Origin of the sequence: Micromonospora cathayae, from assembly GCF_028993575.1 — a bacterium.
GTDB classification, from domain to species: domain Bacteria; phylum Actinomycetota; class Actinomycetes; order Mycobacteriales; family Micromonosporaceae; genus Micromonospora; species Micromonospora cathayae.
On sequence record NZ_CP118615.1, the window covers coordinates 3813956 to 3928838 of the forward strand.

The 114883-nt window shown below is 74.0% G+C and carries 105 protein-coding genes, 1 pseudogene and 1 riboswitch (2 of these 107 cut by a window edge); of the genes and pseudogenes, 75 read left to right on the forward strand and 31 right to left on the reverse strand.

Annotated elements, in window-relative coordinates:
• Positions 1–573: the 5' portion of a DUF998 domain-containing protein gene (locus PVK37_RS17485; protein ID WP_275028508.1), read on the reverse strand. Its footprint begins 120 nt before the window's first position; only the first 573 of its 693 coding nucleotides appear in the window; it begins with the start codon at positions 571–573; its stop codon lies off the left edge, out of view.
• A 134-nt stretch (positions 574–707) separates the two neighbouring features.
• On the opposite strand from PVK37_RS17485, the gene aspS reads away from it, so the two are divergent.
• A complete protein-coding gene (gene aspS, locus PVK37_RS17490) occupies positions 708–2531 on the forward strand; it encodes an aspartate--tRNA ligase (protein ID WP_275028510.1) in 1824 nt (607 codons plus the stop codon).
• A gap of 67 nt (positions 2532–2598) precedes the next feature.
• Here aspS and PVK37_RS17495 read toward each other — a convergent pair whose 3' ends face one another.
• From PVK37_RS17495 to PVK37_RS17515, 5 genes are read right to left on the reverse strand one after another with little or no spacing between them, the layout of a single operon-like run.
• Positions 2599–3594, reverse strand: coding sequence for an SDR family NAD(P)-dependent oxidoreductase (locus PVK37_RS17495; protein ID WP_275028511.1), 996 nt, complete (start codon positions 3592–3594; stop codon positions 2599–2601).
• On the reverse strand, positions 3587–4591 hold the full coding sequence (locus PVK37_RS17500) for an SDR family oxidoreductase (protein WP_275028512.1): 1005 nt from the start codon (positions 4589–4591) through the stop codon (positions 3587–3589). The genes PVK37_RS17495 and PVK37_RS17500 overlap by 8 nt, the downstream gene beginning before the upstream one ends.
• Complete coding sequence (locus PVK37_RS17505; protein WP_275028513.1) at positions 4588–5910, reverse strand: NAD(P)/FAD-dependent oxidoreductase; 1323 nt, start codon at positions 5908–5910, stop codon at positions 4588–4590. The genes PVK37_RS17500 and PVK37_RS17505 overlap by 4 nt, the downstream gene beginning before the upstream one ends.
• A gap of 36 nt (positions 5911–5946) precedes the next feature.
• The gene (locus PVK37_RS17510; RefSeq protein ID WP_275028514.1) at positions 5947–6864 is read right to left on the reverse strand and encodes an SAM-dependent methyltransferase; all 918 of its coding nucleotides are present in this window, start codon (positions 6862–6864) and stop codon (positions 5947–5949) included.
• Positions 6865–6868: 4 nt separating this feature from the next.
• Entirely contained in the window at positions 6869–7117 is a 249-nt protein-coding gene (locus PVK37_RS17515) for an acyl carrier protein (RefSeq protein WP_275028515.1), read from the reverse strand.
• A 235-nt stretch (positions 7118–7352) separates the two neighbouring features.
• Here PVK37_RS17515 and PVK37_RS17520 point away from each other — a divergent pair, with 235 nt between their 5' ends.
• Genes PVK37_RS17520 through PVK37_RS17530 form a run of 3 tightly spaced genes read left to right on the forward strand, consistent with a single transcriptional unit; the run spans position 7353 to position 10727 of the window.
• Positions 7353–9089: a thiamine pyrophosphate-binding protein gene (locus PVK37_RS17520; RefSeq protein WP_275028516.1), complete on the forward strand. Its 1737-nt coding sequence runs from the start codon at positions 7353–7355 to the stop codon at positions 9087–9089.
• A complete protein-coding gene (locus PVK37_RS17525) occupies positions 9061–9717 on the forward strand; it encodes an SRPBCC family protein (protein ID WP_275028517.1) in 657 nt (218 codons plus the stop codon). The genes PVK37_RS17520 and PVK37_RS17525 overlap by 29 nt, the downstream gene beginning before the upstream one ends.
• On the forward strand, positions 9714–10727 hold the full coding sequence (locus tag PVK37_RS17530; RefSeq protein ID WP_275028518.1) for a 3-oxoacyl-ACP synthase III family protein: 1014 nt from the start codon (positions 9714–9716) through the stop codon (positions 10725–10727). Before PVK37_RS17525 ends, PVK37_RS17530 begins: the two co-directional genes overlap by 4 nt.
• Before the next feature lie 162 nt (positions 10728–10889).
• On the opposite strand, the gene PVK37_RS17535 is transcribed toward PVK37_RS17530, so the two are convergent.
• The gene (locus PVK37_RS17535) at positions 10890–12518 is read right to left on the reverse strand and encodes an AMP-binding protein (RefSeq protein ID WP_275028519.1); all 1629 of its coding nucleotides are present in this window, start codon (positions 12516–12518) and stop codon (positions 10890–10892) included.
• Between the two features lie 37 nt (positions 12519–12555).
• A complete protein-coding gene (locus PVK37_RS17540; protein ID WP_275028521.1) occupies positions 12556–13581 on the reverse strand; it encodes an acyl-CoA desaturase in 1026 nt (341 codons plus the stop codon).
• Between the two features lie 623 nt (positions 13582–14204).
• Between PVK37_RS17540 and PVK37_RS17545 the strand changes: the two genes are divergently transcribed.
• From PVK37_RS17545 to PVK37_RS17620, 16 genes are all read left to right on the forward strand, one after another.
• Positions 14205–14846, forward strand: coding sequence for a hemerythrin domain-containing protein (locus PVK37_RS17545; protein ID WP_275028523.1), 642 nt, complete (start codon positions 14205–14207; stop codon positions 14844–14846).
• A gap of 144 nt (positions 14847–14990) precedes the next feature.
• Positions 14991–16460 (forward strand): MFS transporter, encoded by a 1470-nt coding sequence (locus PVK37_RS17550; protein WP_275028525.1) that lies wholly within the window; start codon positions 14991–14993, stop codon positions 16458–16460.
• 148 nt (positions 16461–16608) lie between these two features.
• Positions 16609–18486: an acyl-CoA dehydrogenase gene (locus PVK37_RS17555; protein ID WP_275028526.1), complete on the forward strand. Its 1878-nt coding sequence runs from the start codon at positions 16609–16611 to the stop codon at positions 18484–18486.
• A 23-nt stretch (positions 18487–18509) separates the two neighbouring features.
• Positions 18510–19238: a 4'-phosphopantetheinyl transferase family protein gene (locus tag PVK37_RS17560; protein WP_275028527.1), complete on the forward strand. Its 729-nt coding sequence runs from the start codon at positions 18510–18512 to the stop codon at positions 19236–19238.
• An 86-nt stretch (positions 19239–19324) separates the two neighbouring features.
• Positions 19325–19915 carry an ArsR/SmtB family transcription factor gene (locus tag PVK37_RS17565; protein ID WP_275028528.1) on the forward strand — a complete coding sequence of 197 codons (591 nt, stop codon included), beginning with the start codon at positions 19325–19327 and terminating at the stop codon, positions 19913–19915.
• Positions 19912–21246 carry an MFS transporter gene (locus PVK37_RS17570; RefSeq protein WP_275028529.1) on the forward strand — a complete coding sequence of 445 codons (1335 nt, stop codon included), beginning with the start codon at positions 19912–19914 and terminating at the stop codon, positions 21244–21246. Before PVK37_RS17565 ends, PVK37_RS17570 begins: the two co-directional genes overlap by 4 nt.
• Positions 21247–21474: 228 nt before the next feature.
• Positions 21475–21696 (forward strand): hypothetical protein, encoded by a 222-nt coding sequence (locus PVK37_RS17575; protein WP_275028530.1) that lies wholly within the window; start codon positions 21475–21477, stop codon positions 21694–21696.
• 75 nt (positions 21697–21771) lie between these two features.
• A complete protein-coding gene (locus PVK37_RS17580; protein WP_341483386.1) occupies positions 21772–23268 on the forward strand; it encodes a replication-associated recombination protein A in 1497 nt (498 codons plus the stop codon).
• A gap of 507 nt (positions 23269–23775) precedes the next feature.
• Positions 23776–23925: a hypothetical protein gene (locus tag PVK37_RS17585; protein WP_275028532.1), complete on the forward strand. Its 150-nt coding sequence runs from the start codon at positions 23776–23778 to the stop codon at positions 23923–23925.
• 1553 nt (positions 23926–25478) lie between these two features.
• Positions 25479–26141 carry a hypothetical protein gene (locus PVK37_RS17590; protein WP_275035151.1) on the forward strand — a complete coding sequence of 221 codons (663 nt, stop codon included), beginning with the start codon at positions 25479–25481 and terminating at the stop codon, positions 26139–26141.
• Between the two features lie 149 nt (positions 26142–26290).
• Positions 26291–26752 carry a DUF948 domain-containing protein gene (locus PVK37_RS17595; protein ID WP_275028534.1) on the forward strand — a complete coding sequence of 154 codons (462 nt, stop codon included), beginning with the start codon at positions 26291–26293 and terminating at the stop codon, positions 26750–26752.
• Positions 26753–26777: 25 nt separating this feature from the next.
• A complete protein-coding gene (locus PVK37_RS17600) occupies positions 26778–27083 on the forward strand; it encodes a hypothetical protein (RefSeq protein WP_275028536.1) in 306 nt (101 codons plus the stop codon).
• On the forward strand, positions 27080–29758 hold the full coding sequence (gene alaS, locus PVK37_RS17605) for an alanine--tRNA ligase (protein ID WP_275028537.1): 2679 nt from the start codon (positions 27080–27082) through the stop codon (positions 29756–29758). Before PVK37_RS17600 ends, alaS begins: the two co-directional genes overlap by 4 nt.
• A gap of 71 nt (positions 29759–29829) precedes the next feature.
• Positions 29830–30288 carry a Holliday junction resolvase RuvX gene (gene ruvX, locus PVK37_RS17610; RefSeq protein WP_275028538.1) on the forward strand — a complete coding sequence of 153 codons (459 nt, stop codon included), beginning with the start codon at positions 29830–29832 and terminating at the stop codon, positions 30286–30288.
• The gene (mltG, locus tag PVK37_RS17615) at positions 30288–31487 is read left to right on the forward strand and encodes an endolytic transglycosylase MltG (protein ID WP_275028540.1); all 1200 of its coding nucleotides are present in this window, start codon (positions 30288–30290) and stop codon (positions 31485–31487) included. The genes ruvX and mltG overlap by 1 nt, the downstream gene beginning before the upstream one ends.
• Positions 31487–32302, forward strand: a complete 816-nt coding sequence (locus PVK37_RS17620) for a shikimate dehydrogenase (protein ID WP_275028541.1) — start codon at positions 31487–31489, stop codon at positions 32300–32302. The genes mltG and PVK37_RS17620 overlap by 1 nt, the downstream gene beginning before the upstream one ends.
• Before the next feature lie 116 nt (positions 32303–32418).
• Here the strand turns inward: PVK37_RS17620 and metK (PVK37_RS17625) are convergent, their stop codons facing one another.
• Both metK (PVK37_RS17625) and PVK37_RS17630 read right to left on the reverse strand, forming a co-directional pair.
• On the reverse strand, positions 32419–33612 hold the full coding sequence (metK, locus tag PVK37_RS17625) for a methionine adenosyltransferase (protein WP_275028542.1): 1194 nt from the start codon (positions 33610–33612) through the stop codon (positions 32419–32421).
• Positions 33613–33732: 120 nt separating this feature from the next.
• The gene (locus tag PVK37_RS17630; RefSeq protein WP_275028543.1) at positions 33733–34722 is read right to left on the reverse strand and encodes an FAD-dependent monooxygenase; all 990 of its coding nucleotides are present in this window, start codon (positions 34720–34722) and stop codon (positions 33733–33735) included.
• A 256-nt stretch (positions 34723–34978) separates the two neighbouring features.
• Here PVK37_RS17630 and aroC point away from each other — a divergent pair, with 256 nt between their 5' ends.
• Entirely contained in the window at positions 34979–36157 is a 1179-nt protein-coding gene (gene aroC, locus PVK37_RS17635; protein WP_275028544.1) for a chorismate synthase, read from the forward strand.
• A gap of 55 nt (positions 36158–36212) precedes the next feature.
• Positions 36213–36719, forward strand: a complete 507-nt coding sequence (locus tag PVK37_RS17640) for a shikimate kinase (RefSeq protein WP_275028545.1) — start codon at positions 36213–36215, stop codon at positions 36717–36719.
• Here the strand turns inward: PVK37_RS17640 and PVK37_RS17645 are convergent.
• Both PVK37_RS17645 and PVK37_RS17650 read right to left on the reverse strand, forming a co-directional pair.
• A complete protein-coding gene (locus PVK37_RS17645; protein ID WP_275028546.1) occupies positions 36705–37628 on the reverse strand; it encodes a cytochrome c oxidase assembly protein in 924 nt (307 codons plus the stop codon). The genes PVK37_RS17640 and PVK37_RS17645 overlap by 15 nt on opposite strands.
• On the reverse strand, positions 37625–38179 hold the full coding sequence (locus PVK37_RS17650; protein ID WP_275028547.1) for a DUF2243 domain-containing protein: 555 nt from the start codon (positions 38177–38179) through the stop codon (positions 37625–37627). Before PVK37_RS17650 ends, PVK37_RS17645 begins: the two co-directional genes overlap by 4 nt.
• A 142-nt stretch (positions 38180–38321) precedes the next feature.
• Here PVK37_RS17650 and aroB point away from each other — a divergent pair, with 142 nt between their 5' ends.
• From aroB to nusB, 4 genes are all read left to right on the forward strand, one after another.
• Complete coding sequence (gene aroB / locus PVK37_RS17655) at positions 38322–39398, forward strand: 3-dehydroquinate synthase (protein WP_275028548.1); 1077 nt, start codon at positions 38322–38324, stop codon at positions 39396–39398.
• Complete coding sequence (aroQ, locus tag PVK37_RS17660) at positions 39395–39871, forward strand: type II 3-dehydroquinate dehydratase (protein WP_275028549.1); 477 nt, start codon at positions 39395–39397, stop codon at positions 39869–39871. The genes aroB and aroQ overlap by 4 nt, the downstream gene beginning before the upstream one ends.
• A 152-nt stretch (positions 39872–40023) precedes the next feature.
• Positions 40024–40581, forward strand: coding sequence for an elongation factor P (gene efp / locus PVK37_RS17665; RefSeq protein WP_091462749.1), 558 nt, complete (start codon positions 40024–40026; stop codon positions 40579–40581).
• Positions 40582–40604: 23 nt separating this feature from the next.
• A complete protein-coding gene (gene nusB / locus PVK37_RS17670; RefSeq protein ID WP_275035152.1) occupies positions 40605–41015 on the forward strand; it encodes a transcription antitermination factor NusB in 411 nt (136 codons plus the stop codon).
• Positions 41016–41093: 78 nt separating this feature from the next.
• On the opposite strand, the gene bldD is transcribed toward nusB, so the two are convergent.
• Positions 41094–41582 carry a transcriptional regulator BldD gene (bldD, locus tag PVK37_RS17675; protein ID WP_275028551.1) on the reverse strand — a complete coding sequence of 163 codons (489 nt, stop codon included), beginning with the start codon at positions 41580–41582 and terminating at the stop codon, positions 41094–41096.
• Between the two features lie 287 nt (positions 41583–41869).
• Between bldD and pyrR the strand changes: the two genes are divergently transcribed.
• From pyrR to PVK37_RS17765, 18 genes and pseudogenes are all read left to right on the forward strand, one after another.
• On the forward strand, positions 41870–42454 hold the full coding sequence (pyrR, locus tag PVK37_RS17680; protein WP_275028552.1) for a bifunctional pyr operon transcriptional regulator/uracil phosphoribosyltransferase PyrR: 585 nt from the start codon (positions 41870–41872) through the stop codon (positions 42452–42454).
• 61 nt (positions 42455–42515) lie between these two features.
• Positions 42516–43442, forward strand: a complete 927-nt coding sequence (locus tag PVK37_RS17685; protein WP_275028553.1) for an aspartate carbamoyltransferase catalytic subunit — start codon at positions 42516–42518, stop codon at positions 43440–43442.
• Positions 43439–44716, forward strand: a complete 1278-nt coding sequence (locus PVK37_RS17690) for a dihydroorotase (RefSeq protein ID WP_275028555.1) — start codon at positions 43439–43441, stop codon at positions 44714–44716. The genes PVK37_RS17685 and PVK37_RS17690 overlap by 4 nt, the downstream gene beginning before the upstream one ends.
• Positions 44716–45864, forward strand: coding sequence for a glutamine-hydrolyzing carbamoyl-phosphate synthase small subunit (carA, locus tag PVK37_RS17695; RefSeq protein ID WP_275028556.1), 1149 nt, complete (start codon positions 44716–44718; stop codon positions 45862–45864). The genes PVK37_RS17690 and carA overlap by 1 nt, the downstream gene beginning before the upstream one ends.
• On the forward strand, positions 45857–49240 hold the full coding sequence (gene carB, locus PVK37_RS17700; RefSeq protein ID WP_275028557.1) for a carbamoyl-phosphate synthase large subunit: 3384 nt from the start codon (positions 45857–45859) through the stop codon (positions 49238–49240). The genes carA and carB overlap by 8 nt, the downstream gene beginning before the upstream one ends.
• Before the next feature lie 76 nt (positions 49241–49316).
• Positions 49317–50354: a quinone-dependent dihydroorotate dehydrogenase gene (locus PVK37_RS17705; RefSeq protein WP_275028558.1), complete on the forward strand. Its 1038-nt coding sequence runs from the start codon at positions 49317–49319 to the stop codon at positions 50352–50354.
• Between the two features lie 63 nt (positions 50355–50417).
• The gene (locus PVK37_RS17710; protein ID WP_275028559.1) at positions 50418–51692 is read left to right on the forward strand and encodes an adenosylmethionine--8-amino-7-oxononanoate transaminase; all 1275 of its coding nucleotides are present in this window, start codon (positions 50418–50420) and stop codon (positions 51690–51692) included.
• A gap of 211 nt (positions 51693–51903) precedes the next feature.
• Positions 51904–52770 carry an orotidine-5'-phosphate decarboxylase gene (gene pyrF / locus PVK37_RS17715; RefSeq protein ID WP_275035153.1) on the forward strand — a complete coding sequence of 289 codons (867 nt, stop codon included), beginning with the start codon at positions 51904–51906 and terminating at the stop codon, positions 52768–52770.
• Between the two features lie 149 nt (positions 52771–52919).
• Positions 52920–53237 (forward strand): integration host factor, actinobacterial type, encoded by a 318-nt coding sequence (gene mihF, locus PVK37_RS17720; protein ID WP_275028560.1) that lies wholly within the window; start codon positions 52920–52922, stop codon positions 53235–53237.
• A 383-nt stretch (positions 53238–53620) separates the two neighbouring features.
• Positions 53621–53884, forward strand: a complete 264-nt coding sequence (gene rpoZ, locus PVK37_RS17725) for a DNA-directed RNA polymerase subunit omega (RefSeq protein WP_007075826.1) — start codon at positions 53621–53623, stop codon at positions 53882–53884.
• A gap of 14 nt (positions 53885–53898) precedes the next feature.
• On the forward strand, positions 53899–55107 hold the full coding sequence (gene coaBC / locus PVK37_RS17730; RefSeq protein ID WP_275028561.1) for a bifunctional phosphopantothenoylcysteine decarboxylase/phosphopantothenate--cysteine ligase CoaBC: 1209 nt from the start codon (positions 53899–53901) through the stop codon (positions 55105–55107).
• A 74-nt stretch (positions 55108–55181) separates the two neighbouring features.
• A complete protein-coding gene (gene metK / locus PVK37_RS17735; protein ID WP_275028562.1) occupies positions 55182–56375 on the forward strand; it encodes a methionine adenosyltransferase in 1194 nt (397 codons plus the stop codon).
• Positions 56376–56434: 59 nt separating this feature from the next.
• Positions 56435–58528 (forward strand): primosomal protein N', encoded by a 2094-nt coding sequence (locus PVK37_RS17740; protein WP_275028564.1) that lies wholly within the window; start codon positions 56435–56437, stop codon positions 58526–58528.
• A gap of 173 nt (positions 58529–58701) precedes the next feature.
• A complete protein-coding gene (locus PVK37_RS17745; protein ID WP_275028565.1) occupies positions 58702–59685 on the forward strand; it encodes an AAA family ATPase in 984 nt (327 codons plus the stop codon).
• A gap of 166 nt (positions 59686–59851) precedes the next feature.
• Positions 59852–61129 (forward strand): annotated as a pseudogene (locus PVK37_RS17750) (cytochrome P450); the annotation flags it as partial.
• A gap of 308 nt (positions 61130–61437) precedes the next feature.
• The gene (def, locus tag PVK37_RS17755) at positions 61438–61998 is read left to right on the forward strand and encodes a peptide deformylase (RefSeq protein ID WP_275028566.1); all 561 of its coding nucleotides are present in this window, start codon (positions 61438–61440) and stop codon (positions 61996–61998) included.
• Positions 61999–62003: 5 nt separating this feature from the next.
• The gene (gene fmt / locus PVK37_RS17760) at positions 62004–62930 is read left to right on the forward strand and encodes a methionyl-tRNA formyltransferase (RefSeq protein ID WP_275035154.1); all 927 of its coding nucleotides are present in this window, start codon (positions 62004–62006) and stop codon (positions 62928–62930) included.
• Between the two features lie 56 nt (positions 62931–62986).
• On the forward strand, positions 62987–64513 hold the full coding sequence (locus tag PVK37_RS17765; protein ID WP_423791088.1) for an RsmB/NOP family class I SAM-dependent RNA methyltransferase: 1527 nt from the start codon (positions 62987–62989) through the stop codon (positions 64511–64513).
• A 254-nt stretch (positions 64514–64767) separates the two neighbouring features.
• Here PVK37_RS17765 and PVK37_RS17770 read toward each other — a convergent pair whose 3' ends face one another.
• Both PVK37_RS17770 and PVK37_RS17775 read right to left on the reverse strand, forming a co-directional pair.
• Positions 64768–65667 carry a septum formation family protein gene (locus tag PVK37_RS17770; RefSeq protein ID WP_275028568.1) on the reverse strand — a complete coding sequence of 300 codons (900 nt, stop codon included), beginning with the start codon at positions 65665–65667 and terminating at the stop codon, positions 64768–64770.
• 77 nt (positions 65668–65744) lie between these two features.
• Complete coding sequence (locus PVK37_RS17775) at positions 65745–66764, reverse strand: septum formation family protein (RefSeq protein ID WP_275028569.1); 1020 nt, start codon at positions 66762–66764, stop codon at positions 65745–65747.
• Positions 66765–67002: 238 nt separating this feature from the next.
• On the opposite strand from PVK37_RS17775, the gene rpe reads away from it, so the two are divergent.
• The 7 genes from rpe to ribH all read left to right on the forward strand — a co-directional run bounded on the left by rpe (position 67003) and on the right by ribH (position 73293).
• Positions 67003–67683: a ribulose-phosphate 3-epimerase gene (rpe, locus tag PVK37_RS17780; protein WP_275028571.1), complete on the forward strand. Its 681-nt coding sequence runs from the start codon at positions 67003–67005 to the stop codon at positions 67681–67683.
• A gap of 3 nt (positions 67684–67686) precedes the next feature.
• Entirely contained in the window at positions 67687–68643 is a 957-nt protein-coding gene (locus PVK37_RS17785; protein WP_275028572.1) for a GGDEF domain-containing response regulator, read from the forward strand.
• A gap of 195 nt (positions 68644–68838) precedes the next feature.
• Positions 68839–69011: riboswitch (FMN riboswitch) on the forward strand.
• Between the two features lie 145 nt (positions 69012–69156).
• Positions 69157–70218 (forward strand): bifunctional diaminohydroxyphosphoribosylaminopyrimidine deaminase/5-amino-6-(5-phosphoribosylamino)uracil reductase RibD, encoded by a 1062-nt coding sequence (ribD, locus tag PVK37_RS17790; RefSeq protein ID WP_275028573.1) that lies wholly within the window; start codon positions 69157–69159, stop codon positions 70216–70218.
• Between the two features lies 1 nt (position 70219).
• A complete protein-coding gene (locus PVK37_RS17795; protein ID WP_275028574.1) occupies positions 70220–70831 on the forward strand; it encodes a riboflavin synthase in 612 nt (203 codons plus the stop codon).
• Positions 70828–71529, forward strand: a complete 702-nt coding sequence (gene pnuC / locus PVK37_RS17800; RefSeq protein ID WP_275028575.1) for a nicotinamide riboside transporter PnuC — start codon at positions 70828–70830, stop codon at positions 71527–71529. The genes PVK37_RS17795 and pnuC overlap by 4 nt, the downstream gene beginning before the upstream one ends.
• Positions 71526–72791, forward strand: coding sequence for a bifunctional 3,4-dihydroxy-2-butanone-4-phosphate synthase/GTP cyclohydrolase II (locus PVK37_RS17805; RefSeq protein WP_275028576.1), 1266 nt, complete (start codon positions 71526–71528; stop codon positions 72789–72791). The genes pnuC and PVK37_RS17805 overlap by 4 nt, the downstream gene beginning before the upstream one ends.
• Before the next feature lies 1 nt (position 72792).
• On the forward strand, positions 72793–73293 hold the full coding sequence (gene ribH, locus PVK37_RS17810) for a 6,7-dimethyl-8-ribityllumazine synthase (protein WP_275028577.1): 501 nt from the start codon (positions 72793–72795) through the stop codon (positions 73291–73293).
• A gap of 113 nt (positions 73294–73406) precedes the next feature.
• Here ribH and PVK37_RS17815 read toward each other — a convergent pair whose 3' ends face one another.
• The 3 genes from PVK37_RS17815 to PVK37_RS17825 are packed head-to-tail and all read right to left on the reverse strand — an operon-like array spanning position 73407 to position 75860.
• Positions 73407–74150 (reverse strand): amino acid ABC transporter ATP-binding protein, encoded by a 744-nt coding sequence (locus tag PVK37_RS17815; protein ID WP_275028578.1) that lies wholly within the window; start codon positions 74148–74150, stop codon positions 73407–73409.
• 1 nt (position 74151) lies between these two features.
• Positions 74152–74997 (reverse strand): amino acid ABC transporter permease, encoded by an 846-nt coding sequence (locus PVK37_RS17820; protein WP_275028579.1) that lies wholly within the window; start codon positions 74995–74997, stop codon positions 74152–74154.
• Positions 74994–75860 carry an ABC transporter substrate-binding protein gene (locus PVK37_RS17825; RefSeq protein WP_275028580.1) on the reverse strand — a complete coding sequence of 289 codons (867 nt, stop codon included), beginning with the start codon at positions 75858–75860 and terminating at the stop codon, positions 74994–74996. The genes PVK37_RS17820 and PVK37_RS17825 overlap by 4 nt, the downstream gene beginning before the upstream one ends.
• 140 nt (positions 75861–76000) lie before the next feature.
• Between PVK37_RS17825 and PVK37_RS17830 the strand changes: the two genes are divergently transcribed.
• The 10 genes from PVK37_RS17830 to pheT all read left to right on the forward strand — a co-directional run bounded on the left by PVK37_RS17830 (position 76001) and on the right by pheT (position 85190).
• Entirely contained in the window at positions 76001–76264 is a 264-nt protein-coding gene (locus PVK37_RS17830) for a phosphoribosyl-ATP diphosphatase (RefSeq protein ID WP_275028581.1), read from the forward strand.
• Between the two features lie 49 nt (positions 76265–76313).
• A complete protein-coding gene (hisG, locus tag PVK37_RS17835) occupies positions 76314–77159 on the forward strand; it encodes an ATP phosphoribosyltransferase (protein WP_275028582.1) in 846 nt (281 codons plus the stop codon).
• The gene (locus tag PVK37_RS17840; RefSeq protein WP_275028583.1) at positions 77156–78271 is read left to right on the forward strand and encodes a DMT family transporter; all 1116 of its coding nucleotides are present in this window, start codon (positions 77156–77158) and stop codon (positions 78269–78271) included. Before hisG ends, PVK37_RS17840 begins: the two co-directional genes overlap by 4 nt.
• 45 nt (positions 78272–78316) lie before the next feature.
• Positions 78317–78778: a PH domain-containing protein gene (locus PVK37_RS17845; RefSeq protein ID WP_275028584.1), complete on the forward strand. Its 462-nt coding sequence runs from the start codon at positions 78317–78319 to the stop codon at positions 78776–78778.
• A 350-nt stretch (positions 78779–79128) separates the two neighbouring features.
• A complete protein-coding gene (gene infC / locus PVK37_RS17850) occupies positions 79129–79734 on the forward strand; it encodes a translation initiation factor IF-3 (protein ID WP_275028586.1) in 606 nt (201 codons plus the stop codon).
• Between the two features lie 19 nt (positions 79735–79753).
• A complete protein-coding gene (gene rpmI / locus PVK37_RS17855; RefSeq protein WP_026267805.1) occupies positions 79754–79948 on the forward strand; it encodes a 50S ribosomal protein L35 in 195 nt (64 codons plus the stop codon).
• A gap of 36 nt (positions 79949–79984) precedes the next feature.
• Positions 79985–80377: a 50S ribosomal protein L20 gene (gene rplT, locus PVK37_RS17860; protein ID WP_275028591.1), complete on the forward strand. Its 393-nt coding sequence runs from the start codon at positions 79985–79987 to the stop codon at positions 80375–80377.
• Positions 80378–80409: 32 nt separating this feature from the next.
• Positions 80410–81291, forward strand: coding sequence for a TrmH family RNA methyltransferase (locus tag PVK37_RS17865; protein WP_275028592.1), 882 nt, complete (start codon positions 80410–80412; stop codon positions 81289–81291).
• Between the two features lie 167 nt (positions 81292–81458).
• Positions 81459–82553: a phenylalanine--tRNA ligase subunit alpha gene (gene pheS, locus PVK37_RS17870; protein ID WP_275028594.1), complete on the forward strand. Its 1095-nt coding sequence runs from the start codon at positions 81459–81461 to the stop codon at positions 82551–82553.
• A 60-nt stretch (positions 82554–82613) separates the two neighbouring features.
• The gene (gene pheT, locus PVK37_RS17875; RefSeq protein WP_275028595.1) at positions 82614–85190 is read left to right on the forward strand and encodes a phenylalanine--tRNA ligase subunit beta; all 2577 of its coding nucleotides are present in this window, start codon (positions 82614–82616) and stop codon (positions 85188–85190) included.
• Between the two features lie 48 nt (positions 85191–85238).
• Here pheT and PVK37_RS17880 read toward each other — a convergent pair whose 3' ends face one another.
• Positions 85239–85946 carry a Crp/Fnr family transcriptional regulator gene (locus PVK37_RS17880; RefSeq protein WP_275028596.1) on the reverse strand — a complete coding sequence of 236 codons (708 nt, stop codon included), beginning with the start codon at positions 85944–85946 and terminating at the stop codon, positions 85239–85241.
• A 338-nt stretch (positions 85947–86284) separates the two neighbouring features.
• Between PVK37_RS17880 and PVK37_RS17885 the strand changes: the two genes are divergently transcribed.
• From PVK37_RS17885 to argH, 11 genes are all read left to right on the forward strand, one after another.
• A complete protein-coding gene (locus PVK37_RS17885) occupies positions 86285–87133 on the forward strand; it encodes a hypothetical protein (RefSeq protein ID WP_275028598.1) in 849 nt (282 codons plus the stop codon).
• Entirely contained in the window at positions 87130–89373 is a 2244-nt protein-coding gene (locus tag PVK37_RS17890; RefSeq protein ID WP_275028599.1) for a serine/threonine-protein kinase, read from the forward strand. The genes PVK37_RS17885 and PVK37_RS17890 overlap by 4 nt, the downstream gene beginning before the upstream one ends.
• Positions 89370–90188, forward strand: coding sequence for a C2 domain-containing protein (locus PVK37_RS17895; RefSeq protein ID WP_275028600.1), 819 nt, complete (start codon positions 89370–89372; stop codon positions 90186–90188). Before PVK37_RS17890 ends, PVK37_RS17895 begins: the two co-directional genes overlap by 4 nt.
• A gap of 162 nt (positions 90189–90350) precedes the next feature.
• A complete protein-coding gene (gene argC / locus PVK37_RS17900) occupies positions 90351–91355 on the forward strand; it encodes an N-acetyl-gamma-glutamyl-phosphate reductase (protein WP_275028602.1) in 1005 nt (334 codons plus the stop codon).
• A 175-nt stretch (positions 91356–91530) separates the two neighbouring features.
• Positions 91531–92703 carry a bifunctional glutamate N-acetyltransferase/amino-acid acetyltransferase ArgJ gene (gene argJ / locus PVK37_RS17905; protein ID WP_275028604.1) on the forward strand — a complete coding sequence of 391 codons (1173 nt, stop codon included), beginning with the start codon at positions 91531–91533 and terminating at the stop codon, positions 92701–92703.
• Positions 92700–93587, forward strand: a complete 888-nt coding sequence (argB, locus tag PVK37_RS17910) for an acetylglutamate kinase (RefSeq protein ID WP_275028606.1) — start codon at positions 92700–92702, stop codon at positions 93585–93587. Before argJ ends, argB begins: the two co-directional genes overlap by 4 nt.
• Entirely contained in the window at positions 93584–94999 is a 1416-nt protein-coding gene (locus tag PVK37_RS17915) for an acetylornithine transaminase (RefSeq protein WP_275028607.1), read from the forward strand. Before argB ends, PVK37_RS17915 begins: the two co-directional genes overlap by 4 nt.
• A complete protein-coding gene (gene argF / locus PVK37_RS17920) occupies positions 94996–95925 on the forward strand; it encodes an ornithine carbamoyltransferase (RefSeq protein ID WP_275028608.1) in 930 nt (309 codons plus the stop codon). The genes PVK37_RS17915 and argF overlap by 4 nt, the downstream gene beginning before the upstream one ends.
• The gene (locus PVK37_RS17925) at positions 95922–96437 is read left to right on the forward strand and encodes an arginine repressor (RefSeq protein WP_275028609.1); all 516 of its coding nucleotides are present in this window, start codon (positions 95922–95924) and stop codon (positions 96435–96437) included. Before argF ends, PVK37_RS17925 begins: the two co-directional genes overlap by 4 nt.
• Entirely contained in the window at positions 96434–96562 is a 129-nt protein-coding gene (locus PVK37_RS17930) for a hypothetical protein (protein ID WP_275028611.1), read from the forward strand. Before PVK37_RS17925 ends, PVK37_RS17930 begins: the two co-directional genes overlap by 4 nt.
• An 8-nt stretch (positions 96563–96570) precedes the next feature.
• Positions 96571–98034 (forward strand): argininosuccinate lyase, encoded by a 1464-nt coding sequence (gene argH, locus PVK37_RS17935; RefSeq protein ID WP_275035155.1) that lies wholly within the window; start codon positions 96571–96573, stop codon positions 98032–98034.
• A 134-nt stretch (positions 98035–98168) separates the two neighbouring features.
• Here the strand turns inward: argH and PVK37_RS17940 are convergent, their stop codons facing one another.
• The 6 genes from PVK37_RS17940 to PVK37_RS17965 all read right to left on the reverse strand — a co-directional run bounded on the left by PVK37_RS17940 (position 98169) and on the right by PVK37_RS17965 (position 104889).
• Positions 98169–100412, reverse strand: coding sequence for an MMPL family transporter (locus tag PVK37_RS17940; protein WP_275028612.1), 2244 nt, complete (start codon positions 100410–100412; stop codon positions 98169–98171).
• Positions 100413–100536: 124 nt separating this feature from the next.
• Complete coding sequence (locus PVK37_RS17945) at positions 100537–100809, reverse strand: hypothetical protein (RefSeq protein ID WP_275028614.1); 273 nt, start codon at positions 100807–100809, stop codon at positions 100537–100539.
• On the reverse strand, positions 100806–101171 hold the full coding sequence (locus PVK37_RS17950; protein ID WP_275028615.1) for an ArsR/SmtB family transcription factor: 366 nt from the start codon (positions 101169–101171) through the stop codon (positions 100806–100808). The genes PVK37_RS17945 and PVK37_RS17950 overlap by 4 nt, the downstream gene beginning before the upstream one ends.
• Before the next feature lie 118 nt (positions 101172–101289).
• Positions 101290–101643 (reverse strand): MmcQ/YjbR family DNA-binding protein, encoded by a 354-nt coding sequence (locus PVK37_RS17955; RefSeq protein ID WP_275028616.1) that lies wholly within the window; start codon positions 101641–101643, stop codon positions 101290–101292.
• Positions 101644–101733: 90 nt separating this feature from the next.
• A complete protein-coding gene (locus PVK37_RS17960; protein ID WP_275028617.1) occupies positions 101734–102156 on the reverse strand; it encodes a DNA-binding protein in 423 nt (140 codons plus the stop codon).
• Positions 102157–102219: 63 nt separating this feature from the next.
• Entirely contained in the window at positions 102220–104889 is a 2670-nt protein-coding gene (locus tag PVK37_RS17965; protein WP_423791089.1) for a non-ribosomal peptide synthetase, read from the reverse strand.
• A gap of 130 nt (positions 104890–105019) precedes the next feature.
• Between PVK37_RS17965 and PVK37_RS17970 the strand changes: the two genes are divergently transcribed.
• On the forward strand, positions 105020–105802 hold the full coding sequence (locus PVK37_RS17970) for a DNA-3-methyladenine glycosylase (RefSeq protein ID WP_275028618.1): 783 nt from the start codon (positions 105020–105022) through the stop codon (positions 105800–105802).
• Positions 105803–105842: 40 nt separating this feature from the next.
• On the opposite strand, the gene PVK37_RS17975 is transcribed toward PVK37_RS17970, so the two are convergent.
• The 6 genes from PVK37_RS17975 to PVK37_RS18000 form a co-directional block, all read right to left on the reverse strand.
• Positions 105843–106724 (reverse strand): universal stress protein, encoded by an 882-nt coding sequence (locus PVK37_RS17975; protein ID WP_275028619.1) that lies wholly within the window; start codon positions 106722–106724, stop codon positions 105843–105845.
• A 137-nt stretch (positions 106725–106861) separates the two neighbouring features.
• Positions 106862–107749 (reverse strand): universal stress protein, encoded by an 888-nt coding sequence (locus PVK37_RS17980; protein WP_423790822.1) that lies wholly within the window; start codon positions 107747–107749, stop codon positions 106862–106864.
• Positions 107750–107796: 47 nt separating this feature from the next.
• Positions 107797–110532: a cation-translocating P-type ATPase gene (locus tag PVK37_RS17985; protein ID WP_275028621.1), complete on the reverse strand. Its 2736-nt coding sequence runs from the start codon at positions 110530–110532 to the stop codon at positions 107797–107799.
• A 150-nt stretch (positions 110533–110682) separates the two neighbouring features.
• Entirely contained in the window at positions 110683–110991 is a 309-nt protein-coding gene (locus PVK37_RS17990) for a hypothetical protein (RefSeq protein ID WP_275028622.1), read from the reverse strand.
• A gap of 200 nt (positions 110992–111191) precedes the next feature.
• Positions 111192–112202 (reverse strand): zinc-dependent alcohol dehydrogenase, encoded by a 1011-nt coding sequence (locus PVK37_RS17995; protein ID WP_275028623.1) that lies wholly within the window; start codon positions 112200–112202, stop codon positions 111192–111194.
• A gap of 283 nt (positions 112203–112485) precedes the next feature.
• Positions 112486–112923 carry a hypothetical protein gene (locus PVK37_RS18000; protein WP_275028624.1) on the reverse strand — a complete coding sequence of 146 codons (438 nt, stop codon included), beginning with the start codon at positions 112921–112923 and terminating at the stop codon, positions 112486–112488.
• 164 nt (positions 112924–113087) lie between these two features.
• Here PVK37_RS18000 and PVK37_RS18005 point away from each other — a divergent pair, with 164 nt between their 5' ends.
• Both PVK37_RS18005 and PVK37_RS18010 read left to right on the forward strand, forming a co-directional pair.
• The gene (locus PVK37_RS18005) at positions 113088–113729 is read left to right on the forward strand and encodes a hypothetical protein (RefSeq protein WP_275028625.1); all 642 of its coding nucleotides are present in this window, start codon (positions 113088–113090) and stop codon (positions 113727–113729) included.
• A gap of 280 nt (positions 113730–114009) precedes the next feature.
• Positions 114010–114883: the 5' portion of a hemolysin family protein gene (locus PVK37_RS18010; RefSeq protein WP_275028626.1), read on the forward strand. 446 nt of this gene lie beyond the right edge of the window; only the first 874 of its 1320 coding nucleotides appear in the window; the start codon lies at positions 114010–114012; its stop codon lies off the right edge, out of view.

The following is a 114883-nucleotide window of genomic DNA, read 5'->3' on the forward strand; positions in this document are numbered from 1 at the left end:
CAGCGGTACCAGCGCCTCCGCGCCGGCGGCCACCCGTTCGGACAACCCGATCCGGGTGCCGCCGGTGACCAGCTCCACCACGAACCAGCCGACCAGCAGGGCCAGCAGCAGCGCGGTGCCGGCCCAGGCCCACCGGAGGCGGGGAGGCGTCGTCGTCGGGCCGGGCGGCGTCACCGCCCCGGGACGCGGGACGGCCAGCGCCGGCCAGAGGGCCAACGCGCCGAAGGCGACCGCGGCGGCCAGCCCGTGCGCGGCGGAGCCACCCCGTTCGGTGGGCAGCGGGAAGGCCGCCACGGCCACGGTGGCGACGCCGCCGAGCGCCAGCGTCAGCCGGCCGGCGGTCCGCAGCGGACGTAAACCGGCCGCCGTGACGCAGTGGCAGACACCCAGGCCGAGCAGGGCCACCGTCATGATCCAGCGGTCGGTGGCGTCGCGGGCCGCGAGCGCGCTGATCGTCCCGGCCACCTGGTCGAACCCGCCGGGCTGGCGGTACGCGCCGAGGGTCCAGCCGCCGATCAGCAGGACCGGGGCGGCGGCGGAGGAGAGCAGGGCCCAGCCGGGTACGACGCGCACCCGGCACACCGTACCCCTCCCGCCGGGTGCCGTCGCCCGACCGGAACCGGCGACCGGGTGCCCGTCGGCGCGCCGGCGGCGGGGCTGACAGAATGCGGAGGGCAGAACCGTTCGCAGATGAGGAGACGCACGTCGTGATCCGTACCCATGACGCCGGCAGCCTTCGGGCCACGGACGCCGGCACCACGGTGACGCTCGCCGGGTGGGTGGCCCGCCGGCGCGACCACGGCGGTGTCATCTTCGTCGACCTGCGTGACGGCTCCGGCGTGGTGCAGGTGGTCTTCCGCGAGGAGGACGCGCACGCGCTGCGCAACGAGTTCTGCGTCAAGGTCACCGGCGAGGTGACCCGCCGCCCGGACGGCAACGAGAACCCCGAGCTGCCGACCGGCGAGGTCGAGGTGACCGCCAGCGGGCTGGAGGTGCTCTCCGAGGCCGCCCCGCTGCCGCTGCCGGTGGACGACCAGGTCGAGGCCGGTGACGACGTCCGGCTCCGCTACCGGTACCTGGACCTGCGTCGCGGCGGGCCGGCCAAGGCGATGCGGCTGCGGTCCCGGGCCAACCAGCTGGCCCGGAAGGTGCTGCACGACCGGGACTTCCTGGAGATCGAGACCCCGACGCTGACCCGGTCCACCCCGGAGGGCGCCCGCGACTTCCTGGTCCCGGTCCGGCTCCAGCCGGGCAGCTGGTACGCGCTGCCGCAGTCCCCGCAGCTGTTCAAGCAGCTGCTGATGGTCGGCGGCATGGAGCGGTACTACCAGATCGCCCGCTGCTACCGGGACGAGGACTTCCGCGCCGACCGGCAGCCGGAGTTCACCCAGCTCGACATCGAGATGTCCTTCGTCACCGAGGACGACGTGATCGACCTCGGCGAGGCGATCGTCGCCGAACTCTGGTCCGACCTGGCCGGGTACGACATCCCCCGGCCGATCCCGCGGATCACCTGGCACGACGCGATGGCCCGGTACGGCTCGGACAAGCCGGACCTGCGCTACGGCGTCGAGCTGACCGAGCTGACCGACTACCTGCGTGGCACCGCGTTCCGGGTGTTCGCCGGGGCGATCGACGCGGGCGGGTACGTCGGCGCGGTGGTCATGCCGGGCGGGGCGGCGCAGAGCCGCAAGGAACTGGACGGCTGGCAGGACTGGGCGAAGGCGCGCGGCGCGAAGGGCCTGGCGTACGTGGTGCTGGACGCCGAGACCGGCGAGGCGCGCGGCCCGGTGGCGAAGAACCTCTCCGCCGAGCACCTGGCCGGGCTGGCCGACGCGGTCGGCGCGAAGCCCGGCGACGCGGTCTTCTTCGCGGCCAGCCCGGACACCCGGGACGCGCAGGAACTGCTCGGCGCGGCCCGGGTGGAGATCGCCAAGCGGGCCAAGCTGGTCGACGAGAGCGCCTGGGCGTTCTGCTGGGTGGTCGACGCGCCGATGTTCGAGCGGGCCTCCGACCAGGAGAGCGGCCGGGCGGGCGGCTGGACGGCGGTGCACCACCCGTTCACCTCGCCGAACGCCGAGTGGGTGGACCGGTTCGAGGAAGCCCCGGACCGCGCCCTGGCGTACGCGTACGACATCGTCTGCAACGGCAACGAGATCGGTGGCGGCTCGATCCGTATCCACCGGGGCGACGTGCAGCGGCGGGTGTTCGACCTGCTCGGCATCACCCCCGAGGAGGCGCAGGACAAGTTCGGCTTCCTGCTGGAGGCGTTCAAGTACGGCCCGCCGCCGCACGGCGGCATCGCGTTCGGCTGGGACCGGGTCTGCATGCTGCTGGCCGGGGCGGACTCGATCCGCGAGGTGATCGCCTTCCCGAAGACCCGGGGCGGCTTCGACCCGCTGACCGGCGCGCCGACCCCGATCACCGGCCAGCAGCGCGCCGAGGCCGGCATCGACGCCAAGCCGAAGCCGCCGGCCGCCGCGCACACCGGCACCGCCGGCCCGGCCGCCCCGGTCGCCGACCCGACCTGAGACGCACGGAAGGGCCCCCGGGTGCGGGGGCCCTTCCGGTGTCCGGTCAGCCCGGCTCCCCGGCCGGTCAGCCCTTCTGCTGGGCGGCGATGACCCGGTTCAGCCGTTCCATCCGGGTGGCCAGACTCATCATGCCCTCCAGCCGGAACGCCGGCGGGCGACGCCCGTCGACGTCGGAGAAGTCGTACCGCTCGGCGAGGTCACCGACGGCGAGCACCTGCCCGGAGTCGGCCCGGACCGCCGGGTCGGCGAGCAGGTGGGCGACGGCCCGGCCGACGTACTCGGCGGAGTGCACGACCGCCGCCGGGCCGCTGCCCAGCGCCGACCAGGCCGCCTCGACCCGCTCGGTACGGACGAAACCCGGGTGCAGCCCGATCGAGGCGATCTGGGTCTTGCGCAGGTCTCCGGCCATCGCCCGGCTGAGCCGGTCGGAGGCGGCCTTGAACATGTCGTACGCCGCCTGCCCGAGGTAGGTGTCCCCGTCGGTGTACGAGATGGTCACGATCAGCCCGGTGTCCCGGGGCAGCATCAGTTCCACCGCGTGCCGGCTGGCGGTGAACTGGGCCCGCACCGAGGCGGCGTACGCGTCGTACCGCCACATCGGCTGCCGCCAGAACGGCGCGTCGAACCGGGCCTCGAACGAGCGTTCGTACCCGCTCCAGGCGTTGTTGACCAGCAGGTCCAGCCGGCCGTCCTGCTCGGCGGCGATCCGCTCGAACAGGGCGGCGACCTGGGCGTCGTCGTGGTGGTCGCAGCGCATCGCGATGCCCTGCCCACCCCGTTTGGTCACCTCGTCGGCGGTCTCGTCGACGGTGCCGGGCAGTCCCTCGGTGCTGCCTTCGGCGCGGGTGCTGCGGCCGGTGACGTAGACGGTGGCCCCCGCGTCGCCGAGGGCCAGGGCGATGCCGCGGCCGACGCCCCGGCTGCCCCCGGTGACCAGCGCGACGCTGCCGGCCAGGGCCGGCGACTCCCACCGGCCGTCCGCCGAGACCGGGTCGGTGCCGGCGGCCGAGACCGGGTCGGCAGTGGTGGGCGGGGTGGCGTTCTCTGCTGCGTCAGGCACCGTGCTCGCTCCAGTACTCGAGGCTTCGTCGGTAGGCGTCCCGGTCCGAGACGTGCGGCAGGCCGTACCGGTCGCGCAGCTCGTCCAGGGAGGAGGGGAGGGCCCCACCGGCGCACGCGGTGACCTCGCTGACGTCGGCGAGCACCTCCACGTACCGGCGGGACATCGGGGCCAGGGCGGCCAGTTCCGCCTCGGTCAGCTCGTCCGGGTGTACCACCCGGGGCCGGGTGATCTCCTTGCCGCGCCGACGGGCGTGTTCGACGCAGACGTCCAGCGCGTCGTCGACGGTCATCGCCTCCTTGCCGTAGGTCACCCAGTACTCCCGGCCGCTGTCGCCGGCGTCCATGGCGGCGATGGTGGCCCGGGAGAGGGTGTCCTGCGGGACGATGTCCACCAGGTTGCCCGGGTGGGCCGGGAACAGCTTGGCCCGGCCCCGGCAGATCCAGTCCGACATGAGCTGCACGATCTGCCCGCGCGAGGTCAGCCCGGTCGCCGCGTCGCCGATCAGGTTCGTCGGCCGGAAGATCACGTACGGTACGCCGGAGGCGCGCAGCAGCTCCTCGGCGGCCAGTTTGGAGCGCACGTACGCGTCGACCACGTTGGTCGGCTTGAGCGCCAGCGGGGCGTCGTCGGCGAGGGCGTGCACGAACGACGTGCTCTGGTGGTAGATCGCCGCGTCGGCCCGGCGGGCCAGCTCGATCACCTCGCGGGTGCCGTCCACGTTGGCCCGCTGGTACCGCTCGGGGGACTGCCCCCAGTCGGTGAGCCCGCCGGAGTGGATGACCGCCCCGGTCCGGGCGACCAGGTCCCGGTAGGTGTCGTCGTCGAGGCCGAGCTGTGGGCGGGACAGGTCGCCGCGTAGCAGCTCCACCCCGGGGCCGTCGACCGTGCCGGAGTGGACCAGCGCGACGACCGGCCGCCCGGCCAGCTCCCGGATGATCGACTGGCCCACCACGCCGGAGGCCCCGGTCAGCAGGACGACCTTCGGTCGGCTCACGGGCGCTTGTCCTTCCACTCGTACACCCGGGACAGCACCTGGTACCCGGCGAAGCTGATCGGTTCCGGCGGGAAGGTGGGCCGGGGCGCGTCGACCAGGGCCAGCGTCGAGTAGTCGGTGGACTCGCCGAGCACCAGGTCGCGCAGGATCCGGCCGCCGGTGTGGGTGGCGGCGATACCGTTGCCGCAGTACCCGTACCCGTAGTGCAGGCCGGGGCGGAGCGTGCCGAAGTGCGGCATCATGTCCCGGGTGATGTCGATGACCCCGCCGTAGGCGAAGCTGAACCGCACGTCGTCCCGCCAGGCCGGGAAGAACCGGCCGAACGACCCGGTCAGCTCCCGGTAGATCGCCTCGTTGTCGTGGTGGGCCCGGTCGAACGGGCTGCGCGGGTAGTAGTACGCCCGCCCACCGGCCCACATCAGCCGGTTGTCGGCGGTGAACCGGGCACAGTGCAGGAACGTCTTCGCCTCGACGATGCCCTCCCGGCCGGGCCAGTGCACCCGGCCGAGCTGCTCCTCGGTGAGCGGCTCGCTGATCAGCACGTAGCTCCACATCGGCAGCACGGTCCGCCGGAACTCCGGGAAGGTGTACTGCGACGCGCTGGTGGCGAGGACCACCTGCGGGGCGCGGACCTGCCCGGCGGCGGTGACGACCGTGTGCGGGCCGCCGGCCGTACCGGTCTGGTCGACCCGCAGCACCGGGGAGCGCTCGTGGATGGTGACGCCCATCCCGCGCAGCGTCCGGGCCAGGCCCCGGGCCAGCTTGAACGGGTTGACCAGCGCCCCGCCGACCCGGACGGCCCCCCTGATCTGCGGGGAGTCGACGTACTCGCGGGCCTCCGCCGCGTCCATGATCTTGGTTTCGCTGCCCAGCCGCAGGGCCAGCTTCCGGTCGTGCTCCAGCCGGGCGAGCTGCCCGTCGTTGAGCGCCACCATCAGGTAGTCGTTCGCCTCGTACTCGGCGTCGACCTTCTCCCGGCGGCAGAACCGGCCGATCTCCAGGATGGACCGGCCGACCGTGGCCGACGCCTTCGCCGCCGCCTGCTCGCCGTACACCCGGATCAGCTGGTCCAGGTCCTTGCCGAGGGTGGGGGTGACGAAACCGTCGGCGGTGCCGGAGGCGGCGCCCCCGGCGAGATCCGCGTCGAGCAGATGGATGTCCAGGTCCGGTCGGGCCTTCTTCAACCCGTACGCCGTCCACATGCCGGTGAACCCGGCGCCGACGATCGCGACGTCACAGTCCACGTCCCCGGTGAGGGCGTCCTGCGGCTCGGCGGCCTCGGTGGTCTGCCAGTAGACCTCGTGTCGGTAGTGCGGCACAACACTCCTTCGCTGACCGTGTCGTGTCGGTGATGGTCAGATGGCCTCGAACACCAGGCGGGCCAGGCCGAGGTGACGTCGTTCGAAGTGCCCGACGGTCGACGACAGGTACCGCTCGTAGTCGGCGACCTGCTCCTCGCCCACCAGCGCCAGGGCCTGGTCGCGGTGCCGGCGCAGCCCGGCGAGCCACTCGGCGCAGGTGCGCGCGTAGTGGTCCGGGTCGTTACGCACCGACACCACGTCGAAGATCCGCTCGCTGCCCTGGATCACCTCGGCCAGGTCGGGGATCTCCGACTCGGTGAACACCCGCTGCATGATGAACAGCAGGTCCCGTACGGTCTGCCGGTCCATCCGGACGTTGTTGCCCTTGACGTTGGTCTGGACGGCGATCCGGGCGCCGGCCGGCAGCCAGCCCCGGGCGCGGGCGAAGAACTCGCGGTACGCGGCGATCCGGGCGGGGCGGGTCAGCCCGTCCCGGGCGAAGTGCTCGAACGCGCCGATCGAGATGATCGCGTCGTACGGCTCGTCCGGGGTGTGGTCCAGCCAGTTCTGGACGTGCACCTCGACGGCGGCCGGGGAGTGCCGGCGCACCCAGTCGGCCTGCTGGTCGCTCAGGGTCAACCCGACGGCGTGGCCCACCCGGTGCGTGCCCACCAGGCGGTCCATCAGGCCGCCCCAGCCGCAGCCGACGTCGAGCACCCGGCGCGCGCCGGTGGCCCGCGCCCCCTCGATGAGGTAGTCGAACTTGCGCAGCTGGGCGGTGTCGAGATCGTCGTCGGGCCCGTCCCACAGCGCGCAGCTGTACGCCATCGAGCTGCCGAGCCACAGGGCGTAGAAGTCGTTGGAGAGGTCGTAGTGCTGCTGGATGGCGTCCATGGACGCCCCGTCGTAGCGGCCGGTGTCGGCACCGACCGCCGTCGACGGGGCGCTGGCCTCGGGTGCGTGGACGGACACGGCCCTATGCCTGGACCTGGGCCGTGGTGTTGGCCAGGTTCACCAGGTCGCCGATGGTCTTGACGTCGGCCGCGCGGGACGGGTCGAACTCGATACCGAGCTGGTCCTCGATGCCGTAGACGATATCGGCCACCTGGAGGCTGGAGAGCCCCAACTCATCGAAGGCCGTCTGCTCGCCGAGGGTGATCCCCTCGGCGTTCTTTCCGCGCAGTTTCTTCTGCACCATTTCGCAGACCTGTTCGACGGTAATCACTGCGTAACTCCTCCTGCACGTGGGGTGATTGTTCTATTGGGAGTGAGCGGTGCCGGTGACGACTGCTCCGAGAATGCGTAACCCGACCCGCCGGGGCCGGTCCGTGGCGATCATGCCACAGTGGAAGGGATGGGGGCGACCCTCCAATTCGGCGCTTGTGTGTCGCGGGTTGCACCGGCATGATGGGCACTTCTGGGCGCACATCAGCTTCGAGGTACGGCGGGGGCCATCCATAATGGACAGACCGGGCCGGTTAGTCGATTATCTGATCAGATCGTTGCACCAGGTCGGCGTGCGACACATATTCGGCGTCGGTGGCGCCAACATTGAGGACCTGTACGACGCGGCGCACCATTGCGACGAGCGGGTGCGGGCCGTGGTGGCCAAGCACGAGTTCTCCGCCGCCGCGATGGCCGACGGGTACGCCCGGGTCAGCGGCCGGCTCGCGGTGGCCGTGTCGACCTCCGGCGCGGGCGCGATGAACCTGGTCCCCGGCGTCGCCGAGGCGTACGCCTCCCGGGTGCCGCTGCTGGCTATCGTCGGGCAGCCGCCCCGCCCGCTGGAGGGCCGGGGCGCGTTCCAGGACACCAGCGGCCTGGCCGGCTCGTTCGACGCGTACCGGCTGTTCGCCGAGATCAGCCGGTACTGCCGACGGGTGGACGACCCGGCGGAGATCGCCGACGTGCTGGCCGACGCGATCGCCGCCACCCGGGGGGTGCCCGGCGGCCCGGCGGTGCTGCTGCTGCCGAAGGACGTGCAGCAGGCGCAGGTCGGGGAGCTGCCCCCGATCGGCGAACTGCTGGCCCGGCGTCGGACGTCCGTCGCCGCCTCCGCCGCCCGGGACCGGGCCGGCGACCGGCTGGTCGAGCTGGCCGGCGCGCCGGTGCTGGTCATCGCCGGGGACGAGGTGGCCCGCCGGGAGGCCCGCGCCGAGCTGGCCGAGTTCGCCGCCGCGCTGGACGCCCGGGTGGCCGTGGTGCCCGACGGCAAGGACGTCTTCCCCAACGACGACCCCCGGTTCGTCGGGGTCGCCGGGGTGATCGGTCACCCGAGCGTCACCGACGCGCTGCGCGACGCCCGGCTCTGCGTGCTGGTCGGCACCCGGCTGCCGGTGATGGCCCGGGGCGGACTGGACGCCCTGCTGGCCGGCACCGAGCTGATCTGTTTCGGGGCCGAGCCGGCCTTCCCCGACCACGGGCTGCACGTCGACGGCGACCTGCGCGTCGAGCTGCGGGCCGCGGTGGACCGGCTGTACGCCGCCCGCCCCGCGCCGGCCGCGCGACCCGCCCCGGAGCCGTCGGCGGACCTGCGGTTCCTGACCGTGCCGCCGTTCGAGGGCGAGGGCGTGCTCCGGCTGCGGGACGCGGTCGACGCCATCGACGCTGCCGTCCCGGACGGCGCGACGGTGGTCGCGGACGCGGGCAACGCCGCCGCCGGCGTCATCCACTACCTGGCCACGCCCCGGCACGGCCGGTTCGTCGTCGCCCTCGGCATGGGCGGGATGGGGCACAGCATGGGCGCCGGCATCGGGGCGGCGTTCGCCACCGGACGCCGCAGCTACGTGGTGATCGGCGACGGCGGCTTCCTGATGCACGGCATGGAGATCCACACCGCGGTCGAGCACGACGTGCCGGTGACCTTCGTGGTCGTCAACAACAACGCGCACGGCATGTGCGTGACCCGCGAGCAGCTCTACTACGCCGACGCGTACACCTTCAACGAGTTCCGCCCCACCGACCTGGCCGCCGGGATCCGGGGCATGTTCCCCGACCTGCCGGTCACCCACGCCCGCACACCGGACGAACTCCGGCAGGCCCTGGCCGACCACGCGACGTCCCGGTCGCCGGCCGTGGTCTGCATCGACGTGAGTCCGCGGGAGATCCCACCGTTCGTACCGTTCCTCAACCATCTCGACCAGTCCGTGAAGCCCCAAGGAGCACCTCATGACCAGCCCGTCGTCGCCGTTGGCTGACATCCCGAACCTGCTGCGCTGTGAGACCACCCCGCGCGAGGCGGCGCTGGCCAAGGCCGCGGAGATGACCCACGCGGTCTACCCCCACGACGCCGTGTACGGGCAGTTCTGCACCGTGCAGGACTACATCGACTGCCCGCCGGAGGACGTCTTCGACTACCTCGCCGACCTGCGCAACCTCGACGAGTGGACGTACAGCACCCGGCACTTCGAGCCGGTGGACGACTCCGGCCTGCACCAGGGCTGGGACACCCTGGCCGACGACACCCGGATCTACGCGAAGGTGGTCGCCAACCGGGAGGCGCTGACCGTCGACTACCACTGCGCCTGGGACCAGGGCGACGAGCTGTGGATGATCTACCTCAACCGGATCATCCCCGCCGAGCTGGTGCTGAAGAAGCCGGGCACGGTGCTGGTCTGGACCAACTGCCGGCACCCGTACTACGACGACAACCCCAACAAGCACCTGGTGTCGGACCCGGACCGGGTCTGGGTCGGCGACATGTGGCCGCTGTTCTACGCCGGCCACCGGGCCGAGCTGGACAACCTCAAGGCCATCCTGGAGTACCGGCACGCCCGGGGCATCCCGGTGACCGGGCACGTGGTCCGCGAAGGGGTGTCCGCGTGACCACCCCGGTCAGCCTGGTCGACCTGGGCAGCGCGCTGCCCGAGGCCAAGGTCGCCACCGACTTCTACCGGGGCGCGGACGCCGTCCTGGACGACAGCGTGATGTTCAAGTCGCCGAAGTACCGCCGGCACATCGGCCCGGAGGAGACCGCCGCCGACCTGATCGTCCGGGCCGCCCGGCCGGTGCTGGAGCGGGCGAAGGAACACGGTGACGGGCCGGTGGACCTGCTCATCACCAACGTCCTGCTGCCCGACCTGCCGTTCACCGGGGCCGGCGCGGAGGTCGCCCACCGGCTCGGCCAGCGCCCGGAATGGGTGCTCGACGTGCACAACGGCGGCTGCGTGTCGTTCGTCTACATGCTCAAGCTCGCCAGGCAGATCATGCAGTCCGGCGGGGCCCGGACCGCGTTGCTGTGCAACGTGCAGAACAGCGCCGGCCAGGTGTTCACCCAGCCGACCATCCGCACCAAGTCGCACGCGCCGGTGCCCGGCGACGGCTGCGGGATCGGCTACCTGCGCGTCGGCGACGAGTCCCCGGTCCTCGACGTGGAGGTCCGCCAGTACGTCGAGTACGCCACCGACGTCGGGCTGGCCTTCGACGACGACCGCAAGTACTGGCAGCCGGGGCTGAGCGAGATGGACGTCAGCTTCACCGACTCCAAGGTCGCCAAGATCATCGGTCGGGGCAACCAGCTCGTCCCCGAGGTGGTCACCGCGCTCTGCGACCGGATCGGCGTCCGTACCCCGGACATCGACGTGCTGGTCACCAACCAGCCGAACCGGATGTTCCTCCGCAACTGGCGGGAGGCGCTCCAGCTCAAGCCGGAACGGCACCTGGACACCTTCGAGGAGTACGGCAACCTGTTCGGCGCGGCCGTGCCGATCACCCTGCACGAGGCGGTGACCGACGGCCGGGTCAACCCCGGTGACCTGCTGGTCCTCGCCGGGTTCGCGCACGCCGGGGACATGGCCGGCGCGGCCGCCGTCCGCTGGCGGGCCGACGCGGCGTAGCCGGCCGGAAACCGGGAAGCCGGGGTGGGGGAGACCCCACCCCGGCTTCCTCGTACGCAATGCGGTGCGGCCAGGCCCACCGACCGGCGGGCGGCACGGCGAGCCTCGCCGGCCCGCGTGCCGGCCGGCCAGTCACGGCACGTCGGCACGCGGGCCGGCCGGTCAGCCCACGGTCACCCGGGCCAGCGGAACCAGCGCGTCCGAGGCCAGCAGCGACCGGCACCGGAACCGCTGGATCTTGCCACTCGGCGTCTTCGGCAGCGTGCCCTTCGGCAGGAAGACGCATTCCGCCAGCGACACCCCGGCCTTGGTCATCGCGATCGCCGCCGCCTCGTCGGCGAACGCCCGGTAGTCGGTGCTGCGGGCCTTCAGCTCCACCAGCAGCACCAGCTCGCTGCGGCCGTCCTCGGCCACGTCCACGATCACCGCGCAGCCCTTGCGGACCGCGTCCAGCCCGTCGATGGTGCTCTCGATCTCCCGGGCGTACACGTTGCGCCCACCGACAGAGAGCAGGTCGTCGGAGCGGCCCACCACGTACAGCTCGCCGTCGTGCTGGAACCCCAGGTCACCGGTACGCAGCCGACCGTCGACGAACCGGGCCGCGGTGCGCTCCGGATCGGCGAAGTAGCCGCTGGCCAGGCTGGGCGAGGCGATCCGGATCTCGGACAGCCGGCCCGGCTCGGCCAGCTCCACCGACACCCCCGCGCAGGGCCGGCCGGTGGACACCACCCGGGTCGCCGCCGGGTCGTCGGCGGCACAGGCCACCACCTCGCCGTCGGCCAGCCGGTTGCCGTCCACGTCGAGGAAACGGGGCGCCTCGTCGTGCGGGCAGGCGGTCACCGCCAGCGTCGCCTCGGCCAGCCCGTACGCCGGCATCAGCGCCTCGGAGCGGAGCCCGTACGGCCCGAACGCGGCCACCGTACGACGCAGCGCCTCCCACTCCACCCGCTCCGCCCCGACCACGCAGACCCGCAGCCTCAGCGGGGCGGCCAGGGCCCCGCTGCCCTGCCCCCGGGCGGCCAGGTGCAGCGCCGTGCTGGTGCCGGCGGTCATGGTCGCGCCGTACTCGGCCATGTCCCGGAACCAGGTGCGCGGCGACATCATGAACCGCTCCGGGGTGGACAGCACCAGCCCGAAGTCGTGCGCCCAGGCGTAGAGCAGGCAACCGAACATGCCCATGTCGTGGGAGAGCGGCAGCCAGGACGCCACCGTCTCCTCCCCGGGCACCCCACCGGCCATCGCCAGGATCAGCTCCAGCTGCGCACCGATCGCCCGGGTGGTCAGCGCGCACCCCTTCGGCACGCTGGTGCTGCCCGACGAGTACTGCACGAACGCCAGCTCGTCCGGGCCCGGCGGGGCCTCGTCGATCCGTCCGTTGCCACCGGCCAGCGACTGCCAGGACCGCACCGACAGCCGGGCCGACAGCTCCTCCGGCAGCAACGGGACCAGCTTCTCGTCGGCCAGCAGCACCGGCGCGTCCAGGTTGCCGACCAGCGCGGTCAGGTGCCGGGCGTACTCCTGCCGGTCCATGCCCCGGGTCGGCACCGGCAGCGAGGCCACCGCCCCACCGGCCAGCCACACCCCGAGCAGCCCACGGACCGCCTCGGGGGAGTTGTCCAGGACGGCGGCGACCTGCCGGCCGGGGCGTACCCCGGCCCGGCGCAGGGCGGCCGCCGCGGCCCGGCCGTCGGCGACCACCTCCGACCAGGGTGTCGCGGTGAACCGGTTGCCGGCCCAGGCGTGCAGTCGCCCGCGCGCGCCGGCCCCGGTCAGGTTGTCCCACAGCTGCATCGCGTCCCCCTCCGCAGACGTACCCCGTCCGCTGTCCTCACTCGACGTCGGTGACCGAGACCAGCTCGGACGCGGGCCGCCGCTCGGACAGCGGCGGGGCCGCCGGCGCGGTGAGCAGCTCCTCGGCGCTGGTCGCCGGGGTACGGTCGGCCGGCTTGACGTTGCCGACCAGGCTGACCCCGCCCTCGCGCAGGGCCAGCTTCTCCGGGTCGATCCGGATCACGTGGCTGGCCAGGCCGACCTTCTCCAGCGACCAGATGAAGATGGCGCTGAGGTCCACCTCCCACCACTTCATGCCGTGCCGCGCCGACCGGGGGAACGCGTGGTGGTTGTTGTGCCACGCCTCGCCGAACGACGGGATGGCCAGCCAGGCCACGTTCCGGGAGTGGTCCAGGGTGCCGAACCGGCGACGGCCGAAGTAGTGCCCGACCGAGTTCACCGCGTACGTCATGTGGTTGACCAGGAACAGCCGGACCAGGCCACCCCACAGGGCACCGGTCAGCGCGCCGACCAGGGTGCCGGTGAGGGCGAGCCCGATCAGGCCGGGCAGCACGATGCCGGCCAGCACGACCAGCACGAACTTCTCGCTGATCCAGCGCAGCGCCCGGTCCCGGACCAGGTCCGGGCAGTAGCGCATCGGCTCCGACTTCAGGCCGACGTCGAACAGCCAGCCCAGGTGCGCGTGCCACAGGCCCCGCAGGATGCCCTTGAAGCCCGGCTCGAAGCCCAGGTGCGGGCTGTGCGGGTCGCCCTCGCGGTCGGCGACCCGGTGGTGCCGCCGGTGGTGGGCGGCCCAGATGATCGGCGGGCCCTGCCCGGCCATCGCGCCGGCGGTGGCCAGCGCCAGGTAGATCGGGCGGGGCGTGCGGAACGAGCGGTGGGTCAACAGCCGGTGGTAGCCGGTGGAGATGCCGAAGGCGCAGATGGTGTACATGACCACCAGGGCCACCAGATCCGACCAGCTGAACAGTCTGTTCCACAGCAGGACCATCGCCACGACGACGCCGATCAGCGGCGCCACGGACGCGGTCAGGATGAACCAGCGGTGCTCTCTGCCGTCCATGTACCTACCTCTTGAGCTGTGTGGGTGATCAGGGCGGGTCGCGGCGTGCGCGGGGCACGCCGGGCCGGGCCGGCACGCCCGCCGGGTCGGTGGCCGGCGCGGCGTCGGAAGGTCGGACCGTGACCGGGAAAGCGACCGGGAGACGGGACGGATGATGCGACTGACCCGTCGCCGAACACGACCGGGTGACCGCTTGGTGCACGCGCTGTCATCCGACGGCCCCCCGTCCACGGTTCGCGCAGCAAACAGGTACCGCACTTTATCCAAGCCGGATGCCGATCACCATGGGCCGAGCGGAGCCAATCCACTCTGGAGTCGGCGAAACTGCGTCCGATCGCATCCGTCCTAATGCGCGCCGCCGGAATATGTCACCGTCATGTCACCGGTCCGGAACGGCCCGTCACGAATGCGCTCCCCAATTCGGCCGCCCATGGTGAATCGAGTCCGGCTCCAGCAATCCTCGAGTGGTTCTCGAGTGGTTCTCGAGTGAGCCTTGAGTGACGTTGTAGGAGGGTGCCGCGTCAAATCGGTGGTCCGGCCATTGGGGACAGGAGCGCCGGTGCCGGTGAATAGCTGATACGGTCGGCGGTGCGTTCAGCGCTGGTGGCAGCAAGGAGACGAGCATGTCCAGTCAACCCACCGTCGGTCTTCCTCCCGGGCACCTCACGATGCGGCTCGCGCACCGGGCGATGCAGCGCGACCTGGACCGCATCGCGACCACCGCCGACGCCCTGTCCGCCACCCCGGATCCGGCCCGCGCGGCGGCGCTGACCGACTACGCCGACCGGATCCTCCAGATCATCGAGCACCACCACGAGGGTGAGGACGAGTTCTTCTGGCCGATGCTGCGCGAGCGGGGGGCCGGCGAGGACGTGCTGACCCTGATGACCGACGAGCACGCCGAACTGCTCGGCCACCTCACCGACGTGCACGGCCGGCTGCCCGCGCTGGCCACCGGCCCGGCCAGCGGCTGGGCCGAGTTCGGCGCGGCGGTACGGCGGCTGCGTGACTCGCTGGCCCACCACTGCGCCGACGAGGAGCGCGAGCTCACCGAGCGACTCGCCCCGGCGCTGGACGCGTCGGTGTGGAGCCGCTTCGAGCGCAACATGCTCCGGACCGCTCCCAAGTGGACGCTCGGCTTCATGCCGCCCTGGCTGGACTCGGTCGCCGAGCCGGAGGAACGGGCGGGCGTGCCGGCCAAGCCGGTGGCCAAGCTGATGGCCGGCTCGCTGCGCCGCCGTCGGCAGCGCGCCTTCGGCGACTGACCACACCCACCACCGCGCCTCCGGCGACCGGCACCACCCACCCCACCGCGTCCGACCGCCGCTGACACCGGTGGCCGGGCCCGTCCTGTCCGCCCACCCTGGGGCGGTCCCACCGCAACCGATGAGCACTGCTGAGGAGTCGTGATGGTGCAAGCCGCCGTGCCCGAGGGGGACCAGATGCTGAGCCGGGGCCGGGTCGCCCTGCTGCTCGCCATCACCTGCGGTGCCCAACTGCTCGTCATCTTCGACGAGACGGTGGTCAACCTGGCTCTGCCGTCGATCCGGACCGACCTGGAGTTCAGCACCTCCTCGCTGGCCTGGGTGGTCGACGCGTACATGCTGCTCTTCGGTGGCTTCCTGCTGCTCGGTGGCCGCGGCGCCGATCTGTTCGGCCGGCAGCGGATGTTCCTCGTCGGTCTGACCGTCTTCGTCGGCGCGTCGCTGGCCGGCGGGCTCGCCCAGTCCGACGAGGCCCTGATCATCGCCCGGGGCGTGCAGGGCTTCGGCGCGGCGCTGCTCAGCCCGGCCGCGCTGAGCATCCTGGTCAGCGCCTTCACCCACGCCGACCAGCGCGGCAAGGCCCTCGGCGTGTGGGGTGGCCTGTCCGGCATCGCCGGGACCACCGGCGTGCTGCTGGGCGGCCTGATCACCGACACCATCGGCTGGCGGTGGGTGTTCTTCATCAACGTGCCGGTGGGCGCGCTGCTGTTCGCCCTGACCGTGGCCGGCCTGCGGGGCCGCAGCGCCGACATCGAGACGGTCGGCGGCCCGCGCCGGCTGGACGGCTTCGGCGCGGCCACCATCACCGGTGGTCTGCTGCTGCTGGTCTACACCATGCTGAACACCTCGCACCGGGACTGGAGCGACCCGCTGACCATCGGCGGCCTGGCCGGCGCGGCCCTGCTGATCGGTCTCTTCGTCTGGTGGGAGGGCCGCGCCCCGGAGCCGTTGCTGCGGCTGGGCATCCTGGCGAACCGGCAGATCGCGGTCGCCAACATCCTCACCGTGCTGGCCGCCTCGGCGCTGTACGGGACGTTCTTCTTCCTCAGCCTCTACATGCAGGTGATCAACGGCTGGTCGCCGATCCGGGCCGGGCTGTCCTGGGCGCCGCTGGGCCTGACCATGGCGGTCTTCGCCGGGGCGGCCATGCAGCTCACCCCGAAGCTGGGCACCCGGAACCTGATCATGGTCGGTCTGGCGCTGGTCGGCGTCGGTCAGCTCCTGCTGCTGCGCAGCACCGTCGGCGGGTCGTACGTCAGTGAACTGCTGCCCACCCTGCTGCTCTCCGGCGCGGGCTTCGGGCTGGCGCTGGTGCCGCTGGTGGTGGCCGCGGTCAGCGGGGTCGCCCGGGAGGAGAGCGGCATCGCCTCCGGCCTGATGAACACCTCCCAGCAGGTCGGCGGCGCGGTCGGCCTGGCCGTCCTGGTGACCGTCGCCAACGAGGCGCTCTCCGGGAAGATCAGCGAGGGGGTGGCGCAGGGCTCGGCGCTGCTGGACGGCCTGCACGCGGCCTTCCTGGTCGCCGCGATCCTCACCGCGGTCGCCGTACTGGTGACGTTCGTGCTGCCGAACAACCGCGCCAAGGTCGACATGGCGGCCATCCACGGCGGCTGAGCCGTACCGCCGCGCCCGGTGGACCGGGCCGTCACCACCACCGCACCACCCGGCGGACCCGCCAGGACCCCGGCCCCCCACCGTCACCCGGGGGCCGGGGTCCGGCGTACCGGCCGCCGCCACCGGAGCAGAACAGGAGAACGGGCAGATGGGGCACTACCGCGGCAACCTGCGGGACCTGGAGTTCAACCTCTTCGAGGTGTTCGGCGTGCAGGACTTCCTCGGCGCCGGCGGGTACCCGGACCTGGACACCGACACCCTGCGGCAGATCCTCGCCGAGGTGGACCGGCTGGCCCGGGAGGAGGTCGCGGAGGCGTTCACCGATGGTGACCGGCATCCGCCGGTGTTCGACCCGGCGACGCACACCGCCCCGCTGCCCCCGGCCTTCCACAAGGCGTACCGGGCGTTCCTGGACGCCGGCTTCTGGCGGCTCGGCGACCTGGTTCCGGAGCTGGGCGGCACGCCGTCCCCCCGGATGCTGTGGCGGGCCATCGGCGAGCTGGTGATGGGCGCCAACCCGGCGGTGTGGATCTACGCCTCCGGCCCGCCGCTGGCCAACGTGCTCTGGCACGAGGGCACCGCCGCGCAGAAGGAGTGGGCGCGGATCTTCGTCGAGCGCGAGTGGGGTTCCACCATGGCGCTGACCGAGGCGGACGCCGGTTCCGACGTCGGCGCCGGCCGGACCGTGGCGGTGCCGCAGCCGGACGGCTCCTGGCACCTCGACGGGGTCAAACGGTTCATCACCTCCGCCGAACACGACCTGACCGAGAACATCGTGCACTACGTGCTGGCCCGGCCGGTCGGAGTCGAGGGCGTGGGCGGGCCCGGCACCAAGGGTCTGTCGCTGTTCGTGGTGCCGAAGTTCCACTTCGATCCGACCAGCGGCGAGCTGGGCGACCGCAACGGCGTGTACGCGACCAACGTCGAGCAGAAGATGGGGCTGAAGGTCTCCAACACCTGCGAGCTGACCTTCGGCCAGCACGGCACCCCGGCGGTCGGCTGGCTGGTGGGGGACCGGCACGACGGCATCCGCCAGATGTTCCGGATCATCGAGTACGCCCGGATGATGGTCGGCACCAAGGCCATCGCCACCCTGTCCACCGGCTACCTGAACGCGTTGGCGTACGCCCGGGAGCGGGTGCAGGGCGCCGACCTGACCCGGATGGCGGACAAGACCGCCCCCCGGGTCCGGATCGTCGCGCACCCCGACGTGCGCCGGTCGCTGATGCTCCAGAAGGCGTACGCCGAGGGGCTGCGTGCCCTGCTCGTCTACACCGGACGCTGGCAGGACCGCGCCGTGCTCGGCCCGGACGCCGAACTGGCCGCCCGGGTCACCGACCTGCTGCTGCCACTGGTCAAGGGGGTCGGCTCGGAGCGGGCGTACGAGATCCTCGGCCACGAGTCGTTGCAGACCTTCGGCGGCTCCGGCTACCTGGCCGACTACCCGCTGGAGCAGTACGTCCGGGACGCGAAGATCGACACGCTGTACGAGGGTACGACCGCGATCCAGAGCCTCGACCTGGTCTTCCGGAAGATCGCCAAGGACCAGGGCGTGGCGTTGATGGCGGTGGCCGGCGAGATCGGCGAGTTCGTCGGCGCGGAGGGCGACGACGATCCCCTCGCCGCCGAGCGGGTGGCGCTCGGGCGGGCGGTGACCGACGTGCAGGGCGCGCTCGGCGCGATGCTGGAGTGGCTGGGCGCGGCCCAGGGCGGCGAACCCCGCCAGCTCTACCTGGTCGGGCTGCACAGCCGCCGGCTGCTGCTGGCCCTCGGTGACCTGTTCGTCGGCTGGCTACTGCTGACCCAGGCCGAGATCGCGGGCCGGGCCCTCGACCCCGCCGACGGGGCCGACCGGGCGGCCGGTGACCGGCCCGACCTCACCAGCGCCGACCGGGCCTTCTACACCGGCAAGGTGGCGGTGGCCCGGTTCTTCGCCCGCGAGGTGCTGCCCCGGCTCACCGCCGACCGCAGGATCATCCAGTCGGCCTCGCTCGACCTGATGGACGTCCCCGAGGAGGCGTTCTGATCCACCGGCGGGTCCACCGTCCGGTGCCGGTCGGTACCGTCTGGTGGGCCGACCTGGGGATGCTGCGTCCCTGGCACCTCCGGCTGCTGGACGACACGGAGCGGCGGCGGCTCGCCACCATCGTCCATCCCCGGTCCCGGCGGCAGTCCACCCTGGGCGCGGTGCTGCTGCGCCTGGCGGTGGCCCGGCACACCGGGGCGTCGGCCGACCGGCTCCGGGTGGTCCGGGCCTGTCCGAGCTGCCCCGGGCAGCACGGCCGGCCCCGGCTGCCGGACCATCCGGTCGGCGTCTCCGTCTCGCACTCCGGCCGGCGGGTGGCGGTGGCGGTCGGCGACCATGCCGGGGCCGACGGGTGGACCGGCCTCGGCGTGGACGTGGAACGCCTCGACCCCGGCCGACCACCCGCCGACCTGGCTCGGTGGTGCCGGCAGGAGGCGGTGGTCAAGGCCACCGGCGACGGCCTGCGGGTACGCGTCCGCGACGTGACGGTCACCCGGTCCCGGCTGCTCGGCTACCCGGGCCGCCCCGAGCTGCGCGGACACCTGTGGGACCTGCGGCCCGGACCCGGCTACCGGGCGGCGGCGGCGCTGGTCGGCCCGCCGCCGCTGCCGCCCCGCCCCCGGATCGTCGAACGGTCGGCGGCGGCCCTGCTCACCGGCCGCCGCCGTCGCCCGGCTCGCGGGGTCCGCCGAGCCCGCCGGGTCCGCCTGGCCCGGCGAGCCCGGTGCGACCGCGGGTTTCCCGCCGCCTGATTTCGTCGCGCGACTGTCGTCCCTGTCACCAGGACGACAATGCACAAGTCTTGTGCATAACTTCTGTGCACACTTATTGTGCAACCATGGCAGGAGAAGAGAACAGGGCGTCGCGGTCGGTGCGGCTCGACCACCGGCAGGTCCGGGTGCTGGCCCACCCGCTGCGGATCCGGCTACTGGGCGCGCTGCGCACCGACGGCCCGGCCACCGCCACCACACTCGCCACGAAACTCGACACCAACACCGGGGCCACCAGCTACCACCTGCGGCAACTCGCCGAGGTAGGGCTGGTGGTCGAGGACCCCGACCAGGGCACCGCCCGGCAGCGGTACTGGCGCGCCGCCCACGACATCAGCAGCTGGGAGGCGTCCGACTACGACGACGACCCGGACGCCCGCGCCTCCGTCGAGTGGATCCAGAACGAGCAGGTACGGCTGTACACCGGGCACGCCGAACGGTGGCTCACCGAGCGGGCCACGTACTCCCCGCAGTGGCGGGACGCGGCCGGGATGAGCGACTCGTTCCTGACCATCGGGCCGGACCGGCTCCGGGCGCTCAACGACGAGATCGGGCAGCTCGTCGCCCGCTACCGCGCCGAGTCGCCGGACGGAGAGGCCGACGCCCGGCAGGTGCACCTGTTCTACGCCGCGCTGCCCGCCCGGGAGGACAACCGATGAGCGCGCTCACCGTCCGTCAGGTACGCCGCCGCTACCTGCTCCTGCACGGACTGCGCTGGCTGCCGACCGGCCTGGTCATCCCGGTGATGATCCTGCTGATGCAGGAACGCGGCCTCACCCTCACCCAGATCGGGCTCGTCCTCGCCGCCCAGGGCGTGGTGGTGCTGCTGCTGGAACTGCCCACCGGTGGGCTCGCCGACGCCCTCGGCCGCCGGCCGGTGCTGCTGGTGGCCGCCACCGTCAACCTCGCCTCGCTGGCGCTGTTCGCCGTCGCCGACACCTTCGCCCTCCTCGTGACGGTGTGGCTGCTCCAGGGGGTGTACCGGGCCCTGGAGAGCGGCCCGCTGGAGTCCTGGTACGTCGACGCCAGCCTGGCCGCCGACCCCGACGCCGGGTACGAGAAGGGGCTCGGCCTGGGCGGCACCGTCCTCGGCGTCACGATCAGCGCCGGTGCCCTCCTCGGTGGCGGGTTGGTCGCGCTCGGCCCGGTCGGGCCGCTGAGCGCGCTGACCACGCCGGTGGTGGTCGCGGTCGGGCTGCAACTGGTCGGCCTGGTGGCCCTCGCCGCGCTGCTGGTCGAACCCGGGACCCGGGACCGGGCCGCGCTGCGGGCCTCGGTCGCCGCCGCGCCCGGCCTGGTCGGGCAGGCGTTCGGGCTGCTGCGGCGGTCCCGGGTGCTGGCCGCCCTGATCGCGGTGGAACTCTTCTGGGGCTTCGGCATGGGCACCTTCGAGGGACTGTTCCCGGTCCGGCTGGCCGAGGTGACCGGCGACGCGGACCGGGCCGCGGTGCTGCTCGGACCGGCCAACTCGGTGGCCTGGCTGGCCTCGGCGGCCGGCGCCGCCCTCACCCCGCTGCTGATCCGCTGGTGGGGGGCCGCGCCCAGCGCCGCGCTGCTGCGGATCGGCCAGGGGCTGACCGTGGTCGGCATGGGACTGTTCGCCGGGCCGGTCGGCCTGCTGGTCGCCTACCTGGCCTGCTACGCCGTGCACGGCGCGTCGAACCCGCTGCACACCGGGCTGCTGCACCGGCAGGTCGACGGCCCGTACCGGACCAGCGTGCTGTCGCTGAACTCGATGGTGGCCCTGCCGGCCGGCGCGGTCGGCGGCGTGGTGCTGACCGCGCTGGCCGACGCCACCAGCATCAGCACCGCCATGCTGGTCGGCGCGGTGGTGCTGGCCGCCGCCGCGCCCCTGTACCTCCCCGCCTGGCGGGCCAGCCGCCGCGCCGCCGCTCCGGACCCCGCTGCCGCTCCGGACCCCGCCGCCGCTCCTGCGGCTGGCCCGTCGGTTCCCGCCCCGGCGCAGGGGAGTGGCTCCCGCCCCACCTGAACCGCACGGCGGTCGACGCACAGGTGGCGGGGAACCACCGACGGGCCGGGCGTACGGGTGGTGACCGGCGGCCGTCCGGACGATCCCCCGCACCCGTGCCGGCCGGGCTGTGCCGACCACGTCGCCGGCCCGGCCGGAAGCCCGGTGCGCTCCACGGTGGAGATTGACGATCGGACCGATTGGGTACAGGGCGGTCGACCCACCCCGAACACCTACCGGAGGACCGACATGCTCGCCATCGGCGCGGCCATCGTTTTCGGTTTTGCCCTGCTCCTCGACCTGCTCAACACAGATTTCGGCGCCCCCGACCTGTTCAACTGGAACACCCTGGTCCTGATCGGCCTGTTGCTGCTCTCGCTCTACCTGGCCGGCGTCGGCCGTGGTCCGCGCGGTGGCGGCGGTGGCGGCGGCGGGCGCTGGTACCGGGGGCGTCGCCCCGGACGCGGCTGACCGCTTTCGATCATCACCGGCCCGTCCCGCGCCGCGATTCCGGCGACGTGGGACCGGGCCGGTACTGTTTCCGTGATGGAGTCCGACGCCCTGTTCACGCTCGGTGATCCCACGGCTGCGCCGTCCGCGTCCGTGGGGTCCGGTGGTGTCGACGGCCTCGGCACCGTCGGCGCCGACTCGCCACTGCCGGTACGCATGCGTCCGGCCAACCTCGACGAGTTGGTCGGGCAGGAGCACCTGCTCGCCCCCGGTGCGCCGCTGCGACAGCTGGTCGGCGGTACGACGCCGATGTCGGTGATCCTGTGGGGGCCGCCCGGTTGCGGCAAGACCACCATCGCGCACCTGGTGGCCCGGGCCACCGACCGGCGTTTCGTGGCCATGTCGGCGCTCACCGCCGGGGTCAAGGACGTCCGCGCGGTGATCGACACCGCCCGTCGGCAGCGCCGGTCCGGTGGCCCGCCCACCGTGCTGTTCATCGACGAGGTGCACCGGTTCAGCAAGACCCAGCAGGACTCGCTGCTCGCCGCAGTGGAAGACCGGACGGTCACGCTGCTCGCGGCGACCACCGAGAACCCGTACTTCTCGGTGATCTCACCGCTGCTGTCCCGGTGCGTGCTGCTCACCCTCCAGCCGCTCACCGAGGACGCGGTACGGGCCCTGCTGCGCCGCGCGGTCACCGACGAACGCGGCCTCGGCGGCGCGCTCACCCTCGACCCGGAGGCCGAGGAGCACCTGGTCCGGCTGGCCGGTGGCGACGTCCGCAAGGCGCTGACCGCGTTGGAGGCGGCGGCCGGCTCCGCCACCGCGCTCGGCCTCGACCGGATCGACCTGCCCACCGCCGAGCAGGCGGTCGACGTGGCGGCGGTCCGCTACGACCGGGCCGGTGACGCCCACTACGACGTGACCAGCGCGTTCATCAAGAGCATGCGGGGTTCCGACGTCGACGCGGCACTGCACTGGCTGGCCCGGATGCTGGTCGCCGGGGAGGACGCCCGGTTCATCGCCCGCCGGCTGGTGATCTTCGCCAGCGAGGACGTCGGCATGGCCGATCCGGCCGCGCTGAGCGTGGCGACCGCCGCCGCGCACGCGGTGGAGTACGTGGGCCTGCCCGAAGCCCAGCTCAACCTCGCCCAGGCCGTGATCCACCTGGCCACCGCGCCGAAGTCCAACTCGGCGACCTCGGCGATCGGGGCGGCGATCGCCGACGTCCGGGCCGGCCGGGGCGGGCCGGTGCCCCGCGCGCTGCGCGACGGCCACTACTCCGGCGCCCGTGGGCTGGGCCACGGCACCGGCTACCGCTACCCGCACGACGACCAGCGGGGCGTGGTCACCCAGCAGTACGCCCCCGACGATCTGGTCGGCACCGACTACTACCGCCCCAGCGGGCACGGCGCGGAGCGCGCGGTGGCCGCCCGGCTGCCCCTGCTGCGCCGGATCGTGCGGGGCCGGTCGGGGCCGACGACGGGCCCGGAGGACGCCGTACCGGTCGGTGCCGGGCGGGGTGGGCCGGGCGCGACCGACGTTCCGGTGGATGATGGCGGCGACGACGCCGCCAGGAAGGGTCACCAGTGAGACCTCGTGGTTCGGAGCGGCCGGAGGAGGGCCCCGACGAGCGGCGGGACCCCCGTGCCAAGGGACGCCGCTGGGGACGCGGCCGGGCCGACGCGGAGCCGGACGAGCCGGTCGGTAGCGAGGAGCTCGGCTGGATCGACGACCTGCGCACCGCGAAGCGGCAGCGGACCGAGCTGGGCCCGGAGGCAGGCGGTCCGCCGCCCGCCGGCCCGCCATCCGCTGGCCCGCCGACCGGCCCGGTGCCGCCGGTCGGTCGGCCGGCCGGCGGTCCGCCCCCTGCTCCGCGCCCGGACGCTCCGCCCCCGGTGGGGCGGGCCCCCGGAGCCGCCGTACCGCCGCCCGGAGCCGCTGTCCCGCCCGGAGCCGCTGTCCCGCCCGGAACGCCGGCGCGTCCAGGGCACCCCGGTCCGACCGGGGCACCACCGCAGGCCCCGCCGGGCCGCCGGGCCGCCGTCCGTCCGGACGGACCCTGGCCCGGCTCCGCCGGCCCGCACCGCCCCGCCCCGGATGGTCCGCACCGCCCTGGCCCCGATGGCCCGCACCGCCCCGGCCCGGATGGTCCGCAGCGCCCTGGCCTCGACGGTCCGCAGCGCCCCGGGCCGGACGGTCCGGTCCGACCCGGGCCGGGCGGCGAGCCGCCGGTCCGACCGCCCGTGACGGCCCAGCCACCGGTACGTCCCGACGGGCCGCCACCGGTGGACCACGGCCGGCGCGCCGCACCGGCGGCACCCGAGCCGGGGCGTGGGCCTACCTCGGGTGGATCGTCACCGCGTCCCGCCGGCCGGGTGCCGGTGGAGGGGGCCGCCGGCGTCGCGCGGCCCGCCGGCGCGGCCCGTCCCTATCCGGTACCGGACGGTCCGGAGAGCCGGCGTCGCCCCCCGGAGCCGGACGTGCCGGTGGTGCCGGCGTCGGGCAACGCCCCGGCGGTTCCCGTCCTGCCTGCCCAGGCCGGCGGCACGGTGCCCGGCTCCGGTCCGGCTGCCGGGCCCACCGGCGGCCCGCCCCCCGGTGCCGGTACCGCGCCGGTGGCCGGCCGACGGCGGGCCGACGGGTCCGACACCGAGCGGCCGGCCGGTCGCCGACGGGCCGCCGAACCGGACGATGCGCCGACGGGTCGACGACGCGCCGACGACGGGCCGACGCCCCGGTCCGACGGCGAGTGGCCCGGCGGCCGGCGACGTGCCGGCGGACCGGACGACCGGTCCGGCGGTCACACCGGCGACGTGCCCCGGCCGGCGGGGCCCGGCGGCGAACGGCCGACCGGCGGCTTCGCCCCGGTTCCTCCGGCCCCCGGCCGCCGGGAGGAACCGCCGCCGACCGGGCGGGTGACCGGGTCGGCCCGACCGCCGGTCCCACCGACCGGGGCCGCCGCCTCCGTGCCGGTGCCCGACCCACGGTCCGCCCCGCCGGCCCGACCCGGACCGGCACCCGCCGGCCCGTCCCATCCCGGCCCGGTGCCCGCCGGGGCACCCCGCCCCGGAGCCGTGCCCGCCGGGCCGCCCCGTCCCGGAGCCGTGCCCGCCGGGCCGCCCCGTCCCGGGTCCGTGCCCGCCGGGGCAGCGCACCCGGTACCGCCGCCGGCCGGGCCGCCCCGGACCGGGCCGGACCCGACCACCGCGCCGCCGTCCGGCGGCCGTCCGTCGTCCCCGACCACCGGTGCGGTGGTCCGTCCGCCGTCTGCGGCGGCCAGCGCGGCGGTGCGTCCGGTTCCGCCGGCACCGGCCGGCGAACCACGTCCGGCACCACCCGGCGCGGGGGACCGTCCGCCGCCGCCCGCCGGCCCGCCGGCCCGTGGCGCGGCCCGCCCGGCCCCGCCCACCGACCAGCCTCCGCCGGAGCAGCCCGCCGGGCCGACCGACCCGGCACGTCCACCGGCCGGTCCGGTCCGCACCGGTCCCGCCCAGGTGTCCGGCCCGCCGGCCGAGGCCCGTGCCTCGGTACCCGTGGGCACCGGCCGGGTGCCGGGCCCGCAGCGACCCGTGACCGGCCGCGCCGCACCACCCGACGCCGGCCCGGACGGGCCCGCCGAGGCAGCTGCCCCGGCCCCCGACGGCCGGCCGGACGCCCCGGTCGCCCGGCCGGGCCAGGCTCCGGTCGCCCGGGCCGCCGCCGTCGTACCGGTCGCCGCGGGCGGCCCACCCGGTGCGCCGCCGCTGCGCAGCGCCGCCGGGGACGGACCGTCCGGGGCCGACGGACCCTCCGACGGTCCGCTGCGGACCGCCCGTTCCGAACTGCGCCGGCAGATCCGGGAGCGCCGCCGGCTGCGGCTCGGCGTCCTCGTCCTGGTCAGTGTGCTGCTGCTCGGCGCGGTACCGGCCTTCTTCGCCGTCCGGACGCTCAGCCGCGACCCGGTGTTCGGTACGCTCGACGAACTCGACGTGCCGGCCTGGGCCACGCAGCAGACCGTCGACAACGTCAGCGGCAGCCGCTGGTGCCTGCAGGACTGCCGGCTGCGGGAACGCACCGCCGAGTCGGAGCGTTCCCCGGAGGAGACCGCGTCGGAGTACCAGCGGGCGCTGACCGCCGCCGGCTGGCAGCCGTGGAAGGTGACCCGCTGCCCGGAACAACCGGCGCCCGGCCAGTACACCTGCTGGCGGCGCGACGAGCTGACCCTCGACCTCTGGGTGCGGCCACCGACCTGCGTGCCGCCGCCGGTGGACGGCGCGCCGGCGATCCCGCCGTCGCCGCAGCCGACCCCCGTCGAGCCGACCGACGACTGCACCGGCTCGTTGGTGTCGGTGAAGGTCCGTAACGCCATCGACGACGACCGGACCCGCCCGCAACCGAGCACCGACCCGTCGCTCACCGGTGAGGATCCCTTCCCGACCTTCACCGACGACCCGTTGCTGGACCTGACACCGTCACCGTCCTGAGCCGCCGTCCATCACTGACGGTAGGGTCTGGGGGCGGCGGGCCCGGTGCCGGCGCTGACCAGCGTCGGTGACGAGGTCCGGGCGGGTACGACGCCTCGCGCGGCCCCGTGGACGACGGGTCCGCGACACACTGTTTGAGGAGGACACGCGTGGAGCTTGGAGAGGTCGCGGCACTGGTGGCGGCGATAGCGTTCGCGATGCTGGTGCTGATCCTGACGCTGCCCATCCTGCGACTGCGGCACACGGTGGACGCCACCACCCGGATGATCAACGACCTCAACGACCGCACCGCGCCGTTGCTCGGCAACGTCAACGCCACGGTGGAGAACGTGAACGTCGCGCTGACCCAGGTGCAGACCTCGCTCGACGGGGTGAACCTCCAGCTCGCCAAGGTCGACACCATGACCGGCCACGCCCAGAACATCACCGCCAACGTGGCGAACCTGGCCACCGTGGTCTCCGCCGCCGCCGCGAACCCGCTGGTCAAGGTGGCCGCCTTCGGGTACGGCGTGCGGAAGGCGGCGTCCGCGCGCCGGCACGCCGAGACCGAGCGCGAGGTACGCGACACCATCAAGCAGCAGCGCCGCGCCGCCAAGCGCGGCAACCGCTGAGCCGGTCGGCGGGAGGATCGAGGACATGAGGCGTCTGTTCTGGCTCGGCATCGGGCTCGCCGTCGGCGTGGTGGTGGTCCGCAAGGCCACCCGGACCGCGCACGCGTACACGCCGCAGGGCATCGCCAGCTCGTTGACCGAATCCGCTGGCGGGCTGGTGGAGTCGCTGCGTAGCTTCGTGGAGGACGTCCGGATCGGGATGGCCGAACGCGAGCAGGAGATCCACGAGGCGTTCGCCCGGGGCGAGGCGTTCGACGACCAGTTCGCCGAGCTGCGGGAAGACCCGCGCATCGGTGACCGAGAGATCTTTCCGGAGGAACCCCAGCGATGAAGACGGCGGAGATCAAGCGGCGGTATCTCGCCCACTTCGAGGCGAACGGGCACGCCGTGGTGCCGTCCGCTCCGCTGCCCGCCATCAGCGATCCGAACCTGCTGTTCGTCAACGCCGGCATGGTGCAGTTCGTCCCGTACTTCCTGGGTCAGCAGACCCCGCCGTACCCGCGGGCGACCAGCGTGCAGAAGTGCATCCGCACCCCGGACATCGACGAGGTCGGCAAGACCAGCCGGCACGGCACGTTCTTCCAGATGAACGGCAACTTCTCCTTCGGTGACTACTTCAAGGCCGGGGCGATCCCGCTCGCCTGGGAGCTGTCCACCAAGCCGGTCGAGCAGGGCGGTTTCGGGCTGGACCCGGAGCGGATCTGGGCGACCGTCTACCTCGACGACGACGAGGCGGCTGCCATCTGGCGCGAGGTCGGGCTGCCGGCCGAGCGGATCGTCCGGCGGGGCAAGAAGGACAACTTCTGGTCGATGGGCATCCCCGGCCCGGCCGGACCCTGCTCGGAGCTGTACTACGACCGGGGCCCCGAGTACGGCCGTGAGGGTGGCCCCGAGGTCGACGAGGACCGCTACCTGGAGTACTGGAACCTCGTCTTCATGCAGTACGAGATCGCCGACGTGACCAGCAAGGAGGACTTCCGGATCGTCGGTGACCTGCCCAGGCAGAACATCGACACCGGGATGGGTCTGGAGCGGATGGCCTCGCTGCTCCAGGGCGTCGACAACCTGTACGAGATCGACGAGGTGCGGCCGATCCTGGCCCGCGCGTCCGAGCTGACCGGGAAGCGGTACGGCGCGCACTCCGGGCACGTGGCCGCCGAGTCGCACCCGGACGACGTCCGGCTGCGGGTGGTCGCCGACCACGTCCGTACCGCGCTGATGCTGATCGGCGACGGGGTGACCCCGTCGAACGAGGGCCGTGGCTACGTGCTGCGCCGGATCATGCGCCGGGCGATCCGGGCGATGCGGCTGCTCGGGTACCAGGAGCCGGCACTGCCGGAGCTGCTGCCGGTGGCCCGGGACTGCATGTCCCCGTCGTACCCGGAGCTGGCGACCGAGTTCGACCGGATCTCGCAGTACGCGTATGCCGAGGAGGACGCCTTCCTGTCCACCCTGCGGGCCGGGACGACGATCCTGGACACCGCGCTCGCCGAGACCCGCAAGGCCGGCAAGCCGGCGTTGTCGGGGGACAAGGCGTTCCAGCTGCACGACACGTACGGCTTCCCGATCGACCTGACCCTGGAGATCGCCGCCGAGCAGGGGCTGACCGTCGACGCCGAGGGTTTCCGCCGGCTGATGGCCGACCAGCGGTCCCGGGCCAAGGCGGACGCGCGGTCCCGCAAGACCGGGCACACCGACCTGAGCGCGTACCGGTCGGTGCTGGACACCGGTGGTCCGGTGAGCTTCACCGGGTACACCGAGACGTCCCGGGAGTCCCGGGTGCGGGCGCTGCTGTCCGGTGGTGCGCCGGTCGCCTCGGCGGTCGAGGGCGACACCGTCGAGCTGGTGCTGGACACCACCCCGTTCTACGCCGAGGGCGGCGGCCAGCAGCCCGACCAGGGCCTGATCACGGTCGGCGGCGGCGAGGTCGAGGTCTTCGACGTGCAGCAGCCGATGCCCGGCCTGGTGGTGCACCGGGCCAAGGTCCGCCGGGGTGAGGTGCGCGCCGGGGAGACCGGTTTCGCCGAGATCGACATCACCCGGCGGCGGGCCATCTCCCGGTCGCACACCGCCACCCACCTGGTGCACCAGACCATGCGGAACTTCCTCGGCGAGTCGGCCACCCAGGCCGGTTCGTTGAACGCCCCGGGCCGGCTGCGGTTCGACTTCAACACCCCGACCGGGGTCGCGCCGAGCGTGCTGCACGACGTGGAGCAGCAGGTCAACGAGGTGCTCCTGGCCGACCTGGAGGTGCACGCCTTCATCACCTCGCTGGAGGAGGCCCGCCGGATCGGCGCGATGGCGCTGTTCGGCGAGAAGTACGGCGACGAGGTGCGGGTGGTCGAGGTCGGCGACTACGCCCGGGAGCTGTGCGGCGGCACGCACGTGGACCGGTCCGGGCAGCTCGGCCTGGTGAAGATCCTCTCCGAGTCGTCGATCGGTTCCGGGGTACGCCGGGTCGAGGCGCTGGTCGGTATGGACGCGTTCCGGTTCCTGGCCAAGGAGCACCTGCTGGTGGCCCGGCTCGCCGAGCTGTACCGGGTGCCCAGCGACCAGGTCGCCGACCGGGTGGAGCAGACCGTCACCCAGCTCCGCGACGCGGAGAAGGAACTGGAGAAGCTGCGCGCCCAGCTGGTGCTCGGCGGCGCGTCGGCCCTGGCGGCCGGGGCGAAGGACGTGCGCGGGGTCGCGTACGTGGGCACCGAGGCGCCGGAGGGCGCGGCCGGCAACGACGTGCGGACCCTGGCCCAGGAGATCCGGGGCCGGATCGACCCGGCCCGGCCGGCGGTGGTCGCGGTGGCGGCCCGTTCCGGTGGCAAGGCGTCGTTGGTGGTCGCGGTGAACGGTGCGGCCCGCAGCCGGGGGCTTGCCGCGAACGACCTGGTCAAGGCGGCGTTCTCCGGTCGGGGTGGGGGCAGCCCGGACCTGGCGCAGGGCGGTGGCCTGCCGGCCGCCGAGGCGTCGAACCTGCTGCTGACCGTGGAGAAGGCGATCAGCGAGACGTGACGTTCGTCATCGAGGTGCACCAGGGCGGGCCTTACGGCCCGCCCTGGTGCCTGTACGGGGAGTGAAACCGAGTGAGTGAATTCTCCCGGGGTGTCCGGCTCGGCGTGGACGTCGGGCAGGTCCGGGTCGGGGTGTCGATCTGTGACCCGGGTGGCATCCTGGCCACCCCGCTGGTCACCCTGGCGCGTGACCTGACCAGCGCCGACGACGCCGTGCCGGCGGATCTGGCAGAGTTGCGCCGGCTGGTTGCCGAGCACGAGGCGGTCGGGGTGGTGGTCGGTCTGCCGGTGAACCTCGCCGGAAAGCACGGTCCGGCGGCCGTTCACGCGGTGTCGTACGCGAACCGTTTGGCTGATGTAATAGCGCCTGTTCCGGTGACGCTGACCGACGAGAGGATGTCGACCGTGGTGGCTTCTCGTAGGCTGGCCGAGCGGGGCGTCCGGGGGAAACGGCAACGCGCGGTGGTCGACCAGGCCGCCGCGGTGGAGATTCTGCAGAGCTGGCTAGACGCGCAGCGGAGGCGGACGTAATGATCGACGACCTGGATCTCGGTTTCGACGAGCGGGACCGAGGCGACAAGGGCCGGCACCGGCGCAGTGCGATGCGCAAGCGCGACGGCAAGGGCGGTGGCGCTGGCAAGACCGTCCTGGCTCTGATGTTGGCGCTGGTCCTGCTGGGCGCGATCGGTGGTGGGGCCTTCTACGGCTTCGACCGGGTGCAGAGCTACTTCGTCACTCCCGACTACGACGGCACCGGCAGCGGTGAGGTGACCGTCGAGGTGAAGCAGGGCGCGCTGATCGCCGACATCGCCAACGTGCTGTACAGCGCGGGCGTGATCAAGAGCGCCCAGGCGTTCATCGACGCGGCCGAGGAGAACTCGCGGGCCAAGAACATCCAGCCCGGCACGTACAAGGTCCGCAAGGAGATGAGCGGCGAGAGCGCGCTCACCATGCTGCTCGACCTGAAGAACAAGATCGTCAACGGGATCACCATCCCCGAGGGGCGCACCGCCAAGCAGACGTACGAGCTGCTCGCCAAGGAGACCAAGATCCCGGTCGAGGACTTCGAGGCGGCGGCGAAGGACCCGGAGGCGCTCGGCGTACCGGACTGGTGGTTCACCCGCACCGACGGCAAGAAGGTCGTCAAGTCGATCGAGGGCTTCCTGTTCCCGGACACCTACGAGATCCCGCCGAAGGCCACCGCCGAGGTGATCCTCAAGGAGATGGTGTCGCACTTCCTCACCGTCACCGGCAAGATGGAGTTCGCCGACCGGGTGGAGAAGGAACGCGGCGGGATCAGCCCGTACGAGGCCCTGATCGTCGCCTCCCTGGCCCAGGCCGAGGCCGGCACCAAGGAGGACCTCGGCAAGGTCGCCCGGGTCGCCTACAACCGGGCCTACAGCGGCACCTTCGACTGCAGCTGCCTGGAGATGGACGTCACGGTCAACTACTACCTGGAGTCGACCGGTCAGCGGACCAAGTCCTCCAAGCAGATGACCGCCGCCGACCTGGACAACCCGAAGAACCCGTACAACCGCAAGCTGCCCGGCATGATCCCCACTCCGATCAACAACCCGGGCAAGGACGCGCTGGAAGGGGCGATGGACCCGCCGGAGGGCAAGTGGCTGTTCTTCGTCGCGGTCGACAAGGAGGGCAACTCCGCCTTCGCCGAGACCTACGAGCAGCACCAGAAGAACGAGGCGAAGGCCCGAGAGGCCGGCATCATCTGATGACGCCGGCACGTCGGGCGGCGGTGGTCGGCACGCCGATCGCGCACTCCCTCTCCCCGGCGATCCACACCGCCGGGTACGCGGCGGCCGGGCTGACCGGCTGGTCGTACACCCGCTTCGAGTGCGACGCGGCCGGGCTGCCCGGCCTGGTCGCCGGGCTGGGCCCGGAGTGGGCCGGGCTGTCGGTGACCATGCCGGGCAAGGAGGCGGCGCTCGCGGTGGCCGACGCGGCGTCGCCGGTCGCCGCCGCCGTCGGTGCCGCCAACACGCTGGTACGCCGGCCGGACGGCTCGTGGTACGCGGACAACACCGACGTGACCGGCATGGTCGACGTGCTGACCGCCGCCGGGGTGCGGCCCGGGGCCACGGTGACCGTGCTCGGGGCCGGCGGGACGGCCCGTGCGGCGCTCGCCGCGGCGGCCCGGCTGGCCGCGACCTCGGTGACCGTGCTGGCCCGCCGCCCCGAGGCGATCGACGAGCTGCGCCCGGTGGCCGACACGCTGGGGGTGCCGCTGGCCGGTGCCCCGCTCGCCGACGCCGCCGCCCACCTCGACGTGGACGTGCTGCTCTCCACCCTGCCGAAGGGGGCCGCCGACCCGGTCGCGGTGACCGCCGCCTGGCGGCCGGGGACGGTCTGCTTCGACGCCATCTACGACCCGTGGCCGACCCCGCTGGCCGGCGCGGCGCGGGCGGCCGGCTGCCCCGTGGTGTCCGGGCTGGACCTGCTGCTGGCCCAGGCGGTCGGCCAGTTCGAGCAGTTCACCGGGGTGCGTGCCCCGGTCGACGCGATGCGCGCCGCCCTGCCGTTCCACTGAGGCTGCCGCAGACCCGAGCGACCGGCGTCTGTTGCCGACGCCGTTCCGTCGAGGTCGCGGTATCCCTCGCGCTCGGATACCGCAGTTTCGGCGAAACGGCGTCGGGCCCAGCTTGGTCAGGCGCCGGCTGCCGACTTGAGGTCGGCGGCTCGGTCGGTGTTCTCCCAGGTGAGGTCGGGGAGTTCGCGGCCGAAGTGGCCGTAGGCGGCGGTTTGTTGGTAGATGGGGCGCATGAGGTTGAGGTCGCGGATGATGGCGGCGGGTCGGAGGTCGAAGATCTCCTTGACGGCCTTTTCGATCTTGTCGACGGGGACGTTCTCGGTGCCGAAGGTTTCGATGAAGAGGCTGACGGGGTGGGCTTTGCCGATGGCGTAGGCGACCTGGGCTTCGCAGCGTTCGGCGAGGCCGGCGGCGACGATGTTCTTGGCGACCCAGCGCATGGCGTAGGCGGCGGAGCGGTCGACTTTGGAGGGGTCTTTGCCGGAGAAGGCGCCGCCGCCGTGGCGGGCGTAGCCGCCGTAGGTGTCGACGATGATTTTGCGTCCGGTGAGGCCGGCGTCGCCCATGGGGCCGCCGATCTCGAATCGGCCGGTGGGGTTGACCAGGAGCCGGTACCCCTCGGTCTCCAGCCCCAGCGCCTCCAGCTCCGGCTCCACCACGTACCGGCGGACGTCCGGGGTGAGCAGGGTGTCCAGGGACACGTCCGCGGCGTGCTGCGACGACACGACGACGGTGTCGAGGCGGACCGGGCGCAGCCCGTCGTACTCCACCGTCACCTGGGTCTTGCCGTCGGGCCGCAGGTAGGGCACCGACAGGTCCTTGCGGACGGCGGTGAGTCGGCGGGCCAGGCGGTGGGCCAGCGCGATCGGCAGGGGCATCAGTTCCGGGGTCTCCGAACAGGCGAACCCGAACATCATGCCCTGGTCACCGGCGCCCTGCGCGTCCAGCGCCGACTCCGACGACCCCGACCGCAACTCGATCGCGTTGTCCACACCCTGCGCGATGTCCGGCGACTGCGCCCCGATCGACACACTCACCCCACACGACGCCCCGTCGAAACCCTTCTTCGACGAGTCGTACCCGATCCCCAGGATCGTCTCCCGCACGATCGTCGGGATGTCGGCGTACGCCTTCGTGGTCACCTCACCGGCGACATGCACCTGACCAGTCGTGATCAAGGTCTCCACCGCGACCCGCGAATGCGGATCCTGCCCCAACAGGGCATCCAGGATCCCATCACTGATCTGATCGGCGATCTTGTCCGGATGGCCCTCCGTGACCGACTCGGACGTGAACAGACGGCGTGTCACAGTGCTCCTCTCGGGTCGCGACAGCTCCCGTCCGGATGGTCGGGGTGTCGTGATCGCGGTCTTGTGGCGGGGGTACAGCCGGGGCGCGGGTGTGGCTCCGGCTGCGACGGACGGTGGGGGTCAGACGCCCACCGGAACAGGGGATCCGGCGGCCACCGGGCAGTGCGTCGCGCCGCGGACCAGGTCCACCAGGGACGCCGGGTCCCGCGGCGGCCGGGAGCCCCGCCAGGCCACGTACCCGTCCGGGCGCAGCAGCACCAGCGGCTGCCGGTAGCGGCGGGCCGCCTCGGCGTCCCGGCAGTCGGCGACGGTCAGCGGCACCCCGGCGGCGGCGAACGCCGCGCGCAGCGCGGGCACGCCCGGCGGGTGCGGGACGTCGGCGCGCGGCGACCACGGGTCGGACAGCCGCAGCAGCGTGAAGCCGGGACCGGTCAGGTCCCGGGTGGACAGTCCCGGAGCGAGCGGGACGTTCGGGGCCCGCAGACCGGGCCGGGTCTCGTCGGACGGGTCGGTGACCGGCTCGTCGTCGGCGATGACGGCCGAGCGGTAGCGGTGTGGTCCGGGCGGCCCGTCGCCGACCCCGGCCACCGGTCGTCGTTCCTCGGCGTAGCTGTCCAGCAGACCGTCGCCGGCCCAGCCGTGCACGGCCGCCGCGAGTTTCCAGGCCAGGTTGACCGCGTCGCCGACCCCGACCCCCAGCTCGTCCCCGACACCGCCCGGCAGGCCGTCGGCGGTCGGCGCGGAGTGGGCCAGGCCGCAGTGGAACAGCCGACCCTGCCGGGGGCGGACGTCCACCGGCCGTCCGGCCGACCCCGGCGCGGCGGGGAAGGTGACGCCGTCACAGGCCACCAGGTAGTCGGCGGTCACCTCGACCAGGTCGCCGGTGCGCGGGTCGGTGACCCGGGCCCGCACCCCGTCGTCGTCGACGGCGACCGCGTCGAGCCGTCCGGGTGGGGGTACCGGCCCGTCGACGCCGTCGTCCCCGCGCGGCCCGTCGATCTCGGCGAAGGTGCGGTCCACCCCGTGCCGGGCCAGCTCCGCCCCGAGCGTCGACCCGACCGGGCCGCTCCCCACCACCAGCACGTCCGTCCGGTGTCGTCTGCTCGCCATGTTCCCGTCCGTTCCCCCACGCCCGCCGTGTCCGGTGCCACCGGCACCCGATCCCCCGTCCGGCAAGGACGCTAGGGGAACGGGTCCGAGCGCATCTCCAGGCTGACTCGAGACGCGCTCTCGACCGACCCGGCCGCTGGACGACCCGCTCGGGCTCATGGTCCACGACATCGCTTCTTCATGGGTGCGCAGTCCGTAGGGCGGGACATGGTGGGCGGTACGGAACCGCATTCCCGGGGCGTGCCAGACTGGTCCGGTGTTGCGTTGGCTTACCGCAGGTGAATCACATGGTCCCGCCCTGGTCGCGCTGCTGGAGGGTGTCCCCGCCGGGGTCGAGGTGACCACCGGGGAGATCGCCGCCGAGCTGGCCCGCCGTCGACTCGGCTACGGCCGGGGCGCGCGGATGGCCTTCGAGCAGGACGAGATCGAGATCATCGGCGGGCTGCGGCACGGCGTGACCATCGGCAGCCCGGTGGCGATCCGGGTGGGCAACTCGGAGTGGCCGAAGTGGCGCACGGTGATGGCCGCCGACCCGGTCGACCCGGACGAGCTGGCCGGGCAGGCGCGCAACGCGCCGCTGACCCGGCCCCGCCCCGGCCACGCCGACCTGGCCGGCATGCAGAAGTACGGCCACACCGACGCCCGGCCGATCCTGGAGCGGGCCAGCGCCCGGGAGACCGCCGCCCGGGTCGCCGTCGGCACGGTCGCCAAGGCGCTGGTGCGGCAGGCCCTCGGCGTGGAGATCGTCTCGCACGTGGTGGAGCTGGGCCCGGTCGCGGTCAAACCCGGCCTGCGCCCCACCCCGGCCGACGCCGAGCGGATCGACGCCGACCCGCTGCGCTGCCTCGACGCCGAGGCGAGCGCCCGGATGGTCGCCGAGGTCGACGCCGCGAAGAAGGCCGCCGACACGCTCGGCGGCGTGGTCGAGGTGCTGGCGTACGGAGTGCCGCCCGGTCTGGGTAGCCACGTCCAGTGGGACCGCAAGCTCGACGCCCGGCTCGCCACCGCGCTGATGTCGATCCAGGCGATCAAGGGCGTGGAGATCGGGGACGGCTGGACCCAGGCACGGTCCCGGGGCTCCGAGGCGCACGACGAGATCATCTCCACCGCCACCGGGGTCCGTCGGGTCACCGACCGGGCCGGTGGCCTGGAGGGCGGCATCACCACCGGTGAGCCGCTGCGGGTGCGGGCGGCGATGAAGCCGATCTCCTCGCTGAACCGGGCGCTCGCCACCGTGGACGTGACCACCGGTGAGCCGGCCACCGCGATCAACCAGCGGTCGGACGTCTGCGCGGTGCCGGCCGCGGCGGTGGTCGCCGAGGCGATGGTGGCCCTGGTGCTCGCCGAGGCGGCCACCGAGAAGTTCGGTGGCGACTCGGTGGCCGAGATCCGCCGCAACCTGGCCGGCTACCTCGACGCGTTGGTGATCCGGTGACGGTGGCGCAGGTACGGGGGCCCGACGGCCGGCCGGCCGGGGCGGGGGAGCGGCGGTGACCCGGCCGGTCTGTGTGCTGGTCGGCGCGCCGGGCGCGGGCAAGACCACCATCGGCGAGGCGCTCGCCGCCGAACTGGGCGTGGAGTTCCGGGACACCGACCGGGACATCGAGCGGATGGCCGGCAAGCCGATCCCGGAGATCTTCGTCGACGAGGGCGAGGCGCACTTCCGTACCCTCGAACGGGCCGCGGTGGCGGCGGCGCTGGCCGGCTGCCCCGGGGTGCTCGCCGTCGGCGGCGGCGCGGTCCTCGCCGAGGAGAACCGCGCCGCGCTCGTCGGGCACACCGTGCTGTACCTGTCGGTCGAGTTGACCGACGCGCTGAAGCGGGTCGACCTGGGGGTGGGCCGGCCGCTGCTGGCGGTGAACCCCCGGGCCACGCTGAAGTACCTGCTGGACCAGCGCCGTCCGCTGTACGAGGAGGTGGCGACCGCCACCGTGGTCACCGACGGACGGACCCCGGCCGAGATCGTCGCCGGGATCCTGCCGCTACTGCGTCGCTGACGCCCGCCCGACCGGGCGTCCGGCCGCCCCGCCGGGTGCCCCGGCGGCCAAGCGGGTCGCCGGGGCCGTGACGCCGGGTGCCGTGGCCGCCCTGTCGGGTGCCGTGACCGCGACGTCGTGAGGTGTCGTTGCCGGCCGGGGCCGGGGGATCCGCCGGCGCTCCGGTCGCCAGGTCGCCAGCAGGGCCAGGGCCAGCAGGATCTCGGCCAGGTCCCCGCCGTAATACATGATCGACGCGGCGGCGTGGAGCTGCCCGACGGTCCCCGGCACGTCGACCAGGAGCCCGGCGTACAGCAGTTGGGCGAGCGCGGCGTGCGCGGCCACCGCCACCCCGAGCACCACCAGCCGGACCGGCACCCGGGGGCGGTGCGGCCCCGGGTCCGGCCCGGCGATCGACCAGGTGAACAGGCACCCGCTGGCCAGGAAGTGCGCGGCGACCAGCCAGTGCAGGGCCGGAGCGGCCAGGGTGGCCCGGTAGAGCGGGGTCAGGTACAGCGCGTACAGGCCACCGGTGGTGAGCAGCAGGCCGGTGACCGGATGGGCCAGCAGCCGGGGCACCGGGTGGGCCAGCAGCCGGACCGTGGCCCGGCCGGTCTCCCGGTCGAGGGCGCGCAGGGCCAGCGTGCCGGGCGCGCCGAGCACCAGGCCCAGCGGCGCGAGCATGCCCACCAGCAGGTGCTGCCACATGTGCCCGACGGCGTCGTGCGCCGGCACCGCCAGCCCGACCCCGAGCAGCGCGGCCCCCGTGCCGAAGCTCGCCGTCCGCCACCGGCTCCACGCCCCGCCGCCCCGGCGCTGCCGACGTACCGCGAGCAGGTAGACCCCGAGCAGCAGCAGCGGTACGGCGAGCGCGGCCAGCACGGCCAGCGACGGTCCGGCCGGGTCGCCGCCGTGGTCGTGGCCGGTCACCGCTGCTCGACCGGGACGTCGTGGCTGACCGGGCCGACGGTGTCGTCGGCGTCGACCCGGCGGGTGTCCCGCTGGAGCAGCCAACCGGCGGCGATCAGGACGACACCGAGGGCGAGGAAGCCGAGGTCCCACCAGAGCTGGTGCGCCCCGGGCCGGACGTGGTGGATGCCGAGCAGGTGGTGGTCCACGATCCCCTCCACCAGGTTGAACGACCCCCAACCGACCAGCGCCCAGCCCCACAGGGCACGGGAGCGCCACAACCGGCCCCGGCCGGTGGTCACCCGGGCCGACAGCAGCGCCAGCCCGGTCAGCACCGACACCCAGGTGACCACGTGGAACAGCCCGTCCCACAGGGTGTTCATCCGCAGGCCGGCGACGGTGTCCACCGGGTACCCGCGGATGCCGACGTTGTCGCTGCCGGTGGCGCTGAGCATGTGGTGCCACTGGAGCACCTGGTGCAGCACGATCCCGTCGGCGAAGCCGCCCAGCCCGATGCCGAGCAGCAGGGCGGGGAGCCGGATGTCGGCGTGGTCGGTCGTACGGTCTGCCATCGGAGGAACCTCCACCGTCGTCGATCGGGGCCTTCCGGGACCTGCCCGGCCCCTGCCCGGATAAACGCTCCGGACCGGTCTCCGGTCACCAGGTGGACGCTTCCCTCGGTGCCGACCCGTGCTCGACTAGGCTGGCGCAGCGATGGACGAGATGACCCGGATCACGGTCGGTGGCGCGCACCCGTACGACGTACTGGTGGGGCGTGGCCTGACCGACGCGCTGCCCGACCTGCTGCCCGGGGCCACCCGGGCGGCGGTGCTGCATGCTCCGCTGTTGAAGGAGCTGGCCGACGCGCTCGGCGACCGGCTGCGGTCGGCCGGCGTCGAGCCGCTGCCGATCGAGGTGCCGGACGCCGAGGCGGGCAAGCAGATCGACGTGGCCGCGCACTGCTGGGACCGGTTGGGCGCGGCGAACTTCACCCGTACCGACGTGGTGGTCGGGGTGGGCGGCGGCGCGGTCACCGACCTGGCCGGCTTCGTGGCGGCCTGCTGGCTGCGCGGGGTGCGCTGGGTGCCGGTGGCGACGTCGCTGCTCGGCATGGTGGACGCGGCGGTGGGCGGCAAGACCGGCGTGAACACCGCCGCCGGCAAGAACCTGGTCGGCGCGTTCCACCCGCCGGCCGGGGTGCTCTGCGACCTGGCCACCCTGGACACGTTGCCCGCCGTGGACCTGGCCGCCGGCCTGGCCGAGGTGGTCAAGTGCGGGTTCGTCGCCGACCCGGTGATCCTGGAGCTGGTGGAGCGGGACCCGGCGGCGGCCACCGACCCGGCCGGCGCGGTCAACCGGGAGCTGATCGAACGGGCCATCCGGGTCAAGGCCGACGTGGTCTCCGGTGACCTGCGCGAGTCCGGCGTCCGGGAGGTGCTGAACTACGGCCACACCCTGGCCCACGCCATCGAGAAGGTGGAGGGGTACCGCTGGCGGCACGGGCACGCCGTCGCGGTCGGGCTGGTGTACGCGGGCACGCTCGCCCGGCTGGCCGGCCGGCTCGACGCGGCCACCGCCGACCGGCACCGGACGGTGGTGGCGGCCCTCGGCCTGCCGACCAGCTACGCCGCGGACGCCTGGCCGGAACTGCTCGCCACCATGCGGGTGGACAAGAAGGCCCGGGGCTCCCGGCTGCGGTTCGTGGTGCTCGACGGGCTGGCCCGGCCGGCGATCCTGGAGGGCCCGGACGACGACCTGCTGCACGCCGCCTACCGGGCGGTGGCCGGGTGAGCGCGGCGGAGCGGAGCCCCGCAGCCGCGAGCGGCGACGGCGCCCGGGTGTACGTGCTGAACGGGCCGAACCTGGGCCGGCTGGGCAGCCGGCAGGTCGACGTGTACGGCGTGACCAGCTACGCCGACCTGGTGGCGCTCTGCGAACGCACCGGCCGTGAGCTGGGCCTGGACGTGGTGGTGCGGCAGACCGACGCCGAGCACGAGTTGCTGGGCTGGTTGCACGCCGCCGCCGACGAGGGCGCGGCCGTGGTGCTCAACCCGGCGGCCTGGTCGCACTACTCGGTGGCGGTGCGGGACGCCTGCGCCATGCTGCGTGGGCCGCTGGTGGAGGTGCACATCTCCAACATCCACGCCCGGGAGGAGTTCCGGCACCACTCGGTGGTGTCGGCGGTGGCGACCGGGGTGATCTGCGGCCTGGGGGTCGACGGGTACCGGCTGGCCCTGCACCACCTGGCCGCCCGGCCCGGCTGACCCCGTAGCCGGGTGCCGACCGGCGCGGTTGACCCGGCCGCCGGTGCCGTGCGGCGGGGCCGAGGCGGGGGCCGTCCGCCGCGCGGCGGGTGCCCACCGGCCAGCTAGTAGACTGGCGCGGTCCGTCCGCCAATTGATGATCAAGGCAGGAAATGGCCACCACCAACGACCTCAAGAACGGCCTGGTACTCAACCTCGACGGAGGGCTCTGGGCCGTCGTGGAGTTCCAGCACGTCAAGCCCGGCAAAGGCGGTGCCTTCGTCCGCACCACGCTGAAGAACGTGCTCTCCGGCAAGGTCGTCGACAAGACCTTCAACGCGGGCACCAAGGTCGAGACCGCGACCGTGGACAAGCGGACCATGCAGTACCTCTACGCCGACGGCGAGGACTACGTCTTCATGGACCTGGAGACGTTCGACCAGATCACCGTCCCCGGCGCGACCGTGGGCGACGCGGCGAACTACCTCCTCCCCGAGGCGGAGGCGATCGTGGCCACCCACGAGGGCGTGCCGCTCTACGTCGAGCTGGCCACCAGCGTGGTGCTCGAGGTGACCTACACCGAGCCGGGGCTGCAGGGTGACCGCTCCACCGGTGGCAACAAGCCGGCCACCGTCGAGACCGGTGCCACCGTGCAGGTGCCGCTCTTCATCACCACCGGCGAGAAGATCAAGGTCGACACCCGCGACGGCCGTTACCTCGGCCGCGCCTGATGGCCGAGGCCCCCAAGCAGCAGATGCCGGCGCGTCGCAAGGCGCGCAAGCGGGCGCTGGACGTGCTCTACGAGGCCGACCTGCGTGACAAGCCCCCGGTCGAGGTGCTCGCCGGGTACGTGGAACGCATCGAGAAGCCCCGTCCGGAGCATCTCGACTACACGGTCAGCCTGGTCGAAGGGGTGGCCGCCCACCTCGACCGGATCGACGAGCTGATCGCCAGCTACGCCGAGGGCTGGACGCTGGACCGGATGCCGGTGGTCGACCGCAACCTGGCCCGGATCGCCGTCTACGAGCTGCTCTACCTCGACGACATCGACGACGCGGTGGCGATCACCGAGGCCGTCGAGCTGGCCCGGCAGATGTCGACCGACGACTCGCCGCGCTTCCTCAACGGCATCCTCGGCCGGATCGCCGAGTACGCCACCCGCTGACCGTCACCCCGGCCCGACGCCGGACACCCCGAGGGCCCGTGCCGGTCGGCACGGGCCCTCGGGGTGCGGTAGCGGGACTCAGGACGCGAAGAACGCCCGGGGGTCGGCGACCAGCACACCGTGCTCGGTGAGCCGCTCGATCAGACCGGACGGCGACGAGTCGTAGACGATGGCGAGGGCGCGCAGGTCGTCGGCGCGGATCGACAGCACCCGCCCGTTGTAGTCGCCACGCTGCTGCTGGATGGCACGGGCGTACCGGGCCACGTACGCGAGCTCCTCGGACGCCTCGTCGTACAGCCGCTCCAGGTCCAGCACGATCTTGCTGGTCGGCTCGTGCCGTACGCCGCTGCCGTCGGGCAGCAGCTCGGAGACGGGTACGCGGTAGAAGTCGGCCAGCTCCGCCAACCGGGACACGGTGACGGCGCGGTCGCCTCGCTCGTACGACCCGACCACGACGGCCTTCCACCGTCCGTTGGACTTCTCCTCCACGCCCTGCAGGGACAGGCCCTGCTGCTGGCGGATGGAACGCAGGCGGGCGCCCAGCGACTTGGCGTATTCAGAGGGCATTCGGACACTCCCAGTGCTGCATCGGGGTTCTCCCAGCTATCGCTACGGAGCGTGACGGTACGGGGATTACGACACGTGGTCAAGTGCTCGTGACACACCTGTTGAGATCCACCGGGCGATCCATCCGCATTTCGGGACTGATCTGCCGATCAGCCACCAGCCGCTGACCGCCCCGGTGACCACTGGTAACGTGGCCGGAAGCCCCCGGTCCGGGCCGCTCGCGGCTGGTCGGGGCAGTCAGACGTCCTTTAACGACCCGTCCCGTGAGGCGGGGAAGGAGGTCCGCCGTGGCCTACCCACCGGCAGCGAGATCCGAGGTGTCGAGGCAACCCTCGGTGAAGGTGATCCTCGCCAGCGCCGACGTGCAGCGCGTGGTCGACCGGATCGCCCACCAGATCCTGGAGAAGACCCAGGGCGCCGCCGACACCGTTCTGCTCGGCATCCCGACCCGGGGCACCCCGCTGGCCCGCCGGCTCGCCGCCCGGATCAGCGCCTTCGAGGACATCGCCGTACCGGTCGGTGTGCTCGACATCACGCTCTACCGCGACGACCTGCGCCGGCACGCCACCCGGGCGGTCGGCCCGACCGAGGTGCCGCCCGGCGGCATCGACGGCAAGCGGGTCGTCCTCGTCGACGACGTGCTCTTCTCCGGCCGGACCGTCCGGGCTGCCCTGGACGCCCTCAACGACCTCGGCCGCCCCGCCTCGGTGCAGCTCGCCGTGCTGGTCGACCGGGGTCACCGGCAACTGCCCATCCGGGCCGACTACGTGGGCAAGAACATCCCCACCGCGCTCGCCGAGAGCGTCAAGGTCACCCTCGCCGAGGTCGACGGCGTCGACGAGGTCCGCCTGTACGGGGGTACCACCCAGTGAGCGCGAGGAGTGCAGCGGAGCGGAGCCCCGCAGTCGCGAACGAAAGGCAGGTGCAGGCCGCATGATCCGGCACCTGCTCTCCGGGGCGGACCTGGACGCGCCCACCGCCACCCTGATCCTGGACACCGCCGCCCAGATGGCCACCGTCGCCGGGCGGGAGGTCAAGAAGCTGCCCGCGCTGCGCGGCCGGACCGTGGTGAACCTCTTCTACGAGGACTCCACCCGGACCCGGATCTCGTTCGAGGCGGCGGCCAAGCGACTCAGCGCCGATGTGATCAACTTCTCGGCGAAGGGGTCCAGCGTCGCCAAGGGCGAGAGCCTGAAGGACACCGCGCTGACCCTCCAGGCGATGGGCGCCGACGCGGTGGTGGTCCGCCACCCGGCCTCCGGCGCCCCGCACCGGCTGGCGAACTGGGTCGACGGCAGCGTGGTCAACGCCGGCGACGGCACCCACGAGCACCCCACCCAGGCCCTGCTGGACGCGTACACCATGCGGTCCCGGCTGGGCCGGCTCGCCGGCCTGCACGTCGCGGTGGTGGGTGACGTGCTGCACAGCCGGGTGGCCCGCTCCAACGTGCTGCTGCTGTCCACCCTCGGCGCGAAGGTCACCCTGGTCGGCCCGCCCACCCTCATCCCGGTCGACATCGCCCAGGCCCTCGCCCCCGGCACCGACGTCTGCTACGACCTGGACGCCGTGCTGCCCCAGGCGGACGTGGTGATGATGCTGCGGGTGCAGCGGGAACGGATGAGCGACTCGTACTTCCCGTCCGCCCGCGAGTACGCCCGCCGCTACGGCCTGGACGGCCCGCGCATGCGCCGCCTGCCGGAACACGCGATCGTCATGCACCCCGGCCCGATGAACCGGGGCATGGAGATCACGCCCGAGGTGGCCGACTCACCCCGCTCCACCATCGTCGAACAGGTCACCAACGGGGTCTCCGTCCGGATGGCCGTCCTCTACCTGCTGCTCGGGGGGAACAACTCATGACCGCGTACCTGATCAAGGGGGTCAGCGTCGTCGGCGGTGACCCCACCGACCTGCTGGTCCGCGACGGCGTCGTCGCCGAGGCCGGCCCCGGCCTGACCGCGCCGGACGCCACCGTGCTCGACGCGGCCGGGCTGGTCGCCCTGCCCGGCCTGGTCGACCTGCACACCCACCTGCGCGAACCGGGCCGGGAGGACGCCGAGACCGTGGAGTCCGGCTCCCGGGCGGCGGCGCTCGGCGGCTACACCGCGGTCTGCGCGATGGCGAACACCTCCCCGGTCGCCGACACCGCCGGCGTGGTCGAGCAGGTCTGGCGGCTCGGCCGGGAGGCCCGGCTGGTCGACGTCCAGCCGATCGGCGCGGTCACCGTCGGGCTGGCCGGGGAACGCCTCGCCGAGCTGGGCGCGATGGCCGACTCGGCGGCCCGGGTGCGGATCTTCTCCGACGACGGGCACTGCGTCGCCGACCCGAAGCTGATGCGCCGGGCGCTGGAGTACGTCAAGGCGTTCGACGGGATCATCGCCCAGCACGCCGAGGAGCCCCGGCTCACCGAGGGCGCGCAGATGCACGAGGGTGAGGTCTCCACCCGGCTCGGGCTGACCGGCTGGCCGGCGGTCGCCGAGGAGGCGATCATCGCCCGGGACGTGCTGCTCGCCGAGCACGTCGGCAGCCGGCTGCACGTCTGCCACGTCTCCACCGCCGGCAGCGTCGAGGTGCTGCGCCAGGCCAAGGCCCGGGGGGTACGGGTCACCGCCGAGGTCACCCCGCACCACCTGCTGCTCACCGACACGCTCGCCGAGACGTACGACCCGGTCTACAAGGTCAACCCGCCGCTGCGGACCGCCACCGACATCGCCGCGCTGCGCGCCGCCCTGGTCGAGGGTGTGATCGACATCATCGCCACCGACCACGCCCCGCACGCCGTGGAGGACAAGGAGTGCGAGTGGGCGTACGCCCGGCCGGGCATGGTCGGGCTGGAGACGGCGCTGTCCATCGCGCTGGACGTGCTCGGCCCGGAGTGGGACCTGATCGCCGAGCGGATGTCCCGCACCCCGGCCCGGATCGCCGGGCTGACCGGCCACGGCGTGGACCCGGCCCCCGGTGTCCCGGCCAACCTCACCCTGGTCGACCCGGCCGCCCGGCGCGTGATCGAGCCGGCCGAGCTGGCCAGCCGTAGTCGCAACACCCCGTACGCCCGCATGACGCTGCCGGGTCGCATCGTGGCGACCTTCCTGCGCGGCGAGCCGACGGTCCTGGACGGAAAGGCGGTCAGGTAATGGCGAATCGGAGAGCCGCGATCCTCGTCCTCGAAGACGGGCGCACCTTCCACGGCGAGGCGTACGGCCGGGTCGGGGAGACCTTCGGCGAGGCGGTCTTCAACACCGGCATGACCGGCTACCAGGAGACCCTCACCGACCCGTCGTACCACCGGCAGGTGGTGGTGCAGACCGCCCCGCACATCGGCAACACGGGCGTCAACGACGAGGACGACGAGTCGTCCCGGATCTGGGTGGCCGGCTACGTGGTCCGCGACCCGGCCCGGACCGCCTCGAACTGGCGGGCCACCGGCGGTCTGGCCGAGCGGCTGGACGCCGAGGGTGTGGTCGGCATCGCCGGCGTGGACACCCGGGCGCTGACCCGGCACCTGCGCGAACGCGGCGCGATGCGGGTCGGGGTCTCCAGCGTCGAGACCGACCCGCGTGCCCTGCTGGCCCGGGTGCGGCAGGCCCCGGCGATGGTCGGCGCGGACCTGTCCGCCGAGGTGACCACCGCGCGGCCGTACGTGGTCGAGGCGGACGGCACCCACCGGTTCACCGTCGCCGCCCTGGACCTGGGCATCAAGCGCAACGTGCCGCGCCGGCTGGCCGCCCGGGGGGTCACCACCCACGTGCTGCCGGCCACGTCGACCATCGACGACCTGCTCGCCGTCGGCGCGGACGCGGTGTTCCTCTCGCCCGGCCCCGGTGACCCGGCCACCGCCGACGCGCCGGTGGCCCTGGCCCGGGAGGTGCTGACCCGGCGGATCCCGCTGTTCGGCATCTGCTTCGGCAGCCAGATCCTCGGCCGGGCGCTCGGCTTCGGCACCTACAAGCTCGGCTACGGGCACCGGGGCATCAACCAGCCGGTGCTGGACCGGGCCACCGGTAAGGTCGAGGTGACCAGCCACAACCACGGTTTCGCGGTGCAGTTCCCCGGTGCCGAGCCCGGCGCCGTGGTGCCCGACCGGATCATCGACACCGAGTTCGGCGGGGTCGAGATCAGTCACGTCTGCCTGAACGACAACGTGGTCGAGGGCCTGCGGGCGAAGGACGTGCCCGCGTTCACCGTCCAGTACCACCCCGAGGCGGCGGCCGGCCCGCACGACGCGGACTACCTCTTCGACCGCTTCGCCCAGTTGATCGAAGGCGGTAAGCAGCATGCCTAAGCGGACGGACCTCAAGCACATCCTGGTGATCGGTTCCGGGCCGATCGTGATCGGTCAGGCCTGCGAGTTCGACTACTCCGGCACCCAGGCGTGCCGGGTGCTGCGCAGCGAGGGGATCCGGGTCAGCCTGGTCAACTCCAACCCGGCCACCATCATGACCGACCCGGAGTTCGCCGACGCCACGTACGTCGAGCCGATCACCCCGGAGTTCGTCGAGCTGGTCATCGCCAAGGAACGCCCGGACGCGCTGCTGCCCACCCTGGGCGGGCAGACCGCGCTGAACACGGCGGTGGCGCTGCACGAGGCGGGCGTGCTCGACAAGTACGGCGTCGAGCTGATCGGCGCGAACATCGAGGCGATCCGGCGCGGCGAGGACCGGCAGCTGTTCAAGGACATCGTCGCCAAGGCCGGGGTACGGCTCGGCTTCGCCGACCCGGCCGCCCTGGTGCCCCGCTCCCGGGTCTGCCACTCGATGGACGAGGTCCGGGACACCGTCGCCGAGCTGGGCCTGCCGGTGGTGATCCGGCCGTCGTTCACCATGGGCGGCCTGGGCTCCGGCATGGCGCACACCCCGGAGGACCTGGAGCGCATCGCCGGGTCCGGGCTGGCCGCCAGCCCGGTGCACGAGGTGCTCATCGAGGAGAGCGTGCTCGGCTGGAAGGAGTACGAACTCGAACTGATGCGGGACCGCAACGACAACGTCGTGGTGGTCTGCTCGATCGAGAACGTCGACCCGATGGGCGTGCACACCGGCGACAGCGTCACCGTCGCCCCGGCCATGACGCTCACCGACCGGGAGTACCAGCGCCTGCGTGACCTGGGCATCGCGGTGCTGCGCGAGGTCGGCGTGGACACCGGCGGCTGCAACATCCAGTTCGCGGTGAACCCGGCCGACGGCCGGATCGTGGTGATCGAGATGAACCCCCGGGTGTCCCGTTCCTCGGCGCTGGCCTCGAAGGCGACCGGCTTCCCGATCGCCAAGATCGCCGCGAAGCTGGCCATCGGCTACACCCTGGACGAGATCCCCAACGACATCACCCTGAAGACCCCGGCCGCGTTCGAGCCGACGCTCGACTACGTGGTGGTGAAGATCCCCCGGTTCGCGTTCGAGAAGTTCCCCGGCGCGGATCCGGAACTCACCACCACGATGAAGTCGGTCGGCGAGGCGATGAGCCTGGGCCGCAACTTCACCGAGGCGCTGAACAAGGCGATGCGCTCGATGGAGACGAAGGCGGCCGGGTTCTGGACCCAGCCCGACCCGGCGGACGCGACGAAGGAGAACACCCTCGACGCGCTGCGGATGCCGCACGACGGCCGGCTCTACACCGTCGAGCGGGCGCTGCGGCTGGGCGCCTCGATCGCCGAGGTGAGCGCGGCGTCCGGCGGGATCGACCCGTGGTTCCTGGACCAGATCGTCGCCCTGGTGGAGCTGCGCGCCGAGATCGTCGAGGCCCCGGTGCTCGACGTGGACCTGCTGCGTCGGGCCAAGCGGGCCGGGCTGTCCGACCGGCAGCTCGCCGCGCTCCGCCCCGAGCTGGCCGCCGAGGACGGCGTCCGTACGCTGCGGCACCGGCTGGCCGTCCGGCCGGTCTACAAGACGGTGGACACCTGCGCGGCCGAGTTCGGCGCCACCACGCCGTACCACTACTCGTCGTACGACGCGGAGACCGAGGTGGTCGGCTCGGACCGGCCCAAGGTGCTGATCCTCGGCTCCGGGCCGAACCGGATCGGTCAGGGCATCGAGTTCGACTACTCGTGCGTGCACGCGGTGATGGCGTTGCGCAGCGCGCCGGTCGGTCCGGGCGCGGCGACCGGCTACGAGACCGTCATGGTCAACTGCAACCCGGAGACCGTCTCCACCGACTACGACACCGCCGACCGGCTCTACTTCGAGCCGCTGACCTTCGAGGACGTCCTGGAGGTCTGGCACGCCGAGGACACCTCCGGCAAGGCGGCCGGCGGGCCGGGCGTGGTCGGGGTGATCGTCCAGTTGGGCGGGCAGACCCCGCTCGGTCTGGCCCAGCGGCTCAAGGACGCCGGCGTGCCGGTGGTCGGCACCTCGCCGGAGTCGATCCACCTGGCCGAGGAGCGGGGCGCGTTCGGGGCGGTGCTGGCCCGCGCCGGGCTGCGCGCCCCCGCGCACGGTACCGCCACCTCGTACGACGACGCCAAGGCGATCGCCGACGAGATCGGGTACCCGGTGCTGGTCCGCCCGTCGTACGTGCTCGGCGGTCGGGGCATGGAGATCGTCTACGACGACGCCACGCTGCGCGACTACATCGGCCGGGCCACCGACATCTCCCCGGACCACCCGGTGCTGGTGGACCGCTTCCTCGACGACGCCATCGAGATCGACGTGGACGCGCTCTGCGACGCCGACGGCGAGGTCTACCTCGGTGGGGTGATGGAGCACATCGAGGAGGCCGGCATCCACTCCGGCGACTCGTCCTGCGCGCTGCCGCCGATCACCCTGGCCAGCTCGCATCTGAGCCAGGTGCGCCGGTACACCGAGGCGATCGCCCGGGGCGTCGGGGTGCGCGGCCTGCTCAACGTGCAGTACGCCCTCAAGGACGACATGCTCTACGTGCTGGAGGCCAACCCGCGGGCGTCCCGGACCGTCCCGTTCGTCTCGAAGGCGACCGCGGTGCCGCTGGCGAAGGCGGCGGCCCGGATCGCGCTCGGCGCGACCATCGCCGAGCTGCGCGCCGAGGGGCTGCTCCCGGCGACCGGGGACGGTGGCGTGCTGCCGCCGGACGCCCCGATCGCGGTGAAGGAGGCGGTGCTGCCGTTCAAGCGGTTCCGTACCCCCACCGGCAAGGGGGTGGACTCGCTGCTCGGCCCGGAGATGAAGTCCACCGGCGAGGTGATGGGCATCGACACCGCCTTCGGGCACGCCTTCGCCAAGAGCCAGTCCGCCGCGTACGGCTCGTTGCCGACCTCGGGACGGATCTTCGTCTCGGTGGCGAACCGGGACAAGCGCGGCATGATCTTCCCGATCAAGCGGCTGGCCGACCTGGGCTTCGAGATCCTGGCCACCACCGGTACCGCCGAGGTGCTGCGCCGGCACGGGATCGCCTGCGAGCAGATCCGTAAGCACTACGAGGCCGGTCAGGATGACGACGCGGTGTCGCTGATCCTCGGTGGCGAGGTCGCCCTGGTGATCAACACTCCGCAGGGTTCCGGCGCGAGCGCCCGCTCCGACGGCTACGAGATCCGCAGCGCGGCGGTCACCGCCGACATCCCCTGCATCACCACCGTCCCCGGCGCGGCGGCGGCGGTGATGGGCATCGAGGCCCGCATCCGCGGCGACATGCGCGTCCGCCCCCTCCAGGAACTGCACGCCACCCTCCGCACCACCCCCACCCCACCCCGTTGATCATGAAGTTGGTGACGCGACACGCCGGTGGCCCGGACGACAACTTCATGATCGACGGCGAGGGGGGTGGCACACGGTGATGTTCGAGCGGACGCTCCGGGCGGGGTTGTTCCGGGTGGGGGGCGGGGACGCGGAGGCGGCGCACGAGTGGACGCTGGAGCGGCTGGCCGGGGTGTCGCGGCGGGGGGCGCTGCTGGCCGTGCTGCGGTCCCGGTACGCGGTCGCCGCGCCGCGCAGGGTGTTCGGGGTCGAGTTTCCGAATCCGGTCGGGCTTGCCGCGGGGATGGACAAGGACGGGCGGGCGTTGCCGGCCTGGCCGGCGCTCGGCTTCGGGTTCGTCGAGGTCGGCACGGTCACCGCGCACGCCCAGCCGGGCAACCCCCGGCCCCGGCTGTTCCGGCTGCGGGCCAGCGAGGCCGTGGTCAACCGGATGGGCTTCAACAACGCCGGCGCCGAAGCCCTCGCGGCCCGGCTCGCCGCGCTGTCCCGCCCGCTCGGCGTGCCGCTGGGTATCTCGCTGGGCAAGTCCAAGGTCACCCCACTGGCGGAGGCGGTCGACGACTACCTCGCCTCGTACCGGGTCCTGCGTGACCACGGGGACTACTTCGCGGTCAACGTCTCGTCCCCGAACACCCCCGGACTGCGCGCCCTCCAGGACCGGGAGCACCTCGACGTGCTGCTGGCCGCGCTGGTGGGGGAGAAGCCGGTGCTGGTGAAGATCGCCCCGGACCTGACCTGGCCGGCCATCGCCGAGCTGCTGGAGGTCTGCCTGGCCCGGGGGGCCGCCGGGGTGATCGCCACCAACACCACGCTGTCCCGGGACGGACTGGCCCCGGCCGACCGGGCGCGTGGCGCGGAGACCGGCGGACTGTCCGGTCGCCCGCTCGCGGCACGGGCCCGGGAGGTGGTCGGCTTCGTGCACCGGGAGACCGGCGGCCGGCTACCGGTGGTCGGCGTCGGCGGCATCGTCGAACCGGACGACGCGGCCCGGATGTTCGACGCCGGGGCCAGCCTGGTGCAGCTCTACACCGGGTTCATCTACCGGGGCCCGGCCCTGGTCCGGGCGGTCGCCCGGGGCAGCCGTACCGCCCCCGCCGTCGGCACACCGGCCTAGGGTGCGCCGACGGCGGTGCCGGCCGACCGGTCGACGGCGACGAGGAGACACGGGGAGGGGCGCGTGACGCCTGAGGAGATCCTGACCGTCGACCGGGAGCACGTGTGGCACCCGTACGCGCCACTGCCGCCGGCCGTCCCGCCGTACGTGGTGGCGGAGGCGGCCGGGGTCCGGCTCCGGCTGGCCGACGGGCGGGAACTGGTGGACGGGATGTCGTCCTGGTGGGCGGCGATCCACGGCTACCGGCACCCGACGCTCGACGCGGCCGTGGTCGACCAGGTGGGCCGGATGAGCCACGTGATGTTCGGCGGGCTGACCCACGAACCGGCGGTCCGGCTGGCCCGTACCCTGGTCGAACTGGCCCCGGACGGCTTGGAGCGGGTCTTCCTCTGCGACTCCGGCTCGGTCTCGGTCGAGGTCGCGGTCAAGATGTGCCTGCAGTACCAGCGGGCCACCGGTCGGCCGGAACGCCGCCGGCTGGGTACCTGGCGGGGCGGTTACCACGGCGACACCTTCCACCCGATGAGCGTCTGCGACCCGGTGGGCGGCATGCACCACCTGTGGGGCGACGTGCTGCCCCGGCAGGTGTTCGCCCCGGTGCCCCCGGCCGGCTTCACCGCCCCGGTCGACCCGGCGTACGTCGACGCGCTGGTCGAGGCGGTGGAACGGCACGCCCACGAGCTGGCCACGGTGATCGTGGAGCCGGTGGTGCAGGGCGCCGGCGGGATGCGCTTCCACCACCCGGAGTACCTGCGGGTGCTGCGCGAGGTGACCGCCGCGCACGGGGTGCTGCTGGTCTTCGACGAGATCGCCACCGGTTTCGGCCGGACCGGGACGATGTTCGCCGCCGAGCACGCCGGGGTGACACCGGACGTGCTCTGCGTCGGCAAGGCGCTCACCGGCGGTTACCTGAGCCTGGCCGCCGCGCTGTGCACCCCGGAGGTGGCCCGGGGCATCTCCGTCGACGGGGTGCTGGCGCACGGTCCGACGTTCATGGGCAACCCGCTCGCCTGTGCCGTCGCGAACGCCTCCATCGGCCTGCTGCGGGCCGGAGACTGGGCCGCCGAGGTGTCCAGGGTGGAACGGGGGTTACTGACGGGTCTGGAGCCGTTGCGGGGCGCGGCCGGGGTGGCCGACGTCCGGGTGCTCGGCGCGATCGGGGTGGTGCAGCTCGACCACGAGGTGGACCTGCCGGCGGCCACCGCCGCCGCGGTCGCCGAGGGCGTCTGGCTGCGCCCGTTCCGGGACCTGGTCTACACCATGCCGCCCTACCTGACCGACGACGCGGACCTGGCCCGGATCGCCGCCGGGATCGCCGCCGCCGTCGCGGCGGGCTGAAACGTGCCGCTGCCCGCGCCGGTGGGTGGGCCAGCCGCCGTCGCGGTGGCCTGGGACGTGCCGCCGCCGGGGCGGGTGGCCGAAGGTGCGCCGCGCTGGCCGTGGGCCGCACCATCCGCCACCGGGGTGGCGGCGTCAACGTACGAGCATGCCGGTGGTGACCGACGAGGAGCGGCACCGGGGCGGCCGACAGGAGAGGAGACGACAGCAGATGGAGAGCTTCGGCGTCCGACTGCACCGGGCCATGCGCGAGCGCGGGCCGCTCTGTGTGGGGATCGACCCGCACCCCGGGCTGCTGGCCCGCTGGGGGCTGCCCGACGACGTGTCGGGCCTCGACCGGTTCGCCCGGACCGTCACCGAAGCCCTCGGTGACCAGGTTGCGGTGGTCAAACCCCAGTCGGCCTTCTTCGAGCGGTTCGGCTCGCGGGGCGTCGCCGTCCTTGAGTCAACTATCCGACAGTTGCGGGATGCCGGCTCGCTCGTTCTGCTCGACGTCAAGCGGGGCGACATCGGATCGACCGTTGCCGCGTACGCCGCCGCGTATCTCGATCCATCCAGCCCGCTGTATGTCGACGCGGTCACGGCGAGCCCCTACCTGGGAGTAGGTTCGCTGGCCCCGATGTTCGACACGGCCACCCGGCACGGCGGCGGGGTCTTCGTCCTGGCGCTCACCTCGAACCCCGAGGGCGGCGCGGTGCAGCGGGCCCGAGGCGCCGACGGACGGACCGTGGCGCAGGCGGTCATCGACGAGATTGCGCAGCTCAACGCGGGTGCGGAGCCGCTCGGCAGCATGGGACTGGTGGTCGGCGCGACGATCGGCGACACCGGCCACGACCTGTCCCGCGTCAACGGTCCACTGCTCGCTCCGGGGCTCGGCGCGCAGGGCGCGACCGCCGCCGATCTGCGCACCGTCTTCGGTCCCGCACTCTCCGGCGTCCTCCCGTCGTACTCCCGTCAGGTGCTCGCCGCGGGACCCGATCCGGCCGCGCTCCGGGCGGCGGCCGAGCAGGCGGCGGCCGAGTGCCGGCGGGTTCTCGACGCCCCGAAACTGACTGACGGGTCGGTCACCGAACGATGATCGCCGCGCGTCCACGTTGCCGAAAGTTCCGTTGACCGCTAGTTTTCCCCGCGCTGGGAACCACGGACCCCTTTGGCTCCCAGCGACACCACGTTTCACAGAAGCGGCGGCGCGTCCCGCCCGTCGCGATAGGGACCTGAGGAGAACTGGTGCCGCTCCCGTCACTGACCCCTGAGCAGCGCGCGGCCGCGCTGGAGAAGGCCGCGGAGATCCGCAAAGCCCGTGCCGAGCTGAAGGAGCAGCTCAAGCAGGGCAAGACCACCCTCGCTTCCGTCCTCGAGCGCGCCGAGTCCGACGACGTCGTGGGCAAGCTGAAAGTTTCGGCCGTCCTCCAGTCCATGCCGGGCATCGGCAAGATCCGGGCGACCCAGATCATGGAGAAGCTGAAGATCGCGGACAGCCGCCGGCTGCGCGGTCTCGGTGAGCAGCAGCGCAAGGCGCTGCTGGGAGAGTTCGCCGCGAACTGACCCCGTGACCCGGGTGCCACCGGACGGTGCACCCGGGTGACGGAACGCGCCCGGCGGCTCGGCCCGCCGCCCCCGCCGGCTCCTTCGGGGCCGGTCGGGGCGGTGGTGTCGATGCCGTCCGGGCGCGTCGTGCGTCGACGTGGACCTCACTCCGCGCCCGCCGGGTCCGCCCCCGCTGGTCGCGGTCGGCGGGTTCCGGCTGTCCGGGCCCCGCGCCCGTCGGGTCCGCCCGTCGACGTCCCGAGCGTGACCTGCTCGAACGGGTGACAACCGGGCTGGTAGGATTGCTCGGTTCGTCCTTTCCGGCTCCGGTCCAACCGCGACCGCGCGGTTGACTGACCCGCCGCGCCGCGCGCGGTTGCTTAAAGACGCAGAGGTTTTTCGTGGGATCCATCGCCAACCCCGAGGGCATCACCAACCCGCCGATCGACGAGCTGCTGGAGAAGACCACCTCGAAGTACGCTCTGGTGATCTTCGCCGCCAAGCGGGCCCGCCAGGTCAACGCCTACTACAGCCAGCTCGGTGAGGGCCTGCTGGAGTACGTCGGCCCGCTGGTGGAGACCACTCCCCAGGAGAAGCCGCTCTCGATCGCCATGCGCGAGATCAACGCCGGTCTGCTCACCGCCGAGCCGACCGACCAGCCGTAGTACCCGTCCCGCCGATGTCCGCCCGGATCGTCCTCGGGGTAGGCGGCGGCATCGCCGCCTACAAGGCGTGCGAGCTGCTGCGGCTCTTCACCGAGTCGGGCCACCACGTCCGGGTCGTGCCGACCGCGTCGGCGCTGCGCTTCGTCGGAGCGCCGACCTGGGCGGCGCTCTCCGGCCAGCCGGTCGCCGACGACGTCTGGGCCGACGTGCACGAGGTGCCGCACGTACGCCTCGGCCAGCAGGCCGACCTGGTCGTGGTCGCGCCGGCCACCGCCGACCTGATGGCGAAGGCGGCCCACGGGCTCGCCGACGACCTGCTCACCAACACCCTGCTGACCGCCCGCTGCCCGGTGCTGCTGGCCCCGGCCATGCACACCGAGATGTGGGAGAACCCGGCGACCGTGGCGAACGTGGCCACGCTCCGCTCCCGGGGCGTCCTGGTGATCGAGCCGGCGGTGGGCCGGCTCACCGGCGCGGACAGCGGCAAGGGGCGGCTGCCGGATCCGGCGGAGATCTTCGCCGTGGCCCGGCGGGCGCTGCGCCGGGGCGGCAGCGCTCCGGCCGACCTGGCCGGCCGCCGGGTGGTGGTCACCGCCGGCGGCACCCGCGAGCCCCTCGACCCGGTGCGTTTCCTGGGTAACCGGTCCTCCGGCAAGCAGGGGTACGCCTTCGCCCGGGCCGCCGTGGCCCGGGGAGCCAGGGTGACCCTGGTCTCGGCCAACGTGGCGTTGCCGGATCCGGCCGGGGTGGACCTGGTCCGGGTCGGCACCACCGAGGAACTGCGGACCGCCACCCTCGCCGCGGCGGAGAACGCCGACGTGGTGGTGATGGCGGCGGCTCCGGCGGATTTCCGGCCGGCGGTCTACGCGCCTGGCAAAATCAAGAAGTCGGCGGACGGCCCCGCGCCGACCATCGAACTGGTGACCAATCCCGACATCGCGGCCGAGCTGGGGGCGCGTCGTCGGCCGGGGCAGGTGCTGGTGGTGTTCGCCGCCGAGACCGGTGACGCCGAGGCCAACGGCCGGGCCAAGCTCGCCCGCAAGCGGGCGGACCTCATCGTGGTCAACGAGGTCGGCGTGGACAAGGTCTTCGGCGCCGAGACGAACGCGGCGACCGTCATCGGGGCGGACGGGTCGCTGCGGACCATCCCGGAACGGGCCAAGGAGGACCTGGCCGACGACGTGTGGGACCTCGTGGTGACCCGCTTGACGGTTCGTTCATAACTGAGCGGTCACACACATCCGGCCGGGCGGTACGACTACACTGCCGCGGACGACCTTTACTGCTGAGGAGTGCCGTGCCACGCCGCCTTTTCACGTCCGAGTCGGTCACGGAGGGCCATCCGGACAAGATCGCCGATCAGATCAGTGATGGGATCCTGGATGCCCTGTTGGGGCAGGATCCGCATTCGCGGGTCGCGGTGGAGACCTTGATCACGACTGGTCAGGTGCATGTCGCCGGTGAGGTGACCACGAAGGCGTACGCCGACATCCCGACGATCGTGCGGGAGACGATCCTGGGGATCGGGTACGACTCGTCGAAGAAGGGTTTCGACGGGGCGTCGTGTGGGGTGAGTGTGTCGATCGGGGCGCAGTCGCCGGACATCGCGCAGGGTGTGGACAACGCGATCGAGTTGCGGTCGGGGTCGTCGGAGTCGGCGCTGGACGCGCAGGGCGCCGGTGACCAGGGCATGATGTTCGGGTTCGCCTGTTCGGAGACCCCGGAACTGATGCCCCTGCCGATCGCGCTGGCCCACCGCCTGGCCCGCCGGCTGTCGGCGGTCCGCAAGGACGGCACCATCCCGTACCTGCGGCCCGACGGCAAGACCCAGGTCACCATCGAGTACGACGGCCTGCGGCCGGTCCGGCTGAACACCGTGGTGGTCTCCAGCCAGCACGCCGCCGACATCTCGCTGGAGTCCCTGCTCACCCCGGACGTGCGGGAGCACGTGATCGCTCCGGAGCTGGAGGGTCTCGGCCTGGAGACCGAGGGGTACCGCCTCCTGGTCAACCCCACCGGCCGATTCGAGATCGGCGGCCCCATGGGCGACGCCGGCCTCACCGGACGCAAAATCATCGTCGACACCTACGGCGGCTACGCCCGCCACGGCGGCGGCGCCTTCTCCGGCAAAGACCCCTCCAAAGTCGACCGCTCCGCCGCCTACGCCATGCGCTGGGTCGCCAAGAACATCGTCGCCGCCGGACTCGCCGAACGCTGCGAAGCCCAAGTCGCCTACGCCATCGGCAAAGCCCACCCCGTCAGCCTCTTCATCGAAACCTTCGGCACCGAGAACGTCCCCGTCGACAAGATCGAAAAGGCCGTCAAGGAGATCTTCGACCTCCGACCCGCCGCCATCATCCGCGACCTCAACCTCATGCGCCCCATCTACCAACAAACCGCCGCCTACGGCCACTTCGGCCGCGAACTCCCCGACCTCACCTGGGAGAACACCGACCGAGCCGCCGACCTCAAGTCGGCAGCCGGCGCCTGAGCCGCCGCGCACCCGACGACCGGCGACCCGCAGACGGGACGCCGGTCGCCCGGGTCTGCGTGGACGTCCCGCTGGCCCACCTGGACCGCCCCTTCGACTACCTGGTCCCGGCCGAGCTGGCCGCCGAGGCGGTACCCGGCACCCGGGTCAAGGTGCGGTTCGCCGGCCAGCTCGTCGACGGCTGGCTGCTCGAACGCACCGGCCGGTCCGACCACTCCGGCAAACTGGCGTACCTGGAGAAACTGGTCTCGCCCGAGCCGGTGCTGGACCCGGAGGTCGCCCGGCTGGCCCGCGCGGTCGCCGACCGGTACGCCGGCAGCCTCGCCGACGTGCTCCGGCTCGCGGTCCCACCCCGGCACGCCCGGGTGGAGAAGGAACCGGTACCCGACGAGCCCTCGCCGGTACCCGACGACGAGCACGACCATGACCCCGCCCCCGGCGTCCCGCCCGGGGGAACTCCGGCGGGTCCGGGGGTGGCCGGGACGGCTCCGGCCGGCGCATCCCAATCCGACCCGGTGGACCGCCCGGCTCCGGCCGCCGCGTCCCGGTCCGGCGTCCCGGCTCCGGCCGGGGTGCCCGGCTCCGCGAACGGCTCAGCTCGGAGCGGGGACGGCTGGGCGGCGTACCCGGCCGGTCCGGGCTTCCTCCGGGCGCTGACCGACGGCCGGGCCGCCCGCGCGGTCTGGTCGGCGCTGCCCGGCGAGGACTGGCCGGCCCGGTTCGCCGAGGCGGCTGCGGCGACGGTACGCGGCGGACGGGGCGTGGTGGCCGTGGTCGCCGACGCCCGGGATCTGGACCGGCTCGACGCCGCGCTGACCGTCGCGCTCGGCCCGGACCGGCACGTGGCGCTCTCCGCCGCGCTCGGCCCGGCCCGCCGCTACCGGGCCTTCCTCGCCGCCCGACGCGGCCGGGTACCGGTGGTGGTGGGTACCCGCGCGGCCATGTTCGCCCCGGTGGCGCGGCTCGGGCTGGTCGCCGTCTGGGACGACGGGGACGACCTGCACGCCGAGCCCCGGGCCCCGTACCCGCACGCCCGTGAGGTGCTGCTCACCCGGGCCCAGCTCGGCGACGCCGCCGTCCTGGTCGGCGGGTACGCCCGGACCGCCGAGGCGCAACTGCTGGTGGAGACCGGCTGGGCACGGGAGCTGGTGGCGGCCCGGGAGACGGTCCGGGCACGTACCCCGGCCATCGCCCCGACCGGCGACGACCCGCAACTGGCCCGCGACCCGGCCGCCGCCACCGCCCGGCTGCCCAGCCTGGCCTGGACCACCGCCCGGGACGCGCTGCGCGCCGACACCCCGGTGCTGGTGCAGGTGCCCCGCCGGGGCTACCTGCCCTCGGTCTCCTGCGCCGAGTGCCGGGCCCCGGCCCGCTGCCCGCACTGCGCCGGCCCGCTCGCCCTGCCGTCCGCCCGAGGGGCCCCCGCCTGCCGCTGGTGCGGCCGGGTCGCCGCCGCGTACGCCTGCCCGGAGTGCGGGGGACGGCGGCTGCGGGCCGCGGTGACCGGTGCCCGGCGTACCGCCGAGGAGCTGGGCCGGGCCTTCCCCGGGGTGCCGGTGCGGACCTCGGGCCGGGAGGAGGTGCTGGCCCGGGTGCCCGGCGGCGCCGGCCTGGTGGTCGCCACCCCCGGGGCCGAGCCGGTCGCCGAGGGCGGGTTCGGCGCGGTGCTGCTGCTCGACTCCTGGGCCCTGCTGACCCGGGCCGACCTGCGCGCCGGTGAGGAGACCCTGCGGCGTTGGCTGGCCGCCGCGGCGCTGGCCCGGCCGGCGGCGGACGGTGGCCGGGTGGTGGTGGTCGCCGACGGGGCGCTCGCCCCGGTGCAGGCGCTGCTGCGCTGGGATCCGGCCTGGTTCGCTGCCCGGGAGCTGGCCGAACGGCGGGAGCTGGGCTTCCCGCCGGCGGTCCGGATGGCCAGCGTGACCGGGTCGGCGGCGGCGGTGGCCGACCTGCTGGCCGAGGCCCGGCTCCCGGAGCAGGCCGAGGTGCTCGGCCCGGTTCCGGCCGCCGACGACCGGGAACGGATGCTGGTCCGGGTGCCGCGTGGCCGGGCCGCCGCCCTGGCCGGGGCGCTGCACGCCGCCGCCGGGGTCCGGGCCGCCCGCAAGGCCGTCGATCCGGTCCGGGTGCAGGTGGACCCGCTGGAGCTGTTCTGAGGGGGTGGCGTATCCGTCCGGTGCCGCGGTGTTCGCCGGGAATGCCCTGGGACGACCGTGGTAGCATCGCCCCCCATGTCCGCGCCCGCACCGCGTGACGATGCCGGGAGCGCGTCGATCCGACGCCCATATCGATGATGTCAACCAGCCGGTGATCAGAAGGTGGATCAGTCGTGACCGTTCGTCAATCGATCGTCTTCAACGGTGACCTCGGTAGCGGCAAGAGCACCGTCTCCATTGAGATCGCCAAGCGGCTCGGCCTGCGGCGGGTCAGTGTCGGCGACCTGTACCGGCAGATGGCCCAGGAGCGGCAGATGACCGCGCTCCAGCTCAACCTGCACGCCGAGCTGGACCAGGCGGTCGACGGCTACGTCGACCAGCTCCAGCGGGACATCGCCGCCTCCGGCGAGTCGCTGGTGATGGATTCCCGGCTGGCCTGGCACTTCTTCACCGACGCGCTCAAGGTGCACATGATCACCGAGCCGGGTGAGGCGGCCCGGCGGGTGCTGCTGCGGCCGTCCGGCCCGGCGGAGAGCTACACCTCGCTGGAGGAGGCCAAGGAGCGGCTGCGGGAACGCAGCGAGAGCGAGCGGAACCGGTTCATCGTCCGGTACGGCGTGGACAAGGCCCGGCTGCGTAACTACGACCTGATCTGCGACACCACCCGGGCCACCCCGGAACAGGTCATCACGCACGTCATCGACGCGTACGAGGGCCGGCTCGCCGCCGACGTGCTCCGCGACGCCCCGCCGCTGCTGCTGCTCGACCCGGCCCGGGTCTACCCGACCGAGGACGTGCAGAACCTGCCCGGCCTGTGGGACAGCGACTTCGTCGGGTCGGTGGCCGCCGGCGGCGACCAGGGGCTGGAACCGCTGACCATCGGCTACTCCGGCGAGTACTTCTTCGTGGTGGACGGGCACCGCCGGCTCAGCGCCGCGATCCAGAACGGGTTCACGCTGGTGCCGGCCCGGCTGGCCGCCGAGGTCGACGAGTTGGTCGTGGACGGGCTCAGCGCGGCGGAGTACTTCACCCGCCAGGTCCGGGCCGGCACGGTCCAGGACTGGGCCGCCGCCCACAAGATCCAGCTTCCGCTGCCGGAGCACGCCCTGCGCACCCCCGACGCGGTACTCGCCGGCGACCCGGCCGCCGGGAACTGATCCGGCGTGGCGTCGGCCGGCGCGCAGCGCACGACCGTGGTCTGACCCGACCCGTCGCCGCCGCCCGCGGCGCGATGCCGCCCGACCTCCACGGCGCGTCAGGTTTCCGCCACCGAGGGTGATCGGGGCATGATGAGGCCCCGAGCGCCGTCGACGGAGGTCGACCATGGACGTGACCGAGGCCGTCAGCCTGCTGTTCTCCCCACAGGGGCGGACCGACCCCTATCCGGCGTACGAGCGGCTACGGGCGTACGGGCCGGTGGTGGGGACCGACCTGGGCGTGCACGTCGCCACCGGCTACGCGGTCATCGACGAGACACTGCGGGACCCCCGGTTCGGGGTGACGTACGAGCCGCTGCCGGCCACCCCGATCGCGGGCTGGTCGACCAGCCCGGCGGTCGCCACCATCGCCCGGTCGATGCTGCGCGCCAACCCGCCCGACCACGGACGGATGCGGCAGCTCGTCGCCGCGGCGTTCACCCCCCGCCGGATCGCCGCCCTGCGGGAGGTGGTGACCGCCCAGGCCACCGAGCTGCTGAAGGCGATGGTCGCCCGGGGCGCCGGCGGGGCCACCGTCGACGTGCTGGCCGAGTTCGCCTACCCACTGCCGATCGGGGTGATCTGCGCCCTGCTCGGCGTGCCGGCCGGGGACCGGGACGCGTTCCGGGCGTGGACCATCGACCTGGCCGGCGCGCTGGAACCGGACCTCACCGAGTCCGACCTGGCCGTCGCCGACCGGGGTGCGCTTGCGCTGCGCGACTACGTCGCCGCGCTGGTCGACGCCCGCCGCCGGGACCCGGCCGACGACCTGGTCACCGCGCTGGTGCGGGCGCACGACGCCGAGGTCGGCCGGATCTCCGGCGACGAACTCCTGGCGAACCTGGTGATCCTGCTGGTGGCCGGGTTCGAGACCACCACCAACCTGATCGGCAACGGGCTGGTGGTGCTGCTGCGGCACCCGGCGCACGCCGACGCGTTGCGCGCCGACCCCGACCGGGCCGGGGCGTACGTGGCGGAACTGCTCCGGATCGACTCCCCGGTGCAGATGACCAGCCGGACCAGCACCGTCGAGCTGACCCTGGCCGGGGTGCCGGTGCCGGCCGGACACCGGGTGCTGCTCCTGCTCGGCGCGGGCAACCGGGACCCGGAACGCTTCCCCGACCCGTCCCGGTTCGATCCGTCCCGCCCGCACAACCAGCCGCTCTCCTTCGGTGGTGGGCCGCACTACTGCCTCGGCGCGGCGCTGGCCCGGCTGGAGGCCGAGATCGCCTTCCCCCTGCTGCTGCGGACGTTGCCCGGCCTGGCGTTGGCCGGCGAGCCGCAGCACCGGACCCGACTGACCCTGCGCGGCTACCAGAGCCTCCCGGTGACCCTCGGCCCCCGGCCCCCGTCGTCGGTCCCGGCCGACCCGCAGTCACCGTCGGTCCCGGCCGCCCCTCAGCCCTGGTCGTCGGTCCCGGCCGACCTTCAGTCACCGTCGGTCCCGGCCGGCCGCCGGCCGACCGTCGACCGTCGCTGACGGTCGGCACGTCGCCGAGGGCCGGTACGTCGGTAACCGGCCGGTACGTCTGCGGGTGCGGTACGTCGGTAACCGGCCGGCGTCCCCGGGGCCGGTGCGTCGGTGGACGAGCGGTGGGGCGGCGGGTCACCGGGCGGCGTGCCGCTGGTGGCGGTACACCGCCGGGGCCGGTCCGGACACTCCGTAGACTGGTACGGCACGACACCGTCCCACCGACGAAGGAGCCATCCCGCGTGACCGTCCAGCCCATCCGTCTGTTCGGGGATCCGGTGCTGCGCACGCCGGCCGATCCGGTGGTCGACTTCGACGCCGAGCTGCGCAAGCTCGTCGCCGACCTGACCGACACGATGCGTGAGCAGAGCGGGGCCGGCCTGGCCGCCCCGCAGCTCGGTGTGGGCCTGCGGGTGTTCACCTTCGACGTCGACGACGTGCTCGGGCACCTGGTCAACCCGGTGCTGGAGTTCCCCGACGAGGAGGAGCAGGACGGCCCGGAGGGCTGCCTGTCCATCCCCGGGCTCTACTTCGACACCAAGCGTCGGCAGAATGTCATCGCCAAGGGCTTCAACGCGTACGGTGACCCGATGCAGATCGTCGGCACCGGCCTGATGGCCCGCTGTGTGCAGCATGAGACCGACCACCTCGACGGGGTGCTGTTCGTCGACCGGCTGGACCCGGCCGGCCGCAAGGAGGCGATGAAGGCGATCCGGCAGGCCGAGTGGTACGACGCCGGCGCGCCGCCGGTGGTCAAGCTGAACCCGCACGGTTCCGCCAGCCCGTTCGGCCTGGGGCGGTGACCGGGTTGCGGTTGGTCTTCGCCGGTACGCCGGCTGTCGCGCTTCCCGCCCTGCAGGCGGTCGCCGCCTCCCGGCACGAGCTGGTCGCCGTGGTGACCCGGCCGGACGCGCCCGCCGGGCGGGGCCGTGGCCTGGTCCGGTCCCCGGTCGGCGCGTGGGCCGACGCGCACGGCGTCGAGGTGCTCACCCCGGCCCGGCCCCGGGAGCCGGAGTTCCTCGACCGGCTCCGCGAGCTGGCCCCGGACTGCGTGCCGGTGGTCGCGTACGGTGCGCTGGTGCCGCCGGTCGCGTTGGAGATCCCCCGGCACGGCTGGGTCAACCTGCACTTCTCCCTGCTGCCCGCCTGGCGGGGGGCCGCACCCGTGCAGCACGCGGTGCTGCACGGTGACGAGCTGACCGGGGCGAGCGTGTTCCAGCTGGAGGAGGGCCTGGACACCGGCCCGGTCTACGGCACGCTCACCGACCAGATCCGTCCCCAGGACACCTCCGGCGACCTGCTGGACCGGCTGGCCGGCTCCGGCGCGGGCCTGCTGGTGGCGGTCCTCGACGCGATCGCCGACGGTACCGCCCGCGCCGAGCCGCAACCGGCGGACGGGGTGTCGCTGGCGCCGAAGCTGACCGTGGAGGACGCCCAGGTCCGGTGGACCGACCCGGCCTTCGCGGTGGACCGGCGGATCCGCGCCTGTACCCCGGCCCCCGGCGGGTGGACGACGTTCCGTGGCGACCGGGTCAAGCTCGGTCCGGTGCGGCCGGTGCCCGACGGCCCCGAGCTGAAGCCGGGTGAACTGCTGGTGGAGCGCAAGCGGGTGCTGGCCGGCACGGCCACCACCCCGGTGGCGCTGGGCGAGGTGCGCGCCGCCGGCAAGAAGCCGATGCCGGCCACCGACTGGGCGCGCGGCGTCCGGGTCGACGCCGGCGAGCAGTTCGCGTGACCGGCCCGCAGGAGCGCGCCGACGGTTCCGGAGCGGACCGCCGGGACGACCGCGCCGTGACGACGGACCGCCGGGACGACCGCGCCGGGACGGACCGTCGGGACGACCGTGCCGGGACCGGGCGACGGGACGAGCGGTTCGGGGCGGGTCGTCGGGACGAGCGTCCGCAGCGCGGTGACCGCCCGGCCGGCGGTGGCGACCGGCGTGGTGGGCGGCCCGTCCGGCCCGCCGTGGACCGGCCACGGTACGCGGCGTACGAGGCGCTCGCGGCGGTGCACCGGGACGACGCGTACGCCAACCTGGTCCTGCCGGCGGTCCTGCGCGACGCGGGGCTGTACGGCCGGGACGCGGCCTTCGCCACCGAGCTGACCTACGGCACCCTACGGGCGGTGGGCACCCTCGACGCCATCCTCACCGACGCCGCCGGACGGGACGTCGCCCGGATCGACCCGCCGGTCCGTGACGCGCTGCGGCTCGGCGCGTACCAACTCCTGCACACCCGGGTTCCGCCGCACGCGGCGGTCTCGTCCACGGTGGACCTGGTCCGGGCGGTCGCGCCCGGGGCGACCGGCTTCGCCAACGCGGTGCTGCGGGAGGTCGCCGGCCGGGACGCGGACGCCTGGGTGCAGCGGCTCGCTCCGGCGATGGAGAGCGACCCGATCGGGCATCTCGCGCTGGCCCACAGCCATCCACAGTGGATCGTCCGGGCGTTCGCCGAGGCGCTCGGCGGTGACCTGGGGGAGACGACCCGGTTGCTGATCGAGGACAACGACCCCGCGCCGGTGCACCTGTGCGCCCGGCCGGGGCTGGCCGACCCGGTGGAGCTGGCCGACGCGGTCGGTGGCGCGCCGGGGGCGTTCTCCCCGTACGCGGTCTACCTGGCCGGCGGCGCGCCCGGTGACCTGCCTGCCCTGGCCGAGGGCCGGGCGCACGTGCAGGACGAGGGCTCCCAGCTGGTGGCGGCGGCGCTGGCCGACGCGCCGCTGGACGGCCCGGACGGCCGCTGGCTGGACCTCTGCGCCGGGCCGGGCGGCAAGACCGGCCTGCTCAGCGCGCTCGCCGCCCAGCGGGGTGCCCGGGTGACCGCGGTCGAGGTGGCCGAGCACCGGGCCCGCCTGGTCGCCCAGGCCACCCGGGGGTTGCCGGTGACCGTGCTGGCGACCGACGGGCGCACCGTCGGGTCCGACCCGAAACTGCCGGAGGAGCACTTCGACCGGGTGCTGGTGGACGCGCCCTGCACCGGGCTGGGGTCCCTGCGCCGCCGGCCGGAGTCGCGCTGGCGTCGCCAGCCGTCCGACCTGCCGCCACTGACCCGGCTCCAGCGGGAACTGCTCGTCGCCGGCCTGCGGGCGGCCCGGCCGGGCGGCCTGGTCGCGTACGTGACGTGCTCGCCGCACACGGTGGAGACGCACGTGACGGTCACCGAGGCGGCCCGCCGCTGCGGGGCGCCGGTGGACTTCGTGGACGCGCGGGAACTGCTGCCGGCCGGGATGCCGGGGCTCGGGGCCGGGCCGACCGTGCAGCTCTGGCCGCACCGGCACGGCACCGACGCGATGTTCCTGGCGGTGCTGCGCCGGGGCTGACGCCGACGACCGGGTGCGCGGCGGGTCCGCTGCGCACCCGGTCCGGCCCGCTACGGGGCCCCGGTCCGGCCCGCTACGGGGCCCCGGTCCGGCCCGCTACGGGGCCCCGGTCCGGCCCGCTACGGGGCCCCGGTCCGGCCCGCTACGGGGCCCCGGTCCGGCCCGCTACGGGGCCCCGGTCCGGCCCGCTACGGGGCCCCGGTCCGGCCCGCTACGGGGCCCCGGTCCGGCCCGCTACGGGCGCGGGGACGTGCTCAGGCGTACTGGATGGGCAGGGCCTTCGTGCCGCCACCCTTGACCGAGCGGGTCAGCTTGCGCTTGTCGGTCCACACGAAGCACTTCACCCCGCGGTTGCCGTCGGCCCACTCGTCCTCGTCCGGCTGGTAGGCGATCGTCCCGGAGCGGTACTTGAGGTTGCTGTCGTCGGGCAGCTTCGCGTACTTGGCGACCAGCTTCAGGCAGGCCCGGTGGATCTTCTCGTCGTTCTTCTCGAACGCGGCGTAGCTGCCCGCCGCCGCCTCGTGGACCCCGACGAACTCGGCGTTGTGCTGCTTCGTGCACGCCACCGGGTTCATCTCGTCCACCCGGCGCGCGGCGTCGAGCGTGGCGTTGAAGCAGCCGTAGGTGAGCGGGGAGCCGGGCTTCAACGCCCCGGCGAGACTGGTGGTGCGCTTCTTCGGGTCGTCCAGTTCGAGGCTGGTCTGCTCGACGAGGTCGCACCGGAACCAGCGGGCCCCGCCGCGCCACCCGGCCGGCGACGGGAACACGATGCTCAGGCCGATCCGTCCCGACCGCCAGTCCGCCCCGAGGACCCGCGCGATCTCCCGCTGGCACTCGGCGTACGCCGCCTGCCGCGGGGTCGACCCGACCGGCGGGGGCGTGGACCGTTCGGCGTTCGCGCCGGTGAGGGTGCCCAGGTGCACGGTCTCGGTGAGGTGTTCCGTGGTGCAGGCCACCGGCTGGTACGAGGTGACGTACCCGATCTGCTGGTGGAAGGGGTGGCAGGTGCCGTTCTCCGGCTGGAACACCGCCGGCGCGGCCGGGAGTTTCCAGTCGTCGGCCAGGTCACCGTCGGTGCCCTCGGGCACCCCGCAGCCGGCCAGCGCCAGGGCCGCCACCGCACCCAGGGCGCCCGCCCTCAACCACCGTCGCATCGTCCCAACCTTCCCCGTGGTGGGCGTCGCCACCTGCCGCCGAGGTGCACGCCACGGCGCAGGAGCATACGGCACCGTCAGCTCGCGGGGAGCCCGGCCGGACCGGCCCCGCGCATCGAGCGGGTGAGCTTGCGGTCGTCGCTCCACAGGAAACACCGCACACCCCGGTCGCCCTCCGCCCACTCCTGCCGGCTCGGCGGATAGAAGATCGAACCCACCCGGTACGGCAGGTCGCCGTTGTTCGGCACCTTCGCGTACTCGGCGATCAGCCCCAGGCAGCGCCGGTGCACCGCGTCGTCGGCGGCGGCGAACCGGGCCCAGCTCATCTCCCGTTCCCGGTACACGCCGACGAACTCGGCGCGGTGCGGCTCGGTGCAGAGCACCGGGGCCATGTAGTTCAGGTCGTCGGCGATGAGTTTGGGGTCGAAGCAGCGGTGGGTGAGCGGCGAGTCGCCGATCAGGGCACCCCGCAGGCTGCCGCTGCGGACCACCGGCCGGTTGTTGTCCAGGCTGCCGGTCTCGCTCAGGTCGCAGCGGTACCAGCGGGCCCCGGCCGCCCAGGCGGCCGTGCTGGGCAGCGTGACCTGGAGGGTGAGCCGGGCCGACCGCCAGTCTCCGCCGAGCACCTCCCGGGTCCGCTGGTCGCAGTCGGCGCGGATCGCGCGCAGCGCCGCCGACCCGGCCGCCGGCCGCTCGACCGTGCCGTCGGTGGCCGCCCGGTCGGCGGTCGGGCCGTCGGTGGGTGTCCGGTCGCTGGTCGGGCCGTCGGTGGGTGTCCGGTCGGCGGTCGGGCCGTCCGGCACGGGGCCGGTGTCGGTGGCCGGGCGGTCCGGCACGGTGGCCGTGCCGTCGACCGTGCCGACGTGGATCGTCTCGGCCAGGTGCGGGCGGGCGCAGTCGACGGTCTCGTAGCCGGCGGCCTGGGCCACCGCACTGATCCGGGGCAGGCAGACGCCCGCGGCGGGCACGAACGGGCGGGCGGCCGGCAGGGCCGGCCAGTCGTCGGTCAGATCACCGTCGGCCGGGCCCGGCCGGGCGCACCCGGCCACCGACGCCAGCGCGCCGGCCAACACCAGCGCCACGAGCACCCGTCGCATCGTCCGCCCTTTCCCGGGAACCGACGACCGGCGCCGGCCGCCCCGAGCGCCCGGCCTCGCACCGTCCCTGTTGGAGTGTCGCGGCCGTCCGGCCGTTCGGCCAGTGTCGACCGGCTTTCCGTCCGGCGTGTCGGTCGCCGGACGGTGGACGGGCGACAGAGCGTGACGTCCGGGTGGCGTCGGGTGTCCGACCGTGGCGCGTGCCGGCCCGGGGTGGGCGCGTTCGTACACTGGCCTGGTGACCGTACCGCCGCCGATCGTCGCGCCCAGCATCCTCGCCGCCGATTTCGCCCGCCTCGCCGACGAGGTACGGGCCGTGGAACATGCCGCGGACTGGCTGCACGTGGACGTGATGGACAACCACTTCGTGCCGAACCTGACGATCGGGCTGCCGGTCGTGCAGAGCCTGCGGGCGGTGACCGACCTGCCGTTCGACGTGCACCTCATGATCACCGATCCGCGCCGGTGGGCACCGGGCTACGCCGACGCCGGGGCGTACAACGTCACCTTCCACGCCGAGGCGTGCGACAACCCGGTGGCCCTCGCGCGGGACCTGCGCTCGGCCGGGGCGAAGGCCGGGCTGGCCATCGACCGGGACACCCCGATCGAGCCGTACCTGGACATCCTGCCCAGCTTCGACACCCTGCTGATCATGACGATCAAGGCCGGCTTCGGCGGGCAGCGGTTCCTGCCGCAGCTGCTCGACAAGGTCCGCACCGCCCGCCGGCACGTCGCCGCCGGGCACCTGGAGCTGCGGATCGAGGTGGACGGGGGGATCGCCGCCGACACCATCGCGCAGGCCGCCGAGGCGGGCGCGGACGCCTTCGTCGCCGGCACCGCCGTCTACGGCGCGGACGACCCGGCCGAGGCGATCGGGCGGCTGCGGTCCCTGGCGGAGCGCGCGGCGGCCGGGGTCTGAGCGGTGGAGCCGGCCGGTGAGCAGCCCGACGTCATCCTGGTCGTCGACGACGACCAGGACATCGCCCGGTTCGTGCAGTTCAACCTCCGGTTGCACGGTTTCGAGGTGCTGCTGGCCGGCGACGGCCAGGAGGCCCTCGAGGTGATCGAACGGCAGCGTCCCGACCTGGCCGTGGTCGACCTGATGATGCCCCGCATCGACGGTCTCGAGCTGACCCGCCGGCTGCGCGCCGACCCGATGACCTCCGCCCTGCCGGTGATCATGCTGACCGCCAAGGGGATGACCGTCGACAAGGTGCACGGGCTCAGCGCCGGCGCCGACGACTACCTGGTCAAGCCGTTCGACACGCTCGAACTGGTGGCCCGGGTCTCCTCCACGCTGCGCCGCAACAAGGAGTTCCGCGAGGTCTCCCCGCTGACCGGGCTGCCCGGCAACAGCCGGATCCGCCGCGAGATCACCGACCGGGTCCGCAGCGGCAGCGACTACGCCGTCGGGTACGTCGACATCGACCGGTTCAAGAGCGTCAACGACCGGTACGGCTTCGTCCGGGGCGACGACTTCATCTCCGCCCTGGCCCGCAGCCTGCACCGGGCGGTGGTGTCGATCGGGCTGCCGCCGGCCTTCCTCGGTCACGTCGGCGGCGACGACTTCGTGATCGTCTGCACGCCCGAGCAGGTACGCCCGCTCACCTCCCGCGCGGTGGTCGACTTCGAGACCGCCGCCGACAAGCTCTACGACCCCGAGGACGCCGAACGCGGGTACGTCGAGCTGAAGGACCGGCGCGGCAACATCCGCCGGGCCGCCCTGGTGACCCTCTCCATCGGGGTCTCCCTCTCCGACAGCCGGAAACGGTTCACCGACCCCCTGGAGGCGATCGCGGTCGCCTCGGAGATGAAATCGGTCGCCAAGAGCCAACCCGGCTCGTACGTCGCGGTGGACCGGCGACGCGGAGTGCCCTGACCGGTCCCGGACGTGCGCTGTCCGTCTCGGACGTGCCCTGACCGGTCCCGGAACGTGCGTCGCCCGTCTCGGAACGTGCGCTGCCGGTCTCCGAACGTGCCCTGACCGTCTCGGAACGTGCGCTGCCGCTGTGAGGTACCTCGCCGGGGTGGCGCGCACCCCCCGTCGGCGTGTAAGACTTCCCTCGTACCCACCACGCGCTGGCGGGACTCGGTGTAATTCCGAACCGGCGGTGATCCACGGCCCGACCGTGGTAAGCCCGCGACCCGGTCGGCTTCGGCCGCCCGGTGGACCTGGTGAGAATCCGGGGCCGACGGTTGGGGGCGGGGCCACCCGCACCCAGACAGTCCGGATGGGAGACAGCGCGCGGGACGGACGGCCCCGGTGCCGGCGACCATGCCGGCTGCCCGAGGGCCTTCCCGGGCCGGCCCCGCCGTCCCCGGGTTCCGCCGCCGCCTGCCCGCCTCCCGCCCCGCCCGCGCGTCGAGACGCGTGAGAGAGCAGGGGTAGGCGATGGCCGGCGTCAGCACCGACGAGGCGATGCGGCGAGCCATCGCGCTCGCCTCCCGGGGCCTGGGCACCACCAGCCCCAACCCGGTGGTCGGCTGCGTGCTCCTCGACCCGGCCGGCGAGATCGTCGGGGAGGGTTTCCACGCCTACGCCGGCGGCCCGCACGCCGAGATCGTCGCCCTGGCCCAGGCCGGCAACCGGGCGAAGGGCGGCACCGCCGTGGTCACCCTGGAACCCTGCGACCACACCGGCCGCACCGGCCCCTGCACGCACGCGCTGATCCAGGCCGGCGTCGCCCGGGTGGTGGTGGCCGTGCCCGACCCCAACCCGGTCGCCTCCGGCGGGGCCGGCACGTTGCGCGCCGCCGGCATCGACGTGGAGCTGGGGGTACGCGCCGACGAGGCGGAGGCCGGCAACATCGCCTGGCTCACCTCGGTCCGCCGGGGCCGGCCGTACGTGATCTGGAAGTACGCGGCCACCCTCGACGGCCGGTCCGCCGCCGAGGACGGCACCAGCATGTGGATCACGTCCGAGGCGGCCCGGATCGACGTGCACGCGCTGCGCGCCACCGTCGACGCGATCGTGGTCGGGGTGGGCACCGTCCTCGCCGACGACCCCCGGCTGACCGTCCGGAACCTGCGCGACGGCAGCCTCGCCATCCGGCAGCCGCTGCGGGTGGTGGTGGACAGCGCCGGGCGTACCCCGGCCGACGCCCGGGTCCGCGACGCCGCCGCCGACACCTGGATCGCCACCGGCAAGGAGGTCGGCACCGGCCCGGACGGCCGGGTCGACCTGCCGGCGCTGCTCGCCGCGCTGCACCGGCGCGGGGTCCGGGCGGTGCTGCTGGAGGGCGGCCCCCGGCTGGCCGGCGGGTTCCTCGCCGCCGGGCTGGTCGACCGGGTGGTCGGCTACCTCGGGCCCCGGCTGCTCGGGGCCGGCCCGACCGCGCTGGTCGACGCGGGCGTGCACACCATCGGTGACGCCCTCGACCTGGAGATCGTCGACGTCACGCAGGTCGGCCCCGACCTGCGGATCACCGCGCTGCCCCGGAAGAGGGAGGGCTGACATGTTCACCGGCATCGTCGAGGAGTTGGGTGAGGTCGTCCGGGTCACCGAGACCGGCGACGATTCGGCGCTGGTCGCCGTCCGTGGCCCACTGGTCACCTCGGACGCCCGGCACGGTGACTCGATCGCCGTCAACGGCGTGTGCCTGACCGTGGTCGACAGCGCCGACGGGGTCTTCACCGCCGACGTGATGGGGGAGACGCTGCGCCGCTCCGCGCTCGGCGCGCTGCGCCCCGGCGACCGGGTCAACCTGGAACGGGCCGCCGCGCTCGGCAGCCGTCTCGGCGGGCACCTGGTGCAGGGGCACGTCGACGGGGTCGGCGAACTGCTCGACCGGACCCCCGCCGAGAAGTGGGAGACGGTCCGCTTCCGGCTGCCCACCGCCCTGGCCCGGTACGTGGTGGAGAAGGGCTCGATCACCGTGGACGGGGTGTCGCTGACCGTCGCGGCGGTCGGCGACGACTGGTTCGCCGTCGGGCTGATCCCGACCACCCTGGCGTTGACCACCCTCGGCGTGAAGAAACCCGGCGACCCGGTCAACCTCGAGGTGGACGTCCTCGCCAAGTACGTCGAGCGGCTGCTCGGCGACCGGCTGGCCGGGGACGCCCGGTGACCGGCCCGCTGGGCTGGCTGCTCACCGCCCAGGTCGAGGTGGTCGGCGCGCCGGTGCTGGTCCGGGAGATCGTCGGCAACGGGTTCGGGCTGGTCTCGGCGCTGCTCGGGCTGCGCCGCCTGGTCTGGGCCTGGCCGGTCGGCATGGTCGGCAACGCGCTGCTGCTGACCGTCTTCCTCGGCGGCGTGTTCGCCACCCCGCAGGCGCACGACCTGTACGGGCAGGCCGGCCGGCAGGTGTTCTTCTTCGCGGTGGCCTGCTACGGCTGGTGGCGGTGGTCGCGTACCCGCCGGGCCGGGGAGGCGTCGGACGGCGCGGCGGTCACCCCGCGCTGGGCCACCGGCCGGGAGCGGCTGGGGCTGCTGGTGGCGGCGGTGGTCGGCACCGCGGTGGCGTACCCGGTGCTGGCCGCGCTCGGCTCGTGGGGGCCGCTGCCGGACGCCTGGATCCTGGTCGGCAGCCTGCTCGCCACGTACGGCATGGCCCGGGGCTGGGTCGATTTCTGGCTGATCTGGATCGCGGTGGACGCGGTCGGGGTGCCGCTGCTGCTGCGCGGCGGTTTCTATCCGTCGGCCGCCATGTACCTGGGCTACGGCCTGTTCTGCGCCTGGGGTCTGGTCAGTTGGTGGCGGACCTCCCGGGCGGCCGGGGCGCGCCGTGATCCCGTCCCGTCGAGCTACCTGGAGGCCGTCGCATGACCACGTTCGGAACCATCGCGCAGGCGGTGGCGGACATCGCCGCCGGCCGGCCGGTCGTCGTGGTCGACGACGCCGACCGGGAGAACGAGGGCGACCTGATCTTCGCCGCCGAGCGGGCCACCCCGGAGCTGCTCGCGTTCATGGTCCGGCACACCTCCGGCTACATCTGCGTGCCGCTGACCGAGAGCGAGTGCGATCGGCTGGACCTGCCGCCGATGCATCACACCAACCAGGACCGGCGGGGCACCGCGTACACGGTCACCGTGGACGCCCGGGAGGGCGTCAGCACCGGCATCTCCGCCGCCGACCGGGCGCACACCATCCGGCTGCTCGCCGCCGCCGACACCAGCCCCGCCGACCTGGCCCGGCCGGGCCACGTGGTGCCGCTGCGGGCCCGCGAGGGCGGGGTGCTGCGCCGTCCCGGCCACACCGAGGCGGCCGTCGACCTGACCCGGCTGGCCGGGCTGCGTCCGGCCGGGGTGCTCTGCGAGCTGGTCAACGACGACGGCACCATGATGCGCCTGCCGGACCTGGAGAAGTTCTGCGCCGAGCACGGCCTCACCCTGGTCACCATCGCCGACCTGGTCGCCCACCGGCGGCGTACCGAGAAGCAGGTCGAGCTGGTCGCGGACGCCCGGATGCCGACCCGGCACGGGGTGTTCCGGGCGCTGGGCTACCGCACCGCGCACGACCCCGCCGAGCACATCGCGCTGGTGATGGGTGACCTCGGTGACGGCCGGGACGTGCTGGTGCGGGTGCACTCCGAGTGCCTCACCGGGGACGTGTTCGGGTCGCTGCGCTGCGACTGCGGGCCGCAGCTCAACGCCGCCCTGGCCCGGGTCGCGCAGGAGGGCCGGGGCGTGGTGCTCTACGTCCGGGGGCACGAGGGGCGCGGCATCGGGCTGCTGCACAAGCTCCAGGCGTACCAGTTGCAGGACCTGGGCCGGGACACCGTCGACGCGAACCTCGACCTGGGGCTGCCGGCCGACGCCCGCGACTACGGCACCGGCGCGCAGATCCTGTACGACCTGGGGGTCCGGTCGATGCGGCTGCTGACCAACAACCCGGCCAAACGGGCCGGGCTGGAGGGGTACGGCCTGACCGTCACCGGCCGGGAGGCGCTGCCGGTGCACCCGCACCCGGAGAACGTGCGCTACCTGCGGACCAAGCGGGACCGGATGGGGCACCTGCTGGACGAGCTGGACGAGGTGACCGAGACGCCGCTGGGCCGGGTGGCCGCGGCCGACGAGATCGGAGCGTGAGATGGCGGGTTTCGGTGAGCCGGGGGTGAGCACGGTGGACGCCGCCGGCCTGACCGTGGGGGTGGTGGCGGCCCGCTGGCACGGCGACCTGACCGACCACATGCTGGACCGGGCGGTCGCCGCCGCGCAGGCGTGCGGGGCGCGGGCGGTGACCGCCCGGGTGGCCGGGTCGGTGGAGCTGCCGGTGGTGGCGCAGGCCCTGGCCCGGCGCTGCGACGTGGTGGTGGCGCTCGGCGTGGTGGTGCGCGGGGCCACCGCCCACTTCGACTACGTCTGCCGGTCGGTGACCGACGGGCTGACCCGGGTGGCGCTGGACGAGGGGAAGCCGGTGGCGCACGGGGTGCTCACCGTGGACACCATCGAGCAGGCCCGGGACCGGGCCGGGCTGCCCGGTTCGGCGGAGGACAAGGGCTGGGCGGCCACCGTGGCCGCCCTCGACGCGGCCCTGGCGATCCGGGACCTGGCCGCCGCCAACGGCCACCGGGTCGGCTTCGGCCGCTGAGCCACCGCTTCGGCGCGGACCGTTCCCGGTCGGCCGACCGGGTTCCAGCCCGGCGGGCCGTTTCCAGCCCGGCGGACCAGGTTCCCGGTCGGCCGGTCGGGGCCGGTCGGGGGTCAGAGCCGGCCGGCCTCGATGATCCGGCGGAGGAACTGCCGGGTGCGGGGCTGGGTGGGGTCGCCGAGCACCTGCTCCGGCGGCCCGGACTCGACGACCCGGCCGCCGTCGAGGAAGCAGACCCGGTCGGCCACCTCCCGGGCGAAGCCCATCTCGTGGGTGGCCAGCACCATCGTCATCCCGTCCGCCTTCAGCTCCCGGATCAGCGCCAGCACCTCGCCGACCAGCTCCGGGTCCAGCGCCGAGGTCACCTCGTCCAGCAGCATCAGCCGGGGCGAGTTCGCCAGTGCCCGGACGATCGCCACCCGCTGCTGCTGCCCGCCGGAGAGCCGGTCCGGGTAGGCGTCCGCCTTGTCCACCAGGCCGACCCGGGCCAGCAGTTCCCGGGCCTGGGTCTCGGCCTCGGCGCGGGCCCGTCGGTGCACCCGGCGCGGCGCGAGGGTGACGTTCTCCAGCACCGTCAGGTGCGGGAAGAGGTTGTACGACTGGAAGACCATGCCGATGCGGCGGCGTACCCGGTCGGCGTCCACCCGCGGGTCGGAGATGTCCTCCCCGTCCAGTTCGATCGTCCCGTCGTCGAGCTGCTCCAGCAGGTTCACCACCCGCAGCAGGGTGGACTTGCCCGATCCGGACGCCCCGATCAGGGCCACCACCTGGTGCTCGGCGACGGTCAGGTCGAGCCGGTCGAGGACCGGGTGACCACCGAACTCCTTGCGCAGCCCTCGGCAGGTGAGCAGGGCCATGTCAGCCTCCGGACTGGCGTCGGGCCGCCCGCAGCGTCACCCAGTCGGTGACCGCGATCAGCGGGATGGCGAGCAGCACGAACAGCACCCCGGCCAGGATGTACGGGGTGTAGTTGAACGTCTCGGCGGTGGCGATCTGCGCGGCGCGGACCGCGTCGATCGGACCGGCCAGGGAGACCAGCCCGACGTCCTTCTGCAACGCCACCACGTCGTTGAGCAGCGGCGGGGCCACCCGGCGGACGGCCTGCGGCAGCACCACGTGCCGCATGGTCTGCCGGTGGGTCAGCCCGAGCGAGCGGGCTGCGGCGAGCTGACTGGGGTGGACCGACTCGATGCCGGCCCGGAACACCTCGGCCAGGTACCCGCCGTAGGTGAGTACCAGGGCGGCCCCGCCCAGCACCAGCACCGACGGCATGCCCTGCAACCGCAGGCCGGGCACCCCGAGGGTGAGCACGTACAGCACGATGATCAGCGGCAGGCCCCGGAAGGTGTACGTGTAGCCGGCGGCCAGGGCGCGGACCGGGAAGAACACCGGCCCGCGCAGCGTCCGCAGCACCGCGATGAGCAGGCCCAGCAGCAGCGCGCCGGCCGCGCAGCAGACCAGCAGCCGGACGTTGAGCCAGAGCCCGGTCAGCACCGTGGGTAGGGCGTCCCGGGCGATCGCCGGGTCCAGGAAGGACGCGCGGACCCGCTCCCAGCCGGGTGCGCCGGTCACCGCGACGACCAGCAGCGTGCCGAGCGCCGCCGTGGAGGAGGCGGCGACCAGCACGCTCTGGATCGTCTGCCGGCGGCGGTACGCGGCCCGCTGCCGCTGTACCGCCGAGGGGGTGTGGCCGAGCGTGGTCACGTCAGCTCGGGTGCCCCGGCCACCTGGGCGAGCCACCGCTGCTCCAGGGCCTTCAGGGTGCCGGCCCGCTCGAGCGCGCCGACCGCCTGGCTGACACAACCGGTCAGCGGGGACCCCTTGTCCAGCAGCAGTCCGAACGTTTCGGGCGTGCCGACCTGCGGCACCTGCCCGACGATGACCGCCTCGGGGATCTCCGCGCCGGTGATGTAGAACGCGGTGGGCAGGTCCACGACCAGCCCGTCGAGCTGCCCGTTCTGCAGGGCCTTCTTGGCGTCGTCGTTGCTGTTGTAGACCTGCGGCTGCCCGGTCGGCTTGATCACGTCGGTGATCGCCTGGTAGCTGGTGGTGCCCACCTGCGCGCCGAGTTTGGCGTTCCGCAGGTCGGCCAGGGACGTCTTTCCGGCGATCTTCGAGGTCTTCAGCGCGATGACGGTCTGCCGGACGAAGTAGTACGGGGCGGAGAAGTCCACCGCCTGCTTGCGTTCCTCGGTGATCGAGAACTGGTTGATGTCGAAGTCGAACTCCTTCGGGCCGGGCGCGATGGCGCTGTCGAACTTGACCCGGGTCCAGGTCACGTCGCCGCGGGCGAACCCGAGCTGTTCGGCCACCGCGTACGCCACGGCGGCCTCGAAGCCTTCGCCGCTGTCCGGCTTGTTCTCCCGGAACCACGGCTCGTAGGCGGGTTCGTCGGTGGCGATGGTGAGCCGGCCCGGGGTCCGGGTGGGCAGGGTGTCCTTGGTGCAGGCGGCGGCGCTGCCGCTGGCGGCGGGGGCGGGGGTGGCGTCGTCCTGCGGGGCGCAGCCGGCCACCGCCGCCAGCAGGACCCCGGCGCAGGTGAGCACGACGGTACGTGGAGTGAGCATGCCGCACAGCGTAGGGCCATCCCGGGCGCACCCCGACCGGTGCCCCACCATTCCGGTAGGGAATCGATGCCGTTCCGTTGCCCGGACCGGCCCGGACCCGGCGCTCGGTGCCCCCGTGGCCGCTGCAAGAATCACGTTCCGTGAAGACGTTCGAGGAGTTGTTCGCCGAGCTGCAGGCCAAGGCCGCCGCCGGCACCCCGGGCTCGGGCACGGTCGCCGCGCTGGAGCGGGGGGTCCACTTCATCGGCAAGAAGGTCGTCGAGGAGGCGGCCGAGTCGTGGATGGCCGCCGAGCACGAGGGGCCGCAGCGCACCGCCGAGGAGATCTCCCAACTGCTGTACCAGGTCCAGGTGCTGATGCTGGCCAGCGGGCTCGAACTCGAGGACGTCTACCGACATCTGTGAGTGCCCACCCCGACCGGTCCGTCACGATCGAGAACAGGAGCACTCCGTCATGCTGCGTGTCGCCATCCCCAACAAGGGCACCCTGGCCGAGCCGGCCGCCCAGATGCTGCGCGAGGCGGGCTACCGCCAGCGCACCGACGCCAAGGACCTGGTCTGCCGGGACGAGGGCAACGACGTCGAATTCTTCTACCTGCGGCCTAAGGACATCGCCACCTACGTCGGCTCCGGTGACCTGGACCTGGGCATCACCGGCCGCGACCTGCTGATCGACTCCGGCGCGCCGGCCGAGGAGGTGGTCGACCTGAACTTCGGCCGGGCCACCTTCCGGTTCGCCGCCCGCCCCGACGACATCGCCTCCGTGCAGGAGCTGGGCGGGCACCGGATCGCCACCGCGTACCCGGGCCTGGTCCGGCGGCACCTCGCCGAGCTGGACGTCAAGGCCGACGTGATCCGGCTCGACGGCGCGGTGGAGAACGCCGTCCGGCTGGGCGTGGCCGACGTGGTCGCCGACGTGGTGGAGACCGGTGCCACCCTGCGCCAGGCCGGCCTGGTGGTCTTCGGCGAGCCGCTGCTGCGCTCGGCCGCGGTGCTGGTCCGCCGGGCCGGGGCCCCCGGCTGCGCCCAGGCCGACCAGCTGCTGCACCGGCTGCACGGGGTGCTGGTCGCCCGCCGGTACGTGATGCTCGCCTACGACGTCCCGGCCAACCTGCTGGAGCAGGCCACCGCGCTCACCCCCGGCATCGAGTCGCCGACCATCTCGCCGCTGCACCGGGAGGGCTGGGTGGCCGTGCAGGCGATGGTGGCCCGCGACCAGGTGCACCGGATCATGGACGAGCTGTACGAGGTGGGCGCGCGGGCCATCCTGGTCACCAACATCCACGCCTGCCGGCTGTGAGGCCGCTGCCGCCGCCGGCGGCGCTCGCTCTGGTCGCCCTGGGCGGGGTCGCCTCGGCGGCGCAGGGCCTGGCCAACGCCGAGTTCGGGGCGCGGGCCGGTAGCCCGGTGCTCGGGGCGGTGGTCAACAACCTCGTGGGCACGCTGCTCGTCGCCGTGGGACTGGTGGCGTTGCCGTCCATGCGGGCCGGGCTGCGGGCCCTGCGGACCGCCCGGTTGCCCTGGTGGTCGTACCTGGGTGGGCTCGGCGGGGCGGCGATCGTGGTGATCGCCACGTACGTGGTGCCGGTGCTCGGGGTGGCGGTGTTCACCATCGCCCAGGTGGCCGGGGGCAGCCTGGGTGGCCTCGCGGTGGACCGGTCCGGTCTCGCCCCGGTGGGTCGGCTGCCGTTGACCCGCGCCCGGATCGGTGGCGCGGTGCTCGGGGTGGCGGCGGTCACCCTGGCCCAGCTCGGCCGTCCGCTGGGCGAACTGGCCGTCGGCGGCGTCCTGCTGGCCGTGGCGGGCGGGCTGGCGGTGGCCCTCCAGGCGGCGCTCAACGGGCGGGTCTCCGCCGCCAGCAGCACCGCCGCCGGCACGGCGGTGAACTTCGTGGTCAGCACGGTGGCGGTGTTCGCCGTCGCGGCCGGGGTGGGCGCGTTCGGCCGGTGGCCGGCGAGCTGGCCGGGGGACTGGTACCTGTGGACCGGTGGCCTGCTCGGCGTCACCATCGTGGCCGCGCTGCTGGTCGGGGTCCGCTCGGTCGGGGTGCTGCGCACCGGTCTGGTCCTGGTGGCCGGGCAGCTCGGTGGTTCGCTGTTGTTCGACGCGCTGCTGCCGGGTGGGGCCGGCCTGCGCCTGCCGGTGCTGGCCGGCGCGCTGCTCACCCTGGCCGCGGCGGTGGTCGCCGGCCGGTCGGCCCGGCCGGGCGGCGCCGGAAACCGCGCTGGCCGAGACGGCGGTGGCCGCAACCGGGGCGTCCGGAACCGGCCCGGGCCGACGGTGCCGGACCCGCGCCAGGCGAATCAGGCCGACCGGGCGGCCCCGGCGGCCCCGGCGGCCCCGGCGGACGGTGATCCGACGGCGGACTCCGCTGACCCGGCGGGTCCCGGTGACCCGGAGCGGACCCGCTGACCGGTGGGTGCGAGCGCCCGCCGGGTCGGATGGCAGACTGGTGGGGTGAGCGATTCCGACCTGGTACGCCTGCGTCCCCGCCGGATCCGGCTGGTCTGCTGGTTCTCGGCCGTCGCGCTGCTGGTGGTCTTCAGTCTGGTGGCCACCTCGCTGCACGGGCCGACCGGGAACGGTTACGGCAGCTTCCAGCGCGGCGACCAGTTCGCCATGATCGGGCTGGGGGTGCTCGGCGCGCTGGTGATCCTCCTCTTCACCCGGCCCCGGGTCGAGGCCGACGCGCACGGCGTCCGGGTCCGCAACATCGTCGGCTCGTACGAGCTGCCCTGGGACCTGGTGCGCAACGTCCGGTTCGACCGGGGCGCGCCCTGGGCCAGCCTGGAGCTGTACGACGACGACCTGCTGCCGATGGTGGCGTTGCAGGCGGCCGACAAGGAGCTGGCGGTCGACGGGGTGCGGGCGCTGCGCCGGCTGCACCGGGCCCGCCAGGCCACCCTCGCGCAGGGCTGAGGCACCCGGGGGCCAGGGGCCGGGGTCCGGCGGGTCGATTTGGGGCATCCGACGCGCAGGGTGTAGTGTTTCCCTGTCGACCAGGCTGTCCAGGTGTGAACCTGTGACCAGCCATGAAGTGGAGCGCCCTGCTCCCACCCGAGTTGCCCCCGTGGCGGCCGGGTCCGGTCACCGGTTCCGGGGGCAGCCCCGGTCCGGATGCGCGATCATGTGATCGTGCCGACCGGTCGAGCGGGCCCTGGCATGCGCCGGGGCCTTCTGCTTTCCGGGTCGGTTCCCAACCGGGGGCCGTCGGGGTCGGCCACTCAGGAGAACGGACTCGAGGAGGCCCCATCAGCGTCGAACCACGCGTGAACGAGCAGATCCGGGCACGTGAGGTCCGACTGGTCGGCCCTGAGGGTGAGCAGGTGGGCATCGTCCCGCTGGAGCGCGCCCTGCAGCTGGCCGCGGACGTCGACCTGGACCTGGTCGAGGTTGCGCCGATGGCGCGCCCGCCGGTGTGCAAGCTCATGGACTTCGGCAAGTTCAAGTACGAGAGCGCACTGAAGGCGCGCGAAGCGCGGCGAAACCAGCAGCAGACCGTCATCAAGGAGATGAAGCTCCGGCCGAAGATCGACCCGCACGACTACGAGACCAAGAAGGGTCACGTGGTGCGGTTCCTCAAGGCCGGCGACAAGGTCAAGGTGACGATCATGTTCCGTGGTCGGGAGCAGAGCCGCCCGGAGCTGGGTTACCGGCTCCTGCGCCGGCTCGAGTCCGAGATCTCGGAACTGGGGTACGTCGAGGCCGCTCCGAAGCAGGACGGTCGAAACATGATCATGGTGCTCGCTCCGCACCGTGCCACCAAGGCCGCCGCCACGGCAGCCCGGGCCGGCACGCCGCGGGAGCGGGAGGCCGGTGCCGCCGAGGCACCACCGGCCGAGGCGGCCGGACCCGCCGGGACGACCGGCGAGTAACAGGGGAGAGACGTTTCACATGCCGAAGATGAAGAGCCACACGGGTATGGGCAAGCGGGTCAAGGTGACCGGCAAGGGCAAGATCGTCGCCCAGCAGGCCGGGCTCCGCCACAACCTGGAGAAGAAGCCCTCCACCCAGACCCGTCGGCTGACCGGCACGGTCGAGCTGGCCAAGGCTGACGTCAAGCGAATCAAGAAGCTGCTCGGCCGCTGACGCGCGCCATCTTGACCACTAGTAAGGAGTAGTTGAATGGCACGCGTCAAGCGGGCGGTCAACGCCCAGAAGAAGCGTCGTACCCTGCTGGAGACCGCGAGCGGCTACCGCGGTCAGCGCTCCCGGCTGTACCGCAAGGCCAAGGAGCAGGTGCTGCACTCGATGCAGTACGCCTACCGGGACCGTCGGGACCGCAAGGGCGACTTCCGGCAGCTCTGGATCCAGCGGATCAACGCCGGCGCCCGCGCCAACGGGATGACCTACAACCGGCTGATCCAGGGCCTCAAGCTGGCCGGCGTCGAGGTCGACCGGAAGATCCTGGCCGACCTGGCGGTCAACGACGCGACGGCGTTCGCCGCCATCGTCGAGGTCGCCCGCGCCGCCGTGGCGGCCGAGGGCACCGGTGGCGCGGCGGCCCAGGCCGCCTGATCCACCCGCACCCGAACGTCGAGGCGTCTCCCATGCACTCACCACCGCGCGGGAGACGCCTCGACGCCGTGTCGGGGCCGTTCACCCCGCGTACCCCCAGGGTCGCCGCCGCCCGGCGGCTGCACCGCCGCCGCGACCGCGACAGCACCGGACGTTTCCTCGCCGAAGGGCCGCAGGCCGTCCGCGAGGCGCTGACCCGTCCCGGCCTGGTGGTCGAACTCTTCGGCACCCCCGCCGCCCTGGACCGGTACCGTGACCTCGCCGCCCGCGCCGCCACGGCCGACGTACCGGTCTCCGAGGTCACCGACGAGGCGCTCGCCGCGCTCACCGAGACCGTCGCCCCGCAGGGCCTGGTCGCCGTCTGCCGGCACCTCGACGTCCCGCTGGACCGGGCGCTGACCGCCGGGCACCGGCTGGTCGCGGTGCTCGCCGGGATCCGCGACCCGGGCAACGCCGGCACCGTGCTGCGCACCGCCGACGCCGCCGGGGCCGGTGCGGTGGTCTTCGCCGGGGACGCCGTCGACCCGTACAACGGCAAGTGCGTGCGGGCCTCCGCCGGCAGCCTGTTCCACGTCGACGTGGTCCGCGCCGCCGACCCGGTCGCGGTGGTCGCCGCGCTGCGCGCCGCCGGGCTCACCGTGCTCGCCACCACCGGGTACGGCGACAGCGACCTCGACGACCTGGCCGACGCCGGCCGGCTGGCCACCCCCACCGCCTGGCTGTTCGGCTCCGAGGCGCACGGCCTGCCGGACGAGCTGACCGCCGCCGCCGACGCCCGGGTCCGGGTGCCGCTGCACGGGCGCGCGGAGAGCCTCAACCTGGCTGCGGCGGCGGCCGTCTGCCTGTACGCTTCGGCCAGAGCACAGCGGTCCCGCCCGACGGGACCCCCCACGAAGGAGAGCGTCCGCCCGTGAACGCGCCCAGGCGTTCGTTTAGCCAGCCCGCCGGTGTCGGCGGGCGGCGGGCCTGACCTGCTCCGCGCGTCCCTCCCACCGGCGGGCTGCGGCACAGCCGCGCGTCCGTAGACTCGCCTGGCCGTCCCGTGAGGGTCGGCGCCGCCGTGAGGGAGTGCCCGTACGCCATGACCTATCGCAACGACCCCTACGACCCGAAGCAGGTCGCCCTACTGGACCCGGCCGCCCTGGCCTCGGCCGTGGCCGACGCCGAGAAGGCGTTCGCCGCCGCCGCCGACCCGGACGCGCTGACCGCGCTGCGTCCCGCGCACCTCGGTGACCGGTCCCCGGTCTCCCTCGCGCGCCGGGAGATCGGCGCGCTGCCGCCGGCCGCCAAGTCCGACGCCGGCAAACGGGTCAACGAGGCCCGCCGCAGCATCGAGACGGCCTACGCCACCCGCCTGGAGACCCTGGAACGGGAGCAGGCCGAGCGGGTGCTGGTCGAGGAACGGGTGGACGTCACCCTGCCCTACGACCGCCGCCCCCGGGGCGCGCGGCACCCGATCAGCACCCTGATGGAGCAGATCAGCGACCTGTTCGTCGGGATGGGCTACGAGGTGGCCGAGGGCCCCGAGGTCGAGTTGGAGTGGACCAACTTCGACGCGCTCAACATCCCCGCCGACCACCCGGCCCGCGGCCTGATGGACACCTTCCACGTCGCGCCCGCCGACGGCGCCGCCGCGACGTCGGCCGGTGCGGCGGGCTCGGGCATGGTGCTGCGTACCCACACCTCGCCGGTGCAGGCGCGCACCATGCTGACCCGCAAGCCCCCGATCTACGTGGTGGTGCCCGGGCGGGTCTACCGCACCGACGAGCTGGACGCCACCCACGCGCCGGTCTTCCACCAGGTCGAGGGCCTGGTGGTGGACCGGGGCATCACCATGGCCCACCTGCGCGGCACCCTCGACCACTTCGCCCGGGCCATGTTCGGCGCGGGCGCCAAGACCCGCTTCCGGCCGCACTACTTCCCGTTCACCGAGCCGTCCGCCGAGTTCGACGTCTGGTTCCCGGAGCACCGGGACGGGCCGCGCTGGGTCGAGTGGGGCGGTTGCGGCATGGTCAACCCGAAGGTGCTGCGGGCCTGCGGCATCGACCCGGAGGTCTACTCCGGGTTCGCGTTCGGCATGGGCATCGACCGCACGGTGATGTTCCGGCACGGGGTCAGCGACATGCGGGACATGGCCGAGGGGGACGTGCGGTTCACCCGCGCGTTCGGGGCGTGACAAGCGTTCGGGGCGTGACGGAAGTGCGGGAACGAGACACGGAGACGGTGGGCTAAGGCAATGCGAGTTTCAGTCAGCTGGCTGCGGGAGTACGTCGACCTGCCCGCCGACCTCGACCCGACCGGGCTGGAGCAGGCCCTGGTCGACCTCGGCATCGAGGTCGAGTCGGTGGTGGACCTGCGGGCCACGGTCACCGGGTCGCTGGTGGTCGGTGAGGTCCGCGAGATCGAGGAACTCACCGGCTTCAAGAAGCCGATCCGGTTCTGCCGGGTCGACGTGGGCGACGCCAACGGCACCGGAGAGTTGCAGGAGATCGTCTGCGGGGCGCGCAACTTCGCCCCCGGCGACCGGGTGGTGGTGATCCTCCCCGGCGGGGTGCTGCCCGGGAACTTCGCCATCGGCGCGCGCAAGACGTACGGGCGCAACTCCCACGGCATGATCTGCTCGGCGAAGGAACTGGGCCTCGGCGACGACCACTCCGGCATCATCGTGCTGCCCGGGGACGTCGCGGCCAAGCCCGGTGACGACGCCCGACCGGTGGTCGGCCTCGACGACGTGGTGCTCGACCTGGAGATCACCCCGGACCGGGGCTACCAGATGTCCGTCCGGGGTATCGCCCGGGAGCTGTCGCACGCCCTGGCCGTACCGTTCCGCGACCCGGCCCTGCTGCCCGCGCCCGGCGGCACCGCGCAGCCGGCGTACCCGGTGGAGATCCGCGACACGGTGGGCTGCGACCGGTTCGCCGCCCGGCTGGTCCGCGACGTCGACCCGACCGCGCCCACCCCGCAGTGGATGGCCCGGCGGCTCACCGTGGCCGGCATCCGCACCATCTCGCTGCCGGTCGACATCACCAACTACGTGATGCTCGAACTCGGCCAGCCGATGCACGCCTTCGACGCCGACCGGCTCACCGGCGGGCTGGTGGTGCGCCGGGCCCGGTCGGGGGAGAAGCTCACCACCCTGGACGGGGTGACCCGGACGCTGGTCGACGAGGACATGGTCATCTGCGACGCCGGGCTGCCCGACCCCGTCGACGAGGGCGCCGGCGTGCCGGTCTCCCTGGCGGCGGTGATGGGCGGCGAGACCAGCGAGGTCGTCGCCGGCACCAGCACCGTGCTGTTCGAGGCAGCCCACTGGGACCCGGTGATGGTCGGGCGGACCGCCCGCCGGCACAAGCTGTTCAGCGAGGCGGCGAAACGCTGGGAACGCGGCGTCGACCCGGCGCTGCCGCTGGTCGCCATCGAACGGGCCGTCACCCTGCTCACCACGCACGGCGGCGGCACCGCCGACCCGGCGATCCTCGACCTCGACCACGTCCGGCCGCGTACCCCGGTGACCCTGCCGGCGGACCTGCCGACCCGGCGGGTCGGCGTCGACTACCCGCCGGCCCGGGTGGTCGCCCTGCTGGAGCAGATCGGCTGCACCGTCAGCCAGGGTGCCGACCGGCTCGCCGAGGACCCGGGCACGGTCGGCGTGCCGGCCGGGGACCGCGCCGTGCTGACCGTGGTCCCGCCCACCTGGCGGCCCGACCTGACCGACCCGGCGGACCTGGTCGAGGAGGTGGTCCGCCTCGACGGGTACGACCGGGTGCCGTCGGTGCTGCCGACCGCGCCCCCCGGCCGTGGTCTCACCCCGGCCCAGCGGCGGCACCGGGCGGTCGCCCGGGCGCTCGCCGAGCAGGGGTACGTCGAGGTGCTCGCCCACCCGTTCGTCGCCCCCGGCCTGCCCGACCTGCTGGGGCTGCCGGCCGACGACCCGCGCCGGGCGGCGGTGCGGCTGGCCAACCCGCTGTCCGAGGAGGAGCCGCTGCTGCGGACCACGCTGCTCGGCCCGCTGCTCGGCATCCTCAAGCGCAACATCGGCCGGGGCCAGCGGGACCTCGCCCTGTTCGAGACCGGCCTGGTCTTCCACCCCCGCCCGGACGCCGGGCCGCCGCCGGCCATGTCGGTGGCGCACCGGCCGTCCGACACCGAGTTCGCCGCCGCCGACGCGGTGCTGCCCCGGCAGCCCCGGCACGTGGCGGTGGTCCTCGCCGGTGACGTCGAACCGGCCGGCTGGTGGGGGGCCGGACGGCCGGCGGGTTGGGCGGACGCGGTGGAGGCCGGCCGGACGGTGCTCGCCGCCGCCGGCATCACCGCCGACCGGGTCACCGTCCGGGCCGCCGAGCACGCCCCGTGGCACCCCGGACGCTGCGCGCAGCTCCTGGTCGACGACACCGTCGTCGGGTACGCCGGGGAACTGCACCCGTCGGTGCTGGCCGGGCTGGAACTGCCGAAGCGGAGCGCGGCCCTGGAACTCGACCTGGACGCGGTACCGGCGGCCGGGGTGGTGCCCGCCCCGGCGATCTCCGGGTTCCCGCCCGCGCTGATCGACGTGGCGCTGGTCGTCGACGAGTCGGTGCCCGCCGACGAGGTGCGCCGTGCCCTCGTCGAGGGGGCCGGTGAGCTGCTCGAATCGGTGCGCCTGTTCGACGTGTACGCCTCGGCGCAGCTCGGCGCGGGCCGCCGGTCGCTGGCGTACAAGCTCACCTTCCGGGCCCCGGACCGTACGCTGACCGTCGAGGAGGCGGTGGCTGCCCGGGACGCGGCGGTGGCCCGCGCGGCGGAACGGTTCGGCGCCACCCTGCGCGGCGCCTGACCTGTCCGGAAGGCCCCCCGGCACCCGGGGGGCCTTCCGGCGGCCCGCTCACTCCCCGTCGGTGTCCAGCAGGCCCTCGGCGCGCAGGCCGGGCAGGTCGCGGACGGTGATCCGGCGGTAGTCGGTGTCCAGCAGACCCGCCCGGCGTAGCTCCCGCAGCGCCTTCTGGATCGACGCCTCCGAGGCGCCGCAGATGGTGGCCAGCTCCGGCTGGGTGAGCTGGACGTCGATCACCACGCCGTCGCGGCGCTGCTGGCCGTGGGTACGGCACATCTCCGCGACGACCCGGGCCACCCGCTGCCGGACCAGGTAGCCGGTGAAGTCGATGCGCCGCCGGTTCGACCAGCGCAGCCGGTCGGACATCATCGCGGCCAGTTCGAGCGCGGCGTCCGGATGCTCCCGCAGGAACAGCGTGAACCGGTCCGGCTGGATCACCGTGTAGCGGGTCGGCCGGCAGGTGGTGACCGTGGCCGAGCGCGGCTTGTCGTTCAGCGCGGACATCTCGCCGACCAGGTCACCGCCGACCCGCAGGGCGAGCAGGGCGGTGCGCCCTTCGGGCAGGTTCGCGGTCACCTTGGTCAGCCCGTCCTCCAGCAGCACCAGGTGCGACTCCCGCCAGCCCTCGTGGATGACGATGTGCCCGGCGTCGACCTGGCGGCGTACCCCGAGGTCGAGCAGGGCCGTCCGGGCCGTCGGGGTGAGGCGTTGCAGGAACGTCCCGTACGGCCAGCCGGCCCCGTTCTCCTGTCGCGACATCGGCACGTGCGTCCTCCCCAGGGGTTCCACGGTGGCGAAGCGTGATCGCGGTGGCGCGCTCCGCGCTGACCGTACAAGGTGGAGGGACTCCGTGAGGACCCCGAGCGCGGCGGCGACAAGCAGGACCGCCGGGGAGGCGCCGGCGTCGAGAAGCATCTCGAGGAACTGGTTCGTCATGTCGCCAGCACACTCCGTTACCGGTGGCCGAAAGCCGTAACGGCAGGGACTGATGGGGGTCCGACAACCCGTACTTCTGGGGGGTCCGGCCCGCCGACAGGCGATCTCATGTCCCGGTGACCCACCACGGCGGCGGGTCCCCTGACGGAGGACGCGGGCAGATGAATCATCCCGAGCGGCGACTGTTGATCGCCGTCGACATGGAGCGGTACAGCCGGCGGGGCAACCGGCAACAGTACGAGGCGCAGCAGGCGTTCCAGCAGATGCTGCACCGGGCGGCCGCCGCGGTCGGTCTGGACCGGGTGCGCTGGACGACGCAGCAGGCCGGGGACGGGGAACTGGCGATCCTGCCGAGGGACGTGCGGGAGCCGCTGCTGATCGGCCGGTTCGTGCCGGAGCTCAACCGGATGCTGCGCGACCACAACAGCACCCGCCTCCCGGTGGGCCGGATCAGGTTGCGGGTCTCCATCCATCAGGGACTGGTGCACCTCGACGGGGCCAACGGTTTCCCGGGCCACGCGGTCGTCGAGGTGTGCCGGCTCTGTGAGGCGAAGCCGCTGAAGCAGGCGCTGGCCCGGTTCCCGGACGCCGGGGTCGGGCTGATCGTCTCGTCCGACATCTACCGGGACGTGGTGACGGAGTACCCGGAGGAGCTGCGTCCGGACCGGTTCCGCCGGGTCGAGGTACGCCACCCGGACAAGGAGTTCCGCGAGTGGGCGTGGATCTGCGTGGTGGACGAGGACCTGTCCCCGCCGCCCCGCGATCCGGGCGGGGACGGCGGCGGTCCGGGGCCGGACGGGGACGGTGGTGGTCCGGGGCCGGACGGGGACGGTGGTGGTCCGGGGCCGGACGGGGGCACCCCGGCCCGGCGGAGCCGGACCCGGCACCCGTCCGGGCCGACCGGTGGCGGGTTCCACGTCGGCGACGTCCGGGTCGACGGCACGAACGCGATGGGCCACGGCGCTACCGCCGTGGGCGGCGACGCGTACCTCGACCGGGGTCGGCCGTGAGCCCGGACACCCCGTTTCCCGACGAGGAGTGGCCGTCGGCACCGGGGCCGGTGGCCGGTGCGGTGCGGGACACCGGCGGGGTCGGTTCCGGTCCGGAGCAGGACCGGTGGTCCGGGTGGGACGACGACGCCGGGGCCGCCGCCGGCGAGGAACCGGGCGACGGCGCACCGCCGTCCGGTGGGGACGACGAGACCCTGATCGAGGACGAGGGCGAGCCGCCGGACCCCCGGACCGTTCTCACCGGCATCGGTGGTCTGCTCGGCCGGCTGGGTGGCGTCCACACCGGCGACGTCCGGGTCGACGGTGCGAACGCCATGGGACACGGGTCGTTCGCGATCGGACGGATCATCGTCGGCTCGGGTGCCACCGGCAGCGACCGGGTGTGGCGTGAGGTGCTCACCGCCGACCAGGTGCGGGACCTGGCGGACGGGTACGCGTCGACCGTCACCGACGACCATCTCGACCAGGCGATGAAGCGGCACCCCCTGGTGCGGCTGACCGGGCCGGAGGGCAGCGGCCGGTACACCACCGCCTGCCTGGCCCTCGCCCGGCGGTACGGGATGCACCGGGTCGGCGTGGTCACCACCACCGACCTGACCGGGCTGGCCGGGGCCGACACCCCGTTCACCGGCGGGTTCGGCTACGTGGTGACCGTGGACCAGGGAGCGCGGGAGGCGGACGGTCTGCTCCTCGCCGCGCTCGCCACCCGCGCGGGCAACCGGGGGTACACCCTCGTCCTGGTGGAGTCGACCGCGTCCGACCAGCGTGGCACCCTGCCGACCGTCGTACACGGCCCACCGGTGCCGGTGGAGGTGTTCGCCGCCCAGCTGCGCCGGCACCTGCGGCAGCGCTGCCTCGGCGGCTGCCCGCCCGACTGCCGGGGGGACTGCGTGCAGTCCTACCTGGACGCGGAGTGCCTCGCCCAGCCGGCCCTGCGGGCCTACCTGGACGGCACGCCGCGGCCGTGGGAGGTGGTACAGGTGGTGGCGGCGGTCGCGGCGCGGCTGCCGACGGGTGCCGAGTTGACCCGGCTGCTGGACCGGCTGCTGCCCGGACAGGTGCGCCGACGGGCCCGGGAGATCCTGAACCCGCAGGGGCCGGGCGGCGGGGACCACGTCCGGGCCTTCCGGCTCTCCTGCGCGGTGCTCGCCGGGCACGGCGTAGCGGCGATCCAGGACGCCGCCCACCGGCTGGTCCGGCCCGGTCCGGACGGCCCGGTGTTCACCACCGACCTGCGCGCCCCGGACCTGGACGACCTGCTCGGCACCGTTCTGGCGCAGGCGGTGCTGGTGGACCGGACCGCGTGGACCCGTCGTACCCTGAGGTTCCGTCCCGCCGAGGAGGAACTGCGGCGGACCCTGCTCGAGGTGGCCTGGGCGGAGTGGGCACCGGACCGGCTGCTGGGCTGGTTCGGCTTACTCGCCCGGTCCGACGATCCGGCGACCCGACGGGCCGCGGCGGGCGCGATCGGGTGGGCCGCCGGCCGGGACCTGGACGCGGCGTTGACGCTCGTCGACGACCTGGCCCGGGACCGGCGCGCCGGGGTGCGGCAGGCTGCCGGTATCGCGCTCGTCGCCATGGCGATGCAGCCGGCGCTGCGTAACCGGGTCCGGACCAGGATCTCCGCCTGGGCGCAGGGGCGGGCGTACCAGCGCGACACGGTGGCCCGGGCGTACGGGTTGGGGCTGGCCCGGCTCTGGCCGGACGAGGCGCTGGCCCAGGTGCGGTTGGCCGCCGAGTTCCGCTCCCAACGGTGGCACAACTCGGTGGGGCGTGCGTTGCTCGACCTGCACGAGAGCGGGCACACCGGGTTGCTGCTGCGCGAGCTGGCCGGCTGGGTGACCAGCGGAGAACCGGAGCTGGTGCGGCACGCGGCACGGACGGTACGGGTGCTCGCCGAGCGGTGGTCGCCCGCGCCACGCGCCCACTGGCCGGAACTGCTCGACCTGCTGCGCGCGGGCGTCGTCGACCTCGCCGACCTGGCGATTCTCTGGCGTACCGCGCTGAGCCTGCCGGCGACCGGGTACCGGTCGTGGCGGATCGTCGGCTACTGGATCAACCAGGCCGACGGCCGTCCGGAGGTCACCGACGCCTGCCTGCGGCTGCTCAGGGAGGTGGTGACCACCGCCCAACTCCGGCGACGCCTACGCCACCAGGTGCGGCATGTCTGGCGTCCGATCATGCCCACGAACCGGCTGCTCTCCGCTGTCGCCCTACTCGCCGTCGAGGATGTGCCATGACCGTCTTCTCGTCCGACCGATTTACCGAGTCGCTCCTTGCCCGGTTCCGCCGCTGGTGGCGGGAGTTCAGTCGGCCGGTCGTCCCGGAGCCGATCGTCACCCTGCCGGCCCCACCGCCGCCCGCGGAGCTGGTGCTGCGGCGGGAGGCCCGCGAGCCGGTGCTGGTACCGGCCCGGGGGGACGCTTTCGACTTCCAGGTGCACCCCGCGTACACCTGGACGGGTCGGGGTGCCTCCTTCGGCGAGTTCCGTCAGCGGGTGGACGGCTATCTCGACTGGGCGGGCGGCGTGGTCCGGGACCAGGCGGCCGACCTCGCGCGGCGGCACGAGCCGCACCGTTCGCACGAGCTCGAACGGGCCCTGAACGCCCATCTCGCGGGGCAGGTCTGGCCCCGGGGCGGGGACGGCCCACGGTTCACGGTGCAGGTGCGCGTCCTGCCCGATCAACGGATCCGGGATCAGCTGCGGCCGTACTGGGAGGAGCGGATCCGGCTGGAGTGCCGGCACGAACTGGACACCCTGCGGACGCGGCAGGCGGAGGACCTGACCAGCCGCTGGCGTGAGGTGCTCAGCCGGCTGGCGGACGATCCGGTGACCCGGCACGCGGCCCGGCTGACCGAGAAGCAGTTCGCGCAGGTCTTCGGCGAGTACGCCGACGAGCGTCGCCGGGTGCCGATGGAGTTGGCCGAGCTGCTCCGGGACGCCCTGAAGGGGCACCACGACCTGGGGCTGGGGCCGTCGGAGTACACCGAGGCGTGGGACGCGGCGATCCGCGCCCATCAGCGGCAGTACGGGCTGACCGTGGAGTCGGCCTGACCTGCCGTCGCTGGTCGTGGGGTGTGCCGGCCGGTCACCGTGGCGGCACCCGGTCGCCGTCGGCGCACCCCACCCTGCGTCATCATCATGCAGGGGGCCGTATTTATTTGCGGTGACCCATCGGGCCGGCTACCATCTCCGTATAGTCATGCGGAGGTAGGTATGGGTATTCGAGTTGCGGTCGCGGGAGCGAGTGGCTACGCCGGTGGCGAGCTGCTGCGCCTGATCGCCGGCCACCCCGAGTTCGACCTGGTCGTCGCCACCGCCCACACCCAGGCCGGTCAGCCGGTCAGCGCCGTACACCCACAGCTCGCCGGGCTGGACCTGACCCTCGCCGCCACCGACCCGGCCGGCCTGGCCGAAGCGGACCTGGTCTTCCTCGCCCTGCCGCACGGCGAGTCGGCCGCCCTCGCCGCCGATCTGCCGCCCACCGTCAAGGTGGTCGACCTCGGTGCGGACCACCGGCTCACCGACGCCGCCGCCTGGGCGCGGTACTACGGCGGACCGCACGCCGGCGCCTGGACCTACGGCCTGCCCGAACTGCCCGGCCAGCGGGCCGCCATCGCCGCCGCCGACCGGGTCGCCGCCACCGGCTGCTACGCGGTCGCCACCACGCTCGCCCTGGCCCCGCTGGTCGCCGCCGGGGCGGTCTCGCCGGCCGACGTGGTGGTGGTCGCCGCCTCCGGCACCTCCGGCGCGGGCCGCGCCGCCAAGCCGCACCTGCTCGGCAGCGAGGTGATGGGCGACCTGTCGCCCTACAAGGTCGGCGCGCACCAGCACGTGCCCGAGATCAAGCAGGCCAGCGGCGCGACCGGGCTGAGCTTCACCCCGATCCTCGCGCCGATGCCCCGGGGCATCCTCGCCACGGTCACCGCCGTACCGGCGACCGCCGGCACCGACCCGCGCGCCGTGCTCGCCGAGGCGTACGCGGACGCGCCGTTCGTGCACCTGCTGCCCGAGGGAAGCTGGCCGCACACCGCCGCCACCCTCGGCTCCAACTCCTGCCACCTCCAGGCCACCACCGACGTGGACACCGGTCGGGTGATCGTGGTCAGCGCCATCGACAACCTCGGCAAGGGTGCTGCCGGGCAGGCCGTGCAGTGCGCCAACCTGATGCTCGGCCTACCCGAGACCACCGGCCTCTCCGTCTGGGGGATCGCCCCGTGAGCGTGAGGAGTGCAGCGCAGCGGAGCCCCGCAGTCGCGAACGAAAGGTCGGCATCCGTGAGCGTGAGGAGTGCAGCGCAGCGGAGCCCCGCAGTCGTGAACGAAAGGTGGGCATCCGTGAGCGTGAGGAGTGCAGCGCAGCGGAGCCCCGCAATCGTGAACGAAAGGTCGGCACTGTGACCGTCACCGCCCCTCGGGGCTTCCGGGCGTCCGGCGTCGCCGCCGGGCTGAAGAGCGGCGGCGCGCCAGACGTCGCCCTGGTCGTCAACGACGGCCCCGACGCGACCGTGGCCGGGGTGTTCACCGCCAACCGGGTCAAGGCCGCGCCGGTGCTCTGGACCCAGCAGGTGGTCCGGGGCGGCGTGGTCCGCGCCGTCGTGCTCAACTCCGGTGGCGCGAACGCCTGCACCGGTCCGGCCGGTTTCCAGGACACCCACGCCACGGCCGAGCACACCGCCGCCGCGCTCACCTCGGCCAGCCCTCGGCTGCGTCTCGGCGCGGCCGACGTCGCGGTCTGCTCCACCGGCCTGATCGGCGAGCGGCTGCCGATGCCGAAGCTGCTCCCCGGTGTCCGGGCCGCCATCCGCGGGCTGACCCGCGACGGCGGGGCCGCCGCCGCGCAGGCGATCATGACCACCGACACGAAGCCGAAGACCACGGTGGCTGCCGGCCCCGGCTGGACCGTCGGCGGGATGGCCAAGGGCGCCGGCATGCTCGCCCCGGCCATGGCCACCATGCTCTGCGTACTCACCACCGACGCGGTGGCCGGACCGGACAGCCTCGACGCGGCGCTGCGGGCCGCCTGCCGGGTCACCTTCGACCGGATCGACTCCGACGGCTGCATGTCCACCAACGACACGGTGCTGCTGCTGGCCAGCGGGGCCTCCGGCATCGAACCGACGGTCGAGGAGCTGACCGCCGCCGTCACCGCCGCCTGCCACGACCTGGCCCAGCAGCTCATCGCCGACGCCGAGGGCGCGACCAAGCAGATCGCCATCGAGGTGGTCGGCGCGGCCGACGACGACGACGCGGTCGAGGTGGGCCGGGCGGTGGCCCGCAACAACCTGGTCAAGACCGCGCTGTTCGGCAACGACCCGAACTGGGGTCGGATCCTCGCCGCCGTGGGCACCACCGCCGCCGTGTTCGAACCGGACGACGTCGACGTGGCGGTCAACGGCGTCTGGGTGTGCCGGGCCGGGTCGGCCGCCGAGGACCGCTCGCTGGTCGACCTGACCGGGCGGGACGTGACCATCCGGATCGACCTGCACGCCGGGCCGGCCGAGGCCACCGTCTGGACCAACGACCTGTCCCACGCGTACGTGCACGAGAACTCGGCCTACTCGACATGACCCTCAGCAGTGATCTCACCCGGGCGCAGACCAAGGCCGCCACGTTGATCGAGGCGCTGCCCTGGCTGGCCGAGTTCTCCGGGGCCACCGTCGTGGTCAAGTACGGCGGCAACGCCATGGTCGATCCGGAGCTGCAACGCGCCTTCGCCGCAGACATGGTGTTCCTCCGGTACGCCGGTCTCAAGCCGGTGGTGGTGCACGGCGGCGGGCCGCAGATCTCCGCGATGCTCGGCCGGCTCGGTATCGACAGCGAGTTCCGGGGCGGCCTGCGGGTCACCACCCCGGAGGCGATGGACGTGGTCCGGATGGTCCTGGTCGGCCAGGTGGGCCGGGAACTCGTCGGGCTGATCAACGCGTACGGCCCGTTCGCGGTGGGCCTGTCCGGCGAGGACGCCCGGCTGTTCACCGCGGTGCGCCGCCCGGCGTACGTGGACGGTGAGCCGGTCGACGTGGGCCAGGTCGGGGACGTGGACTCGGTGGACACCTCCGCGGTGACCGACCTGATCGCCGCCGGCCGCATCCCGGTGATCTCGACCGTCGCGCCGGACGTCGACGGGGTGCTGCACAACCTCAACGCCGACACCGCCGCCGCCGCGCTGGCGGTCGCGTTGCGGGCCCGCAAGCTGGTCGTCCTCACCGACGTCCCCGGCCTGTACGCCGACTGGCCGGACACCACCAGCCTGGTCTCCGAGATCACCACCGACGACCTGGCGAAGCTGCTGCCCGGTCTGGAGTCCGGGATGGTGCCGAAGATGGAGGCGTGCCTGCGCGCGGTGCGTGGCGGGGTTCCCGCCGCGCACGTGGTGGACGGCCGGGTCGCCCACTCCACGCTGTTGGAGGTGTTCACCTCGGAAGGGTTCGGAACGATGGTGGTCTCGTCATGAGCACGCTGGTGGAACGCTGGGCCCACACCATGATGGACAACTACGGCACCCCGCCGCTGGGGCTGGTCGCCGGGTCCGGCGCCGTCGTGGTCGACGAGTCCGGCCGGAAGTACGTCGACCTGGTCGGCGGGATCGCGGTCAACGCGCTCGGGCACGCCCACCCGGCGGTGGTGGCGGCGGTGTCGAAGCAGATCGCCACCCTCGGTCACGTCTCCAACCTGTTCGTCGCCGAACCGCCGGTGGCCCTGGCGGAGCTGCTGTTGGCCCTGGCCGGCCGGCCCGGCCGGGTGTTCTTCGCCAACTCCGGCGCGGAGGCCAACGAGGCGGCGTTCAAGCTGTCCCGGCTCACCGGACGCACCCACGTGGTCGCCACCGAGGGCGGCTTCCACGGCCGGACCATGGGCGCGTTGGCGCTCACCGGTCAGCCGGCCAAGGCCGACCCGTTCCGTCCGCTGCCCGGTGACGTCACCCACGTCCGGTACGGCGACGCGGCAGCTCTCGCGGCGGCGGTCACCGACGCCACCGCGATGGTGATCCTGGAACCGGTCCAGGGGGAGAACGGTGTGGTCGTCCCGCCCGCCGGTTACCTGGCCGAGGCCCGGCGGATCACCGCCCGGCATGGCGCGTTGCTGGTGCTGGACGAGGTGCAGACCGGCATCGGCCGGACCGGCCACTGGTTCGCCCACCAGGCCGACGGGATCGAACCCGACGTGGTCACCCTGGCCAAGGGGCTCGGCGGCGGCCTGCCGATCGGGGCCTGCCTGGCCTTCGGTCCGGCCGCCGACCTGCTGCGTCCCGGTTCGCACGGCGCCACCTTCGGGGGTAACCCGGTGAGCTGCGCCGCCGCCCTGGCGGTGATCTCCACCATCGCCAGCGAGGGGCTGCTGGACCACGTCAAGCGGGTCGGCGAGCGGCTGCGCCGGGGCATCGAGGGGCTGGGCCACCCGCTGGTCACCGGGGTCCGCGGCACCGGTCTGCTGCTCGGCGTGACGCTGGCCGCGCCGGTGGCCGCGCCGGTCGCCGAGGCGCTGCGGTCGGCCGGGTTCCTGGTCAACCCGGTGCAGCCGGACGTGGTCCGGCTGGCCCCGCCGCTGATCCTGACCGTCGACCAGGTCGACGCCCTTTTCGCGGCCCTCCCGGCCGCCCTCGACGTGGCCGCCCCGGCCGACCTGGCGGTCCCGGCTGCCCCCGGAGCCCCGGCGGTCCCGGCCGCCCAGGCCGACCCGGCGGCGGGCCCTCTCGACGTGGTGCCCCCGGCCCCGGTCGCGCCCGACGCGGCAGCCCCCGCCCCGGGTACCCGCCACCCGGCGGTCCCGGCCCCGGTGTCCTCCGACGCGGCGGCGGTCCCGGCCGCCGCGTCGGTTCCGGACGCTCCCACCCCCACCCCGACCAGCCCGGAGACGACCCGATGACCCGGCACCTGCTACGCGACGACGACCTCACCCCCGCCGAGCAGGCGTCCGTGCTGGACCTGGCCGTCCGGATGAAGGCCGACCGGTTCGGGTCCCGTCCGCTGGCCGGCCCGCGGTCGGTGGCGGTGCTGTTCGACAAGCAGAGCCTGCGGACCCGGTTCTCCTTCGACGTGGGCATCGCCGAGCTGGGTGGTCATCCGCTGGTGGTGGACACCCAGGCCACCCACTTCGGCCGGGGCGAGACCCTCGCCGACGCCGCCCGGGTGCTGTCCCGCTACGTGGCCGCGATCGTGCTGCGTACCCACGGTGACGACCGGATCGCCGAGGTGGCCGGCGCGGCCACGGTGCCCGTGGTCAACGCGCTCACCGACGGCTTCCACCCCTGTCAGCTTCTCGCCGACCTGCTCACCGTCCGGGAGCGGTGCGGCGGTACCGCCGGGCGGACCCTGGCGTACGTGGGGGACGCGGCGAACAACATGGCCCACTCGTACCTGCTGGCCGGGGCGACCGCCGGGATGCACGTCCGGGTCGCCGGGCCGGCCGGGTTCGCCCCGGACCCGGCGGTGCTGGACAAGGCCGCCGGGATCGCCGCGCGGACCGGCGGGTCGGTACGGGCGTCGGCCGATCCGGTCGCCGCGGTCCGGGACGCCGACGTGGTCGCCACCGACACCTGGACGTCGATGGGGCAGGAGACCGACGGCCTGGACCGGGTCACCCCGTTCCTGCCGTACCAGGTGAACTCCGAGCTGCTCGGGCACGCCGCGCCGGACGCGTTCGTGCTGCACTGCCTGCCGGCGCACCGGGGCGAGGAGATCACCGACGAGGTGCTGGACGGCCCGCGCAGCGCGGTCCTCGACCAGGCGGAGAATCGCCTGCACGCCCAGAAGGCGCTGCTGACGTTTCTCCTGGAGGCATCGACCCCATGACCGCACCGTCCACCCGGGCCGCCCGGCACGCCCGCATCGTCGAGCTGATCCGCGACCGGGCGATCCACTCCCAGAGCGAGCTGGCCGACCTGCTCGCCACCGAGGGCGTCCAGACCACCCAGGCCACCCTGTCGCGGGACCTGAAGGAGCTGGGGGCGGTCACCGTACGCGGCGGTGACGGCCGGGGGGTCTACCTGATCCCCGAGGACGGCCACCGGCCGTTGCGGGACGCCGAGACCGCGCCGACCCGGCTGGTCCGGCTGCTGCGCGAGCTGCTCAACGGGGTGGACGCCAGCGGCAACATCACCGTCCTGCGTACCCCGCCGGGCGCGGCCCAGTACCTGGCCAGCGCGTTGGACCGGGCGGGCCTGCCCGAGGTCGTCGGCACCATCGCCGGCGACGACACCATCCTCGTGGTGGCCCGCGAGGCGGACGGCGGGACCGCGCTGGGCGAGAAGCTGAGCGGCTGGTCCCGTCGGGAAGAGAACGTGGAAGGGAACGCCGCATCATGATCGAGCTGTACGACATCGGGGACACCCTCGACCGGTCCCTGGCGAGGGGTTCCGTGCGGTTGGGTGGCCTGCCGGGCCGGCCGGCCGTGCCGGGGGACGCCCGGTTGGGGGTTTCGGCGTGGTGACCACCAGAATGGTCGGGGTGGACGACAAGAGTCTGACCGAGAACAGCGCCGCGACCAACCGGACGAGCCTGTGGGGTGGCCGGTTCGCCGGCGGCCCCTCCGAGGCCCTGGCCCGACTGTCGGTGAGCGTGCAGTTCGACTGGCGACTGGCCCCGTACGATCTGGCCGGTTCCCGGGCGCACGCCCGGGTGCTGGCCGGGGCCGGCCTGCTGGACCCGGACGAGTTGGGGCGGATCCTCGCCGCGCTCGACGACCTGGAGGCCGCCTGCGCCTCCGGGGCGTTCCGGCCCACCGTCGACGACGAGGACGTGCACACCGCCCTCGAACGCGGCCTGCTGGAGCGTCTCGGCAGCCTGGGTGGCAAGCTGCGCGCCGGCCGGTCCCGCAACGACCAGGTCGCCACCGACCTGCGGCTCTACCTGCGTGACCACGCGCGGGGCGTGGCCGCCCGGCTGGTCGAGCTGGCCGAGGCCCTGGTCGAGCAGGCCGAACGGCACATCGACACCGCCGCGCCGGGGATGACCCACCTCCAGCACGCCCAGCCGGTCACCTTCGGGCACTGGCTGCTGGCCCACGTGCAGCCGTTGCTGCGCGACCTGGAGCGGCTGCGGGACTGGGACCACCGCACCGCGGTCAGCCCGCTCGGCGCGGGCGCGCTCGCCGGTTCCGGCCTGCCGCTGGACCCGGTGGCGGTCTCCAAGGAGCTGGGCTTCCGGACGTCCTTCGCCAACTCGATGGACGCCGTCGCCGACCGGGACTTCGTCGCCGAGTTCCTCTTCGTCACCGCGCTGGTCGGGGTGCACCTGTCCCGGCTCGGCGAGGAGGTGGTGCTCTGGACCTCGCAGGAGTTCGGCTGGGTCGAGCTGGACGACGCCTTCGCCACCGGCTCGTCGATCATGCCGCAGAAGAAGAACGCGGACATCGCCGAGCTGGCCCGGGGCAAGTCCGGCCGGCTGGTCGGCGGGCTGATGGCCGTGCTGACCATGCTCAAGGGCCTGCCGATGGCCTACGACCGGGACATGCAGGAGGACAAGGAGCCGGCCTTCGACGCGGTCGACACCCTGGAACTGCTACTGCCGGCGCTGGCCGGGATGATCTCCACGATGACGGTCCGGGTGGACCGCCTGGTGGCCGCCGCGCCGGTGGGATTCTCGCTCGCCACCGAGGTCGCCGACTGGCTGGTCCGCCGCAACGTCCCGTTCCGGGACGCGCACGAGATCACCGGCAAGCTGGTGGCGCTCTGCGCGGCCCGGGACTGCGCCCTCGACGAGGTCACCGACGCCGACCTGGCGGCGGTCAGCGCGCACCTCGACCCGTCGGTGCGGGACGTGCTCTCGGTCCGCTCGGCCCTGGCCGCCCGGATCACCCCCGGCTCGACCGGCCCCGGACCGGTGGCCGACCAGCTCGCCGCCGCCGCCGACCAGCTCGTCGGCTGGCGGGAGTGGGCCGCCGAGCGGGTGGTACCCCGCTGAGTGCGGGCCGGGCCGCCCTCCGGGGCGGTCCGGCCGTCGCGGCGCGCGGAAGGGAAGCCCGCGCGCCGCGACCTCCGCGCAGCGTCAGTGAGGTGATCTCCGCGCAGCGTCAGTGCCGCGTCCGCCGCGCAGCGTCAGGAGCCGGCGGCCGCTCCCACGGTCTCCCCGGTCGTCGGCCGGCGGCGGCCCCAGGCCCGCTCGCCGCAGAGCGCCAGCGCCGCCGGCAGCAGCACCCCGCGTACCACGGTGGCGTCCAGGAACACCGCCACCGCCATGCCGAAGCCGAGCATCTTGTACTCGACGGCGCTGAGGGTCAGGAACACCGCGAAGACCGCCACCATGATGGTCGCCGCGCTGGTGACCACCCCGGCGCTACGGGCCACCCCGTCCACGATCGCCCGGCGCGGGGCCGCCCCGGCGGCCCACCGTTCCCGGACCCGGCTGAGGACGAACAGGTGGTAGTCCATGCTCAGGCCGAAGAGCAGGACGAACATGAACAGCGGCAGCCAGCCCACCACCCCGCCGTACGGGGTGAAGCCGAGCGGGCCGGCCAGGTGCCCGTCCTGGAACGCCCAGGTCAGCACCCCGTAGGCCGCGCCGAGGGACAGCAGGTTGAGCGCGATCGACACCAGCGGCACGACCAGCCCCCGGAAGGTCAGCGCGAGCAGCACGAACGCCAGCAGCAGCACCGCGCCGACCACCAGCGGCGCGCGTCCGGTCATCCGTTCGGTGAAGTCGTACGCGAACGCGGTGCGGCCCATCACCGCGTACCGGATGCCGTCGACCTGCCCGAGGGTGGCCGGCAGCACCTCGTCGCGGAGCTGCCGCAGCGCCCGGTTCGAGGCCGGATCGGTGCCGGTACCGGCCAGCGGCACCCGGACCACGACGGCCCGGTCGACCTCGGCGACGGTCACCGGCCCGGCGAGCCCGGCCCGGTCGGCGGCGACCCGGGCCCGGAGCGCGGCCAGCGCCTCGGCCACGTCCGGCCGGTCGCCGACCGGGTCGGCCGCCCCGCTCCACACCACCACCCGGGCCGGGGTGGCGGCACCGGGGAACTCCTCGTGCATCCGGATCGCCGCGTCCACCGTCGGCACGCTGCGCGGCAGGCTGTCCACCACGGCGGCGTCCTGCGGGTGCAGGTGCAGCGCGGGCGCGGCCAGCACCGCCAGCAGCAGCACGCCCAGGCCGCCGCCGACCAGTGGACGGCGGACCACGGCGGTGGCGACCGTCGACCAGAACCGGGACGGACGCGCGGCGGTGCGGCGTCGACCCAGCCACGGGAGCCGGGCCCGGTCCACCCGGTCGCCGAGCACGGCCAGTACCGCGGGCAACGCGGTCACCGAGGCGAGCATCGTCGCGCCGACCACCAGTACGGTGCCGACGGCGGCCCCGGTGAACGCGCCGATCCCGGTCAGCAGCAGCCCGCCGAGGCAGAGCATCACGGTCAGGCCGGAGACCACCACCACCCGACCGGAGGTGCCGGCGGTGATCCGCAGGGCCTCGCGCACGGTACGGCCGGCGGCCCGTTCCTCCCGTTGCCGGCGCAGGTAGAACAGGCAGTAGTCGACGCCGACGGCCATCCCGATCAGCAGCACCATCGGGGCGACGACGCTGTTGATCGGCAGCCAGTGGTCGACCACCTGGAGCAGGCTCAGGGTGCCGACCACGGCGGTCAGGGTGAGCAGCAGGGGCACCGCCGCGGCGACCAGGGAGCCGAACACCGCCAGCAGGATCACCAGGGTCAGCGGTAGCGAGATGTGGTGGGCCACCGCGAAGTCGCTCTTGACGCCCTGGTCCACCGCGCGGGTGAGGCTGCGGTCGCCGGCCTGGGCGAGCCGGACGTCCGGGTGCCGCGCCGCCACCTCGGCGACGGCGGCGGTCGCGGCCGTCCAGCGGGCTTCGCGCTGGTCGATGTCCCCGTTGACCTCGAAGGTGACCAGCACCGCCCGGCCGTCGGTGGCGACCCGGTCCGCGCCGTCCGGCCCGAACGGGGAGTACACCGCGCTGACCGGCTGGTCCGGCGTGCCGGTGAGGGTGCCCAGCAGATCGTCCACCGCGGCCCGGACCGCCGGGTCGTCGGCGGCCGGCGGAGCGTCCGGGACGGCCGACCGGACCAGGACGTTCTCCTGGACCGGTTCGTAGCTGCCCTGTGCCTCGATCGCCCGGCGGGCCGTTCCGGCCTCGCCCGGGTCGTTGGCGGGGGCGCCACCGCCGGGGACCAGCATGCCGGCCAGTACGGCCGCGCCGACCAGGGCCAGCCAGCCGGTGATGGCACGGACGGGGTGGCGGACCGACCAGTCGACCGTCCGTTCGGTCAGCGTCCGGGGCGGTGGGGGAAGAGGTGTCGGCGGTGCCGCCGACTTGCGTTCGCGCAGCATGACCTGCTGTCCTTTGCGGTGGAGGGAGCATTGCGTGAAGAGCTCGCCCCAGGGCGAGGTGGTGCTTCGTCCGAGCCGGGTCGTCGAGTTGCCGCTCGACGACCCGGCAGCCGGTGGACCCCGGTCAGTCGACCTCGCGCAGCGTCCGCTCGATCGAGCTCATCCGGGTTTCCATGGTGGTCAGCCGGCCGCTGAGCTCGCCGAGTTGGCGGGTGAGTTCCTGCTGGGTGTGTGCCGACTGTTCGGCCAGGGCGCGGTATTCCTGGTCCCGGGCCAGTTCGGCGCGGGCCCGCCAGGTGGGGGCGATCCGGGCGATCACCGCGAGCAGCACGATGATGATGATGGCGAAGATGCCGATCGCGCCGACGATCTCCGCCGCGTCGTGTCCGTCCATCATCGACCGCCCTTTCCGTCGTCCGTCCCGGTCGGCTCGACCGTGAGGGTCGTCGCCGCGTCCGCGATCGTCTCCGGCGTGAGCCGGTACGCGAACGGTCGTACCTCGTAGAACTTCATGGCCTTCCCGTCTGCCGAGAGTTCGAGGTGGGCCGTCACCAGTCCGGCCGCCTCGAGCTTCTTGAGGTGAAGTTGCAGCAGGGCCCGGCTGATGCCCAGCTCGCGGGCCAGCCGGCTGACGTAGGTCCGCTCCCGCGCCAGCACGGCGATCACCCGGAGCCGGTGCGGATTCGCCAGCGTGCCGAGGGCCAGCAGCAGCTCGTCACCGCTCGGCAGTTCGTCACCGCTCGGCGGATCCCCGCTCATAGCTCGAACCTGCACATGCCAAGAAAATCTAGCAGGTGCCAGCCGATGCGGGAAGGAGAGTCGGGGACACGTCAGGGTGACCCCGGAGAACCTGACCGGGGAAGCGGGGCCGGGGCGGTCAGGAGACGGTCGGCCGGGCCCGCTTCGGCAGCTTGGCCACGACCATCTCGTACGAGGCGTCCACCGCCTCCCGCAACTCCTCGTCGTCGATCGCGCCGTCGAGCCGCAGGGTGTTCCACCCGGACCGGCCCAGGTACGGGGCGGACCGGGCGTCGTCCGGGTACCGGTGCAGCCACTCGTCGGCGACGTCCCGGTCCGGGCCGCACTTGACCATGACGCTGGCCTCGTCCCCGGTGCCGAGGAAGGCGAAGATCTTCGGACCGACCTTGGTCACCAGCTCGTCGTCCCAGGGCCGGTCCTCCCAGGCGCCGGGCTTCGTCAGGCAGTACGCCAGCATCTCGGCACGGGTCATCGTCGGGCTCCCTTCCGGCCCACCCCGGCATGACGGTTTCGTGGCGGGTGGGCGTAGCGCACACCTAACCACCCGGGGGCGACACCCGGTTCAGCCGGTGGTCGTGGTCCGGCCGGTGACCCGGTCGAAGCGTTGCCGGGCGGCCTGCGCGCTGCCCAGGCCCAGCCCGAAGGCGATCTCCTGCCAGGTCAGTCCGCGGTCCCGGGCCAGGGCGAGCAGCCCGGCCTCCAGGGTGTCGACGTCGGCGCGAACCCGGGGGAGCAGGGTGAGCGCCGCGATCAGGTCGGACCGGTCGACCGGCTCCTCGTCGGGCGTCACCTCGGCCCCGCCGGCGGCCAGCGCGAGGACGAGGCTGGCCGCCTCGTACGGCTCGGGTACGTCCGCGTGCGCGTGCCGGCGGCGGCGCTCGTCCGTGCCGGCGTGCCGTTCGGCGATCCGGAAGAGCGCGGCATGGTCCCGTCGGGCCCGGTCGGCGCCGGGGTTCGGGGGAGCGAACGGATCGGTGTCAGCCATGCCCACCACTCCACCATCGCATCGCGTCGTTGTCAACGAAATGTTGAAGAGGGTGGTACGTGATCACACCCGCGACCGGGCACGACGGGCCACCCGCCCCGGCAGCCGAGCCGCCACCCGGTCTGACAGCCGGCCTGACAGCCGAGCAGCCACCCGGCCCGGCAGCCGGCCCAGCCGGGCCGCCAGTGCCGCGTACCCGATGCCCGCGCCGAGCGAGACCACCAGCGCGAGCAGCTCGTGGTCGCGCAGGTGCGGGTAGACCTGCCAGTGGGTCAGGTAGATGTACAGCGAGCTGGCCGCCAGCACCCCGGCGACCCGGTTCAGCACACCCAGGCTCGGCAGGCTGGGCACCCAGACCAGCAGCACCAGACCGGCCACCACCAGCGCCTCCCGCTGCGGCTGACCGAAGAAACCCGGCACGGTGACCAGCACGGCCACCGTCACCAGCAGCCGCTGCCGGACGTCGGCGGCCCGGGCGGCGGCCCAGCCGAGCGCGAACAGCCAACCCGCCACCACCGCCGTGGGCAGGTCGTAGCGGGCGTCCAGGCCGGACACGTCATACCGGCTGAGCAGGCCGACGGCCACCAGGGCGACCGGGAAGCCGAACGGGAACCGCCGTTCCAGCCGGTCCATCCGACGCGAGGCGAGCAGGGCCGCCACCGCCAGCAGCAGGTAGACCAGCGCCTCGATGAACCAGAAGTGCCAGTCGGTGGTGGAGTCGTCCGGGCCGACCAAACTGTGCAGCAGCAGCACCGTGGTCGGCCGGTAGTCGTCGGTGACCAGGGCGGCCACCGCGATCCAGGTCATCGCCGGCAGCGCCACCCGGGTGACACCGGCGCGGATCTGCCGCAGCCGGTCGACCCGGTCGGCGTCGGTGAGCTGGAACCGGGCGAAGTTGAACCCGGCCACCCCGAGCAGCAGGTGCGCGCCGCCGGTGACGTTGAACAGGGTGATGTGCGACCCCACGACCAGCACGATCGCCAGCGCCCGCAGCGCCACGCTGGTCTCCAGTGACCGGCGGCGCCGGCCGGTGCGGGCACCCGCCGCCAGGTCACGGATCGGCCGGGTGTGCCAGTCGGCGGGCAGGTGCCCCAGCGCCCGCTCCAGGCGCACCGACATCTCCACGTACGACAGGGAGTCACCGCCGAGGTCCACGAAGCTGTGCCCCGGGGCGACGTCGGCGCGGTCGAGCACCTCGGCGTACAGCCGGCACAGGTCGACGTCCCCGTCCCGGCCCCCGGACGCCGTCACCGTCCGGGCGGACGAGCCGTCGTCCCGGCCGGCCGGTGTCGCCGTCCGGGCCAACTCCCGGACCGCGGGTCGGTCGATCTTGCCGCTGGGCAGTCGGGGCAGCTCCGGTACCGGACAGACCCGCACCGCCCGGGGCGGCAGGCCGCACTCCCCGGCCACCAGCCGGCGCACGCCGTCCGGGTCGACGCAGCCGGCGGCCGCCACCACCAGCTCGTCGTCCGCGCCCAGGCAGCACGAGCGGACGCCGTGCCGCTCCAGCAGGGCCTCCACCCGCTGCGGGTCGACCCGCAGGCCGAGGATCTTCGCGAACCCGCTGCGCCGGCCGACCAGCTCGTACAGGCCGTCCGGCCGCCGCCGGGCCACGTCCCCGGTGCGCAGCTCCGCGACGGTACGCCCCAACGCCAGGTCGGCCGGCCCGTCGGCGTACCCGAGCATCACGTTCGGTCCGGCGTACACCAGCTCGCCGATGTCCGGCTCGGGCCGGTCCGGCAGCGGTACCAGCCGGAACGACCCACCCGGCACCGGCACCCCGATCGCCTCCGGGCAGACCGTCGTCAGCTCCGGCGGCAGGTACGCCATCCGGGCGGTCGCCTCGGTCTGCCCGTACATGACGACCAGGTCCCAGCCCTGCCGCCGCCCGAGCGTGGCGAACCGGGTCACCGCCTCCGGGGCGAGCCGCCCGCCGGCCTGGGTGACGTACCGCAGGTGCGGCAGCCGCATCCCGGCGAAACCGGCCCGGTCCAGCAGTTCGAACGTGTACGGCACCCCGGCGAAGGTGGTGCCCCGCCGCCGCCGGAACAGCTCCCAGAAACCGGTGTCGGTCACCGAACGGTCGGTCAGGATCAGCCCGGCCCCGCGCAGCAGGTGACTGTTCACCACCGACAGGCCGTAGCAGTAGTGCAGCGGCAGGGTGGTGGCGGCCCGGTCGTCGGCCCGGATGCCGAGGTACTCGGCGATCGACTCGGCGTTGGCCTGGAGGTTGGTGTGCGACAGCCGGACCAGCTTCGGGGAGCCGGTCGACCCGGAGGTGCTCAACAGCAGCGCCAGGTCGGGGTGCAGGGTGTGCGCGCTGCCCGCCCGGCGCTCGTCGAGCGTCCACCTGCCGTCGGTCCGGCCCACCACCACGTCCGGGTCGTACGCCTCGACCAGCGCCGGCACCGCCGCCGACGTCCCCGGCACCAGCAGCAGGGGGTGCCCGGCGTGCAGCGCGGCCAGGTACGTGACCAGCGCGTCCACCGTGTTCGACCCGGCCAGCAGCACCAACCGCCGGCCGGTGCCCAGCCGCCGCGCGACCTCCGTCACCCGGTCGGCCAGCTCGCGGTAGGTCAGTTCGCCGTCGTCGGTGCTGACGGCGAGCCGGTCACCGTGGGCGGCCAGCCCGTCGACGAACGGGACCGTCCCGGCGGTGCGGGTGGCCGTCCCGGAGGTGCGGGGGAGCGTCCCGGTGGCGGCGCGGGTGGCCGTCCCGGCGGCGGGGAGCAGCTCGGACAGGGGTGTCACGCAGCCACGATAAGGTAAGGCGATCCTAAGTTGAAGGGTGGGTGCGGTTCGACACGCCCGCCCCCGCCCGCCCCGACTTGCCGACCGGCCCGGCCCGGCGTTTCCTGGTCGGGTGGACTACTCGTGGCTGTCCGCCCCGGCCGGGCAGGTACCCGAAACGGCGCGGACGCTGCTCGGCTGGGAGATCTCGGCCGGTGGCGTCCGGATCCGGCTCACCGAGGTCGAGGCGTACGCCGGAACCGGGGCGGACCCGGCCTCCCACGCCCACCGGGGCCCCACCCCACGGACCCGGGTGATGTTCGGGCCGGCCGGGCACGCGTACACGTACTTCGTCTTCGGCGTGCACTGGTGCCTGAACGTCGTCTGCGGCGGCGCGGGGGAGGCGGCGGCGGTCCTGCTACGCGCCGGTGAGGTCGTCGACGGGGCCGACCTGGCCCGCGAACGCCGGGCCGCCGGGGCGGACACCCGCCGGAGCACCGCCACGGACGACAGCCGCGAACACCGGGCGACAGGGCCGGTCCCCGCCTCCGGCACCGCAAGCGCGGACGACCTGCGCGAACGTCCGGCGGCAGGGCCGGCCGCCACCTCCGGGGCCGTCGTCACGGACGACAGCCGTGAACGCCGGGTGCCCGACCGGGATCTCGCCCGGGGACCGGCCCGCCTGGTCGTCGCGCTCGGAATCACGGCGGAGGCGAACGGCACCTCCGTCGTCGACGGGACCGGCCCGTTGCTACTGACCCCGCCGACCCGCCCGGTCCCGCCGTCGGCGATCTCCGCCGGTCCCCGCGTCGGGGTGGCCGCCGCCCACGACGTGCCGTGGCGCTTCTGGATCACCGGCGATCCGACGGTCAGCGTCTACCGGCGGCACGTACCCCGCCGCCGCCCGCGCGCCTGACCGCGACCCCACACGGCCGGCCGGCCGTGTGGGGCGTAGGTCAACCGGTGTGCCCGTGCGGGTGGACGACCAGCACCGGGCAGTGCGCGTGCTGCACCAGCGCCTGGCTGACCGAGCCGAGCAGCAGCCCGGCGAAGCCGCCCCGGCCGCGCGAGCCGACCACCACCAGCGACGCCTCCCCGCTGGCGCTGATCAGGGCCTCCTCGGGCTTCGCCGCCCGCACCGGGCGTTCCTCGACCGCCAGGTCCGGATACCGGGCCCGGACCGTCTCGGCCGCCCCGGCCAGCAGCCGCCCGGCCGCCACCCGGAACGCCGCCTCCGTCTCGGCGAACTCCTCGGGCACCGGCCGGTTGCCGTCGGCGTACCAGACATGCGCCAGGACCAGCGGTACCCCCCGCCCGGCGGCCTCGTCGGCGGCCTGCCCGACGGCCAGTTCCGCCACCTCGGAACCGTCCACCCCGACCACCACCGGCCCGGTCGCCGGCTCCGGCCGGTCGGCGGGCCGGACCACCAGCACCGGGCAGTGCGCGTGCCCGGCGACCTGGGTGCTCACCGAGCCCAGCAGCAGCCCGGCGAAGCCACCCCGCCCCCGGCTGCCGACCACCACCAGGTCCGCCCGCCGGGACTCCTCGACCAGGGTCGCCCCCGGCCCGCCGGCCACCTGGCGTACCTCGACGGCCAGCTCGGGCCAACGTTCCCGCAGCTCACCGGCCGTCTGCGTGAGCATCTTGCCGGCCTCGTCGCTGGGTTCGGGCACCCCCAGGTCGTACGGGTTGATCGGAACGCCGTACCCCAGCGGGTGCAGGTAACCGTGCACCAGGTGCAGCGGGCAGCCGCGCAGGGACGCGGCCCGCGCGGCGTGCTCGGCGGCGATCAGGCTCGACGGCGATCCGTCGACGCCCACCACGACCGGTCGGTTCATCAGCTCTCCCGTCCACGGGTCGTCAGCTTCTCCCCGGTCACCCGGACTTCTCCCTGGTCTACCCGGACCTACCCGCCGGCCCCGACTCCGACACGCCCGACCAGCGGGTTCGGCGAACCGGGCGGCCCCGACCGGGCCTACTCCTGCGGACCGTGCCGCCGGACGATCGCCAGCGGGCAGTGCGCGTGGTGCAGCACCGCGTGGCTGACCGAGCCGAGCAGCAGCCCGGCCAGCCCGCCCCGACCGCGCGCCCCGACGACCACGAGCTGTGCCTCCTTCGACGCCTCGACCAGCACCCGGGACGCGTTGCCCCGGACCAGCCGCTGCCGGATCGGCACCTCCGGGTAGCGCGTCGACCAGCCGGCCACCGCCTCGGCCAGGACCCGCTCCTCCTCGGCGGCGAGCGCGTCCAGGTCGTACACCAGCGGCAGCACGTCACCGGGGCCCAACGGCACCGGGTGCAGCCAGGTGTGCACCGCGACCAGCTCGGTCCCGCGCCGGGCCGCCTCCTCGACGGCGAACCCGACCGCCAGGTCGGACAACTCCGAACCGTCGACGCCCACCACCACCGGACCGTCGGCCCGGTGTTCGCCCCGGGCCACCAGCACCGGGCATTCGGCGTACGCGCCGACCTGAACCGCCGACGAGCCGAGCAACAGCCCGGCGAAACCGCCGAGCCCTCGGTTGCCGAGCACCACCAGGTCGGCGTCGCGGGCCTCGGCCAGCAGCACCGGGGTGGGCGGCCCGTCGACCACCACGCCGGTGACCGGTACCTCCGGGGCGACCTTCCCGGCCTCGGCCACCGCCTCGGCGACGATCCGTTCCGCCTGGTTGCGCAGCCCGCCCCCGGCCGGGCCGTCCGGCACCGGACCCAGCGGCACGCCGAGCAGCGGCCAGACGAAGGCGTGCACCACCCGCAGTGACCGGCCCCGGATCGCGGCCTCCCGGACCGCCAGCCGGACCGCGTCCAACGCGGTCTCCGAACCGTCCACCCCCACCACGACCGGTGCGTCTGGCCTGACCATCGTCATCTCCTCCTTCGTCCACGTCCCAGTCTGGTCGTCGGGCCGCCTCAGCGGGCAGGGTCCGACGTCCCCGCCCCCGGGCCGTTGGACCCGACTCCGGCCTGGGACCCGACCCGGGCACGGGACCCGGTTCCGGCCTGGGACCCGATCCGGCCGTTGGACCCGACCCGGCCGTGGGAACCGGTCCCGGCGTGGGAACCGGCCCCGGCGTTCGGACCGGCCTCCGGGCGGGAGCGGCGGAGTCCGCGCAGCAGCAGGCCGGGCAGGACGCTCACCGCCACACAGGCGAGCAACTCGGCCCCACCGAGCGCCTCGGTGCCGAGCAGGTCCCGCAGCGGCGGCAGCAGCACCCCCGCCACCTGGAGCAGCGCCGACCCGGCCACCGCGACCAGCAGGGCCCGGTTGCCGTGCCGCGCCCCCGCCGGCCGGGGCGCGCGTACCGCCAGGGCGACGCCGAGCTGCGCCAACCCGAGCACCACGAAGACCACCGACTGCCACGGGCGATCCAGCTGCGCGGCGACCACCCCGGCGACCAGCGTCACGGCCGCGATGAGCCCGCCGGTCAGCAGGACGGCCCGACCCAGCCCGGCACCGAGTACCGACTCGTCCGGCGAGCGGGGCGCGCGGCGCAGGATGCCCGGTTCGGCCGGTTCCGCGCCCAGCGCCACCCCCGGCAACCCGTGGGTGAGCAGGTTGATCCAGAGGATCTGGGCCGGCAGCAGCGGCACGGCCAACCCGAACAGCGGCCCGGCCAGCATCACCGCGATCTCCGCGACCCCACCGGAGAGCGCGTACCGCAGGAAGCGGCGGATGTTGTCGTAGATCCGGCGGCCCTCGCCGATCGCGGTGGCGACGGTGGCCAGGTTGTCGTCGACCAGCACCAGGTCGGCCGCCTGCCGGGCGACCTCGGTGCCGCCGCCCATCGCCACCCCGATGTCGGCCCGGCGCAGCGCCGGGGCGTCGTTGACCCCGTCCCCGGTCATCGCCACCACGTGGCCCCGGGCCTGGAGACCGGCGACGAGGTCGAGCTTCTGCTCCGGCTGGGTCCGGGCGAAGACCCGGGCCTGCGGGTGCACGTCGGCCAGGCCGTCGTCACCCCGGACCAGCGGGTCGCCGTCGCGCCACAACCCCAACTGGCCGCCGATCGCCGCCGCGGTCGCCGGGTGGTCGCCGGTGATCAGCAACAGCCGGACCCCGGCGGTGTCGAAGCTGTCGCTCAGCTCGGCGGCCCCGGCGCGCAGCGGGTCACCGACGGCGACCAGTCCCGCCGGCCGCAGCCCGGTCGGACGCGCCGGGTCGGGCAGCTCCGGCACCAGCGCGGTCGCCACCGCCAGCACCCGCAGCCCGGCCCCGGCCAGCCGGTGCGCCTCGGCGACCAGCCCGGCCACCTCGTCGGCCGGGGCGTCCACCACCGGCGCGGTCAGCACGTTCTCCGGCGCTCCCTTGCAGACCACCAGGTACTGCCCCGCGCAGGTCCGGTGCACGGTCGTCATCCGCCGGTGCGCCTGTTCGAAGGGCTGCTCGGCCACCCGTGGCCAGGCCGCCCGGGTCGACTGCGGGTCCAGGCCGCACCGGGCCGCGAACGCCACCAGCGCCGCCTCCAGCGGGTCACCCACCGCCGCCCACTCCGGGCGGTCCGGCTCCGGGGACAGCAGCGCGGCGTCGTTGCAGAGCAGCCCGGCCCGCGCCAGCCGACGCAGGTCGTCCGGTACGGCCACCGGCCGGCCCGCGGCGTGGATCTCGCCATGCGGGGCGTACCCGGTGCCCCGGACGGTGTACTCGGCGCCGTCGGCGGTGACCACCTGCTGGACGGCCATCCGGCCCTCGGTGAGGGTGCCGGTCTTGTCGGAGGCGACCACCGTGACCGAACCGAGGGTCTCCACCGCGTGCAGCCGCCGGGGGATCGCCCGGGCACCGGCCATCCGGCGGGCCCCCAGGGCCAGGGCCAGGGTCACCACCGCCGGCAGCGACTCGGGAACCGCCGCGACGACCAGACTCACCGCGGTGATCGCCATCTCCACCACCGGCCGGCCACCGACCAACCCGATCGCGAAGACCAGCCCGGAGAGGACCACCGCGGCCAGGCCGAGGGCCCGGCCCAGCGCGGCCAGCCGACGCTGCAACGGGGTGGGGCCCGGCCGGGTGGCCGCCACCAGGGCGGTGACCCGCCCCAACGCGCTCGCCGCACCGGTACGGACCACCGTGCCGGTGCCCCGGCCGGTGGTGACCACCGTGCCGGCCGACGCCTCCTCGCCGGCCTCCCGGGTCACCGGCACCGACTCGCCGGTCAGCGCCGACTCGTCCAGGTGCAGCCGGTTCGTCTCGTGCAGCAGCAGGTCGGCCGGGACCACGTCACCGGCCTCGACGTGCACCAGGTCGTCGCGGACCAGGTCGGCGGCGGGCACGACCAGGTCGATGCCGTCGCGGACCACCCGCGCGGTGGGCGCGGCCAGCCGGTCCAGCGCGGCGATGGCCCGGTCCGCGCGGACCTCCTGCACCACCCCGATCGCGGTGTTCACCAGCACGACCAGCGCGATCACCAGCGTGTCCGGCAGGTCACCCAGCACGGTGGTGACCACCGCCGCGGCCAGCAGCAGCGCCACCAGCGGGTCGGCGAGCTGCCGGGCGATCCGGGCCACCAGATGCCGGCGGACCGGCGCGGCCACCCTGTTCGGCCCGTCGACGCGTAGCCGGTCGGCGGCCTCGGCGCGACCGAGTCCGGTCGGCTGGTCCGTCGACCCCGCCGGTCGGGTCAGGTCCGTCTCCACCGTGGGTGCGCCCACCGTCGATCTCCACTCGCTCCACGGGCACGCCCGGTCGCCGCGCCACTGTCGGCTCCAGACTTCCGCCGGTACCGGTTGGCGGGTAGGGGCGTTGCACCCGCCCGCCCGGGACCTCCGGCCCGGGACCTCCGACCCCGGTGCGTGGGCGCGCTACCGGGCGGCCGGGTGGGCGGCCGGCGGGTGGTCGCGGTGGACCACGAGTTCGCCCACCTCCAGCCGCCCGATGCGTAGTTCGCGGATCACCGCCCGGCGCACCGCCAGCCGACCGATGGCCAGCGCGGCGACGGCGACCGAACCGACCGCGACCGCGCCCAGCGCGAGGCTGCCGACCGCGAGAGCGCCGACCGCGCCGGCCCCGACCGCCCGCGCTCCCGTCGCGGTGGCGGCCCGCACCACCGGTGTCCCGGTCGGCGGCCACGAACGGTCCCACAGTCCCCGGTACGGTGCGCGTCGGCCCATGTCCCGAGTGTCCCGTACCGGCCGGCCGGTGGACGGACGTTCCCGTGCGCAGCTTCCCGGCCCGGTCGCCTCGGCGTGCGACAGATCGCTCCGGTGCGGGAGCCAGCCGCCCCCGGGCCCGGCTCCCGCACCGGAGGCGGTCACGGCTGGAACACCACGGTCACGGCTGGAACACCACGGTCACAGCTGGAGCGCCACGGTCAGGGCTGGAGCACCAGACGGGCGGCGACCCGACCGGCGAGCACGTCCTCGACCGCTTCGTTGATCTCGTCGAGCTTGCGCACCTCGTACACCACCCGGGTCCGCCCGGCGGCGTGCAGCCGGAACACCTCGGCCAGGTCGGCGCGGGTGCCGACGATCGAACCGAGCACCGTGATCCCCTTCAGCACGGTCTCGAAGACCGGCAGCGTGACCAGGTTGTCCTTCGGCAGCGACACCAGCACCAGTCGCCCGCCGCGCCGTAGGCAGCGGTGCGCCTGCTCGATCACCGTCGGGCTGGCCGCCAGGACGATCGCCACGTCCACCCCGCCGAGGGCGGTGACCGGGGTGACCGGGTCGGTGACGGCCGCGTTGACGGTGTGCGTCGCACCGAGCGCGCCGGCCAGCGCCAGCTTCTCCTCGGTGACGTCCACCGCGACGGTCTCCGCGCCGAACAGCTGCGCGTACTGCTGGGCGAGGTGCCCCAGCCCGCCGATGCCGAAGATCGCGACCCGCTCGCCGGGACGCACCCCGGCCACCTTCACCGCCTTGTACGTGGTGACCCCGGCGCAGGTCAGCGGGGCCGCTTCGACCGGGTCCACGCCGTCGGGCACCCGTACCGCGTACCGGGCCGACGCGACCGCGTACTCGGCGTGCGCGCCGTCGATGGCGTACCCGGTGTTGCGCTGCGCCTCGCACAGCGTCTCCCAGCCGGTCACGCAGTACTCGCAGGTGCCGCAGGCCCAACCCAGCCACGGCAGGGCGACCCGGTCGCCGACGGCGTGCTCGGTGACCCCGGCACCGATCCGCTCGACGATGCCGACGCCCTCGTGCCCGGGGACGAACGGCGGGTTCGGCTTCACCGGCCAGTCGCCCCGGGCGGCGTGGATGTCGGTGTGACAGAGCCCGCTGGCCTCGATCCGGACCAGGATCTCCCCGGCGTCCGGCTCCGGCACGGGCAGGTCGAACAGCTCCAGCGGACGGTCGAACGCGGTGACGACGGTGGCGCGCATCTCAGGGCCTCCTCTTCTCGCTTCCGTCCCCCAGCCTCGTCGCCCGCGCCGGCTGTGGTCAGGGGCACAGGACCGGCGTACCCGGGACCTCCGTCCCGCCCCACCCGGGCCGGCCGGCCTCCCGCAGGCACCGGGCCGGTCGATGCTCCGGCCGCCTGGAGAGCCGGCGTCCCGGCCGGCCGGCACCGACCGCACCCGGCCCGACTCGACACTGGCCCGACTCGACGCCGGCCCTCGCTCGACGCCGGCCCGGCTCGACACTGGCCCGCCGGCACGGCGGCGGTCAACGTTCGACGACCAGGCGGCGGGCCCGCAGGGCGCGCGCCCACCACGGCCGGCGGCGGGCCGCGCGCAGCGCGGGCACCGGCGCGCCCCGGACGCTGATCCAGCCGCCGGGACCCATGGTCACCGCGCCGACCGCCGGGGGACGGCGTCGCCCGGCCGCCACCAGCCCGGCGGCGAGCAGCCCGGCCGCCAGCACCCCGGCGGCGGCCGCGACGAGCCGGTCCGGGTCGACCACCGGCCGGTACCGCAACCGGCCACCGGACAGCACGAACGCGCCGACCGGTCGTCCGGCGTCGGTCACCGGCACCAGGGCGGTGGCCGGCGTACCCGGCAGTTCCAGCACCGGCCCGACGGCGGGCGCGGGCCGGGGCACCGGCGCGGCCCGGTCCGGCGCGGCCAGCGGGGCCGGGCCGGTGGGGTTGAGGATCGCGGTCATGGCAGTCCCTCCTCGGCTGACGGGTCGACGGCTGTCGGATCCGCCGTCCCGTTCCGTGGTACCAACGCGGACGCGCCACCCACCAGGGCCGGACGGTACGCGGGGCGGGCCGGAGGTCCCGGGTCGCCGCGACGAACCCGGTGACCTGCGACTACCCTCGCGGGGTGAACTGGCTGGACATGATCGGCTGGATCGGGTCGGCGCTGCTGGTCTGGTCCCTGCTCCAGGCGCGCATCCTGCGGTTGCGCGCGCTCAACCTGGTCGGCTGCCTGGTGCTGATCGGGTACAACGCCGCCCTGTCGGTGTGGCCCATGGTCGGGCTCAACGTGGTGCTCGCCGTGATCAACGTGTGGTACCTGCGGAAGCTGATCACCACCCGGCACGACGACCGGACGTTCGAGGTCGTACCGGTGGGGGTCCGGGACGCGTTCCTCGCCCACACGCTCCGGGTGCACGCCCGCGACATCGCCCGGTTCAACCCGGACTTCCAGTGGGACGCCCGCACCGCCTCCGGCGACGCGTTCCTGGTGTTGCGCGCCGACGAGGTGGTCGGGGTGGTGCTGTCGCACGCGGAGGCCGGCAACGTCGCCCAGATCGACCTGGACTACGTCACCCGGCGGTTCCGTGACCTCACCCCGGGCGAGTTCGTGTTCCGGCGCAGCACCCTGTTCACCGACCGGGGCTACCGTCGGGTGGTCAGCCCGCCGGGCATGGTCGCCCCGTACTACCACCGGCTCGGCTTCCGCCCGGACGGCGACACGTACGTGCTGGACCTGCCGCGCGCCCGCGACGGCGCGGGGCACTAGGGCCGGTGCCGAAGTCCCTGGCCGGCCTACGGCGGGCCCAGACGACGGCCGGCGGCGTTGGGGATCGGGTCCGGATACGACACCGGTATCCGGACCGGTTCCCGCCTTGCCGGACCGCCGGCTGGGCTCCGCCTCGGCTCGACCGAGGATTTCGACACCGGCCCTAGCTGGCCGATGATTCACCAGGCCGGCCATTGGGAAAGGACACGCCTACGCGGGCCGGGACCACCGGCCCGCGGCGTCGCCGTGGCGACGCGGCCTGCGTGAGGAGAGTCCCGGCGTGCAGAGCTACTGGAGCCAACTGGCCCTGGTCGGAGTCCTGGTCGTCCTGAACGCGCTCTTCGCCGGCAGCGAGATGGCGCTGGTCTCCCTGCGGGAGAGCCAGGTGCAGCGGCTGGAACGCAGCAGCCGGTCCGGACGGGTGCTGGCGAAACTCGCCAAGGACCCGAACCGGTTCCTGGCCACCATCCAGATCGGCATCACGCTGGCCGGTTTCCTCGCTTCCGCGGCGGCGGCCGTGTCCCTGGCCCGGCCGTTGGTGCCGCTGCTCGGCTTTCTCGGCGGGGCCGCCGAGACGGTCGCGATCGTGCTGGTCACCCTGGCGTTGACCTTCGTCACGCTGGTCTTCGGCGAACTCGCCCCCAAGCGCGTCGCCATGCAGCGGGCGGAACGCTGGGCGCTGATGGTGGCCCGGCCACTCGATCTGCTCGCCAGCTTCTCCCGACCGGCCGTCTGGGCCCTCGGTGCCACCAGCGACCTGGTGGTTCGCCTCGCCGGCGTCGATCCGAAGCCGCAACGCGACGAGATCAGCCCGGACGAGCTGCGGGACATCGTGGCCGGCAACCACGGGTTCACCAAGGAACAGCAGACCATCATCTCCGGCGCGGTGGAGATCGCCGACCGGCGGCTGCGGGCCGTGCTGGTACCCCGGTTGCAGGTCTTCTGCCTGGACAGCGGCACCACCGCGGAGGCCGCTCGGCTGGTGCTGGCCGCCTCGGGCCACTCCCGCGCCCCGGTGGTCCGGCACGGCGGCCTGGACGACGCGGTCGGCGTGCTCCACCTGCGGGACCTGGTCGGCGTACCGGACGACCGGCCGATCGACGAGTGTGCCCGCCCGCCGATGCTGCTGCCGGACTCGCTGCCGGTGGTGGACG

Bases quoted from the DNA above. Each gene is read 5' to 3' on its own strand.
- PVK37_RS17520 (WP_275028516.1), top strand. From the start codon at position 7,353: ATGGACAGACCGGGCCGGTTAGTCGATTATCTGATCAGATCGTTGCAC.
- PVK37_RS17525 (WP_275028517.1), top strand. From the start codon at position 9,061: ATGACCAGCCCGTCGTCGCCGTTGGCTGACATCCCGAACCTGCTGCGC.
- PVK37_RS17535 (WP_275028519.1), bottom strand. From the start codon at position 12,518: ATGCAGCTGTGGGACAACCTGACCGGGGCCGGCGCGCGCGGGCGACTG.
- PVK37_RS17540 (WP_275028521.1), bottom strand. From the start codon at position 13,581: ATGGACGGCAGAGAGCACCGCTGGTTCATCCTGACCGCGTCCGTGGCG.
- PVK37_RS17545 (WP_275028523.1), top strand. From the start codon at position 14,205: ATGTCCAGTCAACCCACCGTCGGTCTTCCTCCCGGGCACCTCACGATG.
- PVK37_RS17550 (WP_275028525.1), top strand. From the start codon at position 14,991: ATGGTGCAAGCCGCCGTGCCCGAGGGGGACCAGATGCTGAGCCGGGGC.
- PVK37_RS17555 (WP_275028526.1), top strand. From the start codon at position 16,609: ATGGGGCACTACCGCGGCAACCTGCGGGACCTGGAGTTCAACCTCTTC.
- PVK37_RS17565 (WP_275028528.1), top strand. From the start codon at position 19,325: ATGGCAGGAGAAGAGAACAGGGCGTCGCGGTCGGTGCGGCTCGACCAC.
- PVK37_RS17570 (WP_275028529.1), top strand. From the start codon at position 19,912: ATGAGCGCGCTCACCGTCCGTCAGGTACGCCGCCGCTACCTGCTCCTG.
- PVK37_RS17575 (WP_275028530.1), top strand. From the start codon at position 21,475: ATGCTCGCCATCGGCGCGGCCATCGTTTTCGGTTTTGCCCTGCTCCTC.
- PVK37_RS17580 (WP_341483386.1), top strand. From the start codon at position 21,772: ATGGAGTCCGACGCCCTGTTCACGCTCGGTGATCCCACGGCTGCGCCG.
- PVK37_RS17585 (WP_275028532.1), top strand. From the start codon at position 23,776: ATGGTCCGCACCGCCCTGGCCCCGATGGCCCGCACCGCCCCGGCCCGG.
- PVK37_RS17600 (WP_275028536.1), top strand. From the start codon at position 26,778: ATGAGGCGTCTGTTCTGGCTCGGCATCGGGCTCGCCGTCGGCGTGGTG.
- alaS (WP_275028537.1), top strand. From the start codon at position 27,080: ATGAAGACGGCGGAGATCAAGCGGCGGTATCTCGCCCACTTCGAGGCG.
- mltG (WP_275028540.1), top strand. From the start codon at position 30,288: ATGATCGACGACCTGGATCTCGGTTTCGACGAGCGGGACCGAGGCGAC.
- PVK37_RS17620 (WP_275028541.1), top strand. From the start codon at position 31,487: ATGACGCCGGCACGTCGGGCGGCGGTGGTCGGCACGCCGATCGCGCAC.
- PVK37_RS17630 (WP_275028543.1), bottom strand. From the start codon at position 34,722: ATGGCGAGCAGACGACACCGGACGGACGTGCTGGTGGTGGGGAGCGGC.
- PVK37_RS17650 (WP_275028547.1), bottom strand. From the start codon at position 38,179: ATGGCAGACCGTACGACCGACCACGCCGACATCCGGCTCCCCGCCCTG.
- aroB (WP_275028548.1), top strand. From the start codon at position 38,322: ATGGACGAGATGACCCGGATCACGGTCGGTGGCGCGCACCCGTACGAC.
- efp (WP_091462749.1), top strand. From the start codon at position 40,024: ATGGCCACCACCAACGACCTCAAGAACGGCCTGGTACTCAACCTCGAC.
- nusB (WP_275035152.1), top strand. From the start codon at position 40,605: ATGCCGGCGCGTCGCAAGGCGCGCAAGCGGGCGCTGGACGTGCTCTAC.
- bldD (WP_275028551.1), bottom strand. From the start codon at position 41,582: ATGCCCTCTGAATACGCCAAGTCGCTGGGCGCCCGCCTGCGTTCCATC.
- PVK37_RS17685 (WP_275028553.1), top strand. From the start codon at position 42,516: ATGATCCGGCACCTGCTCTCCGGGGCGGACCTGGACGCGCCCACCGCC.
- PVK37_RS17690 (WP_275028555.1), top strand. From the start codon at position 43,439: ATGACCGCGTACCTGATCAAGGGGGTCAGCGTCGTCGGCGGTGACCCC.
- carA (WP_275028556.1), top strand. From the start codon at position 44,716: ATGGCGAATCGGAGAGCCGCGATCCTCGTCCTCGAAGACGGGCGCACC.
- carB (WP_275028557.1), top strand. From the start codon at position 45,857: ATGCCTAAGCGGACGGACCTCAAGCACATCCTGGTGATCGGTTCCGGG.
- pyrF (WP_275035153.1), top strand. From the start codon at position 51,904: ATGGAGAGCTTCGGCGTCCGACTGCACCGGGCCATGCGCGAGCGCGGG.
- coaBC (WP_275028561.1), top strand. From the start codon at position 53,899: ATGTCCGCCCGGATCGTCCTCGGGGTAGGCGGCGGCATCGCCGCCTAC.
- PVK37_RS17770 (WP_275028568.1), bottom strand. From the start codon at position 65,667: ATGCGACGGTGGTTGAGGGCGGGCGCCCTGGGTGCGGTGGCGGCCCTG.
- PVK37_RS17775 (WP_275028569.1), bottom strand. From the start codon at position 66,764: ATGCGACGGGTGCTCGTGGCGCTGGTGTTGGCCGGCGCGCTGGCGTCG.
- ribD (WP_275028573.1), top strand. From the start codon at position 69,157: ATGGCCGGCGTCAGCACCGACGAGGCGATGCGGCGAGCCATCGCGCTC.
- PVK37_RS17795 (WP_275028574.1), top strand. From the start codon at position 70,220: ATGTTCACCGGCATCGTCGAGGAGTTGGGTGAGGTCGTCCGGGTCACC.
- PVK37_RS17805 (WP_275028576.1), top strand. From the start codon at position 71,526: ATGACCACGTTCGGAACCATCGCGCAGGCGGTGGCGGACATCGCCGCC.
- ribH (WP_275028577.1), top strand. From the start codon at position 72,793: ATGGCGGGTTTCGGTGAGCCGGGGGTGAGCACGGTGGACGCCGCCGGC.
- PVK37_RS17815 (WP_275028578.1), bottom strand. From the start codon at position 74,150: ATGGCCCTGCTCACCTGCCGAGGGCTGCGCAAGGAGTTCGGTGGTCAC.
- PVK37_RS17825 (WP_275028580.1), bottom strand. From the start codon at position 75,860: ATGCTCACTCCACGTACCGTCGTGCTCACCTGCGCCGGGGTCCTGCTG.
- hisG (WP_275028582.1), top strand. From the start codon at position 76,314: ATGCTGCGTGTCGCCATCCCCAACAAGGGCACCCTGGCCGAGCCGGCC.
- rpmI (WP_026267805.1), top strand. From the start codon at position 79,754: ATGCCGAAGATGAAGAGCCACACGGGTATGGGCAAGCGGGTCAAGGTG.
- rplT (WP_275028591.1), top strand. From the start codon at position 79,985: ATGGCACGCGTCAAGCGGGCGGTCAACGCCCAGAAGAAGCGTCGTACC.
- PVK37_RS17865 (WP_275028592.1), top strand. From the start codon at position 80,410: ATGCACTCACCACCGCGCGGGAGACGCCTCGACGCCGTGTCGGGGCCG.
- pheS (WP_275028594.1), top strand. From the start codon at position 81,459: ATGACCTATCGCAACGACCCCTACGACCCGAAGCAGGTCGCCCTACTG.
- pheT (WP_275028595.1), top strand. From the start codon at position 82,614: ATGCGAGTTTCAGTCAGCTGGCTGCGGGAGTACGTCGACCTGCCCGCC.
- PVK37_RS17880 (WP_275028596.1), bottom strand. From the start codon at position 85,946: ATGTCGCGACAGGAGAACGGGGCCGGCTGGCCGTACGGGACGTTCCTG.
- PVK37_RS17885 (WP_275028598.1), top strand. From the start codon at position 86,285: ATGAATCATCCCGAGCGGCGACTGTTGATCGCCGTCGACATGGAGCGG.
- PVK37_RS17895 (WP_275028600.1), top strand. From the start codon at position 89,370: ATGACCGTCTTCTCGTCCGACCGATTTACCGAGTCGCTCCTTGCCCGG.
- argC (WP_275028602.1), top strand. From the start codon at position 90,351: ATGGGTATTCGAGTTGCGGTCGCGGGAGCGAGTGGCTACGCCGGTGGC.
- argB (WP_275028606.1), top strand. From the start codon at position 92,700: ATGACCCTCAGCAGTGATCTCACCCGGGCGCAGACCAAGGCCGCCACG.
- PVK37_RS17915 (WP_275028607.1), top strand. From the start codon at position 93,584: ATGAGCACGCTGGTGGAACGCTGGGCCCACACCATGATGGACAACTAC.
- argF (WP_275028608.1), top strand. From the start codon at position 94,996: ATGACCCGGCACCTGCTACGCGACGACGACCTCACCCCCGCCGAGCAG.
- PVK37_RS17925 (WP_275028609.1), top strand. From the start codon at position 95,922: ATGACCGCACCGTCCACCCGGGCCGCCCGGCACGCCCGCATCGTCGAG.
- PVK37_RS17930 (WP_275028611.1), top strand. From the start codon at position 96,434: ATGATCGAGCTGTACGACATCGGGGACACCCTCGACCGGTCCCTGGCG.
- argH (WP_275035155.1), top strand. From the start codon at position 96,571: ATGGTCGGGGTGGACGACAAGAGTCTGACCGAGAACAGCGCCGCGACC.
- PVK37_RS17940 (WP_275028612.1), bottom strand. From the start codon at position 100,412: ATGCTGCGCGAACGCAAGTCGGCGGCACCGCCGACACCTCTTCCCCCA.
- PVK37_RS17945 (WP_275028614.1), bottom strand. From the start codon at position 100,809: ATGATGGACGGACACGACGCGGCGGAGATCGTCGGCGCGATCGGCATC.
- PVK37_RS17950 (WP_275028615.1), bottom strand. From the start codon at position 101,171: ATGAGCGGGGATCCGCCGAGCGGTGACGAACTGCCGAGCGGTGACGAG.
- PVK37_RS17955 (WP_275028616.1), bottom strand. From the start codon at position 101,643: ATGACCCGTGCCGAGATGCTGGCGTACTGCCTGACGAAGCCCGGCGCC.
- PVK37_RS17960 (WP_275028617.1), bottom strand. From the start codon at position 102,156: ATGGCTGACACCGATCCGTTCGCTCCCCCGAACCCCGGCGCCGACCGG.
- PVK37_RS17975 (WP_275028619.1), bottom strand. From the start codon at position 106,724: ATGAACCGACCGGTCGTGGTGGGCGTCGACGGATCGCCGTCGAGCCTG.
- PVK37_RS17980 (WP_423790822.1), bottom strand. From the start codon at position 107,749: ATGGTCAGGCCAGACGCACCGGTCGTGGTGGGGGTGGACGGTTCGGAG.
- PVK37_RS17990 (WP_275028622.1), bottom strand. From the start codon at position 110,991: ATGGGCCGACGCGCACCGTACCGGGGACTGTGGGACCGTTCGTGGCCG.
- PVK37_RS17995 (WP_275028623.1), bottom strand. From the start codon at position 112,202: ATGCGCGCCACCGTCGTCACCGCGTTCGACCGTCCGCTGGAGCTGTTC.
- PVK37_RS18000 (WP_275028624.1), bottom strand. From the start codon at position 112,923: ATGACCGCGATCCTCAACCCCACCGGCCCGGCCCCGCTGGCCGCGCCG.